The organism is Marinomonas sp. UCMA 3892 (assembly GCF_012726345.1).
Taxonomy (GTDB): Bacteria; Pseudomonadota; Gammaproteobacteria; order Pseudomonadales; family Marinomonadaceae; genus Marinomonas.
The window spans coordinates 1-115,343 of the sequence record NZ_PTXN01000006.1 but is presented as its reverse complement, the minus strand read 5'-3'; the positions used below and the strand labels follow the sequence as shown (position 1 = coordinate 115,343).

Annotated in this window: 98 protein-coding genes and 9 tRNA genes (1 of these 107 running past the window's edge); 37 read left to right on the top strand and 70 right to left on the bottom strand. The window is 42.8% G+C overall.

Going from position 1 to position 115,343, the window contains the following annotated elements:
• The 5 genes from B6N13_RS09905 to recJ form a co-directional block, all read right to left on the bottom strand.
• Nucleotides 1-269: the 5' end (the start) of a UbiH/UbiF/VisC/COQ6 family ubiquinone biosynthesis hydroxylase gene (locus B6N13_RS09905; RefSeq protein ID WP_012071422.1), read on the bottom strand. 937 nt of this gene lie to the left of the window's left edge; only the first 269 of its 1,206 coding nucleotides appear in the window; its start codon is at nt 267-269; its stop codon lies beyond the left edge, outside the window.
• A gap of 29 nt (nt 270-298) precedes the next feature.
• On the bottom strand, nt 299-1,606 hold the full coding sequence (locus B6N13_RS09900; RefSeq protein WP_012071423.1) for an aminopeptidase P N-terminal domain-containing protein: 1,308 nt from the start codon (nt 1,604-1,606) through the stop codon (nt 299-301).
• Between the two features lie 69 nt (nt 1,607-1,675).
• The gene (locus B6N13_RS09895) at nt 1,676-2,266 is read right to left on the bottom strand and encodes a UPF0149 family protein (protein ID WP_169459241.1); all 591 of its coding nucleotides are present in this window, start codon (nt 2,264-2,266) and stop codon (nt 1,676-1,678) included.
• Between the two features lie 168 nt (nt 2,267-2,434).
• Nucleotides 2,435-3,277, bottom strand: coding sequence for a bifunctional methylenetetrahydrofolate dehydrogenase/methenyltetrahydrofolate cyclohydrolase FolD (gene folD / locus B6N13_RS09890; RefSeq protein WP_012071425.1), 843 nt, complete (start codon nt 3,275-3,277; stop codon nt 2,435-2,437).
• Between the two features lie 136 nt (nt 3,278-3,413).
• Nucleotides 3,414-5,246: a single-stranded-DNA-specific exonuclease RecJ gene (gene recJ, locus B6N13_RS09885; protein WP_211172829.1), complete on the bottom strand. Its 1,833-nt coding sequence runs from the start codon at nt 5,244-5,246 to the stop codon at nt 3,414-3,416.
• Between the two features lie 259 nt (nt 5,247-5,505).
• On the opposite strand from recJ, the gene B6N13_RS09880 reads away from it, so the two are divergent.
• A complete protein-coding gene (locus B6N13_RS09880) occupies nt 5,506-6,738 on the top strand; it encodes a sugar MFS transporter (RefSeq protein ID WP_169459240.1) in 1,233 nt (410 codons plus the stop codon).
• Nucleotides 6,739-6,824: 86 nt separating this feature from the next.
• Here B6N13_RS09880 and B6N13_RS09875 read toward each other — a convergent pair whose 3' ends face one another.
• The 10 genes from B6N13_RS09875 to ffh all read right to left on the bottom strand — a co-directional run bounded on the left by B6N13_RS09875 (nt 6,825) and on the right by ffh (nt 16,124).
• Nucleotides 6,825-8,003: a GGDEF domain-containing protein gene (locus tag B6N13_RS09875; protein ID WP_248280289.1), complete on the bottom strand. Its 1,179-nt coding sequence runs from the start codon at nt 8,001-8,003 to the stop codon at nt 6,825-6,827.
• Nucleotides 8,004-8,083: 80 nt separating this feature from the next.
• Nucleotides 8,084-8,803: a 16S rRNA (uracil(1498)-N(3))-methyltransferase gene (locus B6N13_RS09870; protein WP_169459239.1), complete on the bottom strand. Its 720-nt coding sequence runs from the start codon at nt 8,801-8,803 to the stop codon at nt 8,084-8,086.
• Between the two features lie 80 nt (nt 8,804-8,883).
• On the bottom strand, nt 8,884-10,269 hold the full coding sequence (thrC, locus tag B6N13_RS09865) for a threonine synthase (RefSeq protein ID WP_012071430.1): 1,386 nt from the start codon (nt 10,267-10,269) through the stop codon (nt 8,884-8,886).
• 12 nt (nt 10,270-10,281) lie between these two features.
• Nucleotides 10,282-11,583, bottom strand: a complete 1,302-nt coding sequence (locus tag B6N13_RS09860; RefSeq protein WP_012071431.1) for a homoserine dehydrogenase — start codon at nt 11,581-11,583, stop codon at nt 10,282-10,284.
• A 144-nt stretch (nt 11,584-11,727) separates the two neighbouring features.
• Nucleotides 11,728-12,444 (bottom strand): thioredoxin fold domain-containing protein, encoded by a 717-nt coding sequence (locus B6N13_RS09855; RefSeq protein ID WP_012071432.1) that lies wholly within the window; start codon nt 12,442-12,444, stop codon nt 11,728-11,730.
• A 102-nt stretch (nt 12,445-12,546) separates the two neighbouring features.
• Nucleotides 12,547-12,909 (bottom strand): 50S ribosomal protein L19, encoded by a 363-nt coding sequence (gene rplS, locus B6N13_RS09850; protein WP_012071433.1) that lies wholly within the window; start codon nt 12,907-12,909, stop codon nt 12,547-12,549.
• Between the two features lie 69 nt (nt 12,910-12,978).
• Nucleotides 12,979-13,731, bottom strand: a complete 753-nt coding sequence (gene trmD, locus B6N13_RS09845) for a tRNA (guanosine(37)-N1)-methyltransferase TrmD (protein ID WP_012071434.1) — start codon at nt 13,729-13,731, stop codon at nt 12,979-12,981.
• Between the two features lie 22 nt (nt 13,732-13,753).
• Entirely contained in the window at nt 13,754-14,299 is a 546-nt protein-coding gene (rimM, locus tag B6N13_RS09840; protein ID WP_169459238.1) for a ribosome maturation factor RimM, read from the bottom strand.
• 15 nt (nt 14,300-14,314) lie between these two features.
• Nucleotides 14,315-14,563 carry a 30S ribosomal protein S16 gene (rpsP, locus tag B6N13_RS09835; protein WP_012071436.1) on the bottom strand — a complete coding sequence of 83 codons (249 nt, stop codon included), beginning with the start codon at nt 14,561-14,563 and terminating at the stop codon, nt 14,315-14,317.
• A gap of 178 nt (nt 14,564-14,741) precedes the next feature.
• Nucleotides 14,742-16,124: a signal recognition particle protein gene (gene ffh / locus B6N13_RS09830; RefSeq protein ID WP_012071437.1), complete on the bottom strand. Its 1,383-nt coding sequence runs from the start codon at nt 16,122-16,124 to the stop codon at nt 14,742-14,744.
• A 130-nt stretch (nt 16,125-16,254) separates the two neighbouring features.
• On the opposite strand from ffh, the gene ccsA reads away from it, so the two are divergent.
• The 3 genes from ccsA (at nt 16,255) to B6N13_RS09815 (ending at nt 18,907) form a co-directional block, all read left to right on the top strand.
• Nucleotides 16,255-17,022, top strand: coding sequence for a cytochrome c biogenesis protein CcsA (gene ccsA / locus B6N13_RS09825; RefSeq protein WP_012071438.1), 768 nt, complete (start codon nt 16,255-16,257; stop codon nt 17,020-17,022).
• A 73-nt stretch (nt 17,023-17,095) separates the two neighbouring features.
• Nucleotides 17,096-18,352, top strand: a complete 1,257-nt coding sequence (locus B6N13_RS09820; RefSeq protein WP_012071439.1) for an HlyC/CorC family transporter — start codon at nt 17,096-17,098, stop codon at nt 18,350-18,352.
• A 9-nt stretch (nt 18,353-18,361) separates the two neighbouring features.
• On the top strand, nt 18,362-18,907 hold the full coding sequence (locus B6N13_RS09815) for an NUDIX hydrolase (RefSeq protein WP_012071440.1): 546 nt from the start codon (nt 18,362-18,364) through the stop codon (nt 18,905-18,907).
• Here the strand turns inward: B6N13_RS09815 and B6N13_RS09810 are convergent.
• The 10 genes from B6N13_RS09810 to dinB form a co-directional block, all read right to left on the bottom strand.
• On the bottom strand, nt 18,888-19,196 hold the full coding sequence (locus B6N13_RS09810) for an NGG1p interacting factor NIF3 (protein ID WP_169459237.1): 309 nt from the start codon (nt 19,194-19,196) through the stop codon (nt 18,888-18,890). The two genes, B6N13_RS09815 and B6N13_RS09810, sit on opposite strands and share 20 nt — an antisense overlap.
• Before the next feature lie 47 nt (nt 19,197-19,243).
• Nucleotides 19,244-20,107 (bottom strand): DUF72 domain-containing protein, encoded by an 864-nt coding sequence (locus tag B6N13_RS09805; RefSeq protein ID WP_169459236.1) that lies wholly within the window; start codon nt 20,105-20,107, stop codon nt 19,244-19,246.
• The gene (gene greB / locus B6N13_RS09800; protein WP_048814121.1) at nt 20,104-20,613 is read right to left on the bottom strand and encodes a transcription elongation factor GreB; all 510 of its coding nucleotides are present in this window, start codon (nt 20,611-20,613) and stop codon (nt 20,104-20,106) included. Before greB ends, B6N13_RS09805 begins: the two co-directional genes overlap by 4 nt.
• 116 nt (nt 20,614-20,729) lie before the next feature.
• Entirely contained in the window at nt 20,730-21,560 is an 831-nt protein-coding gene (locus B6N13_RS09795; RefSeq protein ID WP_169459235.1) for a mechanosensitive ion channel domain-containing protein, read from the bottom strand.
• A 37-nt stretch (nt 21,561-21,597) separates the two neighbouring features.
• Complete coding sequence (locus B6N13_RS09790) at nt 21,598-21,969, bottom strand: hypothetical protein (RefSeq protein ID WP_169459234.1); 372 nt, start codon at nt 21,967-21,969, stop codon at nt 21,598-21,600.
• Nucleotides 21,969-22,427: a DUF2489 domain-containing protein gene (locus B6N13_RS09785; RefSeq protein WP_012071446.1), complete on the bottom strand. Its 459-nt coding sequence runs from the start codon at nt 22,425-22,427 to the stop codon at nt 21,969-21,971. The genes B6N13_RS09790 and B6N13_RS09785 overlap by 1 nt, the downstream gene beginning before the upstream one ends.
• A 32-nt stretch (nt 22,428-22,459) precedes the next feature.
• Nucleotides 22,460-23,272 carry an inositol monophosphatase family protein gene (locus B6N13_RS09780; RefSeq protein WP_169459233.1) on the bottom strand — a complete coding sequence of 271 codons (813 nt, stop codon included), beginning with the start codon at nt 23,270-23,272 and terminating at the stop codon, nt 22,460-22,462.
• 40 nt (nt 23,273-23,312) lie between these two features.
• Entirely contained in the window at nt 23,313-23,981 is a 669-nt protein-coding gene (locus B6N13_RS09775; RefSeq protein WP_169459232.1) for a dienelactone hydrolase family protein, read from the bottom strand.
• Nucleotides 23,982-24,100: 119 nt separating this feature from the next.
• Nucleotides 24,101-25,081, bottom strand: coding sequence for a hypothetical protein (locus B6N13_RS09770; protein WP_169459231.1), 981 nt, complete (start codon nt 25,079-25,081; stop codon nt 24,101-24,103).
• Between the two features lie 70 nt (nt 25,082-25,151).
• The gene (dinB, locus tag B6N13_RS09765) at nt 25,152-26,210 is read right to left on the bottom strand and encodes a DNA polymerase IV (protein ID WP_169459230.1); all 1,059 of its coding nucleotides are present in this window, start codon (nt 26,208-26,210) and stop codon (nt 25,152-25,154) included.
• 394 nt (nt 26,211-26,604) lie between these two features.
• On the opposite strand from dinB, the gene B6N13_RS09760 reads away from it, so the two are divergent.
• The 6 genes from B6N13_RS09760 to B6N13_RS09735 all read left to right on the top strand — a co-directional run bounded on the left by B6N13_RS09760 (nt 26,605) and on the right by B6N13_RS09735 (nt 30,466).
• Nucleotides 26,605-27,234, top strand: a complete 630-nt coding sequence (locus B6N13_RS09760; protein WP_012071451.1) for an LPP20 family lipoprotein — start codon at nt 26,605-26,607, stop codon at nt 27,232-27,234.
• A 3-nt stretch (nt 27,235-27,237) separates the two neighbouring features.
• The gene (locus B6N13_RS09755) at nt 27,238-28,434 is read left to right on the top strand and encodes a flagellar assembly protein T N-terminal domain-containing protein (RefSeq protein ID WP_169459229.1); all 1,197 of its coding nucleotides are present in this window, start codon (nt 27,238-27,240) and stop codon (nt 28,432-28,434) included.
• Nucleotides 28,435-28,490: 56 nt separating this feature from the next.
• Nucleotides 28,491-28,721, top strand: coding sequence for a cell division protein ZapB (locus tag B6N13_RS09750; RefSeq protein WP_012071453.1), 231 nt, complete (start codon nt 28,491-28,493; stop codon nt 28,719-28,721).
• Entirely contained in the window at nt 28,718-29,191 is a 474-nt protein-coding gene (locus B6N13_RS09745; RefSeq protein ID WP_012071454.1) for a hypothetical protein, read from the top strand. Before B6N13_RS09750 ends, B6N13_RS09745 begins: the two co-directional genes overlap by 4 nt.
• A gap of 186 nt (nt 29,192-29,377) precedes the next feature.
• Entirely contained in the window at nt 29,378-30,331 is a 954-nt protein-coding gene (locus tag B6N13_RS09740; protein ID WP_169459228.1) for a ProQ/FINO family protein, read from the top strand.
• 51 nt (nt 30,332-30,382) lie between these two features.
• Nucleotides 30,383-30,466, top strand: a tRNA-Tyr gene (locus B6N13_RS09735).
• Nucleotides 30,467-31,082: 616 nt separating this feature from the next.
• Here the strand turns inward: B6N13_RS09735 and B6N13_RS09730 are convergent.
• The 9 genes from B6N13_RS09730 to B6N13_RS09690 all read right to left on the bottom strand — a co-directional run bounded on the left by B6N13_RS09730 (nt 31,083) and on the right by B6N13_RS09690 (nt 33,088).
• Nucleotides 31,083-31,158 (bottom strand) — tRNA-Lys (locus B6N13_RS09730).
• Between the two features lie 28 nt (nt 31,159-31,186).
• A tRNA-Pro gene (locus B6N13_RS09725) sits at nt 31,187-31,263 on the bottom strand.
• A 1-nt stretch (nt 31,264) separates the two neighbouring features.
• Nucleotides 31,265-31,340: transfer RNA gene (locus B6N13_RS09720), tRNA-Asn, on the bottom strand.
• A 142-nt stretch (nt 31,341-31,482) separates the two neighbouring features.
• A tRNA-Lys gene (locus B6N13_RS09715) sits at nt 31,483-31,558 on the bottom strand.
• Between the two features lie 13 nt (nt 31,559-31,571).
• Nucleotides 31,572-31,647 (bottom strand) — tRNA-His (locus B6N13_RS09710).
• Nucleotides 31,648-31,675: 28 nt separating this feature from the next.
• A tRNA-Pro gene (locus B6N13_RS09705) sits at nt 31,676-31,752 on the bottom strand.
• A gap of 1 nt (nt 31,753) precedes the next feature.
• A tRNA-Asn gene (locus tag B6N13_RS09700) sits at nt 31,754-31,829 on the bottom strand.
• Between the two features lie 41 nt (nt 31,830-31,870).
• A tRNA-Ser gene (locus tag B6N13_RS09695) sits at nt 31,871-31,961 on the bottom strand.
• 62 nt (nt 31,962-32,023) lie between these two features.
• Nucleotides 32,024-33,088, bottom strand: a complete 1,065-nt coding sequence (locus B6N13_RS09690; protein ID WP_169459227.1) for a polysaccharide deacetylase family protein — start codon at nt 33,086-33,088, stop codon at nt 32,024-32,026.
• A 197-nt stretch (nt 33,089-33,285) separates the two neighbouring features.
• Here B6N13_RS09690 and B6N13_RS09685 point away from each other — a divergent pair, with 197 nt between their 5' ends.
• The 4 genes from B6N13_RS09685 to glsB all read left to right on the top strand — a co-directional run bounded on the left by B6N13_RS09685 (nt 33,286) and on the right by glsB (nt 37,503).
• Nucleotides 33,286-34,506, top strand: a complete 1,221-nt coding sequence (locus B6N13_RS09685; protein WP_348981536.1) for a glycine C-acetyltransferase — start codon at nt 33,286-33,288, stop codon at nt 34,504-34,506.
• Nucleotides 34,506-35,531, top strand: coding sequence for an L-threonine 3-dehydrogenase (gene tdh / locus B6N13_RS09680; protein ID WP_012071457.1), 1,026 nt, complete (start codon nt 34,506-34,508; stop codon nt 35,529-35,531). The genes B6N13_RS09685 and tdh overlap by 1 nt, the downstream gene beginning before the upstream one ends.
• A 73-nt stretch (nt 35,532-35,604) precedes the next feature.
• Nucleotides 35,605-36,423, top strand: coding sequence for an NAD(+) diphosphatase (nudC, locus tag B6N13_RS09675; RefSeq protein ID WP_012071458.1), 819 nt, complete (start codon nt 35,605-35,607; stop codon nt 36,421-36,423).
• Between the two features lie 168 nt (nt 36,424-36,591).
• On the top strand, nt 36,592-37,503 hold the full coding sequence (glsB, locus tag B6N13_RS09670; protein WP_012071459.1) for a glutaminase B: 912 nt from the start codon (nt 36,592-36,594) through the stop codon (nt 37,501-37,503).
• 220 nt (nt 37,504-37,723) lie between these two features.
• Here glsB and ppnN read toward each other — a convergent pair whose 3' ends face one another.
• The 3 genes from ppnN to B6N13_RS09655 all read right to left on the bottom strand — a co-directional run bounded on the left by ppnN (nt 37,724) and on the right by B6N13_RS09655 (nt 41,371).
• Nucleotides 37,724-39,094 carry a nucleotide 5'-monophosphate nucleosidase PpnN gene (gene ppnN / locus B6N13_RS09665; RefSeq protein ID WP_012071460.1) on the bottom strand — a complete coding sequence of 457 codons (1,371 nt, stop codon included), beginning with the start codon at nt 39,092-39,094 and terminating at the stop codon, nt 37,724-37,726.
• A gap of 167 nt (nt 39,095-39,261) precedes the next feature.
• Nucleotides 39,262-40,401, bottom strand: a complete 1,140-nt coding sequence (gene zapE / locus B6N13_RS09660; RefSeq protein WP_169459225.1) for a cell division protein ZapE — start codon at nt 40,399-40,401, stop codon at nt 39,262-39,264.
• A gap of 64 nt (nt 40,402-40,465) precedes the next feature.
• Nucleotides 40,466-41,371, bottom strand: a complete 906-nt coding sequence (locus tag B6N13_RS09655) for a LysR family transcriptional regulator (protein WP_012071462.1) — start codon at nt 41,369-41,371, stop codon at nt 40,466-40,468.
• 125 nt (nt 41,372-41,496) lie between these two features.
• Here B6N13_RS09655 and B6N13_RS09650 point away from each other — a divergent pair, with 125 nt between their 5' ends.
• Together B6N13_RS09650 and B6N13_RS09645 are read left to right on the top strand one after the other, a co-directional pair.
• Nucleotides 41,497-43,110, top strand: coding sequence for an NADH-quinone oxidoreductase subunit L (locus B6N13_RS09650; protein ID WP_169459224.1), 1,614 nt, complete (start codon nt 41,497-41,499; stop codon nt 43,108-43,110).
• A 9-nt stretch (nt 43,111-43,119) separates the two neighbouring features.
• Nucleotides 43,120-45,552: a DUF2309 domain-containing protein gene (locus B6N13_RS09645; RefSeq protein ID WP_169459223.1), complete on the top strand. Its 2,433-nt coding sequence runs from the start codon at nt 43,120-43,122 to the stop codon at nt 45,550-45,552.
• Nucleotides 45,553-45,619: 67 nt separating this feature from the next.
• Here the strand turns inward: B6N13_RS09645 and B6N13_RS09640 are convergent, their stop codons facing one another.
• From B6N13_RS09640 to B6N13_RS09610, 7 genes are all read right to left on the bottom strand, one after another.
• Complete coding sequence (locus B6N13_RS09640; protein WP_012071472.1) at nt 45,620-46,840, bottom strand: MFS transporter; 1,221 nt, start codon at nt 46,838-46,840, stop codon at nt 45,620-45,622.
• Nucleotides 46,841-47,010: 170 nt separating this feature from the next.
• The gene (locus B6N13_RS09635) at nt 47,011-49,833 is read right to left on the bottom strand and encodes a M16 family metallopeptidase (protein ID WP_169459222.1); all 2,823 of its coding nucleotides are present in this window, start codon (nt 49,831-49,833) and stop codon (nt 47,011-47,013) included.
• A 99-nt stretch (nt 49,834-49,932) separates the two neighbouring features.
• Nucleotides 49,933-52,701, bottom strand: a complete 2,769-nt coding sequence (locus B6N13_RS09630) for a TonB-dependent receptor plug domain-containing protein (RefSeq protein ID WP_169459221.1) — start codon at nt 52,699-52,701, stop codon at nt 49,933-49,935.
• Nucleotides 52,702-52,813: 112 nt separating this feature from the next.
• Nucleotides 52,814-53,800, bottom strand: a complete 987-nt coding sequence (locus tag B6N13_RS09625; RefSeq protein WP_169459220.1) for a FecR domain-containing protein — start codon at nt 53,798-53,800, stop codon at nt 52,814-52,816.
• Between the two features lie 5 nt (nt 53,801-53,805).
• Complete coding sequence (locus B6N13_RS09620; RefSeq protein ID WP_012071476.1) at nt 53,806-54,324, bottom strand: sigma-70 family RNA polymerase sigma factor; 519 nt, start codon at nt 54,322-54,324, stop codon at nt 53,806-53,808.
• Between the two features lie 160 nt (nt 54,325-54,484).
• Nucleotides 54,485-55,150, bottom strand: a complete 666-nt coding sequence (locus B6N13_RS09615) for a glutathione S-transferase (RefSeq protein ID WP_012071477.1) — start codon at nt 55,148-55,150, stop codon at nt 54,485-54,487.
• A 164-nt stretch (nt 55,151-55,314) separates the two neighbouring features.
• Nucleotides 55,315-56,160, bottom strand: coding sequence for a helix-turn-helix transcriptional regulator (locus tag B6N13_RS09610; RefSeq protein ID WP_169459219.1), 846 nt, complete (start codon nt 56,158-56,160; stop codon nt 55,315-55,317).
• A gap of 259 nt (nt 56,161-56,419) precedes the next feature.
• Here B6N13_RS09610 and B6N13_RS09605 point away from each other — a divergent pair, with 259 nt between their 5' ends.
• Genes B6N13_RS09605 through B6N13_RS09595 form a run of 3 tightly spaced genes read left to right on the top strand, consistent with a single transcriptional unit; the run spans nt 56,420 to nt 59,368 of the window.
• The gene (locus tag B6N13_RS09605) at nt 56,420-58,528 is read left to right on the top strand and encodes a TonB-dependent receptor (RefSeq protein ID WP_248280288.1); all 2,109 of its coding nucleotides are present in this window, start codon (nt 56,420-56,422) and stop codon (nt 58,526-58,528) included.
• A gap of 30 nt (nt 58,529-58,558) precedes the next feature.
• Nucleotides 58,559-58,951 carry a hypothetical protein gene (locus B6N13_RS09600; RefSeq protein ID WP_012071480.1) on the top strand — a complete coding sequence of 131 codons (393 nt, stop codon included), beginning with the start codon at nt 58,559-58,561 and terminating at the stop codon, nt 58,949-58,951.
• A 9-nt stretch (nt 58,952-58,960) separates the two neighbouring features.
• Nucleotides 58,961-59,368, top strand: coding sequence for a hypothetical protein (locus B6N13_RS09595; RefSeq protein ID WP_012071481.1), 408 nt, complete (start codon nt 58,961-58,963; stop codon nt 59,366-59,368).
• A 202-nt stretch (nt 59,369-59,570) separates the two neighbouring features.
• On the opposite strand, the gene B6N13_RS09590 is transcribed toward B6N13_RS09595, so the two are convergent.
• From B6N13_RS09590 to B6N13_RS09560, 7 genes are all read right to left on the bottom strand, one after another.
• Nucleotides 59,571-60,788: a M20 family metallopeptidase gene (locus tag B6N13_RS09590; RefSeq protein ID WP_211172828.1), complete on the bottom strand. Its 1,218-nt coding sequence runs from the start codon at nt 60,786-60,788 to the stop codon at nt 59,571-59,573.
• Between the two features lie 10 nt (nt 60,789-60,798).
• A complete protein-coding gene (locus B6N13_RS09585) occupies nt 60,799-62,214 on the bottom strand; it encodes a M20 family metallopeptidase (protein WP_169459218.1) in 1,416 nt (471 codons plus the stop codon).
• 58 nt (nt 62,215-62,272) lie between these two features.
• A complete protein-coding gene (locus B6N13_RS09580) occupies nt 62,273-63,106 on the bottom strand; it encodes an ATP-binding cassette domain-containing protein (RefSeq protein ID WP_012071484.1) in 834 nt (277 codons plus the stop codon).
• Nucleotides 63,106-64,104: an ABC transporter ATP-binding protein gene (locus tag B6N13_RS09575; protein WP_169459217.1), complete on the bottom strand. Its 999-nt coding sequence runs from the start codon at nt 64,102-64,104 to the stop codon at nt 63,106-63,108. Before B6N13_RS09575 ends, B6N13_RS09580 begins: the two co-directional genes overlap by 1 nt.
• 16 nt (nt 64,105-64,120) lie before the next feature.
• Nucleotides 64,121-65,038, bottom strand: coding sequence for an ABC transporter permease (locus B6N13_RS09570; RefSeq protein ID WP_169459216.1), 918 nt, complete (start codon nt 65,036-65,038; stop codon nt 64,121-64,123).
• A 10-nt stretch (nt 65,039-65,048) separates the two neighbouring features.
• Nucleotides 65,049-65,966 carry an ABC transporter permease gene (locus tag B6N13_RS09565; RefSeq protein WP_169459215.1) on the bottom strand — a complete coding sequence of 306 codons (918 nt, stop codon included), beginning with the start codon at nt 65,964-65,966 and terminating at the stop codon, nt 65,049-65,051.
• Between the two features lie 115 nt (nt 65,967-66,081).
• A complete protein-coding gene (locus B6N13_RS09560) occupies nt 66,082-67,656 on the bottom strand; it encodes an ABC transporter substrate-binding protein (protein WP_169459214.1) in 1,575 nt (524 codons plus the stop codon).
• A 207-nt stretch (nt 67,657-67,863) separates the two neighbouring features.
• Between B6N13_RS09560 and B6N13_RS09555 the strand changes: the two genes are divergently transcribed.
• Nucleotides 67,864-68,784: a LysR family transcriptional regulator gene (locus B6N13_RS09555; RefSeq protein ID WP_012071489.1), complete on the top strand. Its 921-nt coding sequence runs from the start codon at nt 67,864-67,866 to the stop codon at nt 68,782-68,784.
• A 99-nt stretch (nt 68,785-68,883) separates the two neighbouring features.
• On the opposite strand, the gene B6N13_RS09550 is transcribed toward B6N13_RS09555, so the two are convergent.
• Together B6N13_RS09550 and B6N13_RS09545 are read right to left on the bottom strand one after the other, a co-directional pair.
• A complete protein-coding gene (locus B6N13_RS09550) occupies nt 68,884-70,221 on the bottom strand; it encodes a D-serine ammonia-lyase (RefSeq protein WP_169459213.1) in 1,338 nt (445 codons plus the stop codon).
• 29 nt (nt 70,222-70,250) lie between these two features.
• Nucleotides 70,251-71,738 (bottom strand): amidase family protein, encoded by a 1,488-nt coding sequence (locus B6N13_RS09545; protein ID WP_169459212.1) that lies wholly within the window; start codon nt 71,736-71,738, stop codon nt 70,251-70,253.
• 426 nt (nt 71,739-72,164) lie between these two features.
• Between B6N13_RS09545 and B6N13_RS09540 the strand changes: the two genes are divergently transcribed.
• Genes B6N13_RS09540 through B6N13_RS09520 form a run of 5 tightly spaced genes read left to right on the top strand, consistent with a single transcriptional unit; the run spans nt 72,165 to nt 76,491 of the window.
• Entirely contained in the window at nt 72,165-72,848 is a 684-nt protein-coding gene (locus tag B6N13_RS09540) for a thermostable hemolysin (protein WP_169459211.1), read from the top strand.
• Nucleotides 72,848-74,344: an AMP-binding protein gene (locus tag B6N13_RS09535; RefSeq protein WP_169459210.1), complete on the top strand. Its 1,497-nt coding sequence runs from the start codon at nt 72,848-72,850 to the stop codon at nt 74,342-74,344. Before B6N13_RS09540 ends, B6N13_RS09535 begins: the two co-directional genes overlap by 1 nt.
• The gene (locus B6N13_RS09530) at nt 74,341-75,012 is read left to right on the top strand and encodes an iron-containing redox enzyme family protein (RefSeq protein WP_012071494.1); all 672 of its coding nucleotides are present in this window, start codon (nt 74,341-74,343) and stop codon (nt 75,010-75,012) included. The genes B6N13_RS09535 and B6N13_RS09530 overlap by 4 nt, the downstream gene beginning before the upstream one ends.
• Nucleotides 75,013-75,019: 7 nt before the next feature.
• Complete coding sequence (locus tag B6N13_RS09525) at nt 75,020-75,859, top strand: SDR family oxidoreductase (RefSeq protein WP_169459209.1); 840 nt, start codon at nt 75,020-75,022, stop codon at nt 75,857-75,859.
• Nucleotides 75,856-76,491: a tetratricopeptide repeat protein gene (locus B6N13_RS09520; protein ID WP_012071496.1), complete on the top strand. Its 636-nt coding sequence runs from the start codon at nt 75,856-75,858 to the stop codon at nt 76,489-76,491. The genes B6N13_RS09525 and B6N13_RS09520 overlap by 4 nt, the downstream gene beginning before the upstream one ends.
• Before the next feature lie 100 nt (nt 76,492-76,591).
• On the opposite strand, the gene B6N13_RS09515 is transcribed toward B6N13_RS09520, so the two are convergent.
• From B6N13_RS09515 to B6N13_RS09505, 3 genes are all read right to left on the bottom strand, one after another.
• The gene (locus B6N13_RS09515; RefSeq protein WP_169459208.1) at nt 76,592-77,740 is read right to left on the bottom strand and encodes a N(5)-(carboxyethyl)ornithine synthase; all 1,149 of its coding nucleotides are present in this window, start codon (nt 77,738-77,740) and stop codon (nt 76,592-76,594) included.
• A 312-nt stretch (nt 77,741-78,052) separates the two neighbouring features.
• On the bottom strand, nt 78,053-79,567 hold the full coding sequence (locus B6N13_RS09510; protein WP_169459207.1) for a malonyl-CoA synthase: 1,515 nt from the start codon (nt 79,565-79,567) through the stop codon (nt 78,053-78,055).
• A 2-nt stretch (nt 79,568-79,569) separates the two neighbouring features.
• The gene (locus B6N13_RS09505) at nt 79,570-80,817 is read right to left on the bottom strand and encodes a malonyl-CoA decarboxylase (protein WP_012071499.1); all 1,248 of its coding nucleotides are present in this window, start codon (nt 80,815-80,817) and stop codon (nt 79,570-79,572) included.
• Between the two features lie 275 nt (nt 80,818-81,092).
• Between B6N13_RS09505 and B6N13_RS09500 the strand changes: the two genes are divergently transcribed.
• On the top strand, nt 81,093-82,214 hold the full coding sequence (locus tag B6N13_RS09500) for a DNA alkylation repair protein (RefSeq protein WP_169459206.1): 1,122 nt from the start codon (nt 81,093-81,095) through the stop codon (nt 82,212-82,214).
• Here the strand turns inward: B6N13_RS09500 and B6N13_RS09495 are convergent.
• The gene (locus B6N13_RS09495; RefSeq protein WP_169459205.1) at nt 82,211-83,569 is read right to left on the bottom strand and encodes a GGDEF domain-containing protein; all 1,359 of its coding nucleotides are present in this window, start codon (nt 83,567-83,569) and stop codon (nt 82,211-82,213) included. The genes B6N13_RS09500 and B6N13_RS09495 overlap by 4 nt on opposite strands.
• Before the next feature lie 41 nt (nt 83,570-83,610).
• Nucleotides 83,611-84,945, bottom strand: a complete 1,335-nt coding sequence (locus tag B6N13_RS09490) for a GGDEF domain-containing protein (protein WP_248280287.1) — start codon at nt 84,943-84,945, stop codon at nt 83,611-83,613.
• A 318-nt stretch (nt 84,946-85,263) separates the two neighbouring features.
• Between B6N13_RS09490 and B6N13_RS09485 the strand changes: the two genes are divergently transcribed.
• The gene (locus B6N13_RS09485) at nt 85,264-86,787 is read left to right on the top strand and encodes a 5'-nucleotidase C-terminal domain-containing protein (RefSeq protein WP_169459204.1); all 1,524 of its coding nucleotides are present in this window, start codon (nt 85,264-85,266) and stop codon (nt 86,785-86,787) included.
• A 2-nt stretch (nt 86,788-86,789) separates the two neighbouring features.
• Complete coding sequence (locus B6N13_RS09480) at nt 86,790-88,460, top strand: GGDEF domain-containing protein (RefSeq protein ID WP_169459203.1); 1,671 nt, start codon at nt 86,790-86,792, stop codon at nt 88,458-88,460.
• 59 nt (nt 88,461-88,519) lie between these two features.
• Here B6N13_RS09480 and B6N13_RS09475 read toward each other — a convergent pair whose 3' ends face one another.
• Nucleotides 88,520-89,716: a sugar transporter gene (locus B6N13_RS09475; protein WP_012071505.1), complete on the bottom strand. Its 1,197-nt coding sequence runs from the start codon at nt 89,714-89,716 to the stop codon at nt 88,520-88,522.
• 282 nt (nt 89,717-89,998) lie between these two features.
• Here B6N13_RS09475 and B6N13_RS09470 point away from each other — a divergent pair, with 282 nt between their 5' ends.
• The 3 genes from B6N13_RS09470 (at nt 89,999) to B6N13_RS09460 (ending at nt 94,236) form a co-directional block, all read left to right on the top strand.
• On the top strand, nt 89,999-91,615 hold the full coding sequence (locus B6N13_RS09470; protein WP_169459202.1) for a methyl-accepting chemotaxis protein: 1,617 nt from the start codon (nt 89,999-90,001) through the stop codon (nt 91,613-91,615).
• Nucleotides 91,616-91,850: 235 nt separating this feature from the next.
• A complete protein-coding gene (locus tag B6N13_RS09465; RefSeq protein ID WP_169459201.1) occupies nt 91,851-93,074 on the top strand; it encodes a GGDEF domain-containing protein in 1,224 nt (407 codons plus the stop codon).
• Between the two features lie 118 nt (nt 93,075-93,192).
• A complete protein-coding gene (locus tag B6N13_RS09460) occupies nt 93,193-94,236 on the top strand; it encodes a Fe(3+) ABC transporter substrate-binding protein (protein WP_169459200.1) in 1,044 nt (347 codons plus the stop codon).
• Nucleotides 94,237-94,343: 107 nt separating this feature from the next.
• Here the strand turns inward: B6N13_RS09460 and B6N13_RS09455 are convergent, their stop codons facing one another.
• Entirely contained in the window at nt 94,344-96,107 is a 1,764-nt protein-coding gene (locus tag B6N13_RS09455; protein ID WP_169459199.1) for an ABC-F family ATP-binding cassette domain-containing protein, read from the bottom strand.
• 272 nt (nt 96,108-96,379) lie between these two features.
• Nucleotides 96,380-97,273, bottom strand: coding sequence for an HTH-type transcriptional activator IlvY (gene ilvY, locus B6N13_RS09450; protein ID WP_169459198.1), 894 nt, complete (start codon nt 97,271-97,273; stop codon nt 96,380-96,382).
• A gap of 221 nt (nt 97,274-97,494) precedes the next feature.
• Between ilvY and ilvC the strand changes: the two genes are divergently transcribed.
• From ilvC to B6N13_RS09435, 3 genes are all read left to right on the top strand, one after another.
• The gene (gene ilvC / locus B6N13_RS09445; protein WP_012071510.1) at nt 97,495-98,967 is read left to right on the top strand and encodes a ketol-acid reductoisomerase; all 1,473 of its coding nucleotides are present in this window, start codon (nt 97,495-97,497) and stop codon (nt 98,965-98,967) included.
• Nucleotides 98,968-99,072: 105 nt separating this feature from the next.
• Nucleotides 99,073-100,497 (top strand): molybdate ABC transporter ATP-binding protein ModF, encoded by a 1,425-nt coding sequence (gene modF / locus B6N13_RS09440; protein ID WP_169459197.1) that lies wholly within the window; start codon nt 99,073-99,075, stop codon nt 100,495-100,497.
• Between the two features lie 71 nt (nt 100,498-100,568).
• Nucleotides 100,569-101,621, top strand: coding sequence for a hypothetical protein (locus B6N13_RS09435; protein ID WP_169459196.1), 1,053 nt, complete (start codon nt 100,569-100,571; stop codon nt 101,619-101,621).
• A gap of 34 nt (nt 101,622-101,655) precedes the next feature.
• On the opposite strand, the gene B6N13_RS09430 is transcribed toward B6N13_RS09435, so the two are convergent.
• The 3 genes from B6N13_RS09430 to B6N13_RS09420 form a co-directional block, all read right to left on the bottom strand.
• Entirely contained in the window at nt 101,656-101,904 is a 249-nt protein-coding gene (locus B6N13_RS09430) for a type II toxin-antitoxin system Phd/YefM family antitoxin (protein WP_169459195.1), read from the bottom strand.
• Nucleotides 101,905-102,013: 109 nt separating this feature from the next.
• The gene (locus B6N13_RS09425; protein ID WP_169459194.1) at nt 102,014-102,475 is read right to left on the bottom strand and encodes an RloB domain-containing protein; all 462 of its coding nucleotides are present in this window, start codon (nt 102,473-102,475) and stop codon (nt 102,014-102,016) included.
• 39 nt (nt 102,476-102,514) lie between these two features.
• Entirely contained in the window at nt 102,515-103,699 is a 1,185-nt protein-coding gene (locus tag B6N13_RS09420) for an ATP-binding protein (protein WP_169459193.1), read from the bottom strand.
• Between the two features lie 281 nt (nt 103,700-103,980).
• Between B6N13_RS09420 and ileS the strand changes: the two genes are divergently transcribed.
• Entirely contained in the window at nt 103,981-107,151 is a 3,171-nt protein-coding gene (ileS, locus tag B6N13_RS09415; protein WP_169459192.1) for an isoleucine--tRNA ligase, read from the top strand.
• Nucleotides 107,152-107,275: 124 nt separating this feature from the next.
• On the opposite strand, the gene B6N13_RS09410 is transcribed toward ileS, so the two are convergent.
• The 6 genes from B6N13_RS09410 to B6N13_RS09385 all read right to left on the bottom strand — a co-directional run bounded on the left by B6N13_RS09410 (nt 107,276) and on the right by B6N13_RS09385 (nt 113,950).
• A complete protein-coding gene (locus B6N13_RS09410; RefSeq protein WP_012071518.1) occupies nt 107,276-108,781 on the bottom strand; it encodes a tripartite tricarboxylate transporter permease in 1,506 nt (501 codons plus the stop codon).
• Nucleotides 108,769-109,221, bottom strand: a complete 453-nt coding sequence (locus tag B6N13_RS09405; protein ID WP_012071519.1) for a tripartite tricarboxylate transporter TctB family protein — start codon at nt 109,219-109,221, stop codon at nt 108,769-108,771. The genes B6N13_RS09410 and B6N13_RS09405 overlap by 13 nt, the downstream gene beginning before the upstream one ends.
• Nucleotides 109,218-110,213 carry a tripartite tricarboxylate transporter substrate-binding protein gene (locus B6N13_RS09400; RefSeq protein WP_012071520.1) on the bottom strand — a complete coding sequence of 332 codons (996 nt, stop codon included), beginning with the start codon at nt 110,211-110,213 and terminating at the stop codon, nt 109,218-109,220. The genes B6N13_RS09405 and B6N13_RS09400 overlap by 4 nt, the downstream gene beginning before the upstream one ends.
• Before the next feature lie 68 nt (nt 110,214-110,281).
• Nucleotides 110,282-111,415 (bottom strand): tricarballylate utilization 4Fe-4S protein TcuB, encoded by a 1,134-nt coding sequence (gene tcuB / locus B6N13_RS09395; protein WP_169459191.1) that lies wholly within the window; start codon nt 111,413-111,415, stop codon nt 110,282-110,284.
• 42 nt (nt 111,416-111,457) lie between these two features.
• Nucleotides 111,458-112,882: an FAD-dependent tricarballylate dehydrogenase TcuA gene (gene tcuA / locus B6N13_RS09390; protein WP_169459190.1), complete on the bottom strand. Its 1,425-nt coding sequence runs from the start codon at nt 112,880-112,882 to the stop codon at nt 111,458-111,460.
• Nucleotides 112,883-113,023: 141 nt separating this feature from the next.
• Nucleotides 113,024-113,950 carry a LysR substrate-binding domain-containing protein gene (locus tag B6N13_RS09385; RefSeq protein ID WP_012071523.1) on the bottom strand — a complete coding sequence of 309 codons (927 nt, stop codon included), beginning with the start codon at nt 113,948-113,950 and terminating at the stop codon, nt 113,024-113,026.
• Between the two features lie 374 nt (nt 113,951-114,324).
• Here B6N13_RS09385 and aphA point away from each other — a divergent pair, with 374 nt between their 5' ends.
• Nucleotides 114,325-115,035: an acid phosphatase AphA gene (aphA, locus tag B6N13_RS09380; protein WP_169459189.1), complete on the top strand. Its 711-nt coding sequence runs from the start codon at nt 114,325-114,327 to the stop codon at nt 115,033-115,035.
• A gap of 107 nt (nt 115,036-115,142) precedes the next feature.
• A partial coding sequence (locus B6N13_RS09375) for a helix-turn-helix domain-containing protein (protein ID WP_169459188.1) occupies nt 115,143-115,343 on the top strand: 201 nt, incomplete at its 3' end.

Genomic DNA, 115,343 nt, shown 5'->3' with positions numbered 1-115,343 from the left:
CCCAGACCATCCCAAACCACCATATTGTCATAAGAAGCAATACGGTCTTGCGCAATGCCTTGCCAAACATTAGCCTGTTCTAGCAAGGCTTTAGATTGACTAGAAATGGCACTCACGCGAGCGTCATAAGCTGGCGGTGTGGACAACCGATATTCGCCATCATGTTTATCAACAAGAGCAATTCGTAAAGAAGATTTAGCTAACAATATCGCAGACAAAGCGCCAACCATACCGGCACCAACTATTATCAAATCGTACGACTTAGCCATCTTCTTTACTCCGTCTAGTCTCAGTAGTTTTATCGACTTTCAGCCATTAAGGCTTCAATTTCTGCAATTTCTTTTGGCAGTCCATGGGTCAAAACATAAGGGCCATCAGCACGAATTAACACATCGTCTTCAATGCGAATACCAATACCTCGCCATTTTGCATCGACAGACTCATCATCAGCAGAAACGTATAAACCCGGTTCAATGGTTAACACCATACCTTCTTCTAACAAACGAGATTCACCAGCAATTTTATAAGCGCCGCAGTCATGAACATCCAGACCTAACCAATGACCTGTATTGTGCATGTAAAAGGCTCTATATGCCTTGCTCTCGATCAGTTGATCGACATCGCCTGTCAATAAGCCATGTGCTACCAAACCTGCAGTCAAAGTCCGAACCGCCGCATTATGGCAAGCTTCATAAGGTGTTCCTACATTTAGCTCTTTCATGCCAGCATTATAGGCGTCTAGTACCACCTGATATAGTGCCGCCTGTGGCTCACTAAATTTACCATTAGCAGGAAAAGTACGAGTAATATCCGCTGCGTAACAACCTAATTCTGCACCGGCATCAATCAATACTAGATCACCGTCTTCAATAAACTCGTCATTTTTAATGTAATGCAAGACACATGCATTACTGCCAGACGCAACAATATTGTTATACGCTGGTTGACGTGCACCGGATTTCATAAAGATATAATTCAGCTCTGCTTCCAACTGGTATTCATTCATACCCGGACGAACAGATCGCATCGCCTGTTTATGAGCTTCAACACTAATTTGCGCAGCTGTTTCCATAATGGCGATTTCTTCAGCGTCTTTGCGCAAACGCATTTCAGAAACCAGAGGCAATAAGTCAGTGAAGCTTGTCGGTGCTATCGCTCCCATTCGAACGCGAGCGGCAATTGCATCTCGCCAACCGGCAATCTTTTCGCGTAGCACATCGTCATTGAATAAGTACACCACTTGCTCAGCTCCATCTAATGCCACCATGGCGATATTATCTAATTCTTCTAGTGGAGCAGCATCTTTCGCACCAAAGTTAGCAATTGCACCTTCAGTTCCAAAACGAAACCCATCCCATTGCTCACGTTCAGGATCTTTTGGCAAAGTAACTAAGGTCATTTCACCACGGCCACGAATAATGGCGTAGGCACTTGGTTCAGGGAATCCAGTTAAATAGAAAAAACTGCTATGCGGACGAAACTCATACTCACAATCATTATTACGAGTAGCTAACTCGCCCGTTCGCAAAACAACCACACTGTTTTCAGGTAACGATTGCATCAAGCGTTCACGACGAGCCTGATAAGTTTGAGTGTTGATTTTCATAGAAGGTCTCACTTATTAATTGTCATTCCATTAAACGCTAGCGATAACATTTTTATTTAACATAAAAATCTAGTGCAAGGAGCTCTGTTTGGTATGATCTACATCGGGATTGATATCATGATGTTCTGTGTACAACATCATCGCAGATAGCCTGACATACTCAATCAATTCGGTTAAATCGGCTTCATTGTCATTGTTATCTTCTAAAGCACGCATTTCTGCTTGCATGCCAGATATATTGGCAAAGTCACGTAGGATTTGCTTGGTTTCATCAGGTAGTTCATTTTTCTGACCTGATAATCCATAGCCGGCCAAAAAGCCATGCGCCCATTGCGCCAAAGTCACGCCTCTTTCACACAACTCAGCATCATCATCCGAAATACTTGGTACTAGCGCAAACTCGCCATTTTGAAACAAAGTCAGCGTAGCGGTATAAAGTTCAACGATTACCGCCCGACTAGCTTCTTCTTTCCAGCCTTCGATATCACAAAATTCCACCACCATGGCAAGCCAGTCTTCTAGCGGCAAGGTCACGCCAGAAGCAAGGTAACCACAAAGCTGGCCATGCAACTCTGATGGTGACGCAGTAATGGATTCGGTGACAAAAACATCAGCTATTAAATCAAAGTCCAATGCGTCTTTTAACATTTCTGTGGACATAATGTGCCAACCTTTTGCTGTTCAGTTCATAAAAATCTATGGGTTAACTTAGATAAAATCACGGTTTAACTTAGAAAAAAGAAGCCGCACCTAATGGCGCGGCTTTCTATCCCATCCTGCAATATCATTACCACAATATGGGGCAGTGATACTCACCTTTCAAGTCTACTAACCTAGTTGTTTAAGGCCGGACTCTAGGGTTTGCAAAATCAAGGTATTGATTGTCATTGGACCAACACCACCAGGAACTGGCGTATAAGCCGCAACGCGATCCTTCAAAGGACCAAGCTCGATATCACCAATACCACCTGGATGATAACCAGCATCAACTACAATGGCACCGTCCTTAATCCAATCAGCTTTGATCAACTCAGGTTTACCTACAGCACCCACAATCACATCGGCTTGTTTCACAAACTCTGGTAAATTCTGGGTACGAGAGTGACACATTGTGACGGTTGCATTCGCATTCAACATCATCATTGCCATTGGTTTACCAAGAATTGGGCTACGACCTACGACGACAACATGCTTCCCTTCTAACTGTATGTCATACGCAGCCAGCAAACGCATAATGCCGGCTGGAGTCGCTGCACCATAGGCTGGTTCTTTCATGGCCATACGACCAAAACCAAGACAGGTTACACCATCTACATCTTTATGAGCAGCAATCGCGTCAAAGCATAGGCGCTCATCAACTTGTGCTGGAACTGGATGCTGTAGCAGAATACCATGCACATCTGGGTTATTGTTTAACTCATTAATTTTGTCTAAAAGCTGCTCTGTCGTGGTACTTTCAGGCAGTTCAATTGCCATAGAATCCATGCCGACTCGACGACAAGCGTTGCCTTTCATTTTTACATAAGTGGCTGATGCTGGATCAGCACCCACTAGAATTGTCGCTAAAATTGGGGTGCAACCGGTACGCTCTTTAAGCTCGGTAACTTGAGCCTGTAGGCGGTTTTCAGTTTCTTTGGCGCAAAGTTTGCCGTCAAGAACCAGTGCAGTCATGAATGAGCTCCAGTAAAATTAGAGTGATGTATGAGGGAGGCGCATTATACCTCAACTTTTGTTTCGATACGCAGTGCCAAAACCAATTTGTTCGGCAAAAGAGTAAATCTTCTCTTTTGTACTATTTAACATCCAACTATGCGGGTTCTAAATAGTCGACTAACAACTGGAGATTACGCTGACCGCGAAACTCATTCACATCTAGCTTATAAACCAAACGAGCTTGCGTTGCTTTATCATTTGGCCATTGATTTAAGTCCACAAAAAAACTGATTGCATCCAATAACAAACCACTGCTCGGTTCACGCACCATAAGTTTAAGGTGCTTTTCACCAACTATACGCTGCTGCAAAATATCAAAAACACCATCAAAACAAGGTTCGGGAAACATCTGCCCCCACGGGCCAGACAAACGAACTTGCTCAGCAAAGCTTAAACTAAAATCTTCTGGTGCCAATGGCCCATCGGTTAGCAGTGTCGCCTCAAGCTGTTCCGGCGTTACCCACTCGGTAATTATGGCATCAAACGCCAATTGAAACGCTTCATAGTGAGATTCTTTGATCGACATGCCTGCCGCCATGGCATGACCGCCAAATTTACTAAGCAACTGTGGATAACGCTTAGCCAATAAATCCAACGCATCACGAATATGAACGCCGGGGATGGAACGCGCTGAACCTTTTAATTCATTTTCACCGACTTTGGCAAAAGCAATCACTGGACGATGGCATTTATCTTTCATCCGCGAAGCCAAAATACCAATGACCCCCTGATGCCAATCCGCGTCATAAAAACACATACCATTTGGCATGTCTTGCTCTTCATCTAGCAAAGACTCCAACACCAACTCAGCTTGTTCTTTCATATCGGATTCAATGGCTTTGCGCTCTCGATTAAATTGGTCCAACTGCTGCGCATAATCGCGTGCTTGATGAGGATGAACTGCCAGCAAACACTCAATACCAATCGACATATCATCTAAACGACCTGCCGCGTTCAATCTTGGTCCGACCACAAATCCCAAATCAGATGCTTTCAATTGAGTATAATCACGACGCCCTACTTCTAATAAAGCAAGAATACCAGGACGCGCCAAACCCGCTTGAATACGCTTGATGCCTTGCTGAACGAGAATACGATTATTAGCATCCAAAGGCACAACATCTGCCACCGTTCCGAGTGCTACTAAATCCAAATAATCTGCCATTTTGGGTTCTGGAATGTGCTGATCTGCAAACCAATTACGACTGTTCAACTCGGCTCTTAAAGCCGACATCACGTAAAAAATAACGCCAACACCGGCTAAGTTCTTGCTTGGAAAGCCGCAATTTGGATGATTTGGATTCACAATAGCATCGGCGTTCGGAAGCGTATCACCGGGCAAATGGTGATCGGTCACAACCACTTTCATACCATAGGATTTTGCGGCTAGCACGCCATCAATACTGGCAATGCCGTTATCAACTGTAACCAAGACATCTGGTGATCGTTCTTGTGCGACTTCAACAATTTCAGGTGTAAGTCCATAGCCAAATTCAAAACGGTTTGGCACTAAGTATTCTGGGGCAATCGCTCCCATTGCCTCTAAAGCTAGAATCCCAAGACTTGTACTGGTTGCACCATCGGCATCGAAATCACCAACGATAAGAATCTTCTGACCAGCAACAATGGCATCCGCTAATATCTTCGCTGCTGTGGTTAGGTCAAATAAAGAATCAGGTCTTAATAAATACGGTAAGCGGTAATCAAGCTGAGCAACAGACACCACATCACGAGACAAAAAAACGCGCTGTAAAGTCGCAGACATAGTCGAGGGAAAGTCATTTGGTTCAGCAGGTACAGCTCGACGCACAATACGCATATAAATCTCAAAGTCAGGATAAACAGATAGATGAAGAATAACATGAAAATAGCCGCACTCGCGCTGCCGCCAATTCCAAGATGAAACCTTTAGCAAAGACAAAACCATTCTCGAACAAAAAAACACCATAAAATGGTTAAAAATTAAACACATAATTTCATTAGATTTTGTTACATAAGTGGCTGATATGAGAGGTTTTCTTACAAAACTGACGTAAAAAAGGAATTTTTTAGGCTATCACCTACAGAACCGCCTCCTGACCAGAAAGTTAAGATATTCGGTGATATGATGCCGCACTTTTTTGATTTGGATAAGCATTCTAAAGATAAAAACTGAGCTACACTCGTTTTAACCTATCGGAAAAAATATGAACAATCATTCATCTACTACTCATAAGCCCCAATCAAACCAACGGTTTGCTTTGATCGCCTTAACATCATTGTTCTTTATGTGGGGCTTTATTACCTCACTGAATGACATCCTAATACCGCACTTGAAAGGCGTTTTTGACCTTAACTATACGCAAGCTATGATGATTCAAATGTGTTTCTTTGGCGCTTACTTTATCGTTTCAATACCTGCAGGAAACCTAGTCAAAAAAGTTGGCTTTCAACGTGGCATAGGTATCGGCCTAATGATTGCCGCGGCGGGCTGCTTACTGTTTGTTGCGGCAGCAAAAGCACAGCAATACAGTATATTTTTAAGTGCGCTTTTTGTTTTAGCGGCAGGTATTACTATTCTTCAAGTAGCAGCAAACCCTCTTGTTACTGCAATGGGACCAACTGAAACTGCATCAAGCCGTTTGACACTTTCTCAAGCCTTTAATGCGTTAGGCACAACTGTTGCTCCTCTTGTTGGTGGCGCTCTATTATTTACGGTTGCCGGACAATATGCCACCAAAGCACAAGAAGCTGAGAGCGTTATTATCCCTTACATTGGCTTGGCGATTTTACTTGTTCTTTTAGCCGCTATTTTTACCCGCATTAGCCTGCCAACCCCCTCAAATATTGAAGAGGACACTACAGATACTCCAAGTGTTAGTATTTTAAAACACCGCCATTTGGTATTGGGGACTATCGCTATTTTTATGTATGTAGGTGCAGAAGTAGCCATCGGCAGCCTGCTAGTTAACTTCTTTGGCCTTGAAAATATTGCAGGCCTAGCTGAGGCCGATGCGGCTCATTACGTCGCCTATTATTGGGGCGGAGCCATGGTAGGACGCTTTATTGGTGCAGCACTAATGCAGCGTATTTCTGCTGGTAGCTTACTTACATTTAATGCCTTGACCGTAATTGTATTAATTATTAGTGCAATATTAAATGACGGTCACGTTGCTATGTGGTCTATTTTATTGGTTGGCTTATTCAACTCTATTATGTTCCCAACTATATTCAGCCTCGCCTTAAAAGACCTTGGTCCACAGACTAGTCGTGGTTCTGGCTTACTTTGCTTAGCTATTGTAGGCGGTGCAATATTACCGGTATTACAGGGCTTTATTGCTGACTCAATAGGTCTTCAAATCTCATTCGTTATGCCGGTGATTTGCTACCTATATATTGCTTACTTTGGGGTCTTTGGTTCTAAACCCATTTCTCGATAAAAAATGAAACGGCAAAAAAGAAGGCCCTGCTCAAATCATTTAGCAGGGCCTTCTTTTATTACCACCATCAAAAAGCGGCAGCACATTTAGTTTTTTCGAGTTCGATTTCGACCAGCGCGCTTTGCACCATATAAACGACTATCAGCAAGAGTTATCGCCTCTCGCAATGAAGTAGATTCATTCATTGTCGCCATACCAAAGCTCAGTGTCATACGAAACTTCTGATCTAGATATTCAAACTCATAATTTTCTACATCTTTCCGGATAGATTCAGCTAAAGCAAAAGCCTCCGACTCACTACAATCACAAACCGCTATCAAAAATTCTTCTCCTCCCCATCGAGAAGCTAAGCCCCCCTCTGGAATAGACATTTGGATAATTTTAGCCAATTGAGAAAGAGCATAATCTCCAGCGTCATGACCATATCCATCATTTATGCGTTTAAAAAAGTCTACATCAGCCAAAAGCAGGTGAAAATTATGATAAGAGCTTGTCTCAAGCCGTTGCAACATTCCTCTTCGATTTAATAGTTCAGTCAGTGCATCAATATAAGCGACGAGTTTTAGTTTGGCTGAAGTTTCTTTTAACTCCTGGTTAAACCGAGACATTGAATATTCATAAATACCTGAAAGAAAAACCACCACTACAAAAGAAAATAGAATCCTCGTTTTTAACACTGGATCATAACCAAACTCTGCAAAATGGCTATCCGTAAAAAACATCGTAATGATTAAAGCGAAAGTAAAAAAGCTTAATTCAACCAACCCCCTCTTCATGCCATGCAAAAATAAGGAAACAGCAGGAATACAAAATATCCACACATGCCCTGTTCCCTTCACCCCACCAGTATAAACAAGGTAAATCATCAAAGCGTATAAAGGGTAGATTACAAAGTTACCAGATAAGGCGTGGTTATGCGTATAACGCAAATAGATGTGATTCGTTGCATATAAAAATGCAATCAATATCAAAGCGGCCCCAAGAACAACTTTTCCTTCAATAAGAGACTCAATGCCCAATGGAAAAGTGAAAAGAACACCAACAGAGGTGAATAAATTGATAATAAATACTCGACGAATATTTTCAGAAAATACACCATCAGTATTACCAACATAGATATAGGTCAACCAAGAGGTCTTAGTCTTATTTTTTTCGATATTATCAAGTTTCGGTTTACGTACGTGTTTTGTCATACATATTCTCCGACCCAGCATATCTGAGTCGTATATGGCAGGGAATATAAGAGCAAACTCCCCAATATGCATAATCCTACACCAAAGCCTAAAATAGCTCCTCTCATAACCCCCTGTAGTTACAAATTACAACAATTCAAGTACTTAGTGCATTAGGCTGGATACAAACGCGACAACAAAACCGGCACTACGGTTTCCACTTTTAAAATTCTATCCCCTAAATGTACTGATTCCATGCCCGCTTCATGCCATTTGGACACTTCAAATTCATTCCAGCCACCTTCTGGCCCCAGTGCCAAAACACAAGGCTGCTGAATATCAACTGGGCATCGCTTGGCTAAATAAGGATGAGCAAGTAAACCCATTTTATCTTTTAAAATATCTGGTAATTGATCTTCTACAAAAGGGCGAAACCTTGGTATTAAAGACCAATTTGGTATTACTGTATCTTTAGCTTGCTCCAGCCCTTCTAGCAAACATTGCTGAATCGATTCTGTTTGCAGTACTGGACTTTGCCAATAGCTTTTTTCTACTTTAGCGGAGTGAATAAGGTATAAATCTTTCACCCCCATCGCAGTGATATTCAGCAAGGTTCGTTTCAGCATATTTGGCCTTGGCAAAGCCATCACCAATACCATTGGCAAAGGTGTTGGTGGTTGCAAGGTAAGATCTAATGAATGGATATAACCTGGCTGGCTTTCGCTTGGGGATTCATATACACCTTCGCCAATTTTTCCATTTAACACACCCACACGCAGCACATCACCTGATTCAGCTTTAATGACTTTTGAAATATGGGTTTGCTGACGCTCAGTTAGACCATAACGTCCATCACCAAGGGTATTTTTAGAATCGAGTAAAATGATATTCATATGATAAACGCAAAGTAAGTAGGAAAAATAAACGGCCAATCAAAGATTGGCCGTTATTAGTTTTAATGAGCGATAACTATCTAGATTTTATCGGCTACAAAAGCCTGTACATCACTCAAACTATTATCTAGAACAGTATAGGACTCTTCTCGCTCAAAAAGGTCTTTCATATGCTCAGGCAAAACAGGTGATTCACAACCTGCTTTTTCAACCGCTTCAGGGAATTTCACAGGATGTGCTGTTGCCAAAGTAATCATTGGCACAGACTGATCTTTCCAACAGTGACGCGCGGCTTCAAGACCAATGGCCGTATGAGGATCAAGAAGATATTGCGTTTTAGCGAATACATCCGCAATCACTTCACACGTTTTCTCGTCATCCACTTTGTAGCTATCAAAGTACTCTTTAACATAAGTCCAAGCTTGATCATTTAATGCCACATCGCCTTTATTAAAACGAGACATCAAATCATCAATCGCTACACCATCGCGCCCATGAGCATCGAACAACAAACGTTCAAAGTTACTGGAAACCATAATGTCCATACTTGGCGACAAAGTCACATTCAAAGACTGACGGCTCATGTCATTTTCAGCAATCACACGATGGAGAATGTCATTCTGGTTGGTAGCAACAACAAGCTGATCAATAGGCAAGCCCATTTTCTTCGCTAAATAGCCCGCAAAGATGTCACCGAAATTCCCTGTTGGTACAGAGAAAGACACTTTGCGATGAGGAGCACCAACAGACAATGCAGAAGAAAAGTAGTAAACGATTTGAGCCATAATACGAGCCCAGTTAATCGAGTTAACCGCACCCAACTTAGCACCTTTCAAGAAAGACTGATCAGCAAAACTTGATTTCACCATACCCTGACAATCATCAAAATTGCCTTTAACAGCAATATTAAACACATTATCATCAATCACTGTTGTCATTTGACGACGTTGCACTTCAGAAACGCGCTGATATGGGTGCAAAATAAAAATATTTAAATGCTCAGAGTGGCGACAGCCTTCAATCGCAGCCGACCCTGTATCACCTGATGTGGCACCAAGAATAACCAGTTTCTCTTTACGCTCAGACAACACATAGTCCATCAAACGACCAAGTAGCTGCAATGCAAAATCTTTAAATGCCAACGTTGGACCACGGAACAACTCGAGAATCCATTCGTTGTTGCCAACCTGCACCATAGGCGCAATAGAAGTATGATTAAAACCTGCATAGGCGTCATTAATCATAGTTTTAAAGGCATCAGCTGGGATATCGCCCTCTACAAACGGCCACATCACCTTAAAAGCTAATTCTTGATAGCTAAGATTAGCCCAAGAAGCAATTTCTTCTTTGCTGTAATGAGGCAAAGTTTCTGGTACATACAAGCCCCCATCATTAGCCAAACCAGCTAACAACACATCACCAAAAGAAAGCGCAGGCGCTTTACCACGAGTAGAAATGTATTTCATCTTTGTTCTCTCTTACGCCAAGTTTTCAACACGGATTCGCTGTACAGTTCCAGCAACATCCGGCAAGGCTTCAATTGCTGCAATAGCAGCATTCATATTGCGTTCTTTTACATCATGAGTCATCACAACCAATGGCACTAACTCGCTACCTTCGCGCTCACGCTGGATAAGAGACTCAATACTGATGTTATTCACAGAAAGAATCTGCGTAATATTGGCAAGCACTCCTGCGCGATCTTTAATCGTCATGTTAAGGAAGAAACCACATTCAATTTCTTCAACAGGCAAGATTTGCACCTGAGACAAAGAGTCAGCTTGGAACGCCAAATGCGGCACTCTGTTGGTTGGATCCGCCGTCAAAGTACGAGCAACATCAATAACATCAGCGATAACAGAAGAGCCCGTTGGTAATGCGCCAGCACCCGCACCGTAAGTCAAAGTCGGCCCAACAACATCGCCTTGCACCATAATGGCATTCATTACGCCATTTACATTAGCCAAAAGCTGCTTATGGGAAATCAACGTAGGATGAACTCGCAACTCAATACCCGCTTTGGAACGACGAGCAATACCCAAGTGTTTGATGGCATAACCAAGATCATCGGCAAACGCCACATCTTCCGAAGTAATTCGACTGATACCTTCAGTATAAGTTTTTTCAAACTGCAAAGGGATACCAAATGCAATGGATGCTAGAATCGTCAACTTATGTGCGGCATCAATACCTTCGATATCAAAAGTTGGATCCGCTTCGGCATAACCAAGTGCTTGTGCTTCTGCTAATACATCTTCAAAGCCGCGACCTTTTTGACTCATTTCGGTCAAAATGAAATTGCCGGTGCCATTAATGATACCCGCTAGCCACTCAATTCGGTTTGCAGACAAACCTTCACGAATTTGTTTGATGATAGGAATGCCGCCAGCCACTGCCGCCTCAAACGCGACAATGACACCTTTCTCTTGAGCTTTGGCAAAAATTTCGTTGCCATGCTCAGCAATAAGCGCTTTGTTTGCGGTCACAACATGCTTGCCATTTTCAATGGCCTTAAGAACCAGCTCTTTCGCGACAGAAGTTCCGCCAATCAGCTCAAGAACAATGTCGATCTCTGGATTATTGACCACATCAAAAATATCACGGGTAACATTAATACCGGAGGTATCACAAGCGTCGTTATCACGACGGGCACCTACTTGCTCAATAACAATACTGCGACCCACACGTCGTGTAATCTCTTCCGCATTATTACGAAGAATGTTAAAACTACCGGACCCCACTGTCCCCAGTCCACAAATTCCGACTTTTACCGGTTTCAAAACAATACCCCACAGAGATAATTTAATTTTTATAAGACACTTAGTTAAGTGACAAGCTGATTCATTATAACGCCAGTATTATTCAAACCCAACGTAGAAAAGGCTGAAGAAGGCTCATGTTTAGTGGAATATTTCGCGATAAGTCTATAACCCAAGGTGTTTAACCAACTCAGCCGCTGGTAAATATCCTGGTAAAAACTCACCGTTGTCTAGCACTATACTTGGCGTACCACGCACCCCTACTTCGTTGCCTAGTTTATACTGATCTGCAACTGGGTTAACACATTTGTTTTCAGGAATTTCAGCGCCTAATTTTGCTTGCGTAAGCCACTCTTGAGGATCTGCTGAACACCAAATACTGACCATTTTAGTATAGGCTTCTGAGCCAATTCCCGCTCTTGGGTAAGCCAAGTAGCGGACAGTAACTCCTGCCTCATTAAGTTTTGGCACTTCTTTATGAAGCATTCGACAGTAACCACAATCAACATCAGTAAATACGGTGATGTGTGCTTTTTCGTCCTTTGCTTTGTAGACGATCATTTGCGATTCAGGAAGTGTTTCAATTTTGGCAAGTTTTGCTTTTTCTGTTTCGTTCTCAAGCGTTGTATTGTCTATTCGGTAAAGATCACCCGCGACAAAATATTTGCCATCTTGCGTTACATGTAATGTTGGACCGTTCTTCAAAACAACAACATACAAGCCCGCGCCTTCATGCAATTTCGCACTTTCAACTTCATATTGAGGCAACGCCGTTTGAACTGCAAATAAGACTGCTGATTGATCAGCAAATACTGCACAGGAAAGAGAAAGCAACGTAGTTATTGCAGCAGAGCGAGACAGGGAACAGAAAAAACGCTTCATGGTAACCTCAAAGACATGTAAATAGTCTCTATTAGGCCATACGAACGGGGGTTAGTTCCATAAAAAAAGGCGACTCGCGTCGCCTTTTTTAATAAGAAAAAATTAACGTTTAGCCAATTTTTCTTTGATACGTGCAGATTTACCAGAACGCTCGCGTAGGTAGTAGATCTTAGCTTGACGCACGTCACCGCGGCGTTTAACTTCGATGCTTTCAACCAATGGGCTGTACGTTTGGAAAGCACGCTCAACACCAATACCGCTAGAGATTTTACGAACGGTAAATGCTGAGTTAAGACCACGGTTACGCTTAGAGATTACAATACCTTCATAGGCCTGTAGACGCTCGCGTGAACCTTCTTTAACTTTAACTTGAACAACAATAGTGTCACCAGGGCCGAAGGCTGGGACTTCTTTTGTCATTTGTTCAGCTTCAATCTGCTGAATCAGTTTAGTTTTATTACTCATGGATGTGACTCCTAATGATATGGTTTCTTATCAGCATGAAGGTTCTTCTTTCTGATAAGCTCGCAATTCCTACTCTGCCGAGGTTGAATCTTCAGTTTCGCGAATAAACTCTTCTAACAGCAACTGCTGTTCCTTGTCCAACTCAAGGTTCTGCAGAAGGTCTGGCCGGCGCTGAAAAGTTCTTGCGAGCTTTTGCTTTAAACGCCAGCGTCTAATCTCCTCGTGGTTGCCACTAAGCAGCACTGATGGCACAGGTTCGCCATTTAGCACTTCTGGGCGAGTATAATGCGGGCAATCCAACAAACCATCAGAGAATGAATCTTCATCCGCAGACGCTTGTTTTCCCAGCACTCCTGGAACCATCCTAGAGACAGCATCCATAAGCACCATTGCCGGCAACTCACCACCACTTAGGACAAAGTCGCCAATTGACCATTCTTCATCAATCTCAGATTGAATCAAACGCTCATCAACGCCTTCATAACGACCTGCTACCAGAATAAATTCTGCTTGTTTAGCAAGCTGTTGCACGCCTTCTTGCGTTAGCGTACGCCCTTGAGGGGATAGATAAATAACTTTTGCATTGGGTACCGATAACTTGGCACTCGCAATAGCATCTTTGAGAGGCTGAACTTTCATCAGCATCCCTGGACCACCACCATAAGGTCGATCATCTACAGTCTTATGTCGGTCATGAGTAAAATCGCGGGGATTAAAAAAATCCACCTCAACCAACCCAGACTTAATGGCTCTGCCTGTTACCCCGTATTGGGTAATGGCCTGAAACATCTCCGGAAAGAGCGATATAACGCTAACCTTCACGTTGTGACCTCAGCTTATCTGTTTAAAATTCTGGATCCCAGTCCACTACCATTTCCTGCTGTTCTAAATCGATGTTTAAAACATAAGTTCCTGGAGCATAAGGAATCAATCGCTCTTCACGATCAAAGCTACCTTCACACGCGCGGACAACTATTACATCATTCGCACCAGTTTCCATAAGTTGAGAAACCTTCCCTAAGAGGACACCCTCTTTGGTAATAACCCTCAGTCCTTCCAGTTGGCTCCAGTAATAATCACCTTCTTCCAATTCTGGCAGTTCTGCTGCATCTATATAAACGTCCATACCACAGATATCTTTTACTTGATCTCTGTCTGTATAACCTTTTACCGATGCTACCAAACCTCGCCCTTGCAGACGGCCTTGGCTTAATTCTACGGTCTTCCACCCACTAGAAGTTTTCAACCACCAATGCTTATAATCAAAGATCCCTTGCATTGGTTCGGTGTGAGAATATAACTTCACCCACCCTTTAACACCATATACCGATGTAATGCGTCCAACCACAAGGGCTTGCTCAGGAGCGGCCGCTTGTTTTAATTCAGACATAGCATTACCTCAGTATTAAGCGTTTTTGCTAGCATCTTTTACAAGCTGCGCAGCACGGTCAGAAAGTTGAGCGCCTTGGCTAACCCAATGATTTACGCGATCTAGATCGATGCGTAGACGTTCTTCTTGACCACGAGCAACAGGGTTAAAGAAACCCAAACGCTCGATATAACGACCATCACGTGCACGACGGCTATCAGCCACGTTCAAATGATAGAATGGGCGCTTTTTAGAGCCACCACGAGAAAGACGAATAGTTACCATATGATTGGTTCCTTATTGCTTAACGAAACACCCCTTGCCGAGTCGAATTTTTGACTCATACAACAAGAAGGCGGCATATTCTAGTCGATTAACTAGAAAAACAAAAGGGCGAATTACTCACCCAGACATTAAAAACGGCAGTTTTTTAACTGCCGTCAATAAAAACAAGAAGATATGCTTAAAACTTGGGGAAATTTCCACCGCCAGGCATACCACCACCCGGCATCATTCCCCCCAAACCACGCATCATTTTCTTCATTCCGCCTTTAGCGGTCATCTTCTTCATCATCTTCTGCATTTGTTTATGCTGCTTTAAAAGACGATTTAAATCTTGAATTTGCAAACCAGCACCCGTTGAAATACGCTTTTTACGAGAACCATTTATAACATCTGGATTGTGACGTTCAGCTGGTGTCATGGAGTTTATCAAAGCTTCCATTTGCACGAACATTTTATCATTCACTTTATCTTGAATATTACCTAGCTGCCCCATACCAGGAAGCTTGTCCAACATGGAACTCATCCCCCCCATGTTTTTCATCTGCTGAAGCTGCTCTTTGAAATCTTCTAAATCAAAGCCTTTGCCTTTTTTCAGCTTGCCTGCAAGTTTTTCAGCTTTTTCTTTGTCGATCTTTTGCTCTGCTTCCTCTATTAAGGAAAGCATATCTCCCATACCAAGGATACGAGACGCTAAACGATCAGGGTGGAACGGCTCTAATGCACTGGTTTTTTCACCAACACCTAAGAACTTAATCGGTTTACCTGTAATGTGACGAACAGATAAAGCGGCGCCGCCACGAGCGTCACCATCAGTCTTGGTAAGAATTACACCTGTAAGAGGCAACACATCACCAAAGGCCTTTGCTGTATTCGCCGCATCTTGGCCCGTCATGGCATCTACAACGAATAAAGTTTCAATTGGATTAACAGCGGCGTGCAGAGCTTTAATCTCTGCCATCATGTCTTCATCAATCGACAAACGACCTGCAGTATCAACAATCAAAACATCTTTGTGTGCTTTTTTGGCGTAATCGATAGCGTTATTAACAATATCAATCGGCTTTTGTGACAAGTCACTTGGAATGAAATCAACACCCACTTCACCAGCTAATGTTTCAAGCTGTTTAATAGCCGCTGGTCGATAAACGTCGGCACTAACAACCGATACCGATTTTTTCTCGCGCTCTTTCAAGTATTTTGCTAATTTAGCCGCCGATGTGGTTTTACCCGCACCTTGCAAACCAGCCAATAAAATTACCGCTGGACGAGCTGCTCTAAGGTTAAGGCCATCGTTAGCCTGCCCCATAACATTCTCAAGTTCCTGCTTAACAATTTTCAGGAAAACTTGACCAGGACTCAAACTTTTAGAAACTTCGGTCCCTATTGCCCGCTCTTTAACCGCAGCAATGAAATCTTTAACAACAGGCAAAGCAACATCAGCTTCAAGAAGCGCCATGCGCACTTCACGCAACACTTCTTGTATGTTGTCTTCGGTTAATTTAGCTCGACCTCGAATACGATCAAGCGAGGAAGTTAAGCGATTCGATAAATTGTCGAACATATTGCCCTCAAATTTTGGCTCTAAATGGAAAAAAACCTACGGTTTCAGTTTATCCAAGGTGAAATTGTCTCTATTATAACGGATAAATGATTATCACCCTATACCTTTACCCTGCGGAACCTTTAGTTTCATGACTCAATTATCGCTTTGGCTTGCTTGTATCGCTTGTTTGATTGCTGGCACAGCGTATTACCTGCGTCCAGAAAATCGCTCAACCCAGTACATTGGGGCAATTACGATTGCCATACACACATTCTCTCTCACACAAGTATTACTGAATAGAGATGGCTTTAACTTTTTAACAATTGGGCTACTTATTGCGTTAATTGGCAACAGCCTACTTTGGTTCAGTAACCGCGATAAAGATTTGTCGCTATTGCTCGGCACCGCATTCCCTCTTGGCGCAATTATTATTGCATTAAATGCAATCGAGCCGTGGGACTTAACCCAACTGCATAGCAACTCTTGGGGCACTAGCGCTCATATTCTTATTGCCTCTGCTGCATACAGTTTATTCACTGCCGCTTGTGGCGTTGGTATTTTGCTTGCTATGCAAGAGTACCAACTTAAACACCATAAACTGAAACAACTACTTAGAGTACCGCCGCTACAGGTATTAGAGCGCTTAATGTTTGAATTTATCTGGGCCGCTTTCATTTTATTAACCATCACAATAGCAACTGGCTTTTATTTTATTGAAGACATGTTTGCCCAGCACTTAGTGCACAAAACTTTTTTCACTATTGCTTCTTGGTTTGTATTTGCAGGTTTACTACTTGGCAGACATATAGCTGGCTGGCGTGGGCAACTAGCGGTAAAACTAACGTTGAGTGGTTTTTTCTTGCTAATGCTAGGCTACTTTGGCAGCCAAATAGCACTACAAATATTACGTCATTAATTTAAAGTATGTTTGACAGTAAGACCTTAAGAACCAATAATCCAGTTATCTACATAATTGAGGCGATCCCTTTTTGAACGAAGTACCCTTAGGTGTTCTTGGTGGAATACTTTTTTGTCTTATTTTACTTTCTGCTTTCTTTTCGAGCTCTGAAACAGGAATGTTGTCGATAAACAAATATCGACTTAAACACCTTGTTAAGAACAAGAACCGATCAGCAATCAAAGTAAACTCTCTTTTAGAGCGCCCTGATAGACTTATCGGCGTCATCTTAATCGGAAACAACTTTGTCAATATCCTTGCCTCGGCGATAGCAACCATCATTGCCGTGCGCTTATGGGGCGACGCAGGTGTTGCGATCGCGACAGCTGCGCTCACTATGGTGGTACTAATTTTTGCAGAAGTCACACCAAAAACATTGGCCGCGATACACCCTGAGAAAATTGCTTTTCCAGCATCTTGGATCCTTGCGATTTTATTAAAAGCTCTTTACCCGCTAGTTTGGCTAGTAAATGGCTTATCTAATGGCCTTTTGCGCTTAATCGGTGTACATGCCTCGCAAAAAAACCACGATACCCTAGACTCGGAAGAGCTAAGAACCGTGGTAAATGAAGCAAGTGGATTAATCCCTGCGGCTCACCAAGAAATGCTGATTTCGATTCTCGATCTAGAGAAAGTCTCTGTCGAAGACATCATGATTCCTCGAAATGAAGTGGTTGGCATCGACATAGAAGACTCGATTGAAGAGATTATCGAACAAATCTGCCAAAGCAGACACACGCGCATGCCTGTCTATAATGGTGAGATCAACAAAGTCATCGGTATTCTTCACGCACGCCATGCAGCCGTATTTTTACGCGACCCGACACCATCTAAAGCCGCTTTATTAAAAGCAACTGTTGAGCCTTACTTCATTCCTGAAAGCACTTCCCTGAATACAGTCTTGCTGAACTTCCAGAAAGATCATCAACAAATGGGTATCGTGGTAGATGAATATGGTGATGTCCAAGGTATTGCTGCTCTAGAAGACGTACTTGAAGAAATCGTGGGTGAGTTCACTCCACCAACCCAAGACGAAGAAGAAGAAATTCAAACTCTTGATGACGGCTCTTTTAGAATCGAAGGTTCGACACACATTCGAGAGATCAACAAAACGCTTGATTGGCATCTACCAACAGACGGACCGAAGACACTCAACGGCCTTATTATCGAAACACTGGAATTCATCCCGGAGCACCCAATTAGCTTATGGGTTGGACATTACATGATCGAAATTCAAGAAATCGAAGATAAAGTCGTCAAATACGCCAAGCTTCAGCTGAAACGTTAAGGAAACATCATGAGATATTGCCCGCAATGCGGTCACGCCGTTAATATGACCATTCCTGCTGGGGATAATAGGCTACGTGCGGTTTGCCCAAGTTGCGAGTTTATCGATTATGATAATCCGAGACTAATTACGGGCACCATCCCCATTTACAATAATAAAATTTTGCTTTGTAAAAGAAATATTGAGCCGCGCTTCGGCTTCTGGACTTTGCCTGCCGGCTTCATGGAAAACCAAGAAACCACCAGTGAAGGCGCATTAAGAGAGACTCTAGAGGAAAGCGGATCAACTGCTATATGCAAACAAGCGTTTAGCATGATCAGCATCCCTCGTATCAATCAAGTGCATCTTTTTTATATCGCAGAATTAGAGAAAGATGACTTTCATGCAACCGAAGAAAGCTCAGAAGTTGCCTTATTTGATCTTGATGAAATCCCTTGGGATGAACTGGCCTTCAGCAGCGTCACTAAAACTATTGAGTTTTTCATCGAAGATCATAAAAAAGGTCAATACGGTTTCCACGAAGACACCATTCACTTCAACACTGTGTCTGAATAAAATGGTAGGCCACCTCTTCATAGGGGTGCGCCAACAATAAGGCAGCTAAAACACTCGCCTTCACTTCCTCTCTCAAAACCATTTCCACTCGATATTCATCAACAAACTCTAATTCACCGACTTTACCAAGAAAAGGAGTCGCTCCTTTTGCAGGCCTAAATTGCCCCAGTCCTTTCACCTGCCAGCAACAAGAGTCATAGTTTCCCATTGAACCTGCTCCAGCCGAAAACACAGCGTGTTTAACAGATTCTAAATGAGATTCAGGCACGTAAAACACTAATGAATACATAACACCCTCCAACCATTTCATTTAGACGAACAATACATTTATCCAACTTACCAAAGACTAACTTGCTCCTGACTTTGCGGCAGAACCAAAGCACTCTGGTAATTGGGCGTTAGCGAGCGAACTTTTTCATCTAATTGTGCAGCTAGAGTTGGCGCAGCAATATTGTCCGAAGAATGTACAAATACACTTGGAGTAAGACCATCAGACAACCATTGGGATAATTTAACCGCCCATTGATCTAACCAAAGATTATTTCGTGGCAAATCTGGATGGCCAATAAAACGTACAACAGGATGATTCGAAGTCGCTACGGGATGACAAGGCACCCTCGGTTTTTTCTTCTGAGCATCAATCAAGCTTTCACAATAAGCCTCAGTGGAGAAAACCGGCCTAGAATCCATCACCACACGATTCACTTTTCTACCAGACAATCCGGCTAAAAAACCTTGTTCTGTTTGAGACTTATCAAAATAAGCAAGATTACGTACTTCAACAGACAAAGGCGCAGATAACGTCCACATATCGCACAAGGCTAAAATAGTATCCAAAGCACGCTCATCGCATATAGCAGGGAACTGCAACATGGTTGGACCAAGCTTAGCCTGTAACGGTTGCAACGAATCCATAAAAGCCAACCAATCGCGCTGAACGTCACTCCAAGGACGCTCTATCAATCGATGAGTAACAGTTTGAGGCGCTTTGAAACTGAACTTAAACTCATCGGAAACCGATTCGTACCAGCGCATCAACTGGGCATCGTCCACCTTGGTATAGAAAGTACTCCCCACCTCGACCGTCGAAAATACTTGCGAATATCGGGCAATTCTTTCCGCACTTGGAAGTGAGGCAGGATAAAGCCAATTCACCCAAGCTGGATGTTGCCACTGCGCCATGCCGTAGTAAATAGTCATGCAACTACTTGACGGTATTCAACCGCGTCAATAATGTATGTTTTCTCTCCGCCAGCAAGACGAATAACCACTTCATCACCTTCTTGTTTTTTCAGCAAAGCCCGAGCAACAGGAGAGTCAATACTAATGTAACTAGAATGATGATCCAGCTCATCAGGACCAACAATACGATATTCTTTTAGGTTTCCAGCCTCATCTTCCAATGTCACCCAAGCCCCAAAAAACACTCGCTCTTGGTCACTAGGAAAACGATCCACCACAGTACAAACCTCTAAGCGTTTTTCCAGATAACGTACTCGCCTATCGATTTCTCTCAACTGCTTTTTCCCATAGATATATTCCGCATTCTCAGAGCGGTCACCTTGAGCAGCAGCTTCTCGAACTGTTTCAGTCACCGCTGGACGCTTTTCTTTCCATAAATATTTAAGCTCAGCCAATAAAGCCTGAGCACCCTCTTGAGTAATATATGCTGATTTGGGTGGCGAGGGCGGACGGTATCGACTCATTTTTAGCAGCCTTTAATTATTAAAAAACGAAAGATAGTAAAAAACAAAAATGCCGCCAGCTATTAGTTGGCGGCATTTCATATATTACAGCGAAAAGAAGTTAAAGCTATGTAAGCTTACGACTCTTGCTTATGCACATGCACATCCATTTGAGGGTATGGGATACCAACACCACGCTCATCAAAGGTATATTTAATTTTTTCTAAAAGCTCCGCTCGCACCGCCCAGTAATCGCCAGATGCAACCCAAGGGCGCAAAAAGAAATTCACTGAACTGTCAGCCAATTCAGAAACAGCAATCAAACATTTAGGATCTTTTAAAATACGCTCATCAGCATTAACGATTTCTTCCATAATTTGTTTTGCCAAACGGATATCTGCATCGTAACTAATACCAATAACAAGGTCTAAGCGGCGAGTTGATTCACGAGAAAAGTTTACAATTGAACCATTCATCACTGAAGAATTAGGTACTATGATGACACGATTGTCTGGTGTTTTAAGATACGTATGAAATAACTCAATACGATTAACCGTACCCATTTGACCGCCAGCATCAATAAAGTCACCCGAACGGAATGGACGCAATATTATAATTAGCACACCTGACGCAAAGTTAGACAAGGAACCTTGCAAAGCAAGACCAACAGCTAAGCCTGCAGCACCAAGAATAGCAATAAAGGATGTCGTCTCTACTCCTATTTGCCCCAACGCCATCAAGGCAACACCTGCAAACATCAAGGCATACAATATGCTCGACGCAAAACCAGCAACGGCTTGATCAACAGAAGCCTTAAGCATTCGCTTCTCACACCAATGCGATACTTTGGAAGCGATAAACTTACCCACAAAGAAAACAACAAGACCAATTACTAAATTGATAACACTATCAGCCAACCAAGGCATCATCTCGGAGCCTTGCTCAAATAACTTTTCTAACTCATTCATACAAGTAAACCCTATGCTTTTCCGTTTTAAAATAAAATCAGACTAAATACTTTGATTTATGCTGCCACTCATCCAACAATATTTCCAGCTGGGAAATACCTTTTTTATTGAAAGTAATACAAACCCGTCCATTAATTAATTGCGTTCCCTTCACACCTAGCTCATCAATCAATAAACACTGCTCTCTTAACTCATCAAGCGCATCGTCATCTCTAACAGTCATACCGATGAAAGCATGCCACTCATATTCAGGCAAAACACCTTGAATTGCTTTTTTAAGCAAGCTTATACATTGATCTTGAGTCAACCTATAATAAGGTACTTTTGATTGATGACGAATAAAAAACAACACCAGAAAAACTAACAGTAGAAATAAAAAACTGATAGAAACTAGCAACTGAACCAACATTATTTGAAACCATAAGCCATTAAAGAGGTTCTAGCGCGCTGCAAATGCTCAGCATGCTCCACTTCGTAACTATCCATTTCGAGTCTAAACTTCATTTTTGCAGGCTTAGGTAAACTCTCCCACTGTTCATGAGTAGGAATATGCTGGGTTTTCTCAGTAATAATATAAAAAGCCGAAATATCTTCATGCGCAGACAAATCTTCACTCAACTGATCCAACAAATGTTTTATTCGTATACTAGCTTCTATCCAATTGAGTTCTTCCGTCCCCACCGTTTTTAAAAGCACTCGAATACTATCAATCCTCTTTTGGCGCTCTTCATTAAAACGTTCTTCACCAGCACGAATTTTTTCTTCTCGCGCTTTGTTTAATTTTAGTTGATGACGAATAAACCAAAGAGATACAACAATCACACCAACACAGCAGAGCAAAACAATCATAAATACAGAAAAAGACATAAAAAAAACCTAATCAACCAAAAATAAACACGTCATAAATCAACATCAACAAGAGCCAAAAGGTCAGTATATAATTGAGGTGTCGATACCAAAAGACCTTCCCCGTTAACCACCTCAGGCCAAGTCGATGCACTAGTTAAATAACACCCGACTTTAGCACCGGCCTCTTCAGCTATTAAAACGCCGGCTGCCATATCCCAAGGCTTTACACTTTCAAAATAAGCATCCAAACGCCCAGCGGCAACCCAACACAAATCCAAAGCCGCAGAACCATTACGACGAACATCTTGGCAATGATGTAAAATACGCGACACGCGTTCAATAATAGGCGCCAATGCGGTTTTTTGATAAGGAAACCCAGTAGCAACCAAGGCATTTCTTAACTCTCCAGCGCTAGAAACCGCTAAAGACTTTCCATTACAGAAGGCTCCCGAACCTTTCAGCGCCCAAAAACACTCCCCTAAAAACGGTGCATTTACCACGCCCAAAATTCGCTGATCGCCAATATAAAGACCAATAGAAACAGCCACATTATGATGACCATGGGCAAAATTCACCGTACCATCAATAGGATCAATCACCCAAACTGGCAAGTCATCACCAATACTACCAAGATCCATATGTGGTGAAGACTCTTCAGACAAAATACAATGAGAAGGATATTTTTCTACAATACGACCACAAATGTACTGGTCGACCGCAATATCAGTCGAAGTAACCAGTTCATGATCCATTTTATAATCACGTACGAAGCTTGAATTCTCTCGCGCCGTTACGATCATTTCACCAGCCTTCATTGCTAGAGCTTTCGCAAAATCCAGCCATTCCTCATAGTTTTTAGACACAAAAGCCCCTTATTAAGAAGAGATAAATATACTTAACCAACTAAGCCAATCGAGCATTTAACCAATGAGATATATCCAACACTTGCTCAGGACAAACAGAATGAGGCATGTCATAAGATTGAAAAGCAACAGAATAACCTTTAGACACTAAAAGATCCTTTGCTTGAGTCGCCAACACTGGCGCAACTACTGGATCTTGCGAGCCGTGATGAATAAGAATTGGGGTTTGACCATTAGGACAAGCATCTGCTTCTGGCACTTTATCGCCATTAACCAAATAGGTTGATAACGCGAGCACGCCAGCTAACATATACTTAGTGTGCAATGCTGTTTGATAAGCGATAACGCCACCTTGAGAAAAACCAGCCAAGATAATTCGATTTGGGGCGATACCTTTATTAATTTGATCCTGTATCAATTGCTCAACTTGTAGACAGGATTCATCGATATTTTCCATATCTACTTTCCGCTCCAAAGTCATCTCATATATGTCATACCAAGCACGCATCTCCATACCGCCATTGACAGTAACAGGACGACGTGGAGCATGAGGAAAAACAAAGCGCACTTTTAACGTTGGTAACAAAGATAAAGCAGGAACCAAAGACTCAAAATCATGGCCGTCTGACCCTAAACCATGCAACCAAATAATAGCAGCATCTGGCTGCTCGTTCGTTTCCACTAAGACAGAGGGCAATAATTCAGTCATTTTTAACACTCCAAAAAAATAGGCTATCGCAATTAGCTATAGCCTATCATATTGACGTTTCTCACTCGACACCTTGCTCCTACTGCAGCTTCTTTTAAAATAGTCTTTAACATTAAAGTTTAGTGCTCAACTGGGAAACGCATCTCCATAACTTCTTGTTTTTCATTCAACTGAAATAACACATCCGCTTTACCTGGCATCACCGCTAACATGTGTCGAGTCAATCTTTCGTAATACTGCATAAATTGCTTCAGCTCTTTCGAGGACATCACTTTTAAATCAATAGTATCCAACAAAATACCATGAATATCATGAAGATGACTTTCGAGTACCCTCTCTTGCTTATCACGCCAATGATAAACAACTTCGTAGTTTGGCGCCTGCATCCAAGCCATTAGATCAATTTGTGAAAATAACGCTTTGTAATCGTCTTTTAAAAGTTGATTCACTTTATGACGCCACAATCCATCAGTATCCATTTCCGCTTCAAGCTGATTCAACGGTTGATCCATACCCTCAACCATGGGCGGTGCACCAACACACCAACCTTCAAATAAAACAACATCAACAGGGCCCTGAACTTCTTGCCACAAATGCACAGCCTTTCGATCATCAATCGACTTATCAAAGCGAGGAAACTTCATCACTTCACCCTCTTTAAGGTTTTTCAGCCGTTCAAAAAGCGAGAGCGCAAAACTAACATCATGTGTTCCAGGCACACCTCGCACAGAAAACATTGGTGTTGTTTGACTGGCAAATTTCATACGATCTTGCCGAGTGCTGTACAGATCATCCAAACTAATCACAATACAATTTAGATCAAAGCCCTTACTCAATATTCGACTAATAACACTACAAAACGTAGTTTTTCCACATCCTTGTGCACCACCAACACCAACAACTAAAGGCCCTTTCCCTGCATGAGCCTTTTGACTCAACCAACTAGAAAAAGGCAAATATAATCCTTCCATTTGATCAACCAAAGAAGCATCCGCATACAAACAACTTAATGTTTGCTCCACTTCGAATCGCAACCGGTGTGACAAGGGGTCTGGCATACTTAGATTTGTATAATCAAACTTACTTTGCTGTTTCAACATAATGATCACCTCCGTATTGTTCGCCCTTAAGTATAGTAAGACGTTACGATATTGATCAAAATTTACACAATCAAACAAAAGGGAGGTTTAATTGATGAGGCTCTGGTGGAGATAGACGATAGCCCACACCAATTAAACGAACTGGACGACGAGACCGAGAATAAGCCTGCTGCAACAGTTGCGAAAACACATCATCAGATAATTTGGCTTTAATTGGTTGCTCTATTGTTGTTTGCTTAAAGTCGTCAAATTTTACTTTTAGATAATATTTGCTTAGTTGAGATTCGAAATCTCTTCCCGACATACGCTTTTTTAGATCGGTCAGCAAGATAGGTAAGACTGCCTGACACTCTTTGAGATCAAGCAAATCTTTAGAAAAGGTATGCTCCACCGAAATACTCTTTCTTTCCCGAGAAACAGTCACTGGTCGATCATCAATCCCTAGGGCAAATTGGGACAAACGAAATGACATACTGCCAAAACTTTTTTGTAAAACAGAAAAATCTAATGCTTGTAAATCTGAGCATTTAAATACGCCTAGTGAAGCCAGCTTTTCTTGCGCAACACGACCTATTCCTGAAATAAACTTAACGGGAACATTAGAAACAAACTCAAACTGCTTTTCTGGTGTAACAACCGTTAATCCATCTGGTTTATCCCAATCGCTTGCTACTTTTGCGATGAATTTATTAGTCGCTACTCCTGCAGAAACCGTAATACCAACTTCTTTCAGTATTCTTGAACGTATCTCTTCCGCAATCCGTGTAGCACTTCCTTGAAAACTTGATGAGTTAGTAACATCAAGATACGCTTCATCCAATGATAAGGGCTCAATGATATCGGTGAATTCTCGAAAAATAGCATGCATTTGCTCAGAAGCAAGTCGGTATTTATTCATATTTCCAGGTATAACAAGCAAGGCAGGACATAGCCGTTTCGCCACAGATGTCGGCATAGCAGAACGAACACCATAAACTCGAGCGGCATAGTTAGCCGTCGACAATACACTCCGTCCACTTGCGGGGCCACCAATAGCCATTGGAATATCACGCAAATTTGGATCGTCCCGCATCTCTATCGCAGCATAAAAACAATCAGCATCTATATGAATAATCTTTCGATTCTGCAATATAACACCCAAAAAATACTGTATAAAAACACAGTTTACACTATCTAAAAAACACCTTCACCACCTCAATAAAAAATGTAAATTTTCTTCTAGATAACTCTCTCTGAACGTAAAATAATCGAGAAAACTCAAAAAAATGCACTGATAGAACAGATTCACTATCAAAAACAAAGAAAAAGCGCTTTTTTAAGTGGTCAAACATGGACGCTAGAGAGCAAAATGGTTTACATTTTGTCCACTAGATTAGGCTTGTTGAAAAATAAAAGGATTTTTGAACAAACTATTCACAATAAAACCTGTAGCGCAAAATCGCTCAGTTGAAATCACATCGCATAAAGTGTGTTATTTCAACACAGGATATTAAGGTAAAGACTTCCACACAAAGGGCACCACCATGACATTATCACTTCGTATTTTTTTTATAGCCATAGGGGCGATAATTCTTTCCGGGTGCCAAAGCCTTTACCAACAAAGCGCAGATGGAACACCTTGTACTACTGTCGCTCCTTGTAACGGTAACACTATCGGAAATAGCACTACTTATGGCTACCCACAAAATGGCGCCTTAAACGCGAATAACACCATTGCAGTTATCAAACAAGAACCTATCATAGTTACTGCCACAGGTTATGCGGCAATGATGACAAACAAACGTCTGACAAAATCCCAAGCCCGAATTATGACAATGCGCAGTTCTATGCTAGATGCCTATAGAAATCTATCAGAACGAGTTTATGGCTTGAAAATTGACGGCTCCAGCTCATTGAGCAACATGGTCATGCAAAACGATGAGTTAAGAACCTATGTCGATGCATACTTAGTTGGTGCAAAAGTCGTTTCTCAACGCGAACATGAAGACGGAATATTCGAAACCGTTGTTGAAATGGCGCTGCAAGAAAACTTTCGTCAATGTTTGAGTTCCTCAAACATCCAAACAGACCCAAATTGTAAGATTCAACCTGGCTATCGTGCTGTTAATGTTGAAAACGCAACACCAACAACCAACTTTTATAGCATTGAATAACAAATGTTACTTTTAAAGCGTTTACTGATCATCATAGTTGCTTCATTTTTATTGCCAACAGCCAGTTTTGCCAAAAGCATCACAGCTGTCGGTGAAGCGGTTATTTATAACAATGATATTGCTGATGCTCGCTATAGAGCGACACAACAAGCCATAAAACAAGCCGTTTTAGAGTCTGGATCCAGAGTTAACATTAAAGATGAACTCTATAATGGTGAACTAGAGTCTAATTTAGAGATACGCAGTTCTGGCTATGTTCAAAAAGCCAAAATACTTTCTGAGGAGCAAAACGGTGACTTCCTCACCATTGTGGCTCGCGTAGATGTCACACCTGACTCACAATGCAGTTCTGGACCAACTAGTTACTACAAAAAAACTGTTGGCGTTACAGGATTTGAATTACAAGTCCCTCAGCAAGCAAGATTGGGAGAACTCAGCAATATATCCAGAGAACTACCAAAAGATCTAGCCGATGAAATAAACAAACAAGGTTATTTAAGAGCCTTAACCGCCACCAACATTGCCATCTATCCAGATCTCATAAACGCCCCCTCCTCTACAAACTATGATGGCTCTCTAACAAATGTCACAAGAATCAGTGAACAGTTGGGTGTACAATACATAGTCAGCGGTGTCATTAGAGATATCGGAGAACTATACCTAAGGCATCCAAATGATAAGAATACAAAAGACCTATTAGATGAAAATATTGATAAAGAAAGAAACTTTGTGGTCGATATCTATATTTATGATGGTTTCAGTGGCGCCCTTTTGTTTGAACATAGATACAATGAAATAGGTAATTGGGATGTATCAGATCGTGCAAAAATAGGTTTTGGCAGCGCAAAGTTCTGGACAGTTCATTACGGTAAAGTTGTTCAACAGGCACTCAGGGAAAGCGCCTTAGACACCAGCGAAAAACTACGTTGTCAGCCATTTATCGCCAATATTTTTCGCACAGAAGGCAACCGAATACATATTTCAGCAGGATCATTAGCAGGGATAAAACAGGGAGATAAATTCAATGTTTATCGACGTTATGAAGTTTTTAATCAGTTGCAATCTACTCAAACTCAGCTGAATAATGCAAACATCAGTGTTACAATAAAGCAGGTACAGCCCAACTTTTCAGTTGGAGAACTCGTTGTTGACTCTCACATATTAAACGTGCAACAACAGGATGTTGTTATTGCCTGGTAATTTCATACAACTACGCCCAAACACAAACGGCGATTTTTATTTTTAGGACAGATACAATGAATAACGAATTACTACACCACCTAGAACAACGCATCAACGAAGCAGTAGAAGAAATTGGCTCACTGCGTAAACGCATTTCTGAATTAGAAATGCAAAACTACGAGCTTAGCGAAGAAAAAAGTGAAATCCAAAGCACACTAGATCAAACAAAAGAGCAGCAATCAAATTGGGAGTCATCACTTTCCCAAATGCTAAACCGCTTAAATCAAATGGACGATAAACAATGAAATCACTTCTACTTGCAGCTTTAGTTCTAGTGAGTGCAAACGCATCAGCTGAAGGTCAGATTGCGAGTTTGGTAAATTTTTCATCAACAGCCGTGAGACCAACAACTCCTGAAGGAGAAACAAATGTCACCTCCATTATAGATGCATCAATGGAGTATACTCTGCCAGAGAACATTTCTTTTTATGGCGGATTATCATTTGTTATTGGAGAGACTTTCGAGAACGCTATCTCTTTAGGGTCACGTTATTATAGCTCAACACCAGCGCTTCAAATTTTACCAGGCATTCCAATGTGGTCGTTTATCGGTGGTGGCGTTTCATTCCTTGACGATACCGTCTACTACCCAGAAGCTGGCTTTCGCATAGGGATATCCGACGTATCACGACTAGATATATTTGTAAAAATACTAAACAGCAGTGGTGATACCTACGACAAGCATGTCATGGTTGGTGCAGGACTTACTTTCTGAGTAAGATGAAATTATTACCTGTTTTCATGGCTAGTTTTTTAATAATAATGACTTACGTTTGGTGGCAAAAAGGTAGCAACATACCCATTACCCTACCAAGCGAGAATCAGCGAAAAGAAATGATTGGCACAAGCAATACACCAAGTATTCCGCTGACTCCAATAAAATATTGAGCCTTGTGTCTTTATGGAACAACTTATCGCTAAACTCGAAGCAAGAATTAACTGGCTAGCTAAGCAGTTAGAAAATGCGCACGAGGAAATACAAAAATTAAAAGAAAAGAACGACCCCTCCATTGAGTACAGCGCCTCAATGGACTTATTGCAACACATGGCAGATCGTTCAACTGAAGATCAATTGCAGCTCTATATTGAAGACTCTCTTGATCTTTTAAGTGATACATCAGCCCCGGAGCAAGCAATAAAAATAAGCGAAGTTGAATATCAACTTAACTTTGATTTATTGCACGAGCATGCTGATAGCAGCACCACAACCACGACAACAGAACAGATTGATTACATGACCACACAACAACCTGAGCTTAACGGCTTGCAAGAAGACGACAAACTAGTCGATACCGACATTAGCGTACAAGAAGCAAGTGACAGCACCACAGAGGCAGCGACTCTGACGCCTGAACAAAAAAAGCGTCAAAAGAATCAAAAAAATAATCGCCGCCTAATCAAAATGCTTGAAGACCGTTACCCCAAAGCGTTTGACTGGAATCAACCTAAACCTCTAAAAGTCGGTATAGACAAAGATATGGTGCTGGATGATGACTTTAATGCCAGCAAGCAAAAACGCGCCCTAGCAGCTTACACTCGCTCTGATAGATATAAGAAATGCTTATTGTCTGGCCAACCACGAATCGACCTGGAAGGTGTTGCAGTCAATAATGAGCCAGCACTACCTGACTCCATGATTCCAACAAAAGCTAAGACAGCGACAACAAGCAGACCTGTAAAAGAAAGGCCTGCCCAACCTGCTCGCAACAAGCCGAAAGCTCAAGCGAAAAACAAAGCACACTCAAAGCCTAAAGCAGCTCCTCAAAGTGCACCTAAACAAGAAGATATTTATGACAATCTATCTCCTGAAGAGCGCATGAAAGCGAAATTAGCAAAACTATTAAATAAATCCTAAAAAACTATTTACATAGTAAAGCGCGATGTATATTATACGTCGCGCTGCTGTGGAGGGGTTCCCGAGTGGCCAAAGGGAGCAGATTGTAAATCTGCCACGAAAGTTTCGGTGGTTCGAATCCACCTCCCTCCACCATTAGCAGTTTCTAATTAAGATTCAATATCTTACCACCTAGATCAACAAAACAATCCACAAAAAATTTTAATACCCACCTATATTTATCAACAAAACAACACCTTAATCACAGACTTATCCACAAGAAAAATCCACACCTCACCAGACAGACCGAAGAACCACTCAAAAACTGCCATCAAAACCAAAATCACCGCACCACAAGACACACATAGCAACATAGACTCAAGAGCCCATCAACACAATCCTCATCCCACACCACAAAAGCAAGCATGACACCCATAACCAAACCAATTCAGGACAGCAAGCGACACAACTAAACGCTCTCAGAAAGCCCACAGCGCACACTTAGAGCAAACCGCAATACACAACGATAGACGATAGACGATAGACGATAGACGATAGACGATAGACGATAGACGATAGACGATAGACGATAGACGATAGACGATAGACGATAGACGATAGACGATAGACGATAGACGATAGACGATAGACGATAGACGATAGACGATAGACGATAGACGATAGACGATAGACGATAGACGATTTTGAAGAAATCTAAAGAAAAATCAAGAATAGTAAGGAATTTTTTAGATAAATAGGATTATGAGAAGAATGGTGGGTCGTACTGGATTCGAACCAGTGACCAATTGATTAAAAGTCAACTGCTCTACCAACTGAGCTAACGACCCGCTCATAATTTTTTTAGACTTGAATTAATGGTCGGAGTAGAGAGATTCGAACTCCCGACATCCTGCTCCCAAAGCAGGCGCGCTACCAGACTGCGCTATACTCCGATGGCTCCTCGAACTGGACTCGAACCAGTGACCCAATGATTAACAGTCATTTGCTCTACCAACTGAGCTATCGAGGAATTAATCAGACTTGAATTCTGTATAGAGATAGTTGGTGGGTCGTACTGGATTCGAACCAGTGACCAATTGATTAAAAGTCAACTGCTCTACCAACTGAGCTATCGAGGAATTAATCAGACTTGAATTCTGTATAGAGATAGTTGGTGGGTCGTACTGGATTCGAACCAGTGACCAATTGATTAAAAGTCAACTGCTCTACCAACTGAGCTAACGACCCAACTATCAAGTAATGGGGTGGACGATGGGGCTTGAACCCACGACCGCCGGAATCACAATCCGGAGCTCTGCCAACTGAGCTACGCCCACCATTACTAATGATGACGATAAAATATAATGGTCGGAGTAGAGGGATTCGAACCCCCGACATCCTGCTCCCAAAGCAGGCGCGCTACCAGACTGCGCTATACTCCGATGGCTCCTCGAACTGGACTCGAACCAGTGACCCAATGATTAACAGTCATTTGCTCTACCAACTGAGCTATCGAGGAACTAATATTTTATCTTACTTACAACAACCATCTTTATAAGATGGCGGAGGAGGAGAGATTCGAACTCTCGGTAGGCTATTAACCTACGCCAGTTTTCAAGACTGGTGCATTAAACCGCTCTGCCACCCCTCCGTTGCGAGCGAGGTGTATAATACTGATTTGAAATTTCAGTGCAACCTCTTTTTGAAAAAAATTTAACTTTTTTCACTCACATAGCCCTGATCAGGGGAAGAACGGATCCAAACGTTAGAATACCAGTAATAATGCTTGCCTGAATTATCAGGCATAGTGCAGTTAATACGGCCACGGCCAACACTGAATGGTTTCTCTGCCGTCGCTGTTACTTCGTTATCAGAAACCCAATCCAACTTCGCTTTACCTTGTCCTGCAACATAACAAGTTAGATCTTTAAATCGATACTTACCTTCTTTGAAGGTCAAGCTAATCGAAACAGGCTGATCCGTTGCATAGTCACCACCCGTCTTTTCGGACAACAAAGGCATTGGTTTGGCATTTAGCTTCGTTTTTAACGTAGATAACTTGGCATAAGCACCGGAAGCTGGAAAGCGCGGCAGGTTTTCAAAATCGGAATCAGCACTTACCACGCCAGACTGCTGACCAAAGGCCATTATGCCGCGCTCTTTCATCATGTCTCGAATCTGGGTGTTAGACTCACCATAAGGATACGCCAACATTTTTGGTGAATGACCAAGGTTTTTCTCTAGTAGACCTTCAACTGTATCCACTTCTTTTGCCATACGAGATAACCAGGCTCCATCAGACTCACCTTTTTCTTTGCGCAACATATAAGGATGACTAATAGTGTGATTGGCAAACACACCGCCAGACTGCTCCATTTCTTTCATCTGCTCCCAGGTTAAGAAGCTACGACTTTTACGCTCAACAGGTTCTGTATTAATAAACACCGTAAAAGGAAAATTTCTTTCTTTAAGAATTGGAAAGCCTGCCTGGTAAATACTGCGGTAAGCATCATCAAAAGAAATAGCGACTGCTTTTTCAGGTAATGCTTTGTTGGCTTTTAGATCGTCCAATGCTGAACGCAAATCCACAACCTGAAAGCCTGCGTTTTTTAAGTAATCCATTTGCTCGGTAAACTGTTCAGGGGTAACAGAAGTCGATTTAGGTGAACTAGCACTTACATGATGGTATTGCAGAACAGGTAAATAATCCTGAGCTTGAGCCACCATAGTTGCGCTCAACGCCCCCAGTAAAATGCTGTAATGAACCTTTGACAACATGCCATTTCCTCTTTGATTAATATTTGCCCACATTCTACGGACGAACGAGCAGCAAGACCAGCCTGATCAAAAAGCAAAACTGTTATGCCCATTTTACTATGTCACTGCATCTACTCATATTTGTACCGCCCTCCTACACTCAATAGGTATAAGGAGTTCATAAAAAAGGAATGCTAATCTCCACAAGAGGAAAGAACGTGAGTAAATCTGCTTTTTACCAAAACCTAGAAAACCAACTCCAAACACTTAAGCAAGAAGGCCTTTATAAAGTAGAGCGTCCACTTATCACGCCACAAGCGAGTCAAATCACCACCGCCGACAAAACGCCTTTAATAAACCTTTGTGCAAACAACTACCTTGGGCTAGCAAACGATAGCCAAGTCACCAAAGCGGCTCATCAAGCGCTGGATGAATACGGTTACGGCATGGCTTCAGTACGCTTTATTTGCGGCACACAAAGCATTCATACTCAACTAGAGAAAAGCCTGAGTGATTTCCTACAAATGGAAGATACTATTTTATATTCTTCTTGCTTTGATGCGAATGGAGGATTATTTGAAACCTTATTAAGCCAAGAAGATGCTGTCATCAGCGACGCACTCAATCACGCCAGTATCATTGACGGCATTCGCTTATGTAAGGCAAAGCGCTATCGCTACGCCAACAATGACATGAAAGAACTAGAAGCTAATCTAAAACAAGCGGATGAGGACGGTGCGAAAACCAAGCTTATTGTGACCGATGGTGTCTTCTCTATGGACGGCATCATCGCCGACCTTAAATCTATCTGCGACCTTGCAGACAAGTACGACGCCTTAGTCATGGTAGATGATTCCCATGCAGTAGGCTTTTTAGGCGAAAACGGCCGTGGTAGTCACGAATATTGCAATGTACTAGGTCGCATCGACATTATCACTGGCACATTAGGTAAAGCCCTTGGTGGCGCGTCTGGCGGCTACACTAGCGCCTCTAAAAGCATTGTAGATTGGTTACGCCAGCGCTCTAGACCTTATCTTTTTTCTAACTCACTTGCCCCAGTAATCACCGCCACCAGCTTACAAATTATCGAGTCTCTTAAAAAAGGCGATTCAGCCCGCAAACAACTCAAAGCAAACAGTCAATACTTCCGCGCCCAAATGAACGTTTTAGGCTTCAACCTTGTACCTGGGGATCACCCTATTATTCCTGTTATTTTAGGCGACGCAAAGCTCGCACAAGAGATGGCAAATGCGCTATATAAGGAAGGGATCTTTGTAACAGGATTTGCCTACCCAGTCGTACCAATGGGAAAAGCCAGAATCCGTACTCAGATGTCAGCGTCACTAACAACGGAACAACTTGATCTCGCCATAGCCGCCTTTGCAAAGGTAGGCCGTGAGATGGGTATCATTAAAGGAAGGATGGAAGGAAACAAATAATGAAAACGCTTGCGAAACTTCACGCCGAAAAAGGCATTTGGATGACCGATGTCCCACATCCAGATTGTGGTCACAATGATGTCGTTATCAAAATAAGTAAAACCGCCATCTGCGGCACAGACATGCACATTTATCAGTGGGACGATTGGGCGCAAAACACCATTCCAGTACCGATGACTGTTGGTCATGAGTTTGTTGGAGTGATCACAGAAGTAGGCCCAGAAGTATCAGGCTTTAAGATTGGTGATCGCGTTTCTGGTGAAGGCCACATTACTTGCGGCCATTGCCGTAACTGTCGTGCGGGTCGTCGTCACCTATGCCGAAAAACCCTCGGCGTTGGTGTAAACCGCACCGGTGCTTTTGCCGAGTATTTGGTTATTCCTGCAAGTAACGCATTTAAGATTCCCAATAATATCAGTGACGACATGGCCGCGATATTCGATCCATTTGGTAACGCGACCCATACCGCCCTATCGTTTGATTTGATCGGTGAAGACGTTTTAATCACAGGAGCAGGACCGATTGGTGCTATGGCAGCAGCTATTGCTAAACACGTGGGCGCTCGTAATGTCGTGATTACGGATGTGAACGACTTCCGTCTAGATTTAGCGAAAAAGATGGGCGCAACCCGTACAGTCAACGTTAGCCGTGAGTCATTGAAAGACGTCATGACCGAAATAGATATGCACGAAGGCTTCGACGTCGGTTTAGAAATGTCTGGCAATGACATGGCCTTCCGTTCGATGCTGGAATGCATGAATCATGGCGGAAAAATTGCCATGTTAGGTATTCCAGGCAAAGACACACTCATAGATTGGAACCAAGTTATCTTTAAAGGCCTGATTATCAAAGGTATTTATGGTCGAGAAATGTATGAAACTTGGTACAAGATGGTTGCTATGCTGCAGTCTGGCTTGGACATTAGCCCAATCATTACCCATCGCTTTAAAGTCGATGAATTTCAGCAAGGCTTTGACACCATGGGCTCAGGTCTATCAGGAAAAGTCATTTTGGATTGGAATTAAATCCTCTTAGGTTATTGCGTCTAGAAGATGATCGCGTTAGCGTAATTCCTTTAGACGCAAACCGAGCAATCACATGTTAGAAATAGGCATTCAAACACACCCACGTCCCCATCAAGATGCGCTCTACATCTTGTTACATAGAAACCAAGTATTAATAGAATCCGAAAATCAATTTCTTACACCTTTTACGCACTTCCAGCCTAACTCTAAAATGAGTGCTGTGTATTGTGGCCAATGGCATGGCCAAGATATTTTCGTGTGTCGTTTTGAATCTATTCCCAAAGGCTTTACTGAAATTGGTCTAAGAGAGTTACTCTTCCTACAAGATCAACACAGTTATATTTTGTTAAGTCGAGCACATCAGCTATCTACATGGGATCGTGACCATCAATTTTGTGGCCGCTGCGGCAGCGCCATGAGAGAAAAACACGCCACCGAACACACAAAGATCTGTCCGTCGTGCAATCTGCGCCATTACCCTCGAATCTCTCCCTGTATCATTGTATCGATCCGTAAGGACGATCAAGTACTACTTGCTCGAGGCCCACAGGCGCCCAAAGACAGATTTAGTAATATCGCAGGTTTTGTCGAAGCGGGCGAGACATTAGAACAAGCGGTAGCAAGAGAAGTTAGAGAAGAAGTCGGCATAGAAGTCACCAACATTCGCTACGTAAGTAGCCAGCCATGGTCTTTTCCACATCAATTAATGACAGGTTTTTTTGCTGATTATGCCAGTGGTGAAATTACACCGGCACCTGGCGAAATAGAAGAGGCTAACTGGTATCAAATCGATAATTTACCGAATATACCAAACAACGCAACTATCTCAGGACAACTAATTAACTTACATGTAGACCATATAAAAAAAACAAGAGAAGCAAAAACGCTATAGAAACGACTTTCTTACTTTCAAATACGCCAGTAATCAAATGGCGTGTTTGAAAGCAGCCATATTCACCAAATCCCCCTTTATCCCTAGTAATCTTTAGGTAAATACCTATACTAGCCCCCCATCAAGCTCAACCATTCACTTCCCATTAAAAATAACACTGAGAACCTCGTGGAAGATTTACTGCATTCTATAGAACAAAAAGTAAAACCATTAATCGGTTTAGGTAAAGTCGCAGATTACATCCCCGCATTGGCTAATGTAGACCCTAATCAATTTGGCATTGCTATCTACAGCAACAACGGCGAGCTTTATCATGCAGGCCAAGCCTATACAGACTTCTCTATCCAAAGTATTTCTAAAGTCTTTAGCTTAACCCTTGCCATCAAACACTATGGCGAAGATATGTGGAAACGCGTTGGACGAGAACCTTCAGGTAATCCGTTTAATTCCTTAGTACAGCTAGAATACGAAGCTGGCGTCCCTCGCAACCCCTTTATCAACGCTGGCGCTCTAGTAATCAGCGACATGAATCAGTCCCGTTTTGCCTCACCGCATTACGCCATGCGAGAGTTCATTCGGCGCTTAGCCGATAACCCACATCTGAATTCAGACCAGATCGTCGCCAATTCTGAATACGAGTTCCGTGCACGCAACGCTTCCATGGCGTATTTAATGAAAGCTTTTGGTAATTTTGAAAACGACGTAGAAGATGTGTTGCATAGTTACTTCGATAACTGTGCCATGCGCATGAATTGCGTGGATTTAGCCAAGTCCTTCAGTTTCCTTGCGAACAAAGGCTACTCACAGCTTAGTGGTGAACAAATACTGAGTGCACGAGAAACCACTCAAGTAAACGGCTTACTCGCCACCAGCGGCTTATACGACGAGGCTGGCAACTTTGCTTATCGTGTAGGACTACCGGGCAAAAGCGGCGTTGGTGGTGGCATCATCGCCATTGTGCCCAATCGTTTTTCCGTATGTGTTTGGTCGCCAGAACTCAATAAATCGGGTAACTCACTAGCTGGCATGGCAGCGCTTGAAGCGCTATCGGAAAGCATCGGCTGGTCAGTGTTTGGTTAAGATTAACCGTTAGAAACAAAAAAGGGCTTCACAAGAAGCCCTTTTTTATTGGTGTTTTTAACAAAGTATTGGCGAGCGCAGTAGCCACCCAACTCAGGATGGCGTTACGAGCAAAGCCTAGACGAGGCAAAAACAGACGAAAAAGCAGAGTTTATGGATTATAAATGAGCATTTTGAGTCTGTTTTTAACAAAGTATTGGCGAGCGCAGTAGCCATCCAACTAATCTGTGATGACCTTATAACACGGCACATACGCACTGCCCGGCAGCTTCATGCGTTGCTGACGAACAAAGGCTTGTAACAAGGCATCCAGCTTCGCTAACAAGGCTTTATCGCCATGAATCTCGAATGGCCCAAACTCTTTGATATAAGCCACGCCTTGCGCTTTCACATTACCGGCAACGATAGAGGAAAAAGCACGACGTAAATCCGCGGCAAGCAAATGCGTTTCTTGATTAAAGTGTAGATTCAGCTCACGAACTTTGTCATGGGTTGGTTCAAACGGATACTGAAACTCTTCTGGAATATGCAGTTTCCAATTGTAGTAAAACGCATCTTGATGCGCTTTACGGTATTGGCGAACATCTTCCATACCTTGCTTCATTGCTCGCGCTACTTCCACTTCATCTTCAATAATGATGCGGTATTTATTCTGTGCTTCTGCGCCAAGCACATCACCAATAAAGGCATGAATTTGCTCAAAATAATTCGCACTTTCTTTTGGCCCAGTAAACACCAAAGGAAAGGGTACATCGGCATTTCTCGGATGTAACAAAATACCCAAAATATATAAAATTTCTTCTGCGGTTCCGGCCCCACCAGGGAAGACCACAATGCCATGCCCAGCACGTACAAAGGCTTCAAGACGTTTCTCAATATCTGGCATGATAACCAACTGATTCACTATCGGGTTTGGTGACTCAGCGGCAATTATGCCCGGTTCGGTTAAACCTAAATACACACCATTTTTGATACGCTGTTTGGCATGTGCAATAGCGGCACCTTTCATCGGCCCTTTCATTGCCCCCGGCCCACAACCGGTACAAATATTCAGTTCACGCAAGCCTAATTCGTGACCTACACGTTTGGTGTAATCGTACTCGTGACGCGCAATAGAATGCCCCCCCCAACAAACAATCATGTCTGGGTTTTGAATACGACGAAAAACATTTGCGTTACGTAATAATTCAAACACAACATTGGTTAATTTTTCTGAGCTGGCATTTTCTAAACCACGCGCAAGAATTTCATGTTGAGTAAAAATAATGTCACGTAATACGCTGAATAACATCTCACGCACACTACTGATCATCTTGCCATCTACGAAGGCACTACCCGGTGCATTTTTCAGCTGCAACTTAACGCCTCGTTCTTGTTGCACTATGCGGATTTCAAAATCTCTAAACTCTTCCATGGCTGCTTGCGGATCATCAGAATCACTGCCGCAGTTCAAAATAGCCAAAGCACAGCGATGAAATAGCTCATGAAGTGGACCAGATTCTTCTGACAAACGAGAAATCTCATCTTGAGATAACATCTCTAACGAACCTTTCGGTGCAACTAACGCATCAACGCGATCTTCATACTGCATGATCGCCCTCCTTAATTGTCATTTTATTAATGTCTTTTAAATTCATTGCTTTTAAATATAGTGGTCGTGCATTCTTGTTTTATCAAGCTTTTACGCAAAACTTAGTAAAATAGTCAGAATGAAATCAACCATTTAACCAGTCCATTTAGCCAATAAAGCTTGCCATACTACTTATTCATCAGACTTATTCGTAATGCTTGATAGTAATGAGATTTCATTTCAATTAAACGACTGTATGTACGACGAAACTCAAACAACAACGAACCATTTAAATATAAGCTATCCAAAGGCACTTCCGCGCTTAACAATAGAACTACTTGGTGGTCATAACACTCATCTACCAAGCTAATAAAGCGACGCACAGCATCATCATTCACCCCCAGCGATACCACGCGCTCACCCGTTTGCCCTGAGCCAATGGCACCGTCTTCTGTGCCTCGCGCTTTAATGTGTTCATAAGGTTCACTGCTTAGTTCAGGAATGCCTGTGAGCATAATTAAGGGATAAGTTTGTGCCAGCTCAATATAATCCAGAGACGATCTTGGACCATCACACAAGGCATAAAAATCAAACCAAGCGATGTTCTCTGCCGACGCTATGACCTTAATAGAACGACGACACACTTGTAGCGGCTGCTGGTTAATATCCCCCTTTGCCAACTGTTTGAACAAGGCTGACATGTCTTGTTCATCGTTAACAAAATAAATCGGCGTAAATCCGGTATGGCGTAATCTATGATCCTCTTCGCCACTAAGATGAATTGCATTTAAGTTTGCTTCTAATAAAGCAATGGCCGGGGCAAATCGTTCTTTTTGTAGCTGGTTTTGAAAAAGATCCTTAATAGCAATATTTGAGGTCGCCACCAGCACCACACCTTCTTCAAAAAGGGCTTCAACCAAGCCACCTAGCAACATGGCATCACCAATATCTGACACAAAAAATTCATCAAAGCACAGCACTCGACACTCTGATGCCAAGCGTTTGGCAATGCCTTTTAACGGATTTTTCTGACCAAAGGCGAGATTCAACTCTCGATGTAAACGCGCCATGAAATGATGAAAATGCAGCCTTAACGCCATTCCATCAGGCAAGCAACCGTAAAACAAATCCATCAAAAAAGTCTTTCCACGACCCACATCACCCCAAAGATAAACGCCTTTGGTTGACTCTAACGCGTCACCATTTGATAGGTTCGACAGTAACGATTGATAAACACGTTCTAATTCATGTAACGCAGGTTGCTGACGCTCATCAAACGTCACTTCGTTCTGCTCTAAGTGAGCTTGATAGGTTTGCAAAGGTGTCATCTACTATTGCCTTCTTACTATTGCCTTTTTAAGTATGGGGCTTTTAGACAGCCCTTCAGAACACTTAAAGTGAATAATCAACAGAATACTGATGAATCGCAATCTTGATCAAATCCAATACAGATTGCGAAGTAAATTTGCGCGGCATAGTGATGGCGTAGAAATTTTCAAACGCTTGAGGAATACTTTCATACTCCTCTAGCACTTTCGATTGAATCTCGTCTTTTACCACCACAGGCGGCAATACGGACAAATAACCACTGTCCCTTGCCAATAATCGCAACATCGCCATATCATCCACTTCCGCCTTTATATCTGGCAAATATTGATGCGTGGCACAAAAAGATTCGAATGATGAACGAATATCGGTATTACGTCCCGGCACTACCCATTTTTTATCTTCATAACCTTGTGGAAAAGGCGTTGCTGGCTTTTCGCCATAAGGTCCAACAATTGCCACAGCTTGCCTTGCAACTAGCTGGTTACGCCATGTCGTATCATGACCTTCGCTTAAAATAGCACGATTGGTCAGCGCCAAGTCTAATTCGTGGTTGACGAGACCATTGAGCAAATCCGTCATACTTCTAGAAGAAAGTGAAAAATCCACATGCTCACTTTTTAACAATGGCGCGATAAAACTCTCAATAAAGTTTCTCGATAAATTACTCTGCACACCAATGGTAATGTGTTGAACCTGTGTTGCACTGTCCTTCTGAATAAATTTTTCTAATTCTTCACCCGTGTTAAAAATATCTTGAGCATAAGCCAGTACGCGGCGCCCAACATCGGTCAGTACCAACTTACGTCCTTGGCGAATAAACAACGCCACATCCAAACTTTGTTCCAACTGTTTTATCTGTGCGGAAAGCGCAGATTGGGAAATATGCAGAGTTTCTGCAGTTTCCGTCAGACTCGGGCTCTTGGCAACCCGCCAAAAATAATACAGATGATGATAATTCAACCGACTCATTGCCTATCATCCCTTAGATACATAATAAAAAGTGAACGTTATATAACAATATATGTATTTTTATTAACAAAATAAAGACTTCATAATCGCCCCAATTTATTAAATCCCATAAACGTAGGTTATGTATGTCCTTAGTCGTGTTAAGTTTCTTACCGATTTTCATTCCCTTTACGCTGTTTTTTGGCGGCTGCTATCTCGGCCGAGAAAAAACCAAATACGTGGCACAAAAAGCCTCTCGATTAAGTCTTTTCTTGGTGGTCGTGTTTTTTTCCACCTTTCCTATCAGTTATTTTTTTACTGATGCTTGGCAATCGTCTGCTTTGATTCGCCATTCAGCACTGAATCAGATCATGCTTGGATTAGTGACAATCATGGGCTGGGTGCTGATCAGCTTTTCACGCAATTACATGGCAGGGCAAACCAATCTAAACCGCTACTATCGTTGGTTAATGTTTACCTTGGCATCGGTTGCTATTACGGTCACCACCAATCATTTGGTGATTTTCTGGTTTGGTTGGTTAGGTATTAGCTTGTCCCTTAACAACTTATTAACCTTCTATGGTGATCGCCCTCGCGCCATTCTTGCTGCTCATAAAAAGTTTATGCTGGCACGTGTTGCCGAACTGTCTTTGTTCGCCGCTTTTGCTTTGCTCTACCAGCAATACGACAGTGTATACATCAACACGATTATCAATACCGCTGTCGCTCAATATGACGCCGGGCTCCCCTTACATTGGCAAGAACACCTTGCCGCTTGTTTGATCGCCTTTGCGGCGCTGATCAAATGTGCTCAGCTGCCCTTCCATGGCTGGTTAATTCAGGTGGTGGAATCGCCGACACCTGTCAGCGCCTTGTTGCATGCGGGTGTGATTAACTTAGGTGGATACCTACTGCTTTTATTCACACCTGTGGTGGCTCAAAGCAATTATGCCATCTGGTTATTATTACTCGTCGCTGGATTATCCACACTTTCTAGCGCCTTGATTATGACCACTCGTATCAGTATCAAAGTGCGTTTGGCTTGGTCTACCTGTGCGCAAATGGGCTTGATGTTGTTGGAGTTTGCCTTAGGTTTGTATGAATTAGTGTTGCTGCATTTGCTCGCTCATTCCTTTTACAAAGCCTACTCTTTTCTCAACTCAGGTAACGCGGTGAATGACGCCATTCGCTTACGCCTTTCTAGTGCTGCAAACGCAGACCCTCAAACCAACAAAGTTGTGATACCCAATGTACAAACTTGGTTAATTGCCATTGGTATTAGCACTGTCAGCGTAGTCGTCATCCGAACCGTATTTGGCTTCGACAGCGCATTTAGCACTTGGTGGCTCTTCGCACTTGCCCTGACCGTGCTTATTATCCAGTGGCGTACCTGTGAGCATCCGCCTTCTATTATTTATACCTTCGTGATGGGATTGGTTCTTTGTGTGATTTATGCTGCCTTAAAATTCGTGACACACTATGCGCTGCCAAGTTATCCGACTCATACAGTACAGGCCTTCTCCCTAGCGGACATCTGGGCCATGGTGTTGTTTAGCCTACTATTTGGGTTAAGTGCCTTGCTGCACTATCAAGTTCGCTGGCGCGCCATTCGTCGTTTATCCATTGCGTTGTTTGCCGGACTTTACCTCGATGAATGGTTAACACGTCTTGTTCTTAAGTTCTGGCCTGTCACTCTTTCTGCCAGAGCCAAAGAACAGCACTACACATCCAATACTCACCAAACGTCGCCAAAACCTTAGGAGAATCGCATGACTACCAAGACGCTACCTACTTTAAGCATGCAGCAAAAAAACCTATTGCTTGAAGCGACTCGTACTATTGCTCCCCATTGGCCATTGGATAAACTGATCGCGGTCAATCCACTTTGGTCATTGGTTGATAAACCCTTTGATGACATTTCTGATGAATTATCAGCCTTGGCAGGCATCAAAACCTATATGTCTAATGAGACGTATCGCGCTTGGTTTGATGAAGGGAAAATTTCACACCATTGCCTAACCAAAGCTGCTGAACACTATGGCCTCAATGAGCAGGACGCCTTACTTGAGCATTTGTCTCAAGCCAATAATTTGCCAGATTCTTGGCGTAATATTGCAGACCTTGCCGATCAACAAAGACCGGCTAACAAAATGTCTTGGCATGATGAAATTACCCATCAAGTGAGCCAATTTTGCGCCGCTCACTATCAACAACAAAGCCCCACTCTTAGACAGCAGAACATTGATAACGAGCTGGACTTGTACAGCCATTGGTTAGAAGTCACCAACGAAGACAAAGGCTTAAGCATTGTTATGGGCGAAGCCAAGCTAACCAAATTTTTCCACAACCTTCCTGCCGACAAAGACGCCTTGTTCGCTCTGGCAATTGAAGAGCTGGCCTTAGATGATCAAACATTGTCTTTCTTTGCCAAAGCCTTACTGCTGGATATTAATGGCTGGAGCAGCTATCTGGCGTATTTGAATTGGTCAAATGGCGAAAACAATGACAACCTAGCAAAAGAAGACCATGTGGAATCCTTGCTGGCCATCAAAATGGCGTGGGAATTGGTAGTTTGGCGTTACCTGAAGCACACCGCCCCAGCGTTACTTTCTGCCATCAATACCAAATGGATGGCACAAAAACAGGCTATTCCAAACCTGATTCAAGCCCATAAAGACGCCCTAATCACATCGAAAGTGTGGGCCTTGGCCTTGGAATACAGCGAACAAAAAAGCTTAAGCCAAACACTCACTACTGAGCCTGCACGTAACACAACGCAGACAAGACCAGAGCTACAGGCCATTTTTTGTATCGACGTACGCTCCGAAGTGTTTCGCCGCGCCTTAGAAAAACAATCTACCACCATTCAAACACTGGGCTTTGCCGGCTTTTTTGGACTGCCCATCGAATACAAAGCCAAAGACAGCCATTACGTGCGCCCACAACTACCAGGATTATTACAAGCAGCTATCACAGTAACAGAAAGTGATAGTGACAAAGGCCACGTTCACCACCAGCAAAAAGAAGCTCGTTGGTATCGTTGGGGACACGCGGCTCCCGCGGCTTTTTCCATGGTGGAATCCATGGGCTGGTGGTATGCCTTTAAAATGTTCAAACAAATACTCTTTTCCAAAAGACAAGAACACCCTGCGAATCGCCTAGCCCCCAATACCCATTGGCAATTATCACAACAAGGTGTCCTGTTAACGGATCAAGACAAAGCCCATTTGGCAAAAGGGATTTTAGACACCATCAAGCTAACCACTTATGCGCCTATCGTCATGTTAGTGGGTCACGGTAGCCATACCAGCAACAACCTGCATGCAGCCGGATTAGAATGCGGAGCCTGTGGTGGGCAAAGTGGCGAGGTGAACGTAAGAGTATTGGCCTCTTTGTTGAATGACCATAAGGTGCGCGCCTTACTCAACGACATGGGGATGGAAATTCCTAGCGACACACAATTTGTCCCTGCGTTGCATAACACCACCACAGATCACTTAACTTGCTTTGATCAAACAAAAGACGCCAAACCCATCGATCGCAAAATAATGGATTGGTTTGAAAAAGCCCAATTTCTCGCTCAGCAAGAACGCGCAGCAAAGTTAGATACAGCCTTACTGGATGCTTCAGACAAACAACGCTCGAAAGCTTTTACCAAGCGTGCCAACGACTGGTCACAAGTTAACCCAGAATGGGGACTTGCTAACAATCATTCTTTTATCATCGCTCCACGCCAGAAGACCCGTCACCTTGATCTTAAAGGACGCAGTTTTTTGCATGACTATGATCCACAGAATGACCCAGACTTTGCCATTCTAGAGCGTATTTTGACGGCCCCTATGTTGGTCACTCACTGGATCAACATGCAATACAATTTATCCGTCACCGATAACTTCAAATTCGGTTGTGGTAATAAAGTGCTGCACAACGCAGTTGGCGGAAACATCGGCGTATTTGAAGGTAACGGCGGAGACTTGCGAATTGGGCTTTCCATGCAGTCTTTAAACGACTGCCAAAAATGGATGCACACACCCGTTAGACTTGCTGTGTATGTGACTGCGCCCAAATCCACCATCGAAAAAATCGCTGCAAAACACGATATTGTTAAACACTTGATCGATAATGATTGGTTGTATTTATTCCAGTGGGAAGACAACAAAGTCGCGCGTTTTTATCAGCAAGAATGGCACGCAGAAAAATAGAAAGGAGCCGATTAGAAGCCAAGTTACTTGGCTTCTAATCCATTTATTACTTAAGCCCCAGTATTACTCAAGCCACAGTGGCACGCAGACGAGCTACTGGGCGCTCGTCAATTAAGATATGAATCAATGCCGTAATAAGGGCGATAATACAAGCCGCCCACCAGACGACATCGTAAGAACCGGTTTTGTCGTACAGATAACCGCCTAACCAAACGCCGCTGAACGAGCCAAGTTGATGACCTAAAAAGACGATGCCGTACAGCAAGCCCATGTAACGTAAGCCAAACATTTGTGCCACCAGACCCGAGGTTGGCGGTACCGTCGCCAGCCAAAGCAAGCCTGTCACAATGGAAAAAACATACACAGACATGCTTGTCATTGGCAGCGTCATAAACAAGGCAATCGACAAGGCTCGAAGTGCATAGATAATAGTGAGCAATTTTTTCTTCGAATATTTCCCAGCCCAACTGCCAGATAATAAACAACCAAAAATATTAAACAAACCAATAAGAGCCAAACTCGCTACCGCTATATCGGGCGAAAAACCTTGGTCAGATAAAAACGCTGGCATATGCACAGTGATAAAAGCCAATTGAAAACCACAAACAAAAAAACCAACTACCAACAACCAGTAATGAGAATAAGCACTGGCTTCGCGTAAGGCTTCTTTCATGGTTTGCGTTACTTCTGTTATAGCAGAGTTTGCATTCATGGCGTCTTTTTCTTGGCGAAATGGACTAGACAATAACACCATCATCAAGGCACACATCGCCATCAGCAATAAAGCATTGCTCCAACCATAGGAAGCAATAAAGTCTTGAGCAATAGGGATTACCAATAACTGCCCAGCAGAACCTGCCGCACTGCCCAAACCCAAAGCAAAAGAGCGCTTTTCAGGGGACACCATACGCGCCATCGCTGGCAATACCACCCCAAATCCCGTGGCTGCGATACCCATGCCCATCAGTAAGCCAGCGCCCATATTGAGTCCTAGCACGCCATCGGCACCAGCGGTTACATATAAACCCAATGCATATAACGCAGCCCCAATAAATAAGGTTTTCAAAGTGCCATAACGATCTGCAAAGGCACCAGCAATCGGCTGAAACAGTCCCCAGCATAAGTTTTGTAATGCCAAGGCAAAAGCAAACACTTCGCGCCCATAGCCAAACTCTTGGGAGATCGGCGCCATGAAAAAGCCCATTGATGAACGTAAACCAAAGTTCAACGCCAACAACAGGCAGATAAGGCCAATAGAAACACTGAGTAACTTCACGGGACGTGACATGAATGTTTTCCTAACTAGGTAAGATCACAACGATAGATTGCTTTCATAGTATTCATGACTTATTCATAAGTCGAGCCACAAGCCACTTTTCAACTTACCTTTAATGTTAAAAAATACCCAGCGATCTGACCGCTGAGCATTTTTAATTTGTTAGGTTAATTATTGAATTATTAATCAATAGGGCGATAAAACCCTGTCACTCTATTGGTAAAGGTTAAAGTATCGACCAAGGTTTTTAGCTTCGCCATCGTTAAACCAGACATCAATTGATTCATTTCATCGAGATAACGGGCGTCACCATAAAGTGTTTCGCTTAATTCAAGACGATGTAACAAGGTGGAGTCAAAAGCTTTCGCCAAGCGATTCTGCTCAACATCAGCAAAAGCGTCCTGTATTTCCTTTGCCCATTCTTCTGTCACCATACCAGGCAAATCAGACAACACGGTTTTGGTCATCCCTGCCAAATCATCTATTCGTGCTGGAGAGCTGGAATACTGAATACTTAACTCAGCACGGTTGGTATCTTTATTCAGATCCAAGCCTACTCTTACACTGTAAACGCCTTGAACTTCACTACGTAGACGCTGCTTTAACTCTGCCTCTAAGCGCTCCCCAAAATAGGTTAATTGAAGCGCGGCGATAGGTGACCAAGGCAAAGATTGATAGGCATACAAACGATATTCGGCTTTCGGTTCAGTATTCAAAGAAACATCGACAATAGCTTCACCTGCTTGCTGCATAACGGCCGTGGTGTTATCAATCGAAGCAAGCAGATCGCGAGGAATATTGGCCAAATACAGAGCTGCCAAACGAGTAACATCTTCTTCGGGCAAACGAGACACCATAAAATAATGTGCAGGCAAGACTACTTGTTGTTGTCGAGTTTGCTCTAATTTCTCTAACGACAAAGGTGTTAAATGCGACAAATTTAATGTCATATCACTTTTTCCAAAGCGCGCTTGTGCTAAACGTCGAGAAAACACTTCAATCGGACGTACAACATCAATACTGGCGCTTCTTTTTAAGCTTGCCATTATACTGTCGTAAACCTCGATATCGATTTTTGGAGTAACTTGGTTCATATGGTAAACGTTCAGTAACTTATCTAAATTGTCACTATCAATTGACCCTCGATACGCAAGGCTTTGCGCCTTCTGTTTAGAGGTCAAAAACACACTATTTTCTTTACGCCATTGCTGAAACTCTTCATCAGTCCAACCATAAACACCTGTGGCATCAGACATTTGCACCGCAATTTGCTCTGCCCAAGTAGAACCTTGCTTTACGTTATAACCTGCGTCGGACAACGCAATGAAGTAAGTTTTATTGTCTATTTCGGATTGATCAACTTGGTAACGCTCAGCCAAAACACTCGGGTCGAGTAAAGTCAGCTGATCGCCATTTGATAAAGACCAATTTGAAACACCCAACTCTACGTCTCTCGATATAAGTGCCACCGAGCCACTTTTCGTTACAACAGGTAATGCTTTCACCGCCACTATTTTTTCTTTCTCTAAGGCACCAAGCTGACGAGATTGCATCTCATCAAACAGTGCTTCAACAGATTCCACCGTACCTATATCTACATGCTTCCCGCCCACGGCTTGTGTATAAAGAATACGATCTGGCGAAGACAGCCATTGCCTTAAGCGAGTATTTACATCTTCTAGTGAGATAGTAGTTATTAGACGTAAAATACGATCATTACTTTCTTGGGGGTCATGAAGTATTTTGTCAGAAGTCACCGCATCAACCATTTTTACCGACCAAATGGTACCTCGGCTTTTCGCAGCGTCTTTATTACGCTCAGCAACCTCAACAACCTTCTGATAAATTTGGTCAAAATCTTGCTGATAAAATCCATGCGCTTTTATTCGTTCAAGCTCTTTAATTAAAATTTTTAATCCTAAAACGTGATAACCATCGTCCACATTAACTGAAAAGCCTAATATCGCCACATTTGGGGAGACAGTACCTTTAGTACTCGACAATACTCGTACATGCTCAGGTAACACTTCTCTTTGCCGACGAATTTGATCGGTTAATAAATTTCGTGTCATGTAATCAATCAAACCATCACGACGTGCTTCGTCACTATTGCCTGTTTCACTTTGAAAACGATATAAAAAAGCCACTTGATTCACTTTATTGCCAGAATCATTAAGCTGACCAATTTTTAGACTTTCATCCAATACAGGATCTTTTGGGTGTCGCAGTGGAAGCTCCCGCTTAGGCTCAGAACCAAAGACACGCTTAATTTGTGCTTCTAATACAGCGGTATCCATAGGTCCAAAAATAACCAACGCCATATTATTTGGTGCATACCAAGCTTGATAAAAAGATCGAAGCTGATCTGCGGGCGTATTTCTTATGCTTTCTTGTGTGCCAATAACGGGGCGCTCAGGATACAAAGAACCAACCCGTAATAACGCTTTTTTTTCATCATTTACTCGTGAACGATGACTTAACTTACCACGCCATTCTTCTTGAATAATTAAACGCTCCTTGTCCAATGAGGAAGCTTTGATCTTGGCGTGAAAAGCAATTTGTTGATAAATATCCAACACCTTAGTCAATCGCTCAGGCGTAGTATTTTTCAGGCTCACCATATAACGCGTATTTTCGCTATTCGTCATGGCATTAAAATCACGGCCCTGCTTTAACCCCATATCGGTGAAAGCTTTTCGCACACCGTTCGGTAGTTCGTCACTTTCGTGGAATATCATGTGCTCCACCATATGCGCCACGCCCAGCTGATTTTCCTTTTCATCAATAGCACCAGAAAGTACGACTAAATTCGCTAATGTCAGCCCTTTTGGCGCGTCTTTTTCTTGTTTTGAATCGAATAAATAATAGCGGAAGCCATTATCCAAAGTCCCCTGCACAACACGCTTATCCCAAGGTAAACCCTTATCATTGGCATATACTGGAGTGACAAAAACAAACAAACAGGTTAATCCCATAACACACAGGATTTTTTGTAAAAAAAGCATAAAACAGCTCACAAAAAAATCATTCAAAAACAGCCATAAACAAATGCTGGAGAGAGCATTTGTTTACAAGAAAAGAAAGGAGATAAAAGGAACATCAGCTTAAAACCGCATACCAACCTCTATACTGGTCGAGCGGCCTAAAGTATAAGAATAGCTTTTTTGGTCTGTCGATACGTCAATGTAGTCATCAAACACATTATCGATAGACACTTTTAGATACCCCTCTACTGATTGGAACAATGTAGGCTTCCATTCAATAGAGGTGTCCAACGTAATCAGCTCGTCAAACTTTAGATCATCATAGATTGGGATATCATTGGCATAGTCCTCTTTTGTGTCTTTAGCAATGGTACCGCCGGATTTCACATTAATGGTATTCGCCCAAATAACATGCCAATTTAGAAACTCAGTTCGAGTTGCAAAGTTCACATTATAAGGAATATTAAAGTCGGATTTAGGCAGTTGAGATTCATAGATAACACTACCCTTATAATAAATTTCTTTAGATGATATAGGATCTTCATACGAAGCAGATTTAAGCGTGTTGGTTTCACTTTCTTGATAACTAATAGAGAAACTACCGTAGGTTTTTGTACTACCCAGTTCCAAAGGATTACGTGCAGATAATGTCAGAGAAACTGTGTCCGTAGAGCTACGCCCCTCGTTAGAGTAATAATCCAACCCTTCTTCTGTTTCGGCACGAGTTACGATATCTCGGCTCTCTCGATTAACAAACTGCAAGCTGGCATCCAAAAAACCAATTTGCTGAACAATACTAATGGAAATCTCATCTGAATAAGGTGTTTTCAGATCATAGTCTGAAAATGAGGTATCTTCTCGCTGTTTGACAGTTTTTACGCTTCCATCCTCATTAAAAGTCGTCGCCGTACGCCAAGAGCGAAGTGTATTATTAACTTCATATTGGAAAAAACTACGTCCATAATACCGATTTGCACCAGCCTTAATACGAGTTTTTTGATCACTAAAGACATCCCATTCAGCCGTCAATCTTGGAGAGAAATTTAGGTTTTCTAAGATTGAATCATAATCAGCACGGATTCCTGCATAATAAGACCAATCACCATATTTCACAGTATCAGAGAAATGAATACCGATTGAATGATAAGTTTTTTGGAATTTATTCTCTGAAATGATATTACGACTTCTCAGATATTCATCATCACGATCTAAAGAGCCATCATTATCAGCATCCAGGCACAAGCCATTATTCGCATCACGGCAGGCAAAAATTTCATTAATGATATCCCCGTCTACTTGATAAAATTGCTTAATAAAACCTAACTCAAGCCCAGTTCGAAGAGAGTGCTCGAAACGCCCAACTTGAAAAGCATTTTGTAGCCAATCAAACTTTAAGTTAGTGGTATTTTGCTGCTGATTGACATTGCCATAACCACCAGAATAGGGCCAACGACTACTTTCCCTATCTACAGGATGGTAAGAATAAGTAGAATCATCTGACTGAATAGAGTCACTGGCCTCATTATAAGACAACGTCGTCAGTAACCGTCCATTCGTGGCTTTGTACTCAATATCAGTATTGATTCCTACCGCTTTATGGGATTTTATAAATGCAGAATCAAATGTTGCACTTGTTAACCCATCATGATGACGATTCGCATACATTATAGATGAGCCGATGTTCAAGTTACTGTTCACTCGATAATCAAAGCGCAGCATAATATTATCGACTGTATCATCATACTCTATTCCTTGATGCCCGAAATTGACGTCGGAATACTTTGTTTTCACTCGTTTATCATACACTTGAGCGAAATTAGAGTTGGCTCTAGAAGCGGTATACGTCAAGCCTAATTTTTCACTTAATCCTTGCGCACCAGTTATTGTATATCGCTGCTTAAGATACTCGGGTGTATATTCACCGGCCAGAGAATCACCATCTTCGTAGTCCTCGGCAAGGTCGTCATCAACATGCATTTCGTCCCAATCATCTTTTGAAATCGCGTATTTAATAGATGTATAGTTGTCACTGTCGTAGCGCTTTAACTTTGATGACACGACCCCACCCATAAAACCACCAAACTCGACAGGAACATTTGAGTCATATACCTCAACAGACTCAAGAGCACTAGGATCGATATAAAAGCTTTGAGAAGAACTCCCAGATAGCATACTTAAGCTAGTAGGACTGATCGGATTGGTATAAGAGTCTTCGGAGTTTCCAGGATTTAAGTCATTATTTGCACTCATTCCATCGATAACGAATAAATTTTGATAATGAGATTGTCCATTAATAGAAACTTCGTCGGGACGCATAGTCGCACTATTAGCAGAAGAGCTTGATGAACGGCTAAAACGGACACTACCATTGCCTTTTAACAAATCCGTTAAGTTTTCATTCGCACCAGCCATCGATTCAATTTCGTTTTGACCAATAACCTGAACACCAGCTTCTACCTTATTCTGTCTACCCTGAACCAATAGCGTTGACATGGTGATGCCATTCTCACCTTCAGAAACAGACTCAGTATCAATAAGAACGATACTTCTACCTTCCCCTGCTTCATATGACAAACCTGTACCGATTAACAATAAATCCAGCGCTTGTCCGGCAGAGTATTCACCTACAAAACCCTGCGTATTTTTACTTTTAAGAAGCTCACTGTTGCCACCTAAATACATACCTGATACGGCAGCAAATGCATTAATCGCCTTAGATAAAGGCCCTGCAGGAATGTTGTAATAATGTGTCTCTGATGCTGCAGCTTCTGCATAAGTTACTGAGCTAAACATCATACCAACGCCACCAGCAAGTAACGTATTAGCGAAAAGCAATGACAAAGCGGTACGAGCATTCTTTCGTCGCTTAAGTGAACAAGCAAGGGCCATATAAACTCCGTAATAATAATATTTCTTATTACTATTACCGAACGTAAACGAAGAAAGGGACATGAAAAAAAATGTTTTTTAAAAATACTTTGAAAATAAATTCCACTGAACACTAAGCTGCGGAAATGCCCACCCACCAAGGCAATGGATGCTTTATACGAATAGGAAAAGATTTAGATAACATAGAAAGCACAAGATCCATATCGTGAGTAGGAAAAGTCCCCACAACACGCAAGTCCGCTAAACTAGGATCAAGATTGAAATGGACATAATGATAACGACCTATTTCTGCCATAAAATTTGCTAGCGGCATATCTTCAACAATTAATAACCCATTACGCCAAGACTCATAAAGCAAAGAAGCTGGCTGAGTATCAGATATAGACTGAGCGTTAAAAACGACTTCTTGGCCAACATACAGCGTCTTAGACAACTGAGAATCCAAAAGCGCAAGGGAAACAGCCCCTTCATAAACCGCTAGAACAGTTTGTTTATCCGATAGTTGGCGTACACAAAAACGAGTTTTGTCTACACCAGAGCGTATAACGCCATGAGCACAGGAAACAGAAAAAGCGCGGCTGTCTGAAGAGGCTTTAGTTTGTACCAAGATTTCTCCCGTCACGAGAGACAAACCTCGATAATCACGGCCATTGGATCGATTCATTGCACTATTGGTATTCAGCCAGATCTTAGTACCATCCTCTAAATCGTAGGCCGACACCTGTCCAACTTGAGTATGAAAATCAGCCATCCAAGCTGACGCTATTCTTGGTAATGATGTTTCGCTCCAGCCAATCCAGCCTAATGCAGCAACACCAGTCACTCCTAGCACGCCTTTCATCAACTGACGACGATTAATTAAACTAGTATTGTCTAAAACATAGCTTGCCGATTGCTGAGATTTATCATCTTGAAAAGAGGAAAACATAGTGCCAACTGACTCAACTTGCTGCCATGCTTTACGATGCGCTTCATCTTCGTTTAACCACTGCTGCCAAGCAAGTTGACTGGCTTCAGAAACAGGCTTATCAGCCAGCACAGCAAACCATTCGGCAGCGGCTTCTAAATGAACATAATTTGCAGGTTGGGAAGATGCCATAAAATCTAAAGAGACCGATCGGATTTAAACAAAAGACATTGCAACATCGCCTGTGCCATATAGCGCTTCACCATGCGCTCTGATACGGACAAACGTTCGGCAATTTCTCGGTAGGTCAAACCATGGAGTTGAGACAAGATAAGCGTATTTGCCACTTTTTTAGGTAACTTAGCGATCATCGCGTCTAGTTCGCAAAGCAATTCAATCATAGAGGCTGAATGTTCTGCTGAAGGCACAAACTCTTCGTCGCAATGGGCTAAAGACTCCAACCAAGCCTGCTCGACCTGCTTACGCCGCCAGTGATCGATATACAAGCCTTTGGCAATGGTGCTCAAAAAAGCTCTGGCTTCGCCCATATTAGAAAAGTATTTCGGTCTTTTAAGCAATCGCACAAAAGTATCTTGTGCAATATCTGCTGCCAATTCATGACAGCCAAGGCGGCTACGAATCCATCCAGTGAGCCATGAGCTATGCTCAGCATAAAGCTCACCAACCTGTTGAGATTTTTGACGCTCAGGATTCATTGAACCGTTCAACCTCATTTTAATAAAAATATATTTTAGAAGCAGAAAAGTACAATAAATGAGAATGAATATCAATAAATGAAAGATATTTAAACATCAAACTAAAGACTATTATGAAGAATCAACTCTAGTTTGATGTAAGTAATACTTTAAAAAGAGACTACAAAGTAGTAAAAGCACCACCTTTTGCTAAAGCTTGTTGATAAGCTGGCACCGCTTCTACTTGCTTGATAAAACGCGCAATATTCGGATATTTAGACAAGTCCATGCGTGTGCTCGATGCTTGCAATGGAAAACTCATCTGAATGTCTGCAGCAGTTAATTCCTCACCGACAAACCACGTATGCTCACCCAAAGTTTTTTCAATAAACTGCATTTGAGGAGTAATACGTGGCGTGATGAATTTATCTTGGATTTTACTCGTGATCGCTTTCGCAATGGGTTTGATAAAGAAAGGCATCGGACTTTGTGGCACCTTCATCATCACCAACTTCATCACTAACAAAGGCATCAAAGAGCCTTCAGCAAAATGCAACCAATAACGGTAATCCAATAAGGCTTTACCATCCGTCGGTCTCAAGCGCTTTTCCGTATCATATTGATCTAATAAATATTCAATAATCGCTCCGGACTCAGCCACGGTTAAATCCCCATCGGTAATAACCGGAGACTTACCCAGCGGGTGTACTTTTTTCAAAGATTCAGGACCAGAAGCGGTTTCAGGGTCACGCTTATACTCCACAATTTCGTATTCAAGCCCAAGCTCTTCTAACAACCATAAAATACGCTGAGAGCGGGAATTCTCTAAGTGATGAACCGTAATCATATAATCTCCTTATTGTCTTATCAGGAACGAATATTATTAACTTTTACACTACAAGCTATACGCAACAAAGCAGAAAACAGATGACTGGATGCTCAAAATAGACAAAACCAAACCTCTATCAACAAGCATCAAAGTGAATGATTGTTGATAGAGGTTTTTGATCCTTAAGCTTCCCCATGGTCTGGAAGGATTATCGTAGGCACGCTGGCCGTTTCTAATGTTGTCCGTTCGAAAAGGTATCTTGCGGGTGGCTTGCCAACCACCTTGCGGAACATGGTGACAAAACCACTGGCATTCTCATAACCTAATTCCAGCGCCACCACTTGCACGCTTTCTCCTTTGCTCAAGCGCTGAAGAGCAATCATTACATGAAGTTGTCGACGCCAGCGACCAAAACTCATGCCGACTTCGGAAGACATATATCGGCTCATACTTCTCTCGCTCATGCCGATGCGAGAGGCCCAATCTCCTTTTGTAATCTTTTCGGCGGGATCGGCTAATAACATGTCGGCCAATTGACGTAACCTTGGGTCTCTCGGCATTGGGAAGTAAAAATCCTCTACCTGAGCCATGACTAATTCGTCTAGCAAAGTCGCAATCAAACGCTCCTCACTGCCGCCCAAAGCATACAATTCTGGAATCTCTGTTGCCCTTAAAAGCAACTCTCGCAAAAGTGGAGACACAGAAATGGTACAGCAGGTTTTAGGCAGATTCTCGACGGCTGCAGGTTCAACAAACAAGCAATAACATTCGCCAGAGCCACGAGCCGAATGCAGTAAGTCTCCAGGAATCCAGACCGCGCACAGTGGAGGTACAATCCAAACACCATCCTCAACTTCACATCGAATTATGCCGCGAACAGAATAAATCAATTGCGCCTTTCGGTGCTGGTGCCGCGCAAACTCCCAATCTTTGGTGACAGAGGTGGCACTCAAAGCAACAACATTACGCGGGACTTCATCCACGTCTTTAGTTTTATTCACCATCAAATCGGCTTTCGCAGTCTTCATTGTCAATACAAAATACCCAGTCAGAAATTTGGCCTAATTGAAAATAACTATAGTCAAATTTCCCAAAAAGAACACGAACGTCTTTCATATGAAAACGTTAGTACTAGAAACTCGGCTAACTTACTTCACAATACGGTGAATTTGATAAAACTCACAACAATTGGCCGAAATGAACAATAAGTTGGCCAATACTCGCTATCCGGCAAGAATCGAAATATTGTTAAATGACTCATCACAAATAAGAATGAGTATCATTTTAATGAAAAATTCTATTTCACCCAATACACCAGCTGCACGACAAACCTTGTCTGTTATGTCGCAGCCTCTCAAATACTCCCAAACATCGCATCAAAATGTCTTACGACTTGGCCGCTCTCTCTCATTAGGCGTCATGATTGCCTCAGGTATATCCGTTAGCACACAGAATGCCTTTGCGGATGATGCAACATCTCTAAACAATACTCAAAAGACTCAGGATTCATCTGTTGATCTAACAGGCATTGTTGTAACTGCATCACCAGGCGGTGTAGCACAAGATATTAACGATGCGCCAGCTTCGATAAGTGTTATTACTCGCGAAGAACTAGAAAGTAAACCTTACCGTGATCTTGCAGACGCACTTTCTTCTATTCCTGGATTAACCACAACGGGTGGGAGTGATCATAAAGAAATTAGTATTCGAGGCATGAGCTCTGCTTACACACTGACTCTGATCGATGGTAAACGTACCGATTCGCGTGAAACAAGTCGGCTTTCTGACGGCCTCGGCCAGATGAATGCATGGACACCACCCATCTCAGCAATTGAACGTATCGAAATAGTGCGTGGTCCAATGTCTTCATTATATGGTGCCGATGCCATGGGTGGGGTCATCAACATTATCACTCGTAAGGTCGCCAAAGAATGGAGCGGCGAAGTGAGTACGGACGCATTATTACAGGAGAATTCCCAATCTGGAAATGCCAATCAGGGCAGTTTTTTCCTAACAGGCCCAATCAAGCAAGACCTGCTCGGATTACAACTCTATGGTCAATATTCTAAGCGTGACGAAGATGATATTTACAATGGCTATCGCGATAGTAAACGCAACAACATCACAGCAAAACTCGCACTGACACCGACACCAGACCACGACATAATTTTTGCAGCAAATCATACAGAACAGCGTGTTACACAAGAACCGGGCAAAAGTATCGACCCAAACTGCGCCACCTATTCTTATTTCGGCTGCGCGACCCCCTATGATAAAAAGGTAGATGTTGACCGCTTCTCGCTATCACATACAGGACGTTGGACGCTAGGAACATCAGAAACCTATGTTCAGCAGGAAACCTTCAATGTTTCCTCACAAGATGTTCGCTTAAAAAATACCGAATTTCGTACTTCCTTGGCGATGCCACTGGAAGATCATCTCGTCACAGTCGGTGGTGGAAGCCGACACAATAAGTTACACGACAGCTTTTCGAATCGTGTGACAAATCAATACGATATTACCCGTAAGCAGAATTCCCTATTTGCAGAAGATGATTGGTATTTAACGGACACTTTTACATTAACTGCAGGTGCTCGTCTCGACGACGATAACCGTTACGGTCATCATTGGAGCCCTCGTGTTTATGGTGTTTGGGGAATAACACCGCAATGGACATTAAAAGGCGGCGTGACTTCTGGCTTCAAATCACCAGATATGACAAAAGTAGCCAGTGGCTACGCATCAGCCAGTGGCCTCGGTAATATTTATGGCAATGAAGATTTAAAACCTGAAAAATCTCTCAGTCAGGAAATCGGCATTCTATACAGTAACAATGGCGTAACCGGCGGACTAACCTTATTCAACAACAAATTTGAGGACAAGATAACCACTGTTGCTTGTAATACTAGATGTACGGCAGCACCAAGCGGCACAAACTCCCTCACCTACGCAAACGTAGACAAGGCCATCACTCGTGGTGTTGAAGCCAGTTTAGGCCTGCCTTTATCATCGAACATCACATGGGATAACAGCTACACCTTCACCTACTCCAAACAAGAGTCAGGTCTTTACAAGGGAAAACCCTTAAACAAGCTACCACGTCACCAACTCACCAGTACGCTAAATTACCAGCCAACAGACGAATTAACGACTTGGGCTCGCTTAGCTTATCGCGGTAAAGACAGTGACAACGTTGGCGGTACAGCTCAACTGCTATCCCCTGTCGAATCACCTTCGTTTACTACATTCGACATAGGTGCCAACTACGAGATCAACCAGACTCTCAGCTTGCGCGCTGCCATTTATAACCTAGCAAATCAAAGAATTAGCTACAACAAATATGGATTTGTCGAAGACGCCCGACGCTACTGGCTGGGGATAACCGCAAAATTTTAACCACAACCCACAATAATGAAAGGTATTAAGATGAATAAAGAAGCAAATAGAATCACATTATTTTGGTTAACAACCGCCGTTGGTGCTGTCCTCTTTGTGACACTACAGTTATTTTTCTTCCTCAATGACTATGTGATTGCACAAGGTAAAGGCCCAAACATCACGTTCGAAACCAATATGCTGTGGATGTTTTCCGCCTACTATGGAACTTGGATTGTAACAGTTCTACTTACCCTGATTGGCACCACAAAATCTCAATGGTTGGCGCTCATTATCGGCACCCTGCTTGTTGCGTTAAACACACTAGGAGGCATAGTTGACGGAATGCGAGATGGTGCTCATGTCACATTCTCAGCTCTCTTCTTCATCACGCTGCCTGGTGTCTGTGCCATGGTAGCCACTTGGCGAGCATTGAAAAAATAGGAGTACATTATGTCAATGAATAGTTCACAGTTTCCATTCGTTTGGATAAGTCTCGACCATAAACCAGGACAAGACTCTCAAAAAGATTTCGATGAGTTCGAAGCCAACTTGCAGCGGGGCGAACCCTTTGTCCTGCTAAGCAACTCGGCTCCGACAGGCGATCACGAACACTCTAAGGAAGAAAAGAAACGCACTTCGCTCTGGATGAAAAAAAACAAAGCAGAACTTCGCAAACTGGTTATCGCCATGATTCTAATTGAGCCCAACGCCGCCAAACGTTTGGGATTTAAAGCATTCGCGGAAGTATTTTCCAAGTTCTGGGGCTATCCTTTGATTCTTGCATCGTCACAAGATGCAGCTATGGAGATTGCCAAAGGGTTACTACAGACCCACAACGAGACAAGTAACTTGTGCTGATAAATCCAAAAGACGAATCTTATTAATTGATTCACTTACAACAGTTACTATATGTACCTATTTCAGCACTGAAAAAACTCTATATCTTGATGGATGGAATACCAAAGACTAACGCATTAAAAAGGCTTCCCAGTGGAAGCCTTTTTATAGATAAAATAAACTACACTCGATAATTTAATGACTAAAATGCTTTTTCCAGCTTTTACGGCAGAAGCAACACACTCTTAGCAACAGCTTGAGTACGAGGCACAAAGGTATCCAACAAACAAAGCTCACCATCAGTATGCATTTTTGCGCCTACGGGTCCTGTTCCACATAAGGTCGGAACGCCCATTGACGAAGTAAAACCAGCATCCGAACAACCACCAGTGAATTCCCCTTCTACGGTAAACCCCAGTGACTCTGCTTGTTTTTGATAGTGTGCCAATAAGACATCGCTCATGCTTGATTCAAAAGGATGGAACGCCGATATCAATCGCACAGAAGCGGTCACGCCGTTCAATCTAGGCCTATCAACAATAGCCTGAATTGCGTCTATAGTTTCGTCCATTTGGTCTTTGGTGATATAGCGTAAATCCAATTTGGCCGTGGCATCTGAAGCCACAGTATTGGAAGACATACCACCGCTAATTAAACCAACATTGGTCGTTACACCAGTTTCGTAATTAGTCAACGCATGCAGCTCAGTGATGATCAGAGCCAAGCCACCAATAGCGCTGGCTCCATCAGCGTGATTTACACCAGAGTGAGCAGCTTTGCCTTTGACTAAAATTTCAAAGCTCGCACCGCCTTTTCGGGCCGACACAACATTGCCACTAATACGACCAGGTTCTGCATTGAATACGGCTTTTGCGCCCTTAACCATTTGCTGAATAACGTGTCGACCTTCTGGCGAGCCAATTTCTTCATCACCAGTGAACAAGCCAACAACGGGATGAGGCAATTCGGTGAGATCAGAGTTATTCAACAGATACTGCAAACCTCTTAAAACGAAGCAATTCAATACCAAGCCAGATTTCATGTCAGCTACGCCAGGCCCAAACGCCGTCATGCCGTCACGAGTAAAACCTCGCGTTGCCGTCGTTCCTTTGGGAAAAACTGTGTCCCTATGCCCCATCAGATAAATAGCAGGCTGTGCGTCTTTTTTATCAAATCCAGAAGCAATACGTGCTTCCAATACATCGCCAGAGCTAACAGACTTATGCCATCGACATTCGATACCATCAGCTTCTAACCAAGACGCCATCAGCTTTCCTGCCGCATCAACACCGTCTTTGTCATAGCTGTTCGAGTCGGTATCGACTAATTCCTGTAGACACTGGATCATCTCGTCTTCTTGTGTCGCCAACCAGTCACAGAGTAAATCCGCATAAGGTGCAAGTGCACTATTGCTTACCTTTTTTGCTGTCGATAATGTCATTATGCTCTCCTTAACGTTTGGCCTGAATTGATGAGCCTTGTTCGGATAAATCCCAAAAAAGTCCCGTCATTATCTGTAAGGCTTCACGACACACTGGCGCTAGAACGTGTTCATTTGGCGCATGTTGACTGCATGCTGGGTACGAATGCGGCACCCAAACGGTAGGTAAATTAAGAATATTGGCAAACACGTCGTTTGGCAGCGAACCACCTAAATTAGGTAGTAACACAGGTTTCTTACCAGTAGTTTGAGCAAGTGAACCCAACGCCCAATCCACCCAAGGATCTTCAGGATCAAGACGCGTAGCCTCCATGATATGACCACTATCAGTAACTTCAACATCGCTAAAACCATGATGATCAAGATGGTCACGAATATGTTTTAAAAAGTTTTGGCTGTCGCTTTCTACCACAAAACGCAGCTGACAATGAGCGCTAGCGTAACCGGGAATAGCATTTACAGGCATATCTGGATTACCTGTTTTGCACGCCAACATTTCCAAAGTGTTCCACGCGAACACACGCTCGGCAGGGGTTAAATCTGGTTCACCCCAATTCAGATCAATGGCTGGGCTATTTGCGCCTTCGCCCACAGGAATGTCTTTTAAAGCAGCACGAACCGATTCAGGCAAGCGCGCAGGCAACAAGCCTTTGACAAGAATCTTACCTTTGGCATCCACCATGGAAGCCCAAGCATGGGCCAAGCGTGTACCAGCGTTGCTCAATAAGCCCCCCCAATTGCCTGAATGATGAGCACCATCACGCAACAGCACTTTTAAATCAAAACTAAATCCTCCTCGAGAACCGAGGAAAATTGTCGGGTGCTCAGCACTTAATCTTGGACCATCGGACGCAATAAACAAATCTGCCGCTAGTTCCTCTTTATGCAGTTCACAAAGCTCAGCCAATCCAGGTGAGCCGGCTTCTTCACCCATTTCTAAAATCACTTTAACGTTAAAGCCTAGTTTACCTTCTTTCGCATCAATAACCTGCTTCAACGCAGCAAAATTGATAGTGTGCTGGCCTTTATTATCCGCCGTTCCACGTCCATACCAACGGTCGCCATCTACCACTACTTTCCATGGCGATAATCCAGCTTTCCATTGATCGTCATAGCCGCGCACAACGTCGCCATGACCATAAGTCAGCAACGTCAGTTGGGTTGGATCTTCGATTCGTTCGGCAATCAGAAATGGCCAAGAGCCAGGCTGTGTTGCTTCGGTAACTGGATTGGCAACAATACGTGATTGAAAGCCCAATGCAGCAAGTTCGGGCATAATAATGTCTTGCAAATAAGCATGTAATTGATCAAAGGCATCGTGGTTCTGGCTTTCACTGTGTACGCTAACACGTTGCTCTAAGGCCGTGAAAAAGGCACCGGAATCAAAATAAGACTCCGCACCTTGAATGGTGGATTGACGACTCATGTTATCTCCTTAAGTAAAATAAAAAGCAGCCTAAAGTGGCCCTTAAAAATTAAAAAAATTACGAAGCCTTATCCCATGCACTAGAGTCCAACACTTCAGGCAAACCTAGAGCGGGCTCTGGTGTTAAAACGGAAGACAACAAAGCTTGTGTATAAGGATGTTGTGCATTTTGAAAGATTTGTTCTCGGGTGCCCTGCTCGACAATTTTCCCGCGATACATCACAGCCACTCGATCCACCAAATGCTCAACCACACCAAGGTTATGACTGATAAATAAGTACGTCAGTCCTAGCTCTTTTTTCAGATCCATCAATAAGTTAAGAATTTGTGCCTGAACGGACACATCTAGCGCCGAAGTCGGCTCATCGCACACCAAAATGCTAGGTTTTAAAATCAAGGCTCGAGCAATAGCAACACGTTGACGCTGACCACCTGACAATTGCCCCGGATAATTTTTTAATAACCGCTCAGGCAACCCCACCAAATCGCTGATGTCTTTCACGGCTTTTTGCTGGCTTTTAGCATCGCCAATTTTATGTAGCTGCAATGGCAAACGAATAATTTGCTCAATAGTTTTACGTGGATTCAAAGAGGAATAAGGATCTTGAAAAATCGGTTGAAGCTGACGAGACATCAATAAACGAGAACTTGATCCTCTCGCCTTATCATTAATCAATACGTCGCCATTAGTAGGCTCTAATAAACCTAGAATCATTTTCGCCAAGGTACTTTTCCCGCAGCCTGATTCGCCAACCAAACCTAAAGTTTCGCCGGGACGAATACGTAACGAAATGCCGTCTACCGCTTTCAGTAATGTAGGTTCTTTGAAAGCGCCATTTTTGAGATAAAAATGGCGCGACAAATTTGATAACTCCAAAGCATATTCTGACATTACACCGCCTCCCGACATGACGACGCTGTAGCAATAGAACAACGTACTTGATGATTTTCTGAACCTAGGTGATTTTCCAAGCTAGGCGAACGGTAACAACACTCTCCAATAGAGGCACTACAACGGTTTTCAAAAGCACAGCCCTTTAATTCGCCAATCAGGCTTGGCACCACACCTGGAATAGACTCCAAATGACTACCAGGTAAGGTTTTACCAGGAACAGGAATGCAGTTGAGCAACCCTTTGGTATAAGGATGCTGTGGATCAGAAAACAAGTCTTGCGCAGAAGCCGTTTCTACTACTTGTCCGGCGTACATCACCGCCACACGATCGGCAATGCGTGCGACCACACCAAGGTCATGAGTGATAAAAATAACGGCGGTGCCAAATTCTTGCTGAAGTTCACGAATCAAACGTAATATCTGTGCTTGAATTGTCACATCTAGTGCCGTGGTTGGTTCATCCGCGATGATCAAGTCTGGCTCGCACATCAGCGCCATGGCGATCATCACTCGTTGACGTAAACCACCAGACAATTGATGTGGATACTGATCTAAACGCTTTTCTGGATACGGCACACCGGCACGTTCCAATAAATACACTGCGCGTTTTTTGGCTTCGTCTTTGCTGAGCCCTTTGTGCTTGATAATGCCTTCGCAAAGTTGATTACCTAACGTATAAGAAGGATTAAGAGAGGTCATCGGCTCTTGAAAAATCATCGACATACGCATGCCGCGCACTTGATTGCGCTCTTTTTTCGATAAGGATAATAAATCCATACCGTCAAATTGCATTGCCTCGGCGGTCACTTCAGCTCGCTTCGGCAATAAGCCCATCAGCGCCATAGAAGTCATGGATTTACCACAACCAGATTCCCCTACGATACAGAGCATTTCACCTTTATTTACATGTAAATCGATACCACGCACAGCTCGCAAATCGCCATTTGGCGTTGGCAGACTGACTTGTAAGTTTTTCACATCGAGTATTCGTTTCATGATGTCTCCTCTGGTCTCAATTCCGGCCTTCTGGTGCGTTCATATCACGCAAACCGTCACCCACTAAATTAATCGCCAATACCAACACCATCAGCGCAATGCCGGGAATCGCAATGACCCAAGTTTTGAAAAACATGTATGCTTTGCCTTCCGAGATCATTAATCCCCAAGATGGCATTGGCGGCTGAACACCCAATCCTAAAAAGGACAAAGTCGCTTCTAGCAATATTGCATGCGCCATTTCCAAGGTCATAACAACAATCAACGCGCTTAAAATATTAGGTAATAATTCCCGTACTAGTATGTAAGTTGTTGAAGCACCTAGTACTTTGGCCGAAGCTATGAATTCAGCATCCCGCAATTGCTGAGTCGTGGAGCGCGCCACCACCGCAAATCTATCCCATAACAACAACCCCAATAAGATGATCACCATTTGCAAGGAACCACCCACCAAAGCAGACATAGCTAAAGCCACAAGAACAACCGGCATAGCCAAACGCGTGGTAATGATGTAGCTGATTACTGCATCAACTCGGCCACCGAAATAGCCAGCCAGAACACCCAAAGTCGTACCAATCAGCCCAGAAATAAGTGCTGCGGACAAACCAATCGTCAGCGAAATTCGCGCCCCGTAAAGCAAGCGACTTAGGTAATCTCGGCCTAATTTATCGGTGCCAAAGATATGTTCCCAAGAGCCTTTTTCGTGCCAAACAGGTGGGATCATGCGCTGAGAAATATTTTGTAAATAAGGATCATGAGGTGCCAACCAAGGCGCTAATATCGCCAGCACCCCAATCAGACCAAGAATAATTGAGCCCATTAACAAACCACGGTGACCCAAGAAGCGATTCATCATTCGGCGCCACTCAGGAACCACAGGCAAAAAGGTATTTGCGCTAGGAGCGGTTGAAACAGTAGAAGTAGAATCAGACATAGTAGACACCTCAGCGAACACGCAAACGTGGATCAAGCATGGCGTTGATCACATCAGCTAAAAAAGTTAACAGGATATAAAACACCGCAATAATCAACACCACAGCTTGCACCACTGGATAGTCATTACGGGTGATCGCATCCCACGCGAGCTGCCCTAAACCTTTTAAAGAAAACACCGATTCGATAACCACCGAGCCGCCTAACATAAAACCCAATTCGACCGCCGCCAAGGCCACAACAGGAATTACCGCATTGCGCAAAGCATGTTTAAAGATGACAGAAGATTCATTCAAACCTTTAGAACGAGCGGTACGAATGTAGTCAGAATTCAATACTTCCAGCATGCCGGTACGCGTTAAGCGCATCATGGCTGGCATGGCGTAATAGCCCAAAGCAATAGCAGGTAAAACAAAGTGCTGCCATGTCTCATTACCGCCAGCAGGTAACCAATGCAAGTTCACCGCAAACACCACAATCAGAGTTAAACCAAACCAAAAACTCGGCATAGCTTGACCAATAACCGCAATGGTCAACGCCAAGCGATCGATCCAAGTATCTTGCTTAATAGCAGCAATCACACCAAGAGGGATGGCAATTACCGTTGCTAATCCTAACGCCAAACCACCTAGTGTTAGCGTTATCGGTAAACGATCACTAATCAGTGACATTACGGTATCTTGAAAATAATAAGAGCGACCAAAATCCAATTGAACAGCTGACCATAGCCAGTCAAAGTATTGATAAACCATCGGTTTATCCAAACCAAAATCGATTCTGATTTGCTCCACCTGTTCAGCGGTAGACTCAGGTCCAGCAATCGAAATAGCCAAATCACCAGACAAATGCAGCAACATAAAGCTCACGATAGACACAGTGATTGCCACACTCAACGCCACCAGTAATCGACGAAATATAAATACCAACATAAAAAACCTCACAAACACCTTTGTGACTTTGAACCTTTGTACCTTTAATCACTAGACACAGGAGCAAGGGTTCAAACTAGCGACGCTTACCACAAAGTAGTAAGCGTCTTACTAATTACTTCCAGCTTGATTCTACAAAGCGCGGTAATTCATCAGGGTAAGGTGTGAAGTTCAACTCTTTACTGAAGGCGTAATTACTTGAATAAGAAAACATTGGCGCCCAATAAGCCTCTTCAGTAATTTTCTTAATCGCTTCACTGTAATTCTTTTTACGAATTTCAGGGTCAACGTTGGTATCCGCTGCATTGACTAAAGCTATCACCTCTTTGTCATGGTTCATGTCATCCGCGCCACCATTAAAATAAACGCTGGTCATGGCGGAAGCATCGTTCACAGAATAAGAACCCCATGTTTGGAAAGCCAATGGAACGTTTCCTGAACGCTGCTCTTTGCGCAATGCTGCATAGGTCAACATGTGCATTTTAGCAGTGATACCAACAGCTCGAAGGTTACCTAGAACAGCCTCAGCTAAATCCATATCTCGGTAAGCATAAAAATCAGTTTTGAAACCATTTGGGTAACCAGCTTCTGCAAGCAAGGCTTTCGCTTTGGTTGGGTTATAGTCGAATTTTTTCGCTGCGGACACATCACAACCAAACTGGGAAGGGAAACACGGCGTATAAATGGCACGACTGCCGCCACGAACTAATTCATTCGCTAGCGCATCACGATTAATCGCGTGGTTCACTGCCTCACGAACTAGCTTATTGTGGAATGGCGAATCTTTTAGAGCTTCGCTGCTGGTATCCATAGCCAAATAGCCAACTCGCATAGTTTCGGAACTAATTACTTCCAAATTTGGCATCATTTTCATTTCATCCGCCTGATCGGACGGTACACGCCATGTCCAATCCACACCGCCGGTCATCAGCTGAGCAAGACGAGCATCGGGATCAGGAATAACTTTGAATTGAATTTTTCCGATGGCAGGTTTTTTAATCGGACCACCTTCAAAGTAGCCTTCATAGCGTTCTAGGTTCGCGCCTTCACCACTTAGTACTTCAGTGATTTTATAAGGGCCTGTACCAATAGGTGCTTTGGCATAGCCTTCAATACCAACCGACTTAAAATATTTTTCAGGATAAATAGGCGTTGGGCCAGACAAGTATTCCAATGCCGCGGGGAAAGGTTTCTTTAGCACCAAACGTACAGTGTATTCATCTACTTGCTCAGCATGGTCAATCCAATCGACGTTTTGACGGGTAACGATTTTAGATTCAGGAGACGTAACATAATTAAAAGTAAAAGCCACATCCGCCGCACTGAAAGCATCGCCATTTTGGAAAGTGACGCCCTTACGTAAAGTAAAAAGCAAATGCGTTGGATCTTCCCATTTCCAGCTGGTCGCTAACAAAGGCTGATATTCGCCAGTTTCCATGTCTCGATGAATCAACGTATCCCAAGCAAGATGAGACAGGATAATACCTTCCCTCACATTGTTGTGATAAGGACTGACGTTTTCCGGCTCAAGTCCCACGGCATACACCAAAGTATCATTCGCTTTATTGGCCAGTGCTGGCGCTGACACACTAACCAAAGAGCAAGCTATAAGGGCACTGACCAGCGTTCGACGTGGAGCGCGGTCTAATACATGACGTCGAGTAAAATGGTTATGACTGAATTTTTTCATCGTTTCGTTCCTTTTACATTTTTTTTAATATGATATTCATGCATTGCAACTTTCATTTTTTTATTCACATTATGCAAAAAACACCATTGCCACAATTAAAAAAAATGCAAAGAATCATTGCCAAAAAAGCATGACTATGGCGAAATGATAAAAAAGATAAAATCTAATAAAAATCGCCAATATTCGTTAAAATGCAGGAAAAACACGATGGAAGCCGCATTAAGATTACAAGATACCGCGTTACGCTATTTTTTAGAGGTCGCAAGATATGGATCGATAAGCGAAGCTTCTTTGCACTTAAATGTAGCAGCAAGCGCGATAAGCAGGCAGATAAATAATCTAGAAGATATTCTCAATACAACCTTATTTGAGCGCCGCCCACGAGGAATGGAATTGAGTGCAGCAGGTGAAATGCTAGCAGTTTACGCTCGTAAAAACGCACTAGAATCGGACAGGATTGTATCGGAAATTGCGGCTTTGGAAGGTCTTAATCGAGGCCATGTGAAAATTTCTTGTTCGGAAGGTTTTGCGATGGAGTTTTTGCCTCGTAGCATTGCCAGTTTTCGAAAACAGCATGACGGTATTCATTTTCAGATCAATGTCAGCTCTCCAGGTGAAGTATCACGACGCGTTAGCCATGGCGATGCCGACATAGGAGTAACATTAAGTTTATCTCCAGCCAAAGACATTCAAGTCGCCTATAGACAACCTTCTCCTATCCTCGCTGTAGTAAATCCAAATCACCCATTAGCTAACAAAAAAAGCATCTCCTTAGCCCAATTACAGCCATACCCAATAGCTCTACCAGAAGAAAGCACCACAGTCAGACAGCTATTTGATATCTGCTGTAGCCGTTTAAATTTGCTGTTCGATCCCGTTTTAGTATCCAACAATATGGCAACCTTAAACCGCTTTACGACCTATGACGGCGGTGTTCATCTTGCGGGGGAAATTTCCATACGTCATCAACTATCCAGCAGCGAATTGGTCGCTATCCCGATTCGAGATAGAGGGATGGACATCCGAAACATTGAAGTTCAAACCCTATCAGGCCGAACCTTGCCCGCTGCAGCAAGAGTATTTTTGGATTACATGATCGAAAAAATGCAGAATGAAAAAAGCATCTAAGACATAGACTCAGCACTACTTTCAATTTTTAAGATATAAAAAAAGAGCCGAAGACGATCTTTGGCTCAATTCATCAAAACAATAATGCTGTGCTTTTTTCTAGAAACCCCTATCCTTTTCCAAGAGAGCCTTACCTTTCTCATAATAGGCTTTTCTTTCTTCTTCCGGCACCATATCACCACCCGTTGCCCAGATGATGTGAGTCGCTTGAGACATTTTATCGTCCAGTTGGTGAGCAGTTAGGTAATCATGTCCTTCGATTAGAATTCGCAGCACACCGCTTGCACCAGCTGCGCCAGACGGTTCTACGGGAATACCTTCAGCATCCACCAGCATGGCTAAATGACGATACATATTGTCATCAGAGACGGTATAAACACCGCTGAGCAATGAATCCATCATTGGGCCAACAAAAGCTGAAGGTCGGCCAACGGCTAAACCATCGGCACAGGTTTGGTTATCGATACCCAGTTCTTGTACCGAAATGCCGTTATGCAAAGCTGTTTCCATTCCTAACACCATGCAAGGAGAATGCGTAGGTTCGGCAAAAAAACAATGCACATGATCACCAAACACCTGTTTCAGGCCAAAGGTGATACCTCCTGGCGCGCCGCCGACACCACAAGGCAAGTAGACAAACAAGGGATGATCTTTATCGACGACAATACCCTGCTCGACCAGCTGTTTTTGCAAGCGTAATGCCGCTACGCTGTAGCCTAAAAACAATGACTTGGAATCTTCATCATCGATAAAATACGCCGTATCCTTTTGCATGGCTTCCTGTCGACCTTGTTCCACTGCCACTCCATAATCAGCAGTATGTTCAACGACATTGACGCCTTTACTTTTTAGCAAGGCTTTTTTCCATTCACGGGCATCAGACGACATGTGAACCGTGACATCAAAGCCCAATTTGGCGCTTATAATGCCAATGCTTAAACCAAGGTTTCCAGTTGAACCGACCACAATTTGATGCTTTGAAAACAGCTCTCGAAAACGCTCTGAATCGAAATTTCGATAGTCATCACTGGTTTTTAACACGCCATTCGACAATACCAAGCGCTCTGCATGCAACAAAACTTCATATATGCCACCACGAGCTTTAATAGAGCCAGCAATCGGTAATTGATTGTCACACTTCATCAATAAACGCCCGGGAATTTCCAGATTCAGCGAATCAGACAAGGCAAGCTGCATAGCAGGAATGGCCTTTAACTCAGATTCGATGATGCCGTTAGTAACCGCCGTTTCTGGAAAGACTTTGGCAAGATAAGGTGCAAAGCGCGTGAGTCGATCAGAGGCATCGAGCATGTCTGACATTTGCAGAGACAGCTTAGATTGCACTTCATCAAACCGCATTTTTTTGGGGTTAAACCAAGTAATTTCCTGCAACGCAATGAGCGACTGCACAACAGGACGAGAAATATAGTCAGTCACTTAAATACTCCATGAAAGATTTCGATAAATTAGAACCCCATAAAACCGTCTGTATTTTTCAACGCTGGCAAACGAGACAACATGGCGATATCGACTCTTGGGCGCGCGAGATCAGGTGTTTTTTCCAACAAGGCTTCTAACGATTTGGCAAACGCCAAGGTGGATAAATCGTCGCCTCGTCGACCAATAATTTGCAAACCAAACGGCATGTTGTTTTTGTCTCGGCCCACTGGCAGAGTCACGGACGGATGACCTGTTAAGGTCGAAGCATACGCCATAGAAAGCCAGTGATAATAGCTTTGTGTCGGCTTGCCATCAATCTGCTCTGGGTAAAGTTCATGCCAATCACGTGGGCTAATGGTCGTGGTTGGCGCAAGGATAAAGTCGTATTCTTCGAAAAATATCTGCCACGCTCGATACATCATGGTTTGTTTGTTTAGCGCACTCACTACATCCAATGCGCTGTATGACTCGCCTTCTTCAATATTCATCAAAATATTTGGCCCCATTTGATCTGGGTATTTGTGGGACAAATCGCGATGGTGACCAGAAAAGTTAAGCGCTCTTAACACAGCAAAAATATGATCGGCGTTGTCGCAATTAGGATGCGCATTGTCACATTGAGCGAATACAGAACCAAACTTGTCGATTTTTTCTTGAAAGGATTCTTTGATCAGATTTTCTGTCATAGCAAAGCCAAAGTCGTTGGTAAAAGCCACTTTAGCGCTACTCAGATCAAAGTCCGGTAAGTGATGATAAGCATCGGCATTGTGTTGCCCAACGCCCTCCACCACAGAGACCCAAGGATCACGACGATCAGGACGAATCATCTGTGATAACATCAAGCCAACATCTTCAACAGAACGCGCCATCGGTCCATTGGTTGGTAGAGGAATTAAACCGATAGGCCGACTATGTCCCGGCACCACACCCGGAGAAGGACGAAAGCCAACCACGCCACAAAAGGCCGCTGGATTACGCAAGCTGCCGCCTGTATCCGATCCGGTTGCTAATGGGGTCATGCCGCAAGCCAACGCCACCGCCGAGCCGCCAGAAGATCCGGCCGCCGAACGAGTCACATCAAACGGGTTCGCCGTCGCACCATAAACAGCATTGCGTGTATTGCCACCCGCACTCCATTCCGGATTATTGGCTTTACCAAGCGGCAAAGCGCCTGCTTGGCGTAACTGCGCGACCATTGGGTCATCAGATGTAGCCATATTATCTTTATAAATAGTACTGCCGAATGTCGTTGGGAATCCCGTTAGATCAACCATATCTTTCACGCTTAATGGTAAACCATGCAACACGCCCAACGGCTCGCCTTTATCAATGGCTTTTTGAGCTCGCTTAGCTTGTGCCATTAGATCATCTGGATCACAAGCAACAATTGCATTCACCGCATGATTCACTGCATTCATTCGCGTAATACAGCTTTGCGCCAACTCCATAACAGACAATGACTTTTGCGCCATCAATCGACGCGCTTCGGCTGCATTTAGATCACAAGCTTCCATCCATACCTTCTTAGTGAGTTATTCACATCGTAATTAAATTAAAACGATGTTAAGCCTCAAAAAGGCATCGAAAAAGCGAAATAATTCGAAGGTATCCATGCATTTTAGGCAAAGCAAGTGACCTATTTAAAACAATAAAACACTCCCGATAACTTCTTGCCCATGCGTCTAAACCTAGCTAACTCCAACCACTTAATTTTCCATGTGCTTTATTAAGCATCCTTAAGGAAAGTACTTTTCTTAAGGCTCCAAGGCTCTTCGAAAAAATCAAAAATATAATATAAGAATCTGATATTTAAAGATTTATTTATTAATAATCACGCAAAACACTTTTTTTTTATTATTAATAAAATACTTTTTCGACGTAAGTTTTTCTTAATTCTAAGTCTCTAATCTGAAGCTATACAAATTGAGGTGTTTTTCACTATGCAGCATTCAGATTCATTACAGACCAACAAAGAGCGAACCATTGTCGCCACCCCAACCATGCCCTATGAGTTTGTTGCTGCTAATGCAGACGGTTACGCTCGACGGGATTTAGAAACTTTTGTCAAAGACGGTTTTGCGAAAAAATACCAAGCGGATGTGAACACTTTCATGCCGATTCTGTTTGGTATTAAAGCACAGGGTTTAAGAGCAGTGATGGGCGTTCGTCGCGGCACTCAGCCATTATTTGTCGAACAATATTTGCCAGTTTCAATCACCGAGAGCCTAGAAAAACACGGCATCTGGACCAAGCGCACCTGTGTTGCAGAGTTGGGTAATCTCTATAGTCAAAACCAGCGCTTTACCTTGCCCTTATTAATGACGGTAGTGATGGGTCTATACCTTTCTGAGGTGAATTATTTGGTTTTTGCCGGTACAGATAAGGTGCGCCAGCTACTGGGAAAACTAAAACTGCCACTCACCTTTTTAGCCGATGCAAACCCTAATTTGCTAAAAAATGACGGCACTCAATGGGGCAGTTATTACGACAACAACCCCAAAGTCATGTTTTTGGACGTAAAAAAAGCAGTCGCACTAGCACTGCAGCAACCTGAATTAGAAGCCTTAATGGATCTTGTTCAAGCAAATTTCCAACACCTATTGCAGCAGCTAAGGAACGCATAATGTGGTATTTCTCTTCACCAGAATGGGCAAATAAAATCGCCCTGGTACAACAAGACAAACAGTTAACCTATCAAGCGCTAGCCGATGCCGTGACAGCTCGTAAAAACTGGCTGATAGAGCAACAAGTCTCTCGCGTTGCTATCGCCATGGATAACACCATTGAATGGGTGTTGTTTGACCTAGCATGCCAAGACGCAGAGCTTTGTTGTGTGCCAGTACCGAGCTTTTTCAGCCCTCAACAAACGGCTCACTTGCTTAATGAAAGCGGCATCGAATTGATGCTAACACAAGACAAAAATAGCCCCAGTGATAGGAACAGCCCAGCTAACAATGATGCGACGGATAGCCCATTTGATGGTGTTTTCATCTCTCGTTTAGCAGTAAAAAACGAGCCGGTGATTCCAACAGGGACAAATAAAATCACCTTTACATCTGGCACTACAGGCAGCCCGAAAGGCGTTTGTTTGAGTAACGAAGCACAATTAAATGTCGCTCACTCTCTTGCTGAAGCAGTAGCACTTCAAGACGTTCGTCATTTGTGTTTATTGCCGTTGGCGACTTTGTTAGAAAATATCGCGGGGATTTATGCGCCTCTTTTAGTTGGCGGCACCATTGTTTTGGCAAGCCAAGAAGAACGTGGTTTTAGTGGCAGCCGTTTGGCTCAACCGCAACAATTACTAGCACTGATCAGCCAACAACAACCAACCAGTTTGATTTTAGTACCAGAGCTGCTTTCGCTGTTTGTCGGCGCCTGTCAGCAAGGTTGGAAGCCTCCACAGTCCTTAAAATTTATCGCTGTCGGCGGCGGAAAAGTCGCTGCAGGGTTGGTGCAAAAAGCACACGCTCTTGGTCTCCCTGTTTATCAAGGTTACGGCCTGTCTGAATGCGCGTCTGTGGTGTCATTAAATACACCTGCGCAAGAAGACCAAGCCTCTGCCGGAGCCGTGTTGCCCCATAATCAATTACATATTGAGCAAGGAGAATTGGTAATCACTGGCAACCTTTTCCTTGGTTACCTAAATCAACCAGAAAGCTTTTATCCACAAGAAGTTCGTACTGGAGACTTAGTCAGCTTAACAAACGCTTTTCTGAATATTAATGGTCGCCAGAAGAACATCATTATTAATTCTTTTGGTCGCAACTTGTCACCAGAATGGGTAGAAGCCGAGCTCATGGCGACGGGTTATTTCCGCGAAGCATTAGTGTTTGGTGAAGCAAAACCTTATTGCGGCGCATTACTCAGCCCTGCTGCAGCGCACATCACTGAAGACCAGATCCAACAAGTGATTTCAATGGTCAATCAGCAACTACCAGATTACGCCCGCATTGGCACTTGGCTTCCACTAGCGCAGCCATTGATGAGCATTCCGGGCATGGTCACCGCTACAGGAAAACCGATTCGCGACAAAATTCTGGCGCACTTTGCCGGCCAAATTGAACCCTTATACCAAGACACTTTTTCACAATTAAACACCGCATTTGGAGAATCACTATGACACTTTATCAACGCCTACAACAAGAAACCCTAGCTGAAAGACAGTATTTGGTGACATCACCTATTATCCAACGCTGTTTCCATGGCCAAATCACCTTAGAAAACTACATCGATTTTTTGACCCAGGCTTATCACCACGTCAAACACACAGTGCCATTATTGATGGCGGTAGGTAGTCGTTTACCGGAAGAAAAAGAATGGCTACGGGAAGCTGTTGGCGAATACATTGAAGAAGAAATGGGCCATCAAGAATGGATCCTAAACGACATCGCAGCCTGTGGTGCGGACAAAGAAACCGTACGCAGAAGCCTGCCAGCAGCGGCAACAGAATTAATGGTAGCGTACGCCTACGACGCAGTAAATCGTATCAATCCATTGCGTTTTTTCGGCATGGTTTTCGTGCTTGAAGGCACCAGCATTGCCTTAGCTGATAACGCTGCAGAACAAATCAAAAACAAACTCGACTTACCTGCGAATGCCTTTAGCTACTTGCGTTCACATGGCTCATTGGATCAAGAACACATCGTCTTCTTTGAAAACCTGATGAATAAAATCACTGACAAAAACGAACAAGATCAGATCATTCACAGTGCAAAAATGTTTTTCAAACTTTACGCCAATATTTTCCGCGAGCTAGACAATACAGCAGCTCAAGCCGACGCGGCATAGGAGAAGCATGATGCAATGGCAACAACAAACCTGTTTATTAACTGGCGCGACGGGCGGTATAGGCCAAGCCATCGCGAAAGCCTTAGCCAACAAAGGGGTAAGCTTGATACTGCAAGGTCGAAGTGAATCTCGCTTGCAACAACTTAACGACTCTTTGACTGGCGAACATAAGATACTCGTGGCAGACATCACCACAATACAAGGCCGTGAAAAAATCTGCCGCATGGCTGAATTGAACGCAATCAGTATGTTGATTAATAACGCAGGCGTTGGGCAGTTCTCTTTACTGGAAGAGACAGAAGAAACCGTCATTGTAGACACCTTAGAAATCAACTTATTAGCACCAATTCTACTTATTCAAGAATTACTGCCTTTGTTGCAAAAAGCCGATCAACAGCAACCAGCACCGTCATACGTGATCAATGTTGGCTCAGCGTTTGGCAGCATAGGTTTCGCTGGACAATCGATTTACTGCGCCAGCAAATTTGGTCTACGAGGTTTTACTGAAGCCTTGTACCGTGAATTAGCAGATACGAATGTCCATGTTAGTTACTTTGCGCCACGAGCAACCGCCACCAGCATTAACAGCGATCAAGCAATGGCGATGAACAAAGCCCTGGGCAATAGCGTAGATTCACCAGAGAGCGTTGCTAACGCCCTTATTCAACAACTTGAAAAAGGTCACGCCAGACTGTTTGTCGGTTTTCCTGAAAAGCTCTTTGTCAAAATCAACGGTGCTTTTCCACATATTGTGGACAAAGCTCTGTTTAAAAAACTTCCCATTATTAAACGCTTTCTACGTCGTGAAAAAGACGTCGAGCAAACCGCACAAGAGGTATTATCATGAAATCATTTATTACTGCTAGCCTACTCACTCTCGGCTTAGTTTCCTCTACTTGGGCCGCTGGCACCTCTAGTTTGTTAGAGATTCAACAGCGTTGGGCGCAAATTAACTATCAAATGGAAGACGATGCCAAAGAAGCAGCGTTTAACGACCTTGCGATCAAAGCGCAGGAACTGGTTAATGCAGAACCGAACAATCCAGACGATCTGATTTGGCTTGGTATTATTCAATCGAGCACTGCGGGTGCAAAAGGCGGATTAGGTGCGTTATCTTTAGCGAAAGCGGCGAAAAAGTCATTCGAAGACGCTATTACGATTAACCCTAGTGCTTTATCGGGTTCCGCTATGACAAGCTTAGGCGTGCTTTATCATAAAGTGCCAGGTTGGCCGATTGGCTTTGGTAGCGACAAAAAGGCCAAAGAATTACTGGTGCAGTCTTACAAACTTAACCCGACTAGCATCGACAGTAACTACTTCCTTGCAGAGTTTTTATACGACGATGGTGACTATGAAGGCGCGAAACAACACCTAGAAAAAGCCCAAAAAGCCGCTCCTAGACCAACTCGTCCTATCGCAGATATTGGCCGCCACAAAGAAGTGGATGCCTTGATGGAAAAGGTAAATCAGAAGCTATAAAGGACACTCCTGTTTACCAATAAAATGACAGAAAGCCATCACAGCCAAGCTTCCATCTCACACCGGAATATTGGCTGTTTGTTTTTTTGCCTTGTTCTATTTACGCCGTTAGCGCGGCATAAGGAGGTGTAATTTCCCGATGTTGAAAGGATAAAATCAGCGGATTTTTAATCACGCCTTCATCGATGTTTATCGCTCGGCGAATAGTTTCGTTTTGCTGCCAATGCTCGCGGCCTTCTAAGACGTTTTCTAAGTAGACAATCAAGGCGGCAGAAATCGAGCGCGTGGCGCTTTCCCATAAGTAGCTTGGCGTATGATCGACAGCATAATAATCGATAGTGTTGTACTGAAACATCGGCTCTTGGAAGCTAGTCGGCTTGGCAAAGAAAAAGCCCATGCCTTCGTCACAGCTGACATCAATGATTAAACAATTTGGTTTCAACGATGCCGCTTCGGATTCGATAATAAAATTGGTCGGATGATCTGTTTCTTGGAAAGTACCATTCACGATAATATCCGTTTCACCAATCAGCTCAGTCAAAGGACGAATCGTGCCGTCGTGTTCAACCACCACCATGCGCGCTTCACCTTTTTCTCCTTCGCGTACTTTTACATAATGACAATCAAGTACTTCTTCACGTACTTCATGGTCTGGTCGCTGAATACAAATGGTGATATCACGAAATCCGTGGGCTTTAAGCGCATAAATCGCACCGCGACTTACTGCTCCAAAGCTAAAAATAACCACTTTACGCTGGTTGCCATAATGTCCGTCGATGCCTTTTAACTGCAAGGCATGAATCACCGCACAATAACCGGCCATTTCGTTGTTTTTATAAAAGGTATGACGACCAACTTGTCCCGTTGGAGACCAGACAAACATGTCTTCGAAAGCAATCAAGGTGAGCTTGCGATTTAGTGCCGCTTGGGTAATCTCCCGTTGTTGCACGCAATGAACATAACCCCACAAAATGCCGCCTTCGCGTAATTCTTCTAAATCGGCCAATACCGGTTTGGCTATAATTACAGCACCAATATCGGCAAGTATTTCATGGCGTGTGGCAATGCCGCCGGTTTGTGCTGCAATCTCGTCGTCAGAAATATTAAACGCTGCACCGTAGCCTTCTTCAAAAATTAAGCGATGACGAAGATATTCAGGAATGCGAGCTAAATGCTCCGGATGGATAGGATAACGTCGCTCATCTGTTTTTCTAGATGTACCGATCACGCCAAAAGTTAGTTGACTCATACTGTTTCCTTTTTAATAAAGAATTTAATAAAAATATAAACTTGTTTGAGTTCACAAACGCGTGATCAACCACGCCAATAAACTGGTTTAGATCTGTTAAATGTCGTTAGAATTATTATTAATACTGCTGATGTATAAAAGATACGAAGTGGTCTGAGAGGGACATCCAATCTTGCAAAAGTAGGCGTCCATTACGGGGTGTGGATCAGTGCGAAGACAGGCCATGGTAACACCAAAGCCCATCAATAACTGGCTTAACCTGACATTACCAATAAAAAAGGTGGCACAATGTGCCACCAAGGGAGATTTTCTTTATGCTGCGAATAGATGCCCGAACTGATCTCGCAATAGATTTTTCTGTACTTTGCCCATCGTATTTCTTGGCAGCTCATCGATAACAACAAACTTCTTCGGTTGCTTAAAACGCGCCAAAGTCTGAGCAATATTTTTCTCTATCGACTCTAAATCTAGCGTCACACCTGGTTTTGCAATTAAAACGGCAACAACCGTTTCACCAAAATCTGCATGTGGCACACCAATCACGGCACTCTCTAATACACCTTCTTCTTCGTCGAGCAATAACTCCAACTCTTTTGGATAAATATTGTAGCCGCCAGAGATAATGAGGTCTTTATTGCGTCCAACGATATGAACATAGCCATCTTGATCGATAAGCCCTAGGTCTCCAGTAATAAAGAAACCATCTTCACGCAGCTCTTCAGCTGTTTTTTCTGGCATTTGCCAATAGCCTTTAAAGACATTAGGTCCACGTACCTCAATCTGGCCAATTTCACCCTGAGGTAACGTTTCGCCAGTATCCATATCAGTAATTTTCACCTCGGTTCCCGGTAGAGGAAGACCAACAGTACCTGCACGACGCTCCCCGTCATAAGGATTAGAGGTATTCATATTGGTTTCCGTCATGCCATAACGTTCCAAAATGCGATGCCCAGTTCGTTCTTCAAACTCAACATGAGTATCGGCTAACAAAGGCGCGCTACCAGAAATAAACAAACGCATAGGCTGCGCAAGTTCTTTGGTAAAACGAGGATCACTCAATAAACGTGTGTAAAAAGTTGGAACCCCCATCATAACGGTCGCCTGAGGCATCAAATCCAACATGATATCAAGATCAAACTTTGGCAAGAAAATGATTTTGCTACCCGCAGTCAATGACACGTTTGTCGCAACAAACAAACCATGAGTATGGAAAATAGGAAGTGCGTGGAGCAGAACATCTTGCTCAGTAAAACGCCATTCATCGGCAAGTGCTTGAGAGTTGGATAACAAGTTACCATGAGTCAACATCGCCCCTTTTGAACGCCCAGTCGTACCTGAGGTATAGAGGAAAGAAGCTAAATCATCCTCTTCACGAGGTACAGTATCAAACGCCGTTGGCATAGCTTGAGCTAATACAGAAAACTCGCCGGAACCATCTTCGTTTAGCGTTTTTAATATAGCGCCACAAGCGTCGGCCACAGGTTGCAGTGCGGCGGCTTGTTTCTCGTCACAAAGTAGCACTTTTGCTCGACTGTCTTCGACAAAGTAAGATACTTCATCCGCGGTGTAAGCCGTATTCAATGGCAAGAAAACAACACCTACTTGTGCACAGGCTGCATACACGGCTAAGGCTTGAGGAGACTTAGCAATTTGTACCGCTAGACAATCATCAGGCTGCAAACCTAACTGAACCAATGCATGGGCATATTGCGAGGCCAATTCAAGAAACTCATTATGAGTCATAGTAGAGCCATCAGGCTGTTGTAAAAAAACCGATGCTTTGCCTTTATGCTTACCAAATAAGCGATCGTATAGTGGGTTTGTCATTATTATTCTCCTTTTTTTCTAGTTGCGATAGAAGCACTCAACGCATGTACCGCATCCGATGCCACTACTTTTTGTTCCGTGACGAACTGTTCGTGATTTTTGGAAACCTGAGCTAAGTCGTATAAATAATTTACCATGGCTCCGTTTGACTGTTTCAAGCCGTTTGACGAAACGTCTGCATCGGCATGCACAGCTTGAATCATCGCGCCATTACCGAGATGAAAACGCGTAACAGGATCTAAAGGTTTACCATCAGGACGCTTAGCATTCAGCAGATAATAAGCAGCTAAAGCTTGGTCTTTACCCTGCCCTAAAGCCCCCATTCCAGCGCTATTAGCCCACTTAGCCAAACCTGGAATAGGAGACAGAGTCACAAAGGTATTTAGATTGTCGAGGTCTCTAGCAAGGTTGGCAGCAACTTGTTTGATGAGGAAATTACCAAACGATATCCCCGCTAACCCAGGCTGGCAGTTAGAAATAGAATAGAAAACTGCGGTGTCAGCTTCGTCTGCTTCAATTATCTCTCGGTCGGTCGTCAACAAAGATTGTATGGAGCTCGGAGTACCTTTGGTTAATGCGACCTCAACAAAAATTAATGGGTCGTCCGCCATAGAAGGATGAAAAAAGCCATAACAACGACGATCTGAAGGCTTTAGTCGTTGGCGTAAATCATCCCAGCTATCAATGGCGTGCACCGCTTCATAAGCTATGATTTTTTCCAAAATACTGGCAGGACTGTCCCAATTAATTGGACGTAGCACCAAAAAGCCACGATTAAACCAGGAAGTGAATAGATGGTTAAAATCAACGTCTAAAATCCCTAATGAGGCATCTTCTTTAGTGGCTTTTAATAAGTCTTCACGCATTTTCACCAATTTTGGCGTAGCGCCAGGAACTTGGTTAAAGCGACGAATAAGTTCTTGTCGTTTTGGCTCACAAGCCGAGGCAAAGGCCTTATAAGTCTGCTTGCTTGGTTGCTTTTGATATTCTGTCAAAGCGGTAATCACTTCATCAGTAACCACTTCTAAACCGTGAGTCATAAATTCAAATAATTCACGCTTTTCATCGCTGGACATTTGATCATAACGATCGAGAATATTTCTCGCTAATGCGCCTCCAGATACTTCACCATGACGAGTAAGTAAATCCTGACACATGGCTTTTACTGTTCGATTATCCTCTTCATTCGATCGTGCTTTGCGATAACGGCGATCAAAAACAGAAGAAAACAGTTCTGTAAAAAAGTTCATATTATTAGCTCTCGTTATTTTTATCCGATTCCGTTCTTATAAGATTCACCGTCACCTTTGACGAGATGAAGTTTAAAGATACTAATCTTTATGAAGACATCTAAAAAGAAGAGTTTTGAGATAATATCCTTGCCATTTAAGCAAAGCAAACAAGGGTATCTCGATGATTCATTGAAACAATATTCAGTTGAATTAAGTTATTTTTCCACTGACAATAACTGACATTAAGCGATGATAAGGTTACGCTGTTGCCCATCGCTCAGGAAGATTAACGTATGACAGAACCCTTTAAAAACCTCTTCAACCACAGCGTTATTAACGCGATGGCAAAACATTTTCATCGTCATTGGAAAGACTTCGATAAACAAGGTTTTATTGATGCATCATGCGATCAACTTGAAGAGTTAGAACTAAAGGCCCGCTCACAACAAATCACCGCTGCCATGAGTCATTATTTGCCAAATGATTTCGAACACGCTGGGCAAATTTTACTCGCCGCTTTAGCACCAGAATCAAAAGAAAAACCAGCAACAGAGAGTGATGGTATTTCTGGTTGGGCGATTATGCCAATGGGCGATTACGTGGGAATACATGGCCTTGCGCATCATGATCTATCCATGATTTTGTTAAATGCCATGACGCGTCGTTTTACCTCCGAATTTAGCATTCGTTTTTTCTTACAGGCCTCTCCAGAAGAAACGCTTAACACCCTCAAAAACTGGCTCAAAGATGACAACAAGCATGTACGACGTTTAATTTCAGAAGGTACTCGACCACGCTTGCCTTGGGCCATGCAGTTACCAAGTTTTATTCAGAATCCAACACCCGTAATTAAATTACTTGAAGCGCTTAAAGACGATCCAGAAGAATACGTACGTCGCTCAGTTGCGAATAATCTAAATGACATTGCCAAGGATCACCCTGACCTTGTAGCAGATATCGCCAAAAAGTGGATGCAAGGCGCGGATATAAACCGTCAGAAGCTGATTCGCCATGCTTGTAGAACCTTATTAAAACAAGGTAACCAGAAGGCACTAGAAGTATTCGGTTATGGTAAACCAAAGTTAGGCAGTATTAAGTTGGAAATCCATGAAGAGCAGGTGAAATTGAATGGCAATTTGGAATTTTCACTATCAATAGAATCCACCAGCGAAAGCAATCAAAGCTTAATGATCGATTACGTCATTCATCACCAAAAGAAAAACGGTAAAACAACACCTAAGGTATTTAAGTGGAAAAAAGCCACGTTACTGGCTGGAAAAAGTCTATCCATGAGTAAGAAACACCCTTTCAAGGCCATCACCACCCGAGTGTATTATGACGGCCTACATGAGGTAGAGATTCTTATTAATGGTCAATCCATTGCCAAAAATAGTTTCTTTTTATCAATAGACTAACCAACGACTACTCGATTACGTCCAGCGCCTTTAGCCTCATACAGTAGTATATCGGCGCGTTTTACAATCCGAGTCTGATCATCAAAATCTTGGTAATCGGTCACTCCCAAGCTAATGGTGAATGGAGGCATACCGTTTTCATTCAGAAGGTTAATCTTCTTGCGTAGCTGCTCTGCCAATACACCAGCATCTTTGAGGTTAGTATCTCTTAGTAATATGGCGAATTCTTCACCACCTATTCTAAACAATACATCGGTTTCACGCAGGCGCTTCCGCAACGTGTTAACCAGTAATTTGAGCACATTATCACCAACATCATGGCCAAAGCCGTCGTTGATTTTTTTGAAATGATCGACATCTAACAAGATTAAACTAAAATGATGGCCGCGATTCGCCAGCGCAAGTTCATCTTTAATTTGCTCGTCCCATTTGTGGCGATTAAAGGTGCCAGTCAACTTATCTCGTGTTGCGAGCTCAATCAACTGAGTTTCGACTTTATGTCGATTACTCATTTCTTTCGAAAACTGCCCAACTAAAGCCTTTAAGTCTGTCTCTAATTCATCAAGTTCATCTAAGCCTTTGTAGTTGAACGAGGCGTTATCATGTTCGATAACAATAGAACGATGCAATGTCTCTATCTGCCCACGCAGTGACCAAATTCGTTTACGAAAAGTAATGATGATATACAAGGTTAGATACGTGCCAATACCAAAAGCAGATACCCCCAAAATAGCATTCATAATCACAAAATGACGTTCTTGGCTTTCAACCGTTGCCGAAACATTCATGGTTAACTGGTCAATTTTTCTGAGCATCTCATCTGCCTGAGCATCTAAATCTTTATCCTGCTGTTCTAGTATTTGCCAAGCTGTTGAAAATCCTTGTTTATCCTGCTCTAGAAAATCATCTACAAGACGATCAAAACTCATTCGATGTTGGTGCAGAAGGTTAATTTGTTCAATCAAAGCCTTATGGTCAAGTAGTTTAATTCTTACGCTACCAAAACCAAGACCTGTACGAAGTATTTCCGCAGACTTATCTAACTGAGCTGCAAGCTGTGCACTAAATTCATCAAAACCTTTTACGCTTTTCGCTTGCATGGATTTATTAGCAAAAAAAGCATCACCTTGCTGGCGAATACTCTCCATCAATAAATGCTGCTTAAGCTGCAACATTTCGATGTCTGCCATTACTTCAGAGAGCGGTACATCAATTTCTGCTACCTCATGCATTTCTTTATAGATACGCTGAGATTGATAAGCAGAATAAAAAATCACTACAAATAAAAATGACAAAAGAATAAACGACAAACTGCTAATTTTTCGCGTCATAGATATATTTAACCAATTAAACATATAAAGCTTCTTGATAAATGTTGCATGAATAAAGCTAAAAGTTAGCCGATCATAACTCGATTTCGTCCAGCTCCTTTGGCCTCATAGAGTAAGATATCAGCGCGTTTTACGATACGACTCTGATCATCAAAATCTTGATAATCAGTCACACCTAAACTGATGGTAAACGACGGCATGCCACCTTCATTCAAAGTTTCAATCTTCTTGCGTAACTGTTCAGCCAATACTCCAGCATCTTCACAATTTGTATCTCTTAGTAATACAGCAAATTCCTCACCACCGATCCTGAACAACATGTCTGTTTCACGCAGGCGTTTTCGCAAGGTATTAACCAGTAATTTGAGTACGTTATCACCAACGTCATGCCCATGGGCATCGTTGATTTTCTTAAAATGATCAACATCCAACAAAATCAAACTAAAATGATGTCCACGATTAGCAAGAGCGAGTTCATCTTTGATTTGTTCGTCCCATTTATGACGATTAAACGCACCAGTTAGCTTATCTCGCGTAGCTAACTCAATCAGCTGAGTTTCAACTTCGTCACGATTATCTTTTTCCAACGAGAAACGTGCCATTAGAATCTTTAAGTCTTTTTCCAACTGATCCAATTCATCAGAACCTTTATTACGCGTCCCATCGTTACTTTCATCAGGAGAAATTGAACGATGCAAAGACTCTATCTGACCACGTAATGAACCTACTTTCTGACGAAAAGACACAATCGTATAAAGGGTTAAATAGCCGCCAATAGCAAAAGCTGATAGACCTAATATGGCATTCACAACCATAAAATTACGTTCTTGTTTTTCTACTGTTGCTGCGACCGTCATCGTGAGTTGGTCAATATTCACAAGCAATTCATCAGCTTGAGAATCTAATAAATCATCTTGTTTTTCTAGCTCATCCCACGATACTGAATAGTGCTCTTCGCCTTTATTCAAAAACCTAGAGAATAAGCTTTCAAAACCGATTCTATGACTGTGCAGCGAGCTTATTTGTTGAATTAAGGATTGGTGGTCTTCTACTTTGATACGTATACTGCCGAATGTCATACCTGCACGAAGTATGCTAAGACTCTTGTCAAGCTGCGCAGATAGCAGCTGACTAAACTCATCAAAGCCTTTAACACTTTTTGTCTGCAATACTTCATCAGCAAAAAAAGCATCACCTTGCAGCCGAATTCCTTCCATCAATAAATGCTGTTTAAGCTGCAAAATTTCAATATCTGCAATGACTTCAGAAAGTGGAATATCAATCTCCGCGACTTCTTGCATTTCTTGGTAGATTTTTTGAGTCTGATACGTTGAATAAAGAATCACCACAAAGAGAAACGATAAGAGAACAAAAGACAGGCTGCTTATTTTCCGTGTCATAGAGACATTTATCCAATTAAACATAGAGGGTTCTTGATAGGTGTTGTACAACTAAAGCTAGGACAAAAGGAATAGAAATCAATCCCAGCAATGAGCATAAATATTAGCATAGTTAGATACGGTAAAAGTTAGGATATAAAACCTAATTTTTTGAAGAGACTTAACCACTTGAGCGTCAGCTGTGATGATCAGACATTTTTTGATAGCGACATACACAGTCTGTTATGTAAAAATCAGCAAATAACACAGCTAAACAGATTTACTTTAAGCAAAGTAGATATAAAACATTTATCAAAAACGAAATAACATGAGCAGTGGGTGAACACATTCAAAATGCGCTATCTAACTATTGTAAAACTACTCACTATGCTGACTTTTTTTGCTCAAAACAGTGCTTTTGCAGAGAAACAAGCAACCATTATTTTTGATGCCGAAATGTCGACAATTAACGATACAAAAAATGGCAGCTATGCTCAGTTAGCAACTCTGATTGATGATTATAGAGAAAAAAGTACCAGTACGTTTTTCATTTTTGGTGGGGAAAGCTTAGGACCAAGCATGCTATCCTCGATGGACAGAGGAGCCCATATAATAGATGTTCTTAACAGCCTAGAACCTAATGCGATGGGTGTTTCGAAGCGAGAGTTTAGCTATCAAGAAGATGAACTGATATTACGTACCTATGAAGCTGCTTTCCCAATAGTATCAAGCAACTTATATGACCCCATCACCAAGCAATCACCAGAAGGTATTGAGGCCTATACTTTGCTAAAACAAGGTGAGGTGAAACTAGGATTCATTTCCATCTTGGATCCAACTGTTACGGAAAAGTACCCAACAAAAAGACTAGTAATTACACCGCCACAACAAGCAGTCTTGGAAATAGCTAAATTACTTAGGAAACAAAATGTAGACTTAATTGTTTTACATTACTCCACTTTTTCTCCTGTTATTAACCAACTATTGGAACAAGGCATCATTGATCTTGCTCTTCTTGAGGATCAAAACTTCCACTCTAATGCTCATTTAATAAACGCCCCTCGACACCAAAATAATCTTGTACTGACTAAAAAGAAGGACGCTGCGGTTATTCAACTGACCTGGCAGCAAGATAATCCTCATAATAGTTTGGTCATCGAAAAGACCAATGTCGATTTAACGTCTCTTTCTGCAAAACCTGCAGTATTGCAGCTAGAAGAAGAATACGATAACAGGCTCAGTTCATTACTAAACGAAGTAATAGGTAAAACAGATACTCAAATAAATTTACAACGAAAGGTACTACGTACTTCTGAAAATGGCTTTGCTAATTTGGTCACAGACACATTAAAAGATTTTACCGGTGCTCAAATAGCTCTTCTAAATAGTGGTGCATTTCGAAGTGAAAAAATACTCCAAGCAGGGTCGCCTCTTACAGTAAGAGACATTCGCGCTATGCTGCCATATCGCAATACCGTCCAGTTAATAGAAGCAACCGGGCAACAAATAATGGACGCACTAGAGCATGGCTTCAGCAAATTAGAATCACAAAGTGGCCAATTTTTACAAGTTGCCGGGGTAGAAGTAACTTATGACTCAGCAAAACCAATAGGTGAACGCCTGATTTCTGTTACATTCAATAAACACCCACTACAACCTGAACAAATCTATAAAGTTGTTTCGCTCGACTATCTAATAAATGGCGGTGATGGATTTACTATGTTTAAAAACAGCAAAGCACTGACTTATAAACAAACCACCGGCTTAACCCTATCAGACATCATGAGCGTTGAAATTCATCAGGAAAAAGTCATTGCACCTAAAATTGATAGGCGCCTAAAAAATCTAGCGGTAGAAAATTAAACATGAACAGCAAACCGCTATTTCACCTACTTTCAAAGACAAGTAACAATCGGCGATTAAGCTTAGTAAAACAACTGGGCATATTGCTAGTTATTGGTTTATTGCTCTTTGTTAGCGTTGGGTATGTATTACAAACGAGGTTAGAGCAAACTCAATCCATACTTAAGGATTTAACTCTCAACACTATTCCTGCGATGAATAATGCCACTAGAAGCGCGTTAAAATCAGGTGAATTGATGTCTGCACTTGAGTCCTTAACCTCTGCAACAACACCAGCCGAAAGAAGAATTGCCGAATTAGAGGTAACAGAAAAGCTCCAAGCACTAGAAAATGAAACCAACAAAGTAACCGATAACCAAACTGTCACCATGTTGCTCAAAGCCATTCAAGAGGAAACCAAGCACCTCAACGTTCTAATTGATCAAAAACTAGACTTAGCCTATAAAATAAAAGTTAACTTAAAAAAAGTATGGAAACTAAAAATTGAAGCAGATCAAATAAATCAAACAGCCAATATCTTACCAGTAGAGCAAACCTATTTTACGCAATGGCAGATTGCTTTATTACAAACACTCTCATTTGCTTATAAAATAGAAAACATTGAACGATTAAGTGATTTACAAGAGATACATCGCTTACTTGAACTCAATTTACAGAACATGGATAAGATTTCAGCGAGCTTTTCAGCCCCATTAAAAAAACAAGTTAAACAGATTAATACTGATCTAAGATACATTCTTTCAGCCCCTGAGAACCTTGCAGAACAACAGGCAGATTATCTTCGAATTATCGGTAGAACTCGTGGGCGCGAGCATTTCATCCACAATATGATCAGCGACTATAGCAACATAACGAACCAACAGTCCCTGATTGAATACAACAATTTAAATGACAAAATAGCGTCACTAGCACAAGGAATGACGACGCAGAAAATATGGTTCATTTGTGGTTTTATTTTATTATCCACAATGATCATTGCGACATTAGGACTTTATAGTTATGCGGTTAAGCGCTTACGAACCTTAACTCAAAAAATTAACCTAATGACCAAAGGCTCACACAACCTTCCATCAAATAGGGATGAGATTGATGAGTTATTTCAGGCTTTTGATGAATTCTCAAACACGATTAATATGCAAACACGCCGCTTGGAGAGCTTATCTCTCACAGACGGTTTGACCAATATTGCGAACAGACGAGCGTTTGATCAGCGCTTGTTAGTTGAATTATCATCAGACAAAAGTAGCAAGTACGACCTATCCATTCTACTAATAGATGTCGACTACTTTAAACAATACAACGACACCTATGGCCATATCAACGGCGATGAAGCATTACAAAAAATTGCCTCGTCACTCGAAAGTATCATTAACAAAAAAACCGATTTGGTTGCTCGCTATGGTGGAGAAGAGTTTGTAGTCATTCTTCCAAATACAAACGCACAGCAAGCCGAAGTAATTGCTCAGCAAATGAAACAAGTAATTGGGTTAATAAACATAGAGCATAAAACGAGCAAGATAGCAGACGCCATCACGGTAAGTATAGGTATTGTAACTAAAGTTAAAAATGGAAAAGCCAACGCAGATACATTAATGAAAAGTGCTGATATTGCACTTTACCACTCAAAAACCCAAGGTCGGAATCAATCCACTCATATTGATAACATTAACTGAATTTAAACTAAGTACAGATACACCGCCGTATCTGTACTTAACAATACTCACAAATAACTCTATACAGAGATAGGCTTACCAATACGTTTTAATAGCGCCACAATCACCACTAGAGCACAGACACCTAGAATAGCACCAGTAAAGCCGACACTACCCAAGCCAACAAATTGAATGACCTGATTACCAATCAGAGCACCTGCACCAATACCCAAATTTATAATGCCAGAATACAAAGACATAATAATATCTGCGGCAGTATCATCTACTTTCAGCACTCGTATCTGCATACTCAGGCCAATAATCATCAGCGATGCGCCCCACAGAAGAACACAGGTAATCAACAAAGAGCCAGTTGGCGCAACAAAATACAAAGCACTCATACACAAGGATGCAATGACGATACTGGAAACCAACATCAAGGTATTTGCTCTTTCACCGAAGTAGCTAAACAGCACACTTCCGATAATTCCCGCCATACCAAATAGCAATAATACCAACGTGGTGAATTGACCACTTGCAGAACCAATCTCTTTCAAAAAAGGCTCTATGTAACTGTAAGCCGTGTAATGAGCAGAGAAAATCATAAAGATAAACAAATACATGACTAGCAATACTTTATTGCGAAATACTTCTGGCACTTTACTAAGAGAGCCTGAAAACAAGCTAGGCAAATTAGGCAATAAACGATACATGGCTAACATGATGATTAATGCAATGATCGCAATAACGGCAAAAGTGGTTCGCCACCCCAGGAGTTGACCAATAATACGACCCACAGGTACACCAAGTACCATCGCCAAACCGGTTCCCGTTGCCAGTACACTTAGCGCAAAGGTATGTTTCCCTTGCGGCGCAACACGAATTGCAATGGAAGCGGTAATCGACCAAAACACCGCATGGGCAAAAGCAATCCCAATACGGCTTACCAACAAAGTCGTAAAATTCCACGCCACTACCGTCAAAATATGGCTAGCAATAAACAAAGCAAACAGACCTAGCAATAACGTCTTACGCTCTAACTTACGTGTTAACAACATCATTGGCAGCGACATGAGAGCCACTATCCACGCATAGACAGTCAGCATCCATCCAACTTGAGCAGGTGGAATCGAAAAGCTTTGCGCAATATCCGACAACAACCCCACAGGAACAAATTCTGTGGTGTTAAAAATAAAAGCACTGAAGCCCAGCACAAAAACGCGCAAGTATTGAACACGGCGAGAAGCCGTATCCTCAGTAGAAGGAATTGATATCATGATGACCTGCAGGAATGTGAGCGACAAGAAAGACCGCTATTGTCCACTTTTTTAAGCATAACGGAATAGCGAAATATGGATGTTTATTGATAGTTATCTCAATACTAGCTCTGATCAATTTAGAAAATCTAAACATAACCTTCGCCCTTATCAAATAATCTTTCTTTAAGAAGAATTACTTTGATTTTTTATGGAAAATGCCATACAAACTACGCACTAAAATAACGCACAAATTTGCACTAAGATCACGCGAGATAATCCATCAACGTTGAAGGAACCAGCATGAACAATTTATCCGTAAAAGCGAAATTCATCACTCTCATTTTATCTATCATCATTATATTTTTGGTCGCGCTAAGTTTAATAAAAGCAAAAAGTACAGAATTAGCTAATCGCTTTGACCGATTCTATGAAGAAAACCACAATGTTTCGCTCAATTTAGAGCGAGTGAAAGAAGCACAGGTTAATATCGTCCTAAATGTCCGAGGTTTACAGATTGCTTATCTACTATCACTCGACCAGCAAATCCCAGGTTATTTAGAAGCTATCTCAAAAAGCTACAACACAACACCGTCTCTTATTAATGAGCTTAACAAAGGTCTTTCTGATAAATCCGACGAATCTAGAAAGCTGCAAACACTGCTTAATAATTTTCAAAGTAAAACAAAAGCTTTCGTCAGCGCGATGGAGAATTCGGCCGATAACAAAGCGCCCTTTCCCGTATTTTCTGCTTTCATCGGCTCGTACAATGACCTGATGACATACTTCGCGCTGCTAACAGACAAGACAAACACCGAAGTTATTGAAGCAAAAAAACAAACGGAAAGTCTTATTGCAGAAATTGAAATCGGCTTTTGGATTTCTATCTTAATCGCACTGGTTATCTCCATAACACTTAGCTACTTGATATCCAACAACATAGTACGTGGTATTTTGGCAGTTCGTAACGCCGCACAAAATATGGCACAAGGCCACCTTAATAAGCCAGTTCAAGTGTCAGGAAGCGATGAAATTGCTGAACTTGGTAATGCCATTAATACCTCTGCGAAAAATCTACGCTCTGTCATTGCTGGTGTTCTTAGTTCAGTAAACAAAGTAAATGAAAATAGCCAAGAAGTATTAAAGGTAAACCAAGAGGTAAGCGAATATTCTGTTCACATTATGGACAACACCACTCAAGTGGTTGTGGCACTAGATCAAATGTCCGCTAATAACCGCACCATTGCTGACAACACTCAACAATCAGCCGACGCCGCCAATGATATTCGCACTGTTGCACAGAGCAGTTTAACCACAGCAAACGGAACCTTAGACGCAATAAACCAGCTAGTTGGCTCCTTAAAAGAAACAGGAACAGTTGTTACTCAGCTACGCCAAGAAACAACCAACATAGAAACCATCTTAGATGTTATTCGTAGTATCGCGGAGCAAACCAATTTACTAGCCTTAAACGCCGCTATTGAAGCAGCTCGCGCAGGCGAACAAGGCCGAGGATTCGCCGTTGTGGCGGACGAAGTTCGAACACTAGCACAACGTTCACAAGACAGCGTGAATGAAATTGAAACACTCTTAGCTCAACTTAGTACTGCCAGTGGCCAAGCGGTCAACCGTATGGAAATCAGCTTAAAACTAGTCGACTCGTCTAGAGAACAAGTTGAAAAAACCAACGAACTCACTGGCAACATTTTAACAGGCATTGAACGAATTTCAGCGCAAGCTCAACACATAGCTCAATCCATCGAAGAGCAAACAGAAGTATCGGAAGACATCACCAAAAAAATGCACGAGGTGCAAAGCTTAACAAAAGAAAGCGCTGAAATGGCCAAACGCTCAGGGCTTAACATGGCTGAAAGCAGCGTCGATGTGCAGCAGCAATTAAGCTTCTTTAAGCTTCTTTAAGCTTCTTTAAGCTTCTTTAAGCTTTAATATCAACCATATTAATCCTCTATGCGCCTATCCATTTATTAAATGAAATGGTTAGGCGCTTTTTTACGCCTGCAATATCTACCTTTCTTTGTTACAACATCACCATAAGATACAAACATAGGTTCTTAAAACTCCTACATTTTTTTACAGAGTTTCCCACTCACCTGTGAGACGATATTGATCAATAAATAAACCAACATGAGTGCCAATGACGCCTTCTATTTTATATTTTTCACCTCAGCTAGCATCAAGGAAGGCACAATTACAAACACTCTTGTCAAAATATGTGCAATCTATTGAATGGCAAGCCGTACAAAGCATTGATCAGTCACCTTTTCTATCTATTGTATTACTTGCAGAAAAAGATATAAAAGCATCTGACTGGCCTCTTTTAGCATCCAGAAAGACCATAGTTATCCTCGACGAATGGAACTTAGAGCGTAGCATTACATGGATACAAAAAGGGGTAGCAAACTGTTTTGCGCTTGATGACGAACATATTGCTGCTTGGCTAATATCTGAGCTCTCAAATTTTACTTTAACCCCTTCTCATCAAGCTGAAGATGACATGTTACAAGTCATCATAAATGCCATTCCAGCCCCGATATTTTTCAAAGATCACCTACATATATACCGAGGGTGTAATACCGCATTTTGCCAATTTATAGGGCGCGCTCAAGAAGATATTATCGGGCATTCTGTTTATGATATCGCTCCCAAACATCTTGCCGATAAATATTATGAAGCAGACTATAAATTATTAGCCCAAGGCGGTACTCAACGCTATGAAGCAGAGGTACAGCTCTGCAATGGCTCTATTCATGAAATTGAATTCAATAAAGCCGTCTTTACAAAATCTGACGGTCAAGCTTTAGGGCAAGTTGGCGTTATGCTAGACGTTACCGAGCGCAACCAATTAATCCGACAGCTAGATAAAGCTACTCGCACAGACCCCTTAACCGGAACGTCAAATCGTAGAGAGTTTAATCTCATTATTCATGACGAGTTCGATAAACGAAAACACTCAGAAAAAAAACTTAGCTTAATGACGTTGGATGTGGATTTTTTCAAAAAAATCAACGACAAATTTGGTCATGGCGGAGGCGATCAAGCATTACAATTAATCGCTAATTGGCTACAAAGCCAGTTACGCACCACAGACACTTTATTTCGTGTTGGAGGCGAAGAGTTCTATATTTTAATGCGAGATACAGATATACAAAACGCCCTAAAAACCGCAGAGAGATTATGTAAAGGCATGGCGACTCATACTTTCTTAATCAATCAACAATCAGTACACATCACACTGTCTGCTGGTGTTATTGAATTAGCCCCAACTACAGACCTAGAAAGCGCCCTCGACATGGTAGACAAGGCATTGTACGAAGCAAAATCAGACGGAAGAAATTGCGTTTGTCCGGTATTTCAGTAATACATACAAAAAATTATTAAAAATACGATTTAAAACAGGAACGATTTCCATTACCGTCTGTCTATAGCGAAGTACTCCTTGTTAGTCCCGACTTAAATACTATAGATAGGAACCCGTAATGAAACGTCCAACAAAAACATCTCTAATAACCTTAGCTAGCGCAACATCATTACTTGCTTTTAGCAGTACGTCCGTTCAAGCAAGTGGCGAGGTTAATATTTACTCAGCTCGCAGCGAAGCGCTTATTAAACCTTTGCTAGACATCTATGCAAAAGAAAACAATGTCAAAGTAAATCTGGTTACTGGTAGTGCAGACGCTTTGTTAAGCCGCCTGCAATCAGAGGGTAACGCCAGCCCAGCCGATGTATTTATCACTGTTGATGCGGGACGATTATACCGAGCAAAAGAAGCAGGCGTGCTTCAGCCGTTTGAAACTGATAATCTAAACAAAGTCGTGCCTGAACACCTAAAAGACCGCGAAGGTTACTGGTACGGCCTTTCTCAACGTGCTCGCGTTATTCTTTATAATCCTGAGACCGTGTCCGCTGCCGACTTATCAACTTATGAAGATCTAGCCGATCCTAAATGGAAAGGTAAAATCTGCATCCGTTCTTCAAACAATATTTACAACCAATCGCTGGTTGCTTCAATGATAGATGCAAACGGTGAAAAACAAACTCTTGAATGGATTAAAGGTTTAGTTGCCAACTTTGCTCGCCCACCAGCTGGTGGTGATACGGATCAGATAAAAGCCGCAGCAGCGGGAGTTTGTGACATTGCCATAGCAAATACCTATTATTTTGGTCGCTTAGGTTTAAGCGATAAAGCAGATGAGCGTGCAGTTTTTGATAAATTAAAAATGTTCTGGCCCAACCAAGCTGACAACGAACGTGGCGCTCATGTGAATGTCAGCGGTATTGGCATCACCGCATCCGCGAAAAACAAAGACAATGCAAAACAGCTTATTGACTTCTTAACCAATAAACAAAGCCAAGAATGGTACGCCAACGTGAATAACGAATACGCAGTGATCGAAGGCGTAGCGCCACCTAAAAGCTTAGCAACGTTTGGTGAGTTCAAGGCCGACAAAGTGTCTTTAAGCGTGTTGGGTGAAAATAATCGTCAAGCCGTTAAATTAATGGACCAAGGTGGTTGGAAGTAAAATAAGCTTTCCATCTTACACAGCAAAAAGAGAAGAGGCACTACGGTGCCTCTTCTTCCATCAAATTCCAAAATACTTTACCAGCAGATTCTTCACACTTTTATTCACTAACGATTAAGCATCCTTTCAAACTGCTGACTCAATTGATTTAGCTCATCCCGCCATTGTTTTTGCTTAGCAGGCTTTTGACGCTTGGCTTTACGAGCGAGATCATCTGCCAACAATTGTTCCAGCTCACAAATACGTTCCAATATTCGTTCATCGTCCATCATGGTTTCTATGTCGATCGACTCACCTTGGGATACATTGGGCTGAGTAATTTCTTGCAGCTTGTCTCTGGATTCACTGCCCAGTTCACTACCCTGAGAGGCGAAATAGACATCACTATCGTGCAGTTCAACCAGCTGGCCATCGTGAATCCACCAAAAACGCGTCGCTATATTTTGGATAAAGCGCTGGTCATGAGAGGTAAACAATAAGGACACCCCCTCTTGCGTTAAATCGGACTCCAACTCTTCCTTGCCTTGTAAGTCAATATGGTTGGTCGGTTCATCCATGATCAGCAAGTTTGGTTGATCTAGCATAAACGTTAGCAACAAAATACGCGCCCGTTCACCACCGCTGAGTACATTGACACGCCGGCCATGATCAATATAAGGAAAGCCCCATTGAATCAAGATTCGCCGAATTTCTTCTTGGCTGGCACTGCAGTTTTGTCGAACCCAATCGGCTATGCCTAGTTCCACATTGAACTGCTCTAGTTCTTGGTCGAAATAGCCAATGCGCACATTGGGATTAAATCGAGTTGCACTCTGCTCACCAATCTCTCGTTGGTACACAGCCATTAAATGCTCAATACAGCTGGATTTACCACTGCCATTCATCCCCAACAAAGCAACACGATCACCAGGTCGTAAGTTCAAATCGGCAGTGCGAAATAGTGGGCGTCCGTCAGGGCTAGCAATCGTTTCGTTTTCAAAAATAAAAACTTGTTTGGTTTTTAAAAACTCACTATCCACTTTTAACGATAACCCCGACCCTTGAGTGACAAAGGTTTTATTGATTTCCAGTTTATCGATGCGTTTTTCCATCGATTTGGCTTTGCGGGCTAAATCTTCGTTATCGTAGACTTGGCCCCAAGTGGCTAATCGCTTGGCGCTGCTCTTTAATTTGTCGATCTCTTTTTCTTCCGCTTCCCGTGTTTTTCGGGCAGCTTCATCCTGATCAGCCAGTGCATCTTTCGCTTGTGAGTAAGGAAGGTGAAAGGCATAACAGCGCTCATCACGTAACCATAAGGTCCGTTGTGTCACCGAGTCCAATAGATCACGATCATGAGAGATCATCAAAAATGAGGGCACATCCGGTAAGCTCAAGTAACGTTTTAAGAAATACATGGCTTTACCGTCCATATGGTTGCCTGGTTCATCAAGCAACAATAATTCAGGTTCTTGTATGACGGCTCTAGCGAATAACACGAGGTTTTTCTGGCCACCACTGAGGGTACTTAAGGGGCGTTGCAAAATGGCATCGTCAAAACCAAGCTGTTGCAGCAAGGTATCCACTTGATAACCGCGAATGACTTGTTCCTCTATAGGCATAGTATCCAGCACGGCTTGATAAGCTGAAATCATTTCTAGCTCAGGCGCTAAAAATTGCTCAACCAGCCCAATTTTAAGCCCACGTTGCCGATGTAACTGACCACTATCAAGGGTGAGTTCCCCCAGAAGGAGTTTTAACAGAGTGGATTTGCCGCAACCATTATGACCAACAAGACCAATGCGATCACCAGATTCAATAGAAAAAGATAAAGACTCAAACAGGTGCTTACTACCCGCTTGATAAGATAATTCAATAACAGAAATTAAAGACATGAGTCACCTATGCGCAAAATATCAAAAAGATATGCACAGATGAGCACTGACAATGTTCAGACGTTTTGTATCAGTTCAGAATAGTAATATCAGCGAAATCTGTGCGTTAACAACAAATTTGCGCTGAGCGTGGATCACCAAGATGAAATGCGAAATCTAATTCACATTTATATGCAATTATTTGCATCGGTAGCCTCCTTTGTTAGGTTGATTGGATTTAAAAGTATAGCTCTGAAAGTCAAAATATCAACAACATGGAAATATTTAAAACCTCATTCCCCTTCTTCCGCCATCAAATTCCAAAATGCTTCGACCAGCGGATTCTTTAAACTTTTCTTCAAAGCAAACAAACCTATGTCATAAGGTTCCAACTCAGGTTGTACATCTAACACCTTTATACGATCCACCAGCGGACTGTTATCCAAGACAATTTTTGGCACTACGCCAATACCAAAGCCTAAACTCACCATACTCACGATTGCCTCGTTACCTGTCACTTGGGCATAAATACGCGGTGCAATATCATGCTGTCGAAACCATTCATCAACACGCGTTCGTGACACACCACTTTCCGATAAAATCATCGGGATATTTGCCCACTCTGCAGGGCTGGTCGGCGTGACGGTTGGTACATTCGGTACTTGTTGCTCAAGAGGAGCAATAAACAATAAAGGGGAAATCGCAATCGGCTTAAAGGCTAATCCTCGTGGCAAACTCGCCGGACGCGCAGCAATAGTAATGTCTTCTTTGCCATCCAGAATATGAGCAATTGCATGCTCTGGATCGCCAGTACGTAGCTTGATTTCAATTGCTGGATAGGCAATACGAAAACGACGCAGTAACTCATACAGAAAGCTGTAACTCGCCGTGACCGATCCATAAAGACTGATTTCACCACTTAGTTGATCCGAGTTGTCCGTGAGTTCATGACGAATCAAGTTCCATTGCCGGCTGGTATCACGGGCATATTTAAGAAATTTTTGCCCTTCTTGTGTTAGCGCCACAGTACGGTTATCACGATTGAACAGAGCGACCCCAAGCTCCTCTTCCAAATGTCGAATATTACGCGACATGGCAGAAATACTAATATGACATTCATCACTGGCACGGCCAAAATTCAGCGTTTCAGCCAAGGCGAGAAATTGCTTGAGTGTCTTTATGTTCATGATGAGACCTTAGTTACCGAGTGTTCAAATAGGATAAATCATGTTTGCAAAAAATGGGACACTATATTGCGAATATATCAATTTACGAAAAGGTTTCATTAAGATAGATTAGCTTTACTCGCAGGACGCTAGGCAAAATATGACTTAGCAACTGTGTAATCCATTTTTAATATCGGCGTGCTTTCATCGCAGATACATTAATTTAATAAGGTGTGTTTAACATGGCTAACTACTTCAATACTTTGCCGCTACGCGAGCAACTAGCTCAATTAGCAAAATGTCGCTTCATGGACAGCTCTGAATTTGCAGACGGCGTAGAAGCGCTAAAAGGCAAAAAAATGGTTGTTATCGGTTGTGGTGCTCAAGGCCTTAACCAAGGTTTGAACCTACGTGACTCTGGCCTAGATGTTTCTTACGCTTTGCGCCCAGAAGCCATTGCTCAAAAACGTCAGTCTTGGAAAAACGCTACTGAAAACGGCTTTGTTGTTGGCACTTACGAAGAATTGATCCCAACAGCTGACGTTGTATTGAACCTTACTCCAGATAAGCAACACACACCTGTTGTTAAAGCGGTTATGCCTCTTATGAAAGAAGGCGCTTGCCTATCTTACTCTCACGGTTTCAACATCGTAGAAGAAGGCATGCAAATCCGTGAAGATTTGACTGTAATCATGGTTGCTCCTAAGTGCCCAGGTTCTGAAGTTCGCGCTGAATACGTTCGTGGTTTCGGTGTTCCTACTTTGATCGCAGTTCACGAAGACAACGATCCTAAAGGTGAAGGTCTTGCGCTAGCAAAAGCTTACGCAGTTGGTACTGGCGGTCACAAAGCAGGCGTTTTAATGTCTTCTTTCATCGCGGAAGTAAAATCTGACCTTATGGGTGAGCAAACAATCCTTTGCGGTATGTTGCAAACAGGTTCTATCCTTTGCTTCGACAAAATGGTTGAAGAAGGCATCGATGCTGGTTACGCATCTCGCTTGATCCAATACGGTTGGGAAACTATCACTGAAGCATTGAAATACGGCGGCGTGACTAACATGCTAGATCGTCTTTCTAACCCAGCTAAGATCAAAGCATTTGATCTTTCTGAAGAACTAAAAGTAATCATGCGTCCTTTGTACAATAAGCACCAAGATGACATCATCAGCGGTCACTTCTCTCAAACTATGATGGAAGATTGGGCGAACGATGATAAAAATCTTCTTCAATGGCGTGCAGATACAGCTGAAACTAACTTCGAGAAAACACCTGCTGGTGATGTAGAAATTTCTGAACAAGAATTCTTCGACAACGGTATCTTGATGGTTGCTATGGTTAAAGCGGGCGTTGAGCTTGCTTTCGAAACTATGACTGCTGCTGGCATCATTGCTGAATCGGCTTACTACGAGTCTCTACACGAAACGCCACTAATCGCGAACACTATTGCTCGTAAGAAATTGTACGAAATGAACGCGACAATCTCTGATACAGCAGAATACGGTTGCTACCTATACAACCACGCATGTGTTCCACTATTGGCTGACTTCATGAAAGACATCAAAACCGACGTTATCGGTAAAGGTCTTTCTGTAGAAGACAACGGCGTAGACAACGCTCGCTTGATCGAAGTAAACAAAGCGCTTCGCTCTCACCCAGTAGAAGCTGTTGGCGCAGTACTTCGTGGTCACATGGCAGACATGAAAAAGATTGTTTAATTTCTTCTAGAAATTAAACACAAAAAGCCGAGATTGTTTCTATAAATAATCTCGGCTTTTTTGTCGCGTTACTTTTAGCTTTTAGTCTCTGAAAAGGAATCTCTCATGGATACTGCCATCCGTTTAGTCGATCTGAGCGTTAATTTTGATGAGCGCTTTCATCTGAATAATATTAACTGGACGATTGAATCAAACCAGCATTGGGTAATTACTGGCACAAACGGTGCGGGTAAATCGGCCTTGGTTGCTGTGCTGGCAGGTGTTGGCGATATTGAAAACGGCACAGTAACTTGTCTGCCAAAAAATGTGGGATTAGTGTCTTTCGAAGCCCAAGCGGAGCTGATTGCCAAAGAGCTGAAAAAAGACGATGCCGACATCATGGACGTGATTTCTCTCGGCACGCCTGTACATGAAATGATTTTTGAAAACTGCCAAGACCCTGAGCTTGCCCACGCCTTGGTAGAAAAATTTGGTTTGACCAAACTGCTCGACCGCGCCTTTCGTAAACTCTCCACCGGCGAAACACGCAAAGTCATGCTAATTCGCGCCCTATCGAGCAAACCGGATTTATTAATTTTAGATGAACCTTTTGATGGTTTAGACGCTGACACTCTAGCCATGTTGCAAGCGCATCTGGCTTCCATCATAGACACCACTCCTATGATCTTAGTGCTCAACCGCTTTGATGAAATGCCGACCTTCATCACTCATGTCGCCTATGTAGATAAGGGCGAACTGGCGCTAACAGTAGACAAAAAAGACGAAAGTGCCTTTAACGAGCTGTATCAATTACTGCATTTAAAAACCACAGACCTACAAGTACCTGAAGCTGATCCAGCCAACACCTTGCCAGCACTCGACCCAAACCAACCGCTGGTCAGACTCAACCAAGCCACCATCAAATACGGCGATACCGTAATTGTAGATAAGCTAGATTGGACCATAGAACGCGGCCAACATTGGCAACTCAGCGGCCCCAATGGCAGCGGCAAAACCGGCGTTTTATCTTTGATCACTGGCGATCATCCGCAATGTTATACCAACGATATTTTCGTCTTTGGATTTCAGCGTGGCAACGGCGAAAGCATTTGGCAAATCAAACAATTTATCGGCTATGTTTCCACGGCACTGCAATGGGAATACCGCGTCAGCACCAGCTGTAAAAACGTCATTATTTCCGGTTTCTACGACAGCATCGGCATGTACAGCAAATCCACCGATAACCAAAAGAAAATCGCCGACCAATGGCTTGCACTACTCGGCATGGCAGACCGCGCCGACCAGCCCTTTAACAAGCTTTCCTACGGCGACCAGCGTTTATTACTCATCGCCCGCGCCATGGTGAAGCACCCACCACTCTTGATCCTAGACGAGCCTTGCCTTGGCCTAGACGACATGAACCGCCAGCTCGTCCTCGCTCTTATAGAAAAAATTTGTGAAGGGAAAGAAACCACCGTGCTCTACGTCAACCACCACGCGGAAGACCAGATCAAAGGGATAGAGAACTACTTGGGGTTGAAGAAGAACTAGAATATTAGTATTTAGGCCATCACTAGAGAATAATGCTATTTTGAATTCATCCACCACAAGGACAGTACTTTATGAAATCAATTACAGAAATTGTAGATGAAAAAGGTCAGTGGATATTCGTTATAGCTGTTAGCGGTCTAAGTATCTCTCAAGAAATAGGTGAAGAGCTAACGATTAATAAAATTACTTTTGTTAGTAAAGACAAGTTAAAACGAATCAGAAAACGGCTTAATTTTCCTTGGACAATAAAAGAACTCAAAGAAAGATTTAAAGACCCTACTCTTTTAGAAGAAAGCGAAGTTTATGCAATTGGATCGTTCGGTGGTGTTGGAACTGAAAAAGAACAAGAATTCCTAAAGTTTGTTAAAGAGGAGTTAGCTATTCTTTCTTTATCTCAGCTGGGCTACGGGAGAAGAAGAAGCAATGCGGCTCTACACGTATCGAACGGGAAGCGAAATGGAAGTCTAAAATATTTAGCGATGAATAAAACCAAATTGACATCTACGAGACACTTCAACCGCTCGGGACGATTTCATACATTAGAACTAGACAAAAGGTGGCTTTCATTTCATAAAAAGCACTTTTTCTTTGAACTTCTATCGCTACTAAAAAATTCAGATTCAACTATTATTTCTGACAATTGGAAACTAGATATTAAAAATGCTGCGATTCTTGCCGGGCAAAGCCAATCTTCCACTGAACTTGAGCATGCATTTTTATGGAATGTTATTGCCATCGAAACTCTATTAGCTAAACAGGGTGATTCGTATTCATCAGCTTTACCATTGAGAGTAGAAGCGTTTATTGGGTGGACGACAGCATGGTCACTAAATAATTTTTCTGAAAAAATAGTAGATATTTATAAAAAACGGTCAGCCTTCGTACATGCAGGAAGAATTGATAGTATAAATTTAGACGACTTACTTTTTACTGACAAAATTCTTTTAAATGTTCTTCACAACATCTTAAAACATATAAACCTATTTAAGACAAAAGATGATTTGATTATGTTCTCAAAAAAGGTTGAGGCCGAACACACATTAGGTATAGTCGGTAAAACAAGACCTAAGACTACAACTTACATTGATGTTTGTTATATTGATCAAGACTTTAAAAGCCTTTAACTTTTCTACTGCATAAGATTCTTTGAATTCGAGTTTATAAGTCAGCGAGACTGACTGAGATACTTTCTTCATTGGCGCGTTCCTTCGCGAGTGCTATCAGTTCCATATCTTCCAATTTATCCATTAAGGCTTCATACGCTTCGGCAGGGACACAGTAAAACGCAGGTTCATTGCGATTTAATACAGCAACCGCTTTACCGTGTGCGCTGGCGGCAACTTTCATTGGGTTGGCTTTAAATTCCGTAATGCTGGCTGCCACGTCGGAAAGGATTCTAGAAGTCATTTTAAAGCACCTTTAATCGACCTAATAAAAGGTCATTTTAATTTGCGACTGATCATTTATCAAGCAACACTTTTTTAACAGATCCTACAGATTGATTCTCCGTGGTCGCTTAGATGTCTTCTGGAAAAAGGGTTTGGTAGGCATTCATGTCGGTATGTTTACCATCAAGTCGTGGATGCAGACGCTTTTTAAGATCTTGACTGGTTTCATGGTCGTTCACCCGCTCTCCAAGTACATCTAATAATGCACCTTCTAAGCATTGTGATGACCAAAGTATTATCTTGTAGCCATTCTGATGTGCTTTTTTCATTTCAGCATTAGTGGGAGGAAGATCCGAGTCTAGAACAAGGTAACGTTTGTCGTAATCAACAGCTTTAAAACTACGAATGGCATTTTGAATAATATTTCCTGCTGAACCGCCATCCCCCGCTTCCACTTTGGCAGTTCGACCACAAGATCTCGGACAAAAGAATCGCTTCATGTGGTCTATAAAAGCTTTATCATCGGCACCTTCGCCTACAACCAGAAGCGATGTGCTGACTGTTTTTCTAATCTGTTTACGTTTGGCCATTATGTCATTCCTTTGCTAGCCATCTTTTAATTGCAGAGTTTACAGTTCTGGTACTGCGCCAAGTGCTCCAGCCATATATTTGGCATAGAGATTATCATCAGCTCGTACACCAACCACCTCATCTAAACGCCATGCATCTGAGATTTGTTGCTGTTTTTCACAAAGATAAATCTGGTGTTTTTGCAAGCGGTTAAGGACTTCTGGCGTGTGACACGTGAAGATGAGTTGAGCTTGATGGGGATTAGTATGTTCAAAGCGAAACCATTCTATGATTTTAGGAATCAAGTATGGATGTAGGTCATTATCGATTTCATCAATCACAGCGCAACCGCCGTTTTCAAGCACGGTCAACAGGCGCTCTAACATTACAAAGGCCGATTGCGTACCACTCGATTCTTCCAAAAACGGTAAGGAAAACGCTTTTCCATCAGCAGATTGATGTATGCCAATAGGCATATAAAGTTGTTCAGATGAGCCATCTTTGTCCGTCGCTTTAAACGCTTTAATCTCCACGTTAGACAACCCTAAATCAAACATTCCCATTACTTCGATCATGCGAGCTTTTAGCCTTGGTGACTTTTCATACGATTCTGCGGCATGAAACAAGGCTTCAGATCGGAAATGTCTACGCCCCATATAAGCCACATTGCTTGCAACACTTTTAAAAAAATCAATAAATGGGCGAGCTTCTAAAATATCGTAACTATAGGCCGCAGACAAAAGAGAGGCATTATCACGAAGTGTTTCCGCCTTATTTGCAGGGAAAGGAAATCCCTTTTCTTTAAAAGAAAACGTCTCACCCTTTTTTTCTCGCTTAAATAGGTAACTGAACTGACTGCTTGTTTTTACATACAAACCTTCGAATTGAATACGTTCATTATTAAGTACAAGTCGATACCGATAAGTCTGATTGTCTAATAAGAAATCGACTTCAACCATGGTGTCTTCCTCAAGGTGAAGACGGTGAGGTTGAAAAGGAACATCACTATCAGGATCACCTTTTAAAAAGGACGAACTGGCAAACCAGCTTAAAAAGACCAGTGGTTTTATAAATTGCGTCTTACCGGATCCATTTGCCCCAACTACAGCAAGCACTTTGTTTAAACGAATGTCAGGCAAGTTGACATCAAACCCAGATGGGATTGGCTTTTTCCCCACAGCAAAGTTAATCGATGCTTCTTGGGCAAAGCTATAAAAATTGCTAAACCGCATTGAAATAATCATAAAAAACCATTTCCAACAAATTTACGTTGATTTTAAGACTATATAAAAAATGCTGCGAAATAGATACCTATCATTAAGAGAATCATAAATACCTCAACCACACTTGACTGTCATTCTGATCAAAGGTAAAAATAGAGCTATGAAAAACGTATCCCTTACTCAGCAACGAATTATTATCATCATTCCTAGGAGTGGTGGGTTCGTTGTTGAGTAAATAAAGCAAACCCGCCCAAGAGGCGGGTTTCTTTTTTCTGCTTCTTGGGTTTTAACAGGAAGCCGATATGAGTACTCAAGACTCCCCTTCGCATTTAGCCCCTGAGGCTGACAATCCCTCTACATCCGAGCGTTTTTCGTTCGTGGATGCTGAACATGCTGTGCTGACATTTTGGCAGGACAAACAGATTTTTAAGCGCTCTCTTGCCGCTTCGAAGCATAAGCCTGACTATGTGTTTTACGATGGGCCACCGTTTGCAACGGGGTTGCCCCATCATGGTCATCTGGTGGCATCAACCATCAAAGACATCATCCCGCGTTACTTTACGATGAAAGGATTCCATGTAGAGCGCCGTTTTGGTTGGGATTGTCATGGTTTGCCCATCGAGCATGAAATCGATAAATCCCTTGGTATGTCCGCCAAAGAAGCAGTTGAATCGCTGGGTATCGCCCGTTACAACGCGGAATGCCGTGGCATTGTTCAGCGTTATGCCAGCGAGTGGGAAAAGACCATCACGCGCCTTGGCCGCTGGGTAGATTTTGACAACGATTATCGCACCATGGAGCCTTGGTACATGGAGTCCGTTTGGTGGGTCTTTAAACAACTGTGGGACAAAGGACTCGTCTACCAAGGGGACAAGGTTATCGCCTATTCCACTGAGCTGGAAACCGTATTATCTAACTTTGAAGCCAGTTCTAACTACAAGGAAGTTCAAGACCCTGCGGTCACTGTATTGTTTAAACTCGTAGAGGAAGACGCCTATTTTGCCGCTTGGACAACCACACCTTGGACACTGCCTTCAAATCTTGCCCTGTGCGTTGGCCCAGACATTCCTTATGTCAAAGTACATGATGCCACTATCAACAAAACCCTTTGGCTCGCCGAGGCGCAACTGGAATCTATGTGCAAAGGCCGTGATGTAGAGGTGCTTGATAAAGTTTTGGGAGCAGACTTGAGTGGTAAACACTACGAGCCGCTTTTCCCCTATTTTAGCCACTTGAATGAGTCCGGTGCTTTCCAAGTATTTGCCGATGATTTTGTCTCGACTGGCAGTGGTACAGGCATTGTTCACATGGCACCTGCCTTTGGTGAAGACGATAACCGCGTCTGCAAAGCCAATGGTCTACATGCCTCTGTTTGCCCTTTGGACAGTCGTGGCCGCTTCACCCATGAAGTGACTGACTACAAGAGCTTGTATGTGAAAGATGCAGATAAAGCTATCATGCAAACATTAAAAGCGCGTGATCTTTTGTACCGTCAGGAAACCATCACCCATAGTTATCCTTTTTGTCCTCGCTCCGATACGCCCATCATCTACCGTTCTGTGCCCTCTTGGTACATCAAGGTAGAGCAAATGCGTGCAGAGCTACAAGCCAACAACGAACAGATCAATTGGGTACCAGAGCATATCCAACAAGGCCGCATGGGAAAATGGTTAGAAGGGGCAATCGATTGGTCGGTATCGCGTAACCGCTATTGGGGTACTCCGCTGCCAATCTGGGTAAACGATACAACAGGAAAGCATTTGTGTCTTGGCTCTATAGAAGAGTTAAAAAACTACACTGGCGTAACCGTCGACGATTTGCATCGTGATCATGTTGATGAACTGACTTTCTCACTTCCAGAGGAACCAGGCACCTATCGACGCATTGCGGAAGTATTCGACTGCTGGTTTGAGTCCGGTGCCATGCCTTATGCACAAGTGCACTATCCCTTTGAAAATAAAGAGCAATTTGAACGTAACTTCCCAGCTGCGTTTATCGCAGAAGGGGTGGATCAAACACGGGGCTGGTTTTATACCTTACAAGTTCTCAGCCAATGTTTGTTCGGGCGACCAGCGTTTAAAAACGTTATCGTCAATGGCATCGTGATGGCGGAAGATGGCAAGAAAATGTCCAAGCGTTTCAAAAACTACACGCCCCCAGACACTCTGATGGAACACTACGGGGCGGATGCTTTGCGTCTATATTTGATTAACTCAGGCTTGGTAAAGGCGGAAGAGCAGCGTTTTTCTGATGCGGGCGTACAAGATATGGTGCGTCAGGTCTTGTTGCCTTGGCTCAATGGTTTTCGCTTCTTCTCGACCTACGCCGAGATCGATCAATGGCAAGACTCAGGATCGGACAAATCCTCTGATAACATCTTGGACCAGTGGATATTGTCTCGCCTGCAAACCTTAACAACCAAGGTCAATCAGGAGATGCAAGCCTACCATCTCTACAACGTGGTGCCTGCGCTATTTGAGTTTATCGAAGATCTCACTAATGGCTATATCCGTTTGAATCGAGCCCGCTTTTGGCAAAAAGAAATGAATGAAGACAAACAACAGGCTTATCACACTTTGTACTCTTGTTTGGATACATTTGGTACTTTAATGGCACCTTTTACGCCCTTCCTTGCGGAACATCTATACCAAGAGCTGCTGCCTTTTTCAGCTAACGATAGGCCAGAGTCTGTGCATTTATGCGACTACCCCACAGCAAATGCGGCGTTAAAAGACGAAGACTTAGAAGCCAGTGTCGCTCGTGTTCAGCACATCTTGGTAATGGGCCGCCAACTGCGTAACGATTTGAAAATTAAACTAAAAACCCCGCTCAAATCGCTGACCGTATTGCATAAAGAGGCTCAGGTACTAAACGACATCGCCCGTTTAACCAATTACGTTCAAACCGAGCTGAACATCAAATACGTACTCTTTAGCCAACAGGAAAATGACTACATCGACTTCTACGCTAAAGCGAATTTCCCGGTTTTAGGCAAACGCCTTGGCAAGCAGATGAAACACTATGCAGCACGTATTGCGCAACTCAATGAGCAAGAGCTGGAGCACCTAGAAACCCACGGGCAAATCGAGGTGGATGGGCAAGTATTTAACCAAGAAGAGATTAACGTCTATCGTCAAGCCAAAGCGGGTACGCACACCACGTCCAACCGTTTTGTGTCGATCAGCATCGACCCAGAACTGACAGAAGAATTAGTGGCAGAAGGCGCCATGCGAGAGATTGTCAGCCACATTCAGAAAATGCGTAAGCAACAGGGCTACAAGGTGTTGGATCGCATCGACATTAGTATCGAAGCGAGTGACGTACTGACTCATTGGTGCCAGCATCACCTTGATTACATCAAGACAGAAACCTTGGCAGATAAACTGCGCTTTACGAGTTTATCTGAGTCTATTGGCCCCTTAGTGACCGATCTGGGCATGGTCAAAGTCATTGTTGGGCTAAGTAATAAATAGTAAATATAAGTCAGCCTTCATTTCTCTAAATGACGGAGATTCGTAGTTGTGTAATCTATGATCACACATGCAATGACTGGAGACCCTCGCAACAAGGTCTCCAGTCTAGCAAGAGATAACTAGCTTATTGTTTGCCTATCCTTGCACGCATAATAGGGCCAATAATTACTGGAATGATGAGTCCAGCAACAGCAATACACCAAAGTCCAATTGACAGACTGCTTCCCCATAGCATTGCCCAGTTGCCATCGTGTATTTGCATCACATGTCGTAGGTTCTTTTCCATTTCCGGTCCCAATAGCATGCCTAAAATTATTGGCACAAGTGGGATTTCTGCTTTGCGGAAGATATAGCCGACAACACCAAACGCAATCATGAAGCAAAGATCAAACACTGATCGGCTGATGGCATAGACTCCAACAAAAGCCACCATGGTGACAATGGGTAGCAAATAGCGCGGAGGTATTGATAACAAACGAACAAAGATGCCCACAAGAGGTATGTTTAGAAGCAAGAGCAAAATATTACCCAGCAATAGAGCCGCGATAACCCCCCAGACGATGTCTGCATTTTGAGTAAACATCAGTGGACCGGGAGTAATATTGAACGATACCAACATGGCCAGAAGAACTGCTGTAGTTGCACTGCCAGGTATCCCTAAGGTAAGCATTGGCACTAGGGCCCCAGCAGCAGCGCCGTTATTACCTGCCTCTGGGGCTGCAATACCACGTGGGTCTCCTTCACCGAAAAAACCTTTGGAGCCCACTATGCGTTTCTCTAAGGTATAGCTGACAAAACTTCCCAAAGATGCACCTGCGCCTGGTAGAACACCTGCGATAAAACCAAGCACACCACCTCGTAAAGACGTTGGCAGTATTTGACGGATGCTTGCAAAGTTCAGACGTAGCGGGTTCATTTTAATCTCACCGCGCGGGGCTGCGCCTTTGTTGGCTTCAATGAAGAGCAATAACTCTGAAATCGCAAACAGACCCACGATGGCGACAATAAAATCTACCCCTTCAAAAAGTTCCAGCACATTAAAGGTATAGCGTTGAGTCCCCGTCGAAAGGTCAATACCCATCGTTGCTATGGCTAAACCAATTCCAGCAGCCAGCACTGATTTTACTGGGTTTTTACCCGTGACGCCGCCCAGAGTAGCGAATGCCAACACAAATAGTGCGAAATATTCTGCAGCTCCAAAGCTGAGGGCAAATCTTGCAAGAATAGGAGCAAGGAAGATTAAACCAATCGTCGCTACTAAACTGCCAATAAATGAGGCTAAAGCTGAAAGTGCCAAGGCTTCGGCAGCCTTGCCCTGACGTGCCATCGGATAACCATCCAAGCAAGTCATCATCGCCGGTTCATCACCGGGGATATTAAGCAGAATTGATGAAATCCTACCTCCATACATGGCCCCAGAATATACCGATGTAAGCATTATCAATGCCGTTTCCGGCGGCAGACCAAGTGTGAATGCTAAAGGGATCATTATAGCAACGCCATTTGCTGGACCTAACCCCGGCAAGGCACCTATTAACGTACCAACAAAGCAGCCAATTAAAGCATAAAGGAAGTTTTCAAGGCTTAAAGCCGTATTAAAACCATCCATCAATAAGCCTATAGTTTCCATTCTACCTCCCAAGGACCAATGGGCAATGGTAACGCCAGCCCGAAGTGAAATAAGATAAACACTAGCGTGCTGCCGACAATACCAGTTAGTCCTGCGTACAAAGGCTTAACGCCCATACGCCAACACAATATGGCAACCATACAAGATGTCGATAAAACAAAGCCCAGAGGCTCCATCATGAATACATAAAGTATCAATACTACAAGGACAATACATAATTCCGGCAATGCCTTGAATCTTATACCTTCCTCCAGAGAATCTGGCTTGACCAGCATGTATAAACTAGAGACTCCGATGATGAGGGCTAGTATTTTAGGAAAGGTTGCGGGTCCAACACTTTCAGGCACGGCAAAAGCGACTTGAAAATTGAATGCTCCCCAACCGTATGCTACGGCTAGAATCAGCAATAAAAGACCCAGAATACGGTCCAAATTTATCATTTGATAATTCCAATTTCTTTAGAAATATTAGCTAAGGATTCAACTTGCTTATTCACGAATTGATCAAACTCTTCACCAAACAGACTGAATGGCTCCAGACCATTTTGAACCATAGTTCGTTTCCATTCGTCTGTTTGACTGGCAGCCTTCAGATTGCTGACCCACCACTGGTATTCCTCTTCAGACACCTCTTTAGGCATATAGAAACCGCGCCAATTACTCGCTTCTACATCTAAGCCTAGTTCGAAAGAGGTCGGAATATTGTCCAGCGGGGGGCTAAGATGGCTATGCCCAAGTACAGCAAGTGGTCTGAGGTCTCCAGACTCAATGAACCCTTTAGAAGAAGAGGCAACACCAACCAAAACATCTATATGGCCGCCAACCACCTGGGTAACCGCTGTGCCACCATTGTTATAAGATAGGTATTTAATGCGCTTCAGATCGGAAACGCCTGCAGAATGTGCGGTCATCAGAATTTTCAAATGATCCCAACCACCGATTGCACTGGCACCGGCGAATGTTACTGAGCTTGGGTCCTCCTTTAGCTTCTTGATAAGGGTTGCTAGGGAATCAATTTCGGACTCTCTATTTACAGCAATAATACCTGGATCAGTTCCAATAGCACCAACCCAGCGAACCATGCCAGAATTCATCCCCGGAAACTGATTTTGTGCTAGGCGAGCAGTTGTTGCAGTACTGGCTGCAGCGAGCACTTTAGAATCATTTCTACGTTTAGTGATCATGTGCGCAAAACCGACCCCACCTCCTGCACCGGGCATGTTAAGTGTCTGTACCGTGATTTCTCCATTACTGAAATTGTTCAGCAATCGGCCAATGCTTCGGCAAGTAAAATCCCAACCGCCACCTGGACCTGCAGGTGCAATGCAATCAACTTTTCCAGTAATCAAAGGCTCAGCTGCGATTCCCAATGTGCTGGTTAACCCAATGATAAGTGAGGCTGTAGCAACGGCCAGTTTTGTTTTTATTTTCATTATATTGATCCTTGCTGTTGTTTAAGTAACAGCTGTTATTATTTTTTAGCGCTTGGATTTATTATCTTTTAGCGCTTGGATTTATTATCTTTTAGTGTTTCAAGATAAAACTTAAACAGTGCCGCGCAACGGTAGAAACCGTGTCCAAATTTGCTGTATGGCATGGTAAGAAAAAAAGCCATCACAAAACCTAGATGCAAGGCCAGCATGAGTGGCATCAAGGTGGATTCTCTGAAGCCAAGCAAAAGCAGCCCAGTCAGACTGATCATAAATAGAAGTACGATAAAGGCTCGATCCATAGGACGCTGAGCTTGATCTCCATGCTCTGGATGTCGTTTATAGTTGAGGTAAAGCAACCCTGCAGGCCCCACCAATAAACCTAAACCACCAATAATTCCCAACATAACAGGTAGACTAAAGATGGGATAAGGAGCTTCCCATCCCATAAAATAGTGGTACAAAGTTGCCACTGAAGTTGCAGATAGACAGAGCATGAATCCATAAAAGGTTAAATGATGAAAGCGTCGACGGGCTAAGGTGTAGGCGTCGTCCTCGTTATTGCACCCTTGACCATGTCCACCATCTAGGTATTTAAGTGTTAGGGCAGCCTCTCCTACTTGCATAAGTACTGGCGCATGCTCTTGTTGCAGTTTTTCTCTTGGTGCGACTTGGCGCCAGAAGCGAACTACCCCAAGTACTAGTGCTAGAATAGAAAAAATAAAAACGGAGCCAAACATAGTAACTAGAGTGTTATGAGGGAAAATTTGATAAAAGTCCCCCCCTTCAATTTTACTAAACAGGCTTCCTTGTATGAGCAAGGTCAAAACCAAAAAAAGACCTAGACCCAACGCACTGGACAAAGCTAGTGTCAATCCGTTGCGCTGATACAGGCCTCCTAGTTTTTGCGGCCATGCATAGTCGGTATAGGTTTTCAAACGTACTTTGGCCATGGATTTAGGGATATTGACCTCAAATTCATGTGGAGCAGCATATTGGCAAGCATGCAGACACGCTCCGCAGTTATGGCATAAATTGGCCAGATAATGTATATCTGCTTTACCAAATTCCAAGCGCTGTGTCATAGCAGGGAAAACGGCACAGAAGCCTTCACAATAACGGCAGGCATTACAGATCTGCATCTGTCGATTGACTTCTTCTTCATCAATATTCAAGACTGGAATCAAATTGCTTTCAGCGTTCATGATAAATTCACTTATTCTCTAGCGGTCATATATTCAGATAGCCTACGCAGGTGATCTGCCTAGGCTGGATAAGGCTGCATTCCGCCCTGCGATGCGGCCAAACGCTGTACCAATAGACATACCAACACCAGCGGTATAGCCCATACCCAGTACATTACCTGCCATCATTTCACCTGCTACAAACAGGTTTTTGCTGGGCTGGTCGGCAAAGTGTACGGCTGCAGTCTTATCGGTTTTGAGGCCCAAGTAGGTAAATGTCACCCCAGGTCTCAATGCGTAGCCATAAAACGGCGGCGTGTCGATGGGGCGCGCCCAGTGTGTTTTTGCAGGGATAATGCCTTCGGTAACACAATCATCCAGCTCAGTGTGGTTGAAGGAGCCAGGACGACAGGCTTTGTTGTACTCTTGAATAGTACGTACGAAGGTTTCTCTGGGTAGGCCCAGTTGGTCAGCTAGCTGCTCGAATGAGTCGGCTTTGTTACCTGGAAACACTGGGGGCATGAAGTTGCCAACTGCTTTGCTGTCTATAATGGAGTAACCTATCTGGCCAGGCTGTTGCGCCACTAGTCGCCCCCATATCGCATAACGCTTGGGCCAAAAATCTTCGCCCTCATCGTAGAATCGCTTGCCTTCATTATTAACCACAACACCAAGGGATACACAGTCGATACGGGTACAGATCCCTCCATCATAAAGGGGCGCACGAGCGTCTATAGCAACCATATGTGCTTGGGTCGGGTCGCCAATACTGTCAGCTCCTAGGCTGAGCATGCGCTTTAGCAGGGTTCCCTTATTAAAACGAGTACCGCGAATCAGAAAATTGTCAGACGGATATTCTCCACGCTCATTCATCCCCCAGGCTTCACGCAACCAATCTCGATTGGACTCAAAACCACCAGAGGCCAGCACGCAACTTTTTGCTTCTATACGCTCAGCTGCTAAGCGAGTTCCGTTAACTTCTCGCTCAGGTACAAGCGCAGCAACAAAGCGTCCATCTCGAATTTCCAGATCTTCAACTGGAACATCGTATCGGATTTGAACACCCAGCTGCTCAGCGCTTCGATAATAGGCATTAACCAAAGCTTTCCCCCCTCCCATGAAAAAAGCATTGGTACGTGCGACATGCAAAGCACCAGAAAGAGGCGGTTGAAAATGGACACCGTGCTGACGCATCCAGTCACGACAGCTAGACGATTCTCGAATGACCAAGCGGGCCAACTCTTCGTTGGTCTTTCCTCCAGTTACCTTTAGCAAGTCCTGCCAGTATTCTTCTTCCGGATAAGCATCAACAAGCACATCTTGGGGAGCATCGTGCATACACCTGAGGTTACGGGTGTGCTGTGAGTTACCACCACGCCACTCGCGTGGCGACGCTTCAAGCAGTAGAACACTAGCTCCAGCCTCACACGCCATAAGGGCTGCGCATAGAGCGGCATTACCACCGCCAATTATCAAAACATCGATCATAAGCTCTCCTGTTGCATGAGAAGCTACATAGCTTTTCAGTATCAAGAGAAATACTATTACGCGAGTCAGATCATCGACAGGGGGCTTTTCTAGGGAGGTGTTTAGAAAAATTAAACACTACATTTAAACGCTACATTCAGGTTATCCGATCCAGTTTGATCCAGACCACGCACCGCTATTTACCAAGTCTTTAGCCACTTTAACTATCATAACGCGAGTAGCCAGCGCACTTGGTGAAAGGTCATCATCTGGTAGACTGACCAGATAGTTTCGGCGAATTAATTGGTCATCTTCAATTCGACGTATGCAAAGTCCACTCTCACCGAAACGAGCTGCAGCCGCTCCGGGTTGAATGGTTGCCCCAAAACCTTGGTGGACGGTGTCCATAAGAAGAGTAAGCCCATCGATTTCCATGATTATATTCGGATGAATATTATGTCTCTCAAAGGCAGCCATTAAGTTGTTACGCAATCCATGTAGCCGACTAGGCATGATCAGGTTTACATTGGCCAAATCCTTAATATAAAGCGAGGAAGAGCCTGCGGGTGCTTCCAAATCTGTTGGAGATGATATTAAGAAAAGCTCTTCATCAAGCAAAACCCTTGTACTCCAGCGATGCACCGTCTCTTTATGAAACAAAATCGATAAATCTAGCTGTCGTGCATTCAGCATATTTTCTAAATGGCCAGATAGCATTTCCACAATATGAAGATGGATATGGGGGTAGCGTTCTCTCATGGCTCGAATAAGCGGTAAAGCCAAAACAGTAGCAGTAGTAGGAGGCATACCAATACTGACATATCCACTAGTACGCTCTTTTTGAGCAGCAATAACTGCTTGATCTGCTTGCCGTATAGCCAATTGAGCATGATGCATAAATGCAACACCTGCACTCGTAGGAAGTGCTCCCGTTGAAGTACGGTTAAGCAAGCGAGTCGATAGTTCGTTTTCCAATTTCGTTATTTGTTGACTTAGCGCAGAAGCTCCGACATCTAACTCAAGTGCAGCCTTGCCTAAGCTGCCACATTCTACTACTTTTAGAAAATACTTAAGTTGCCGAAGCTCCATAGCTTTTTCACCTCTATTTTTCTTTTTATAAATTTTGAATTTTTGATCATTTCTTTTGCTCCTCTATAAGAGCTGATTTTATGCTTTTTAACTCCAGCTAGAGTTTACTTAGACATAACTATATTTCTGTTCTCCCGAAATAACGTCCACAACCATATCAATTACCATATTTAAAAAATAATAGTTTTATAAAAACCGTATTAAAATAATCATAAAAACATATTTGCAACAAATTAACGTTGATTTATAGACTATAAAAATGCGTATTGATTAAATTTGAATTTCCAGTTTGACCCAAAACAAGGTGATAGAAAGTCGCACTTTTTAGCGATAAGATACGCAAGTTATTAACAATGAAACCTATAGGGAACACTGTGAACCATACTCTACGCTCGATAACGCTTGTACTGGCTTGTGTCGCTAGTTTATCTGCTAACGCAGACCCAAAAACACCTGGCACTAATAAAGGCTATTCCACCATTGATATGACCACTGCGGGCATGCCAACGGATGTGAAGATGATTTCTGTTGCGGATATTCAGAAAGAGCTGCAAGGCAAGGCGCCTTTTGCGGTTGGTTTTGATATCGATGATACGACCTTGTTTAGCACGCCGGTTTTTTATCGTGGCCAGCAAGAGTTCTCGCCAAATGGTTATTCTTACCTAACGAATCAAGACTTTTGGGATAAAGCAAACTGTGGCTGGGACGCATTCAGCATGCCAAAGAATATTGCCAAAGAGTTGATTGCGATGCACCAAGAACGTGGTGATAGCATTTATTTCATCACAGGTCGTACCGGTTCTGATTGTAATTTCACTACTGAGTATTTGAAAAAGACGTTTGATATCAAAGATATGCACGATGTTATTTTTGCGGGATCGAGCCGTACTGAATACACGAAAACTAAGTACATTAAAGACAATGACATCAAAGTTTATTACGGTGATGCGGATGGCGACATTATTTCAGCACGCGACGCGGGCGCAGAGGGAATTCGTGTGATGCGCGCGGCAAACTCTAGCTACACGCCGATTCCAAAAAATGGTATCTATGGCGAACGAGTGTTAAAAGACTCTCAATACTGATCTTCCTATCGATTAGTATCAGAAAACAAAAAGCCGAAAATATGATTTTCGGCTTTTTGTTTTTCTATGTCCCGTCCTGAAATAGGTTTACACCTAGGAGACCTATTATGGGGACACCAAGTAATACCAAACGCAAGCGTACTCAACGCGACTACACAATGGGCTTTAAATTACAGATAGTGATGGCCGTTGAAAAAGGCGACATGACTTATAAGCAAGCTCAAAAGATCTATGGAATCCAAGGCCGATCAACGGTGCTGACTTGGCTTCGAAAACACGGCAAAATGGATTGGTCTACCAAAGTGAGG

Bases quoted from the DNA above. Each gene is read 5' to 3' on its own strand.
- B6N13_RS09900 (WP_012071423.1), bottom strand. From the start codon at position 1,606: ATGAAAATCAACACTCAAACTTATCAGGCTCGTCGTGAACGCTTGATG.
- B6N13_RS09895 (WP_169459241.1), bottom strand. From the start codon at position 2,266: ATGTCCACAGAAATGTTAAAAGACGCATTGGACTTTGATTTAATAGCT.
- folD (WP_012071425.1), bottom strand. From the start codon at position 3,277: ATGACTGCACTGGTTCTTGACGGCAAACTTTGCGCCAAAGAAACTGAA.
- recJ (WP_211172829.1), bottom strand. From the start codon at position 5,246: ATGGTTTTGTCTTTGCTAAAGGTTTCATCTTGGAATTGGCGGCAGCGC.
- B6N13_RS09880 (WP_169459240.1), top strand. From the start codon at position 5,506: ATGAACAATCATTCATCTACTACTCATAAGCCCCAATCAAACCAACGG.
- B6N13_RS09875 (WP_248280289.1), bottom strand. From the start codon at position 8,003: ATGCATATTGGGGAGTTTGCTCTTATATTCCCTGCCATATACGACTCA.
- B6N13_RS09870 (WP_169459239.1), bottom strand. From the start codon at position 8,803: ATGAATATCATTTTACTCGATTCTAAAAATACCCTTGGTGATGGACGT.
- thrC (WP_012071430.1), bottom strand. From the start codon at position 10,269: ATGAAATACATTTCTACTCGTGGTAAAGCGCCTGCGCTTTCTTTTGGT.
- B6N13_RS09855 (WP_012071432.1), bottom strand. From the start codon at position 12,444: ATGAAGCGTTTTTTCTGTTCCCTGTCTCGCTCTGCTGCAATAACTACG.
- rplS (WP_012071433.1), bottom strand. From the start codon at position 12,909: ATGAGTAATAAAACTAAACTGATTCAGCAGATTGAAGCTGAACAAATG.
- rimM (WP_169459238.1), bottom strand. From the start codon at position 14,299: ATGTCTGAATTAAAACAAGCGGCCGCTCCTGAGCAAGCCCTTGTGGTT.
- rpsP (WP_012071436.1), bottom strand. From the start codon at position 14,563: ATGGTAACTATTCGTCTTTCTCGTGGTGGCTCTAAAAAGCGCCCATTC.
- ffh (WP_012071437.1), bottom strand. From the start codon at position 16,124: ATGTTCGACAATTTATCGAATCGCTTAACTTCCTCGCTTGATCGTATT.
- ccsA (WP_012071438.1), top strand. From the start codon at position 16,255: ATGACTCAATTATCGCTTTGGCTTGCTTGTATCGCTTGTTTGATTGCT.
- B6N13_RS09815 (WP_012071440.1), top strand. From the start codon at position 18,362: ATGAGATATTGCCCGCAATGCGGTCACGCCGTTAATATGACCATTCCT.
- B6N13_RS09810 (WP_169459237.1), bottom strand. From the start codon at position 19,196: ATGTATTCATTAGTGTTTTACGTGCCTGAATCTCATTTAGAATCTGTT.
- B6N13_RS09805 (WP_169459236.1), bottom strand. From the start codon at position 20,107: ATGACTATTTACTACGGCATGGCGCAGTGGCAACATCCAGCTTGGGTG.
- greB (WP_048814121.1), bottom strand. From the start codon at position 20,613: ATGAGTCGATACCGTCCGCCCTCGCCACCCAAATCAGCATATATTACT.
- B6N13_RS09795 (WP_169459235.1), bottom strand. From the start codon at position 21,560: ATGAATGAGTTAGAAAAGTTATTTGAGCAAGGCTCCGAGATGATGCCT.
- B6N13_RS09790 (WP_169459234.1), bottom strand. From the start codon at position 21,969: ATGTTGGTTCAGTTGCTAGTTTCTATCAGTTTTTTATTTCTACTGTTA.
- B6N13_RS09785 (WP_012071446.1), bottom strand. From the start codon at position 22,427: ATGTCTTTTTCTGTATTTATGATTGTTTTGCTCTGCTGTGTTGGTGTG.
- B6N13_RS09775 (WP_169459232.1), bottom strand. From the start codon at position 23,981: ATGACTGAATTATTGCCCTCTGTCTTAGTGGAAACGAACGAGCAGCCA.
- B6N13_RS09770 (WP_169459231.1), bottom strand. From the start codon at position 25,081: ATGTTGAAACAGCAAAGTAAGTTTGATTATACAAATCTAAGTATGCCA.
- B6N13_RS09760 (WP_012071451.1), top strand. From the start codon at position 26,605: ATGACATTATCACTTCGTATTTTTTTTATAGCCATAGGGGCGATAATT.
- B6N13_RS09755 (WP_169459229.1), top strand. From the start codon at position 27,238: ATGTTACTTTTAAAGCGTTTACTGATCATCATAGTTGCTTCATTTTTA.
- B6N13_RS09750 (WP_012071453.1), top strand. From the start codon at position 28,491: ATGAATAACGAATTACTACACCACCTAGAACAACGCATCAACGAAGCA.
- B6N13_RS09745 (WP_012071454.1), top strand. From the start codon at position 28,718: ATGAAATCACTTCTACTTGCAGCTTTAGTTCTAGTGAGTGCAAACGCA.
- B6N13_RS09740 (WP_169459228.1), top strand. From the start codon at position 29,378: ATGGAACAACTTATCGCTAAACTCGAAGCAAGAATTAACTGGCTAGCT.
- B6N13_RS09690 (WP_169459227.1), bottom strand. From the start codon at position 33,088: ATGTTGTCAAAGGTTCATTACAGCATTTTACTGGGGGCGTTGAGCGCA.
- tdh (WP_012071457.1), top strand. From the start codon at position 34,506: ATGAAAACGCTTGCGAAACTTCACGCCGAAAAAGGCATTTGGATGACC.
- nudC (WP_012071458.1), top strand. From the start codon at position 35,605: ATGTTAGAAATAGGCATTCAAACACACCCACGTCCCCATCAAGATGCG.
- ppnN (WP_012071460.1), bottom strand. From the start codon at position 39,094: ATGCAGTATGAAGATCGCGTTGATGCGTTAGTTGCACCGAAAGGTTCG.
- zapE (WP_169459225.1), bottom strand. From the start codon at position 40,401: ATGACACCTTTGCAAACCTATCAAGCTCACTTAGAGCAGAACGAAGTG.
- B6N13_RS09655 (WP_012071462.1), bottom strand. From the start codon at position 41,371: ATGAGTCGGTTGAATTATCATCATCTGTATTATTTTTGGCGGGTTGCC.
- B6N13_RS09650 (WP_169459224.1), top strand. From the start codon at position 41,497: ATGTCCTTAGTCGTGTTAAGTTTCTTACCGATTTTCATTCCCTTTACG.
- B6N13_RS09645 (WP_169459223.1), top strand. From the start codon at position 43,120: ATGACTACCAAGACGCTACCTACTTTAAGCATGCAGCAAAAAAACCTA.
- B6N13_RS09640 (WP_012071472.1), bottom strand. From the start codon at position 46,840: ATGTCACGTCCCGTGAAGTTACTCAGTGTTTCTATTGGCCTTATCTGC.
- B6N13_RS09635 (WP_169459222.1), bottom strand. From the start codon at position 49,833: ATGCTTTTTTTACAAAAAATCCTGTGTGTTATGGGATTAACCTGTTTG.
- B6N13_RS09630 (WP_169459221.1), bottom strand. From the start codon at position 52,701: ATGGCCCTTGCTTGTTCACTTAAGCGACGAAAGAATGCTCGTACCGCT.
- B6N13_RS09625 (WP_169459220.1), bottom strand. From the start codon at position 53,800: ATGGCATCTTCCCAACCTGCAAATTATGTTCATTTAGAAGCCGCTGCC.
- B6N13_RS09620 (WP_012071476.1), bottom strand. From the start codon at position 54,324: ATGAATCCTGAGCGTCAAAAATCTCAACAGGTTGGTGAGCTTTATGCT.
- B6N13_RS09615 (WP_012071477.1), bottom strand. From the start codon at position 55,150: ATGATTACGGTTCATCACTTAGAGAATTCCCGCTCTCAGCGTATTTTA.
- B6N13_RS09610 (WP_169459219.1), bottom strand. From the start codon at position 56,160: ATGAAGACTGCGAAAGCCGATTTGATGGTGAATAAAACTAAAGACGTG.
- B6N13_RS09605 (WP_248280288.1), top strand. From the start codon at position 56,420: ATGAAAAATTCTATTTCACCCAATACACCAGCTGCACGACAAACCTTG.
- B6N13_RS09600 (WP_012071480.1), top strand. From the start codon at position 58,559: ATGAATAAAGAAGCAAATAGAATCACATTATTTTGGTTAACAACCGCC.
- B6N13_RS09595 (WP_012071481.1), top strand. From the start codon at position 58,961: ATGTCAATGAATAGTTCACAGTTTCCATTCGTTTGGATAAGTCTCGAC.
- B6N13_RS09590 (WP_211172828.1), bottom strand. From the start codon at position 60,788: ATGACATTATCGACAGCAAAAAAGGTAAGCAATAGTGCACTTGCACCT.
- B6N13_RS09585 (WP_169459218.1), bottom strand. From the start codon at position 62,214: ATGAGTCGTCAATCCACCATTCAAGGTGCGGAGTCTTATTTTGATTCC.
- B6N13_RS09580 (WP_012071484.1), bottom strand. From the start codon at position 63,106: ATGTCAGAATATGCTTTGGAGTTATCAAATTTGTCGCGCCATTTTTAT.
- B6N13_RS09575 (WP_169459217.1), bottom strand. From the start codon at position 64,104: ATGAAACGAATACTCGATGTGAAAAACTTACAAGTCAGTCTGCCAACG.
- B6N13_RS09570 (WP_169459216.1), bottom strand. From the start codon at position 65,038: ATGTCTGATTCTACTTCTACTGTTTCAACCGCTCCTAGCGCAAATACC.
- B6N13_RS09565 (WP_169459215.1), bottom strand. From the start codon at position 65,966: ATGTTGGTATTTATATTTCGTCGATTACTGGTGGCGTTGAGTGTGGCA.
- B6N13_RS09560 (WP_169459214.1), bottom strand. From the start codon at position 67,656: ATGAAAAAATTCAGTCATAACCATTTTACTCGACGTCATGTATTAGAC.
- B6N13_RS09555 (WP_012071489.1), top strand. From the start codon at position 67,864: ATGGAAGCCGCATTAAGATTACAAGATACCGCGTTACGCTATTTTTTA.
- B6N13_RS09545 (WP_169459212.1), bottom strand. From the start codon at position 71,738: ATGGAAGCTTGTGATCTAAATGCAGCCGAAGCGCGTCGATTGATGGCG.
- B6N13_RS09540 (WP_169459211.1), top strand. From the start codon at position 72,165: ATGCAGCATTCAGATTCATTACAGACCAACAAAGAGCGAACCATTGTC.
- B6N13_RS09535 (WP_169459210.1), top strand. From the start codon at position 72,848: ATGTGGTATTTCTCTTCACCAGAATGGGCAAATAAAATCGCCCTGGTA.
- B6N13_RS09530 (WP_012071494.1), top strand. From the start codon at position 74,341: ATGACACTTTATCAACGCCTACAACAAGAAACCCTAGCTGAAAGACAG.
- B6N13_RS09525 (WP_169459209.1), top strand. From the start codon at position 75,020: ATGATGCAATGGCAACAACAAACCTGTTTATTAACTGGCGCGACGGGC.
- B6N13_RS09520 (WP_012071496.1), top strand. From the start codon at position 75,856: ATGAAATCATTTATTACTGCTAGCCTACTCACTCTCGGCTTAGTTTCC.
- B6N13_RS09515 (WP_169459208.1), bottom strand. From the start codon at position 77,740: ATGAGTCAACTAACTTTTGGCGTGATCGGTACATCTAGAAAAACAGAT.
- B6N13_RS09510 (WP_169459207.1), bottom strand. From the start codon at position 79,567: ATGACAAACCCACTATACGATCGCTTATTTGGTAAGCATAAAGGCAAA.
- B6N13_RS09505 (WP_012071499.1), bottom strand. From the start codon at position 80,817: ATGAACTTTTTTACAGAACTGTTTTCTTCTGTTTTTGATCGCCGTTAT.
- B6N13_RS09500 (WP_169459206.1), top strand. From the start codon at position 81,093: ATGACAGAACCCTTTAAAAACCTCTTCAACCACAGCGTTATTAACGCG.
- B6N13_RS09495 (WP_169459205.1), bottom strand. From the start codon at position 83,569: ATGTTTAATTGGTTAAATATATCTATGACGCGAAAAATTAGCAGTTTG.
- B6N13_RS09490 (WP_248280287.1), bottom strand. From the start codon at position 84,945: ATGACACGGAAAATAAGCAGCCTGTCTTTTGTTCTCTTATCGTTTCTC.
- B6N13_RS09480 (WP_169459203.1), top strand. From the start codon at position 86,790: ATGAACAGCAAACCGCTATTTCACCTACTTTCAAAGACAAGTAACAAT.
- B6N13_RS09475 (WP_012071505.1), bottom strand. From the start codon at position 89,716: ATGATATCAATTCCTTCTACTGAGGATACGGCTTCTCGCCGTGTTCAA.
- B6N13_RS09470 (WP_169459202.1), top strand. From the start codon at position 89,999: ATGAACAATTTATCCGTAAAAGCGAAATTCATCACTCTCATTTTATCT.
- B6N13_RS09465 (WP_169459201.1), top strand. From the start codon at position 91,851: ATGACGCCTTCTATTTTATATTTTTCACCTCAGCTAGCATCAAGGAAG.
- B6N13_RS09460 (WP_169459200.1), top strand. From the start codon at position 93,193: ATGAAACGTCCAACAAAAACATCTCTAATAACCTTAGCTAGCGCAACA.
- B6N13_RS09455 (WP_169459199.1), bottom strand. From the start codon at position 96,107: ATGTCTTTAATTTCTGTTATTGAATTATCTTATCAAGCGGGTAGTAAG.
- ilvY (WP_169459198.1), bottom strand. From the start codon at position 97,273: ATGAACATAAAGACACTCAAGCAATTTCTCGCCTTGGCTGAAACGCTG.
- ilvC (WP_012071510.1), top strand. From the start codon at position 97,495: ATGGCTAACTACTTCAATACTTTGCCGCTACGCGAGCAACTAGCTCAA.
- modF (WP_169459197.1), top strand. From the start codon at position 99,073: ATGGATACTGCCATCCGTTTAGTCGATCTGAGCGTTAATTTTGATGAG.
- B6N13_RS09435 (WP_169459196.1), top strand. From the start codon at position 100,569: ATGAAATCAATTACAGAAATTGTAGATGAAAAAGGTCAGTGGATATTC.
- B6N13_RS09430 (WP_169459195.1), bottom strand. From the start codon at position 101,904: ATGACTTCTAGAATCCTTTCCGACGTGGCAGCCAGCATTACGGAATTT.
- B6N13_RS09425 (WP_169459194.1), bottom strand. From the start codon at position 102,475: ATGGCCAAACGTAAACAGATTAGAAAAACAGTCAGCACATCGCTTCTG.
- B6N13_RS09420 (WP_169459193.1), bottom strand. From the start codon at position 103,699: ATGATTATTTCAATGCGGTTTAGCAATTTTTATAGCTTTGCCCAAGAA.
- ileS (WP_169459192.1), top strand. From the start codon at position 103,981: ATGAGTACTCAAGACTCCCCTTCGCATTTAGCCCCTGAGGCTGACAAT.
- B6N13_RS09410 (WP_012071518.1), bottom strand. From the start codon at position 108,781: ATGGAAACTATAGGCTTATTGATGGATGGTTTTAATACGGCTTTAAGC.
- B6N13_RS09405 (WP_012071519.1), bottom strand. From the start codon at position 109,221: ATGATAAATTTGGACCGTATTCTGGGTCTTTTATTGCTGATTCTAGCC.
- B6N13_RS09400 (WP_012071520.1), bottom strand. From the start codon at position 110,213: ATGAAAATAAAAACAAAACTGGCCGTTGCTACAGCCTCACTTATCATT.
- tcuB (WP_169459191.1), bottom strand. From the start codon at position 111,415: ATGAACGCTGAAAGCAATTTGATTCCAGTCTTGAATATTGATGAAGAA.
- tcuA (WP_169459190.1), bottom strand. From the start codon at position 112,882: ATGATCGATGTTTTGATAATTGGCGGTGGTAATGCCGCTCTATGCGCA.
- B6N13_RS09385 (WP_012071523.1), bottom strand. From the start codon at position 113,950: ATGGAGCTTCGGCAACTTAAGTATTTTCTAAAAGTAGTAGAATGTGGC.